The organism is Cupriavidus sp. OTU4054, assembly GCF_038440175.1.
Lineage (GTDB): Bacteria > Pseudomonadota > Gammaproteobacteria > Burkholderiales > Burkholderiaceae > Cupriavidus > Cupriavidus pauculus_D.
Map to the genome: position 1 here is coordinate 1 of NZ_JASATF010000014.1, position 112,414 is coordinate 112,414.

General features: G+C 63.6%; 111 protein-coding genes, 1 tRNA gene and 3 pseudogenes (1 of these 115 cut by a window edge). 41 read left to right on the forward strand and 74 right to left on the reverse strand.

Going from position 1 to position 112,414, the window contains the following annotated elements; translation table 11 throughout:
• Positions 1-74 precede the first annotated feature (74 nt).
• Positions 75-851, reverse strand: coding sequence for an enoyl-CoA hydratase (locus AAHB16_RS17235; protein WP_342051548.1), 777 nt, complete (start codon positions 849-851; stop codon positions 75-77).
• A gap of 102 nt (positions 852-953) precedes the next feature.
• Here AAHB16_RS17235 and AAHB16_RS17240 point away from each other — a divergent pair, with 102 nt between their 5' ends.
• The 4 genes from AAHB16_RS17240 to paaK all read left to right on the forward strand — a co-directional run bounded on the left by AAHB16_RS17240 (position 954) and on the right by paaK (position 3,885).
• The gene (locus AAHB16_RS17240) at positions 954-1,208 is read left to right on the forward strand and encodes an RNA-binding protein (RefSeq protein WP_150373629.1); all 255 of its coding nucleotides are present in this window, start codon (positions 954-956) and stop codon (positions 1,206-1,208) included.
• A gap of 81 nt (positions 1,209-1,289) precedes the next feature.
• Entirely contained in the window at positions 1,290-2,087 is a 798-nt protein-coding gene (paaG, locus tag AAHB16_RS17245) for a 2-(1,2-epoxy-1,2-dihydrophenyl)acetyl-CoA isomerase PaaG (RefSeq protein ID WP_342051549.1), read from the forward strand.
• Positions 2,088-2,091: 4 nt separating this feature from the next.
• Positions 2,092-2,535 carry a hydroxyphenylacetyl-CoA thioesterase PaaI gene (paaI, locus tag AAHB16_RS17250; RefSeq protein ID WP_150373627.1) on the forward strand — a complete coding sequence of 148 codons (444 nt, stop codon included), beginning with the start codon at positions 2,092-2,094 and terminating at the stop codon, positions 2,533-2,535.
• A 21-nt stretch (positions 2,536-2,556) separates the two neighbouring features.
• Entirely contained in the window at positions 2,557-3,885 is a 1,329-nt protein-coding gene (gene paaK, locus AAHB16_RS17255) for a phenylacetate--CoA ligase PaaK (protein ID WP_150373626.1), read from the forward strand.
• Positions 3,886-3,898: 13 nt separating this feature from the next.
• Here the strand turns inward: paaK and mltA are convergent, their stop codons facing one another.
• Positions 3,899-5,032 (reverse strand): murein transglycosylase A, encoded by a 1,134-nt coding sequence (gene mltA, locus AAHB16_RS17260; protein WP_342051550.1) that lies wholly within the window; start codon positions 5,030-5,032, stop codon positions 3,899-3,901.
• An 82-nt stretch (positions 5,033-5,114) separates the two neighbouring features.
• On the opposite strand from mltA, the gene AAHB16_RS17265 reads away from it, so the two are divergent.
• Positions 5,115-5,324: a hypothetical protein gene (locus AAHB16_RS17265; RefSeq protein ID WP_342051551.1), complete on the forward strand. Its 210-nt coding sequence runs from the start codon at positions 5,115-5,117 to the stop codon at positions 5,322-5,324.
• Positions 5,325-5,331: 7 nt separating this feature from the next.
• On the opposite strand, the gene apaG is transcribed toward AAHB16_RS17265, so the two are convergent.
• Positions 5,332-5,706, reverse strand: coding sequence for a Co2+/Mg2+ efflux protein ApaG (gene apaG / locus AAHB16_RS17270; protein WP_150373623.1), 375 nt, complete (start codon positions 5,704-5,706; stop codon positions 5,332-5,334).
• Positions 5,707-5,830: 124 nt separating this feature from the next.
• Between apaG and rpe the strand changes: the two genes are divergently transcribed.
• From rpe to AAHB16_RS17310, 8 genes are all read left to right on the forward strand, one after another.
• On the forward strand, positions 5,831-6,526 hold the full coding sequence (rpe, locus tag AAHB16_RS17275; protein ID WP_342051552.1) for a ribulose-phosphate 3-epimerase: 696 nt from the start codon (positions 5,831-5,833) through the stop codon (positions 6,524-6,526).
• Positions 6,523-7,248 (forward strand): phosphoglycolate phosphatase, encoded by a 726-nt coding sequence (gene gph / locus AAHB16_RS17280; protein WP_150373621.1) that lies wholly within the window; start codon positions 6,523-6,525, stop codon positions 7,246-7,248. Before rpe ends, gph begins: the two co-directional genes overlap by 4 nt.
• Positions 7,249-7,670: 422 nt before the next feature.
• A complete protein-coding gene (gene trpE, locus AAHB16_RS17285; protein ID WP_150373620.1) occupies positions 7,671-9,176 on the forward strand; it encodes an anthranilate synthase component I in 1,506 nt (501 codons plus the stop codon).
• A gap of 19 nt (positions 9,177-9,195) precedes the next feature.
• The gene (locus tag AAHB16_RS17290) at positions 9,196-9,786 is read left to right on the forward strand and encodes an anthranilate synthase component II (RefSeq protein ID WP_150373619.1); all 591 of its coding nucleotides are present in this window, start codon (positions 9,196-9,198) and stop codon (positions 9,784-9,786) included.
• A gap of 56 nt (positions 9,787-9,842) precedes the next feature.
• Complete coding sequence (gene trpD / locus AAHB16_RS17295) at positions 9,843-10,871, forward strand: anthranilate phosphoribosyltransferase (protein ID WP_150373618.1); 1,029 nt, start codon at positions 9,843-9,845, stop codon at positions 10,869-10,871.
• Between the two features lie 86 nt (positions 10,872-10,957).
• Positions 10,958-11,761 (forward strand): indole-3-glycerol phosphate synthase TrpC, encoded by an 804-nt coding sequence (trpC, locus tag AAHB16_RS17300; protein ID WP_342051553.1) that lies wholly within the window; start codon positions 10,958-10,960, stop codon positions 11,759-11,761.
• 14 nt (positions 11,762-11,775) lie between these two features.
• Positions 11,776-12,414 (forward strand): CYTH domain-containing protein, encoded by a 639-nt coding sequence (locus tag AAHB16_RS17305; RefSeq protein ID WP_342051554.1) that lies wholly within the window; start codon positions 11,776-11,778, stop codon positions 12,412-12,414.
• Between the two features lie 88 nt (positions 12,415-12,502).
• A complete protein-coding gene (locus tag AAHB16_RS17310; protein ID WP_342051555.1) occupies positions 12,503-13,279 on the forward strand; it encodes a uracil-DNA glycosylase in 777 nt (258 codons plus the stop codon).
• Between the two features lie 22 nt (positions 13,280-13,301).
• Here the strand turns inward: AAHB16_RS17310 and AAHB16_RS17315 are convergent, their stop codons facing one another.
• The gene (locus tag AAHB16_RS17315; RefSeq protein WP_150373614.1) at positions 13,302-13,589 is read right to left on the reverse strand and encodes an acylphosphatase; all 288 of its coding nucleotides are present in this window, start codon (positions 13,587-13,589) and stop codon (positions 13,302-13,304) included.
• Between the two features lie 150 nt (positions 13,590-13,739).
• On the opposite strand from AAHB16_RS17315, the gene AAHB16_RS17320 reads away from it, so the two are divergent.
• The gene (locus AAHB16_RS17320; protein ID WP_342051556.1) at positions 13,740-15,482 is read left to right on the forward strand and encodes an ABC transporter permease; all 1,743 of its coding nucleotides are present in this window, start codon (positions 13,740-13,742) and stop codon (positions 15,480-15,482) included.
• A 20-nt stretch (positions 15,483-15,502) separates the two neighbouring features.
• On the forward strand, positions 15,503-16,852 hold the full coding sequence (locus AAHB16_RS17325; RefSeq protein ID WP_342051611.1) for an ABC transporter ATP-binding protein: 1,350 nt from the start codon (positions 15,503-15,505) through the stop codon (positions 16,850-16,852).
• Positions 16,853-16,889: 37 nt separating this feature from the next.
• On the opposite strand, the gene AAHB16_RS17330 is transcribed toward AAHB16_RS17325, so the two are convergent.
• From AAHB16_RS17330 to AAHB16_RS17350, 5 genes are all read right to left on the reverse strand, one after another.
• Positions 16,890-19,346 carry an FUSC family protein gene (locus tag AAHB16_RS17330; protein ID WP_342051557.1) on the reverse strand — a complete coding sequence of 819 codons (2,457 nt, stop codon included), beginning with the start codon at positions 19,344-19,346 and terminating at the stop codon, positions 16,890-16,892.
• Between the two features lie 51 nt (positions 19,347-19,397).
• A complete protein-coding gene (locus AAHB16_RS17335; RefSeq protein WP_150373611.1) occupies positions 19,398-21,212 on the reverse strand; it encodes a M61 family metallopeptidase in 1,815 nt (604 codons plus the stop codon).
• Between the two features lie 27 nt (positions 21,213-21,239).
• Entirely contained in the window at positions 21,240-22,241 is a 1,002-nt protein-coding gene (gene acuI, locus AAHB16_RS17340) for an acrylyl-CoA reductase (NADPH) (protein ID WP_342051558.1), read from the reverse strand.
• A 40-nt stretch (positions 22,242-22,281) separates the two neighbouring features.
• Positions 22,282-23,040, reverse strand: a complete 759-nt coding sequence (locus AAHB16_RS17345) for a DsbC family protein (RefSeq protein ID WP_150373609.1) — start codon at positions 23,038-23,040, stop codon at positions 22,282-22,284.
• 73 nt (positions 23,041-23,113) lie between these two features.
• A complete protein-coding gene (locus AAHB16_RS17350; RefSeq protein WP_342051559.1) occupies positions 23,114-24,376 on the reverse strand; it encodes a UbiH/UbiF family hydroxylase in 1,263 nt (420 codons plus the stop codon).
• A 182-nt stretch (positions 24,377-24,558) separates the two neighbouring features.
• Between AAHB16_RS17350 and AAHB16_RS17355 the strand changes: the two are divergent.
• Positions 24,559-24,657: pseudogene (locus tag AAHB16_RS17355) on the forward strand (GTPase); the annotation flags it as partial.
• A gap of 177 nt (positions 24,658-24,834) precedes the next feature.
• Positions 24,835-25,356 (forward strand): hypothetical protein, encoded by a 522-nt coding sequence (locus AAHB16_RS17360; RefSeq protein ID WP_342051560.1) that lies wholly within the window; start codon positions 24,835-24,837, stop codon positions 25,354-25,356.
• 5 nt (positions 25,357-25,361) lie between these two features.
• Here AAHB16_RS17360 and AAHB16_RS17365 read toward each other — a convergent pair whose 3' ends face one another.
• Together AAHB16_RS17365 and AAHB16_RS17370 are read right to left on the reverse strand one after the other, a co-directional pair.
• Positions 25,362-25,838, reverse strand: coding sequence for a YbjN domain-containing protein (locus AAHB16_RS17365; protein ID WP_342051561.1), 477 nt, complete (start codon positions 25,836-25,838; stop codon positions 25,362-25,364).
• Between the two features lie 71 nt (positions 25,839-25,909).
• Positions 25,910-26,872, reverse strand: a complete 963-nt coding sequence (locus AAHB16_RS17370) for a lysozyme inhibitor LprI family protein (RefSeq protein WP_342051562.1) — start codon at positions 26,870-26,872, stop codon at positions 25,910-25,912.
• 85 nt (positions 26,873-26,957) lie between these two features.
• On the opposite strand from AAHB16_RS17370, the gene AAHB16_RS17375 reads away from it, so the two are divergent.
• Complete coding sequence (locus AAHB16_RS17375) at positions 26,958-27,200, forward strand: helix-turn-helix domain-containing protein (RefSeq protein ID WP_342051563.1); 243 nt, start codon at positions 26,958-26,960, stop codon at positions 27,198-27,200.
• A 283-nt stretch (positions 27,201-27,483) separates the two neighbouring features.
• Here AAHB16_RS17375 and AAHB16_RS17380 read toward each other — a convergent pair whose 3' ends face one another.
• The 3 genes from AAHB16_RS17380 to AAHB16_RS17390 all read right to left on the reverse strand — a co-directional run bounded on the left by AAHB16_RS17380 (position 27,484) and on the right by AAHB16_RS17390 (position 31,418).
• Complete coding sequence (locus tag AAHB16_RS17380; RefSeq protein WP_342051564.1) at positions 27,484-29,526, reverse strand: phage NrS-1 polymerase family protein; 2,043 nt, start codon at positions 29,524-29,526, stop codon at positions 27,484-27,486.
• A gap of 448 nt (positions 29,527-29,974) precedes the next feature.
• Positions 29,975-30,562 (reverse strand): recombinase family protein, encoded by a 588-nt coding sequence (locus tag AAHB16_RS17385; protein ID WP_342051612.1) that lies wholly within the window; start codon positions 30,560-30,562, stop codon positions 29,975-29,977.
• A gap of 139 nt (positions 30,563-30,701) precedes the next feature.
• The gene (locus AAHB16_RS17390; RefSeq protein ID WP_342051565.1) at positions 30,702-31,418 is read right to left on the reverse strand and encodes a hypothetical protein; all 717 of its coding nucleotides are present in this window, start codon (positions 31,416-31,418) and stop codon (positions 30,702-30,704) included.
• A gap of 387 nt (positions 31,419-31,805) precedes the next feature.
• Between AAHB16_RS17390 and AAHB16_RS17395 the strand changes: the two genes are divergently transcribed.
• Positions 31,806-33,599, forward strand: coding sequence for an AAA family ATPase (locus AAHB16_RS17395; RefSeq protein WP_342051566.1), 1,794 nt, complete (start codon positions 31,806-31,808; stop codon positions 33,597-33,599).
• A gap of 80 nt (positions 33,600-33,679) precedes the next feature.
• Here the strand turns inward: AAHB16_RS17395 and AAHB16_RS17400 are convergent, their stop codons facing one another.
• From AAHB16_RS17400 to AAHB16_RS17410, 3 genes are read right to left on the reverse strand one after another with little or no spacing between them, the layout of a single operon-like run.
• Entirely contained in the window at positions 33,680-34,393 is a 714-nt protein-coding gene (locus AAHB16_RS17400; protein ID WP_342051567.1) for an HNH endonuclease, read from the reverse strand.
• A 12-nt stretch (positions 34,394-34,405) separates the two neighbouring features.
• A complete protein-coding gene (locus tag AAHB16_RS17405) occupies positions 34,406-35,371 on the reverse strand; it encodes an ADP-ribosylglycohydrolase family protein (RefSeq protein ID WP_342051568.1) in 966 nt (321 codons plus the stop codon).
• A gap of 49 nt (positions 35,372-35,420) precedes the next feature.
• Positions 35,421-36,704, reverse strand: coding sequence for a tyrosine-type recombinase/integrase (locus AAHB16_RS17410; RefSeq protein ID WP_342051569.1), 1,284 nt, complete (start codon positions 36,702-36,704; stop codon positions 35,421-35,423).
• Positions 36,705-36,757: 53 nt separating this feature from the next.
• On the opposite strand from AAHB16_RS17410, the gene ychF reads away from it, so the two are divergent.
• Positions 36,758-37,849 (forward strand): redox-regulated ATPase YchF, encoded by a 1,092-nt coding sequence (gene ychF / locus AAHB16_RS17415; RefSeq protein ID WP_150373607.1) that lies wholly within the window; start codon positions 36,758-36,760, stop codon positions 37,847-37,849.
• A gap of 56 nt (positions 37,850-37,905) precedes the next feature.
• Here ychF and AAHB16_RS17420 read toward each other — a convergent pair whose 3' ends face one another.
• Genes AAHB16_RS17420 through AAHB16_RS17430 form a run of 3 tightly spaced genes read right to left on the reverse strand, consistent with a single transcriptional unit; the run spans position 37,906 to position 40,561 of the window.
• On the reverse strand, positions 37,906-38,406 hold the full coding sequence (locus AAHB16_RS17420) for a GDYXXLXY domain-containing protein (RefSeq protein WP_150373606.1): 501 nt from the start codon (positions 38,404-38,406) through the stop codon (positions 37,906-37,908).
• On the reverse strand, positions 38,403-39,518 hold the full coding sequence (locus AAHB16_RS17425; RefSeq protein WP_342051570.1) for a DUF4401 domain-containing protein: 1,116 nt from the start codon (positions 39,516-39,518) through the stop codon (positions 38,403-38,405). Before AAHB16_RS17425 ends, AAHB16_RS17420 begins: the two co-directional genes overlap by 4 nt.
• Entirely contained in the window at positions 39,515-40,561 is a 1,047-nt protein-coding gene (locus AAHB16_RS17430; RefSeq protein WP_342051571.1) for a DUF2157 domain-containing protein, read from the reverse strand. The genes AAHB16_RS17425 and AAHB16_RS17430 overlap by 4 nt, the downstream gene beginning before the upstream one ends.
• 134 nt (positions 40,562-40,695) lie before the next feature.
• Between AAHB16_RS17430 and AAHB16_RS17435 the strand changes: the two genes are divergently transcribed.
• Positions 40,696-41,475: a 5'-methylthioadenosine/adenosylhomocysteine nucleosidase gene (locus AAHB16_RS17435; RefSeq protein WP_150373603.1), complete on the forward strand. Its 780-nt coding sequence runs from the start codon at positions 40,696-40,698 to the stop codon at positions 41,473-41,475.
• 186 nt (positions 41,476-41,661) lie between these two features.
• A complete protein-coding gene (locus AAHB16_RS17440) occupies positions 41,662-42,984 on the forward strand; it encodes a phthiocerol/phthiodiolone dimycocerosyl transferase family protein (protein WP_342051572.1) in 1,323 nt (440 codons plus the stop codon).
• A gap of 55 nt (positions 42,985-43,039) precedes the next feature.
• Here the strand turns inward: AAHB16_RS17440 and AAHB16_RS17445 are convergent, their stop codons facing one another.
• Positions 43,040-43,300, reverse strand: coding sequence for a GlsB/YeaQ/YmgE family stress response membrane protein (locus AAHB16_RS17445; protein WP_342051573.1), 261 nt, complete (start codon positions 43,298-43,300; stop codon positions 43,040-43,042).
• Between the two features lie 164 nt (positions 43,301-43,464).
• On the opposite strand from AAHB16_RS17445, the gene hemA reads away from it, so the two are divergent.
• The 6 genes from hemA (at position 43,465) to AAHB16_RS17475 (ending at position 48,365) form a co-directional block, all read left to right on the forward strand.
• Positions 43,465-44,769 (forward strand): glutamyl-tRNA reductase, encoded by a 1,305-nt coding sequence (hemA, locus tag AAHB16_RS17450; RefSeq protein WP_150373600.1) that lies wholly within the window; start codon positions 43,465-43,467, stop codon positions 44,767-44,769.
• A gap of 155 nt (positions 44,770-44,924) precedes the next feature.
• Entirely contained in the window at positions 44,925-46,007 is a 1,083-nt protein-coding gene (prfA, locus tag AAHB16_RS17455) for a peptide chain release factor 1 (protein WP_150373599.1), read from the forward strand.
• A 191-nt stretch (positions 46,008-46,198) separates the two neighbouring features.
• The gene (locus tag AAHB16_RS17460; RefSeq protein ID WP_150373598.1) at positions 46,199-46,522 is read left to right on the forward strand and encodes a hypothetical protein; all 324 of its coding nucleotides are present in this window, start codon (positions 46,199-46,201) and stop codon (positions 46,520-46,522) included.
• Positions 46,522-47,376 (forward strand): peptide chain release factor N(5)-glutamine methyltransferase, encoded by an 855-nt coding sequence (gene prmC / locus AAHB16_RS17465; RefSeq protein ID WP_342051574.1) that lies wholly within the window; start codon positions 46,522-46,524, stop codon positions 47,374-47,376. Before AAHB16_RS17460 ends, prmC begins: the two co-directional genes overlap by 1 nt.
• Positions 47,377-47,440: 64 nt before the next feature.
• Positions 47,441-47,752 carry a Grx4 family monothiol glutaredoxin gene (grxD, locus tag AAHB16_RS17470; protein WP_150373596.1) on the forward strand — a complete coding sequence of 104 codons (312 nt, stop codon included), beginning with the start codon at positions 47,441-47,443 and terminating at the stop codon, positions 47,750-47,752.
• 7 nt (positions 47,753-47,759) lie between these two features.
• Complete coding sequence (locus AAHB16_RS17475) at positions 47,760-48,365, forward strand: UbiX family flavin prenyltransferase (RefSeq protein WP_150373595.1); 606 nt, start codon at positions 47,760-47,762, stop codon at positions 48,363-48,365.
• A gap of 20 nt (positions 48,366-48,385) precedes the next feature.
• On the opposite strand, the gene AAHB16_RS17480 is transcribed toward AAHB16_RS17475, so the two are convergent.
• From AAHB16_RS17480 to AAHB16_RS17490, 3 genes are all read right to left on the reverse strand, one after another.
• Entirely contained in the window at positions 48,386-48,613 is a 228-nt protein-coding gene (locus AAHB16_RS17480; RefSeq protein WP_150373594.1) for a hypothetical protein, read from the reverse strand.
• Positions 48,614-48,726: 113 nt separating this feature from the next.
• Positions 48,727-50,265, reverse strand: coding sequence for an L-piperidine-6-carboxylate dehydrogenase (gene amaB / locus AAHB16_RS17485; protein WP_150373593.1), 1,539 nt, complete (start codon positions 50,263-50,265; stop codon positions 48,727-48,729).
• Positions 50,262-51,449, reverse strand: a complete 1,188-nt coding sequence (locus AAHB16_RS17490; RefSeq protein WP_342051575.1) for a saccharopine dehydrogenase C-terminal domain-containing protein — start codon at positions 51,447-51,449, stop codon at positions 50,262-50,264. The genes amaB and AAHB16_RS17490 overlap by 4 nt, the downstream gene beginning before the upstream one ends.
• A gap of 118 nt (positions 51,450-51,567) precedes the next feature.
• On the opposite strand from AAHB16_RS17490, the gene AAHB16_RS17495 reads away from it, so the two are divergent.
• Positions 51,568-52,017, forward strand: a complete 450-nt coding sequence (locus AAHB16_RS17495; RefSeq protein ID WP_150373591.1) for an Lrp/AsnC family transcriptional regulator — start codon at positions 51,568-51,570, stop codon at positions 52,015-52,017.
• Positions 52,018-52,033: 16 nt separating this feature from the next.
• On the opposite strand, the gene AAHB16_RS17500 is transcribed toward AAHB16_RS17495, so the two are convergent.
• The 3 genes from AAHB16_RS17500 to AAHB16_RS17510 all read right to left on the reverse strand — a co-directional run bounded on the left by AAHB16_RS17500 (position 52,034) and on the right by AAHB16_RS17510 (position 54,767).
• Entirely contained in the window at positions 52,034-52,783 is a 750-nt protein-coding gene (locus AAHB16_RS17500) for a hypothetical protein (RefSeq protein ID WP_150373590.1), read from the reverse strand.
• Positions 52,784-52,877: 94 nt separating this feature from the next.
• Positions 52,878-53,147: a hypothetical protein gene (locus tag AAHB16_RS17505; protein WP_150373589.1), complete on the reverse strand. Its 270-nt coding sequence runs from the start codon at positions 53,145-53,147 to the stop codon at positions 52,878-52,880.
• A 189-nt stretch (positions 53,148-53,336) separates the two neighbouring features.
• Complete coding sequence (locus tag AAHB16_RS17510) at positions 53,337-54,767, reverse strand: chloride channel protein (RefSeq protein ID WP_342051576.1); 1,431 nt, start codon at positions 54,765-54,767, stop codon at positions 53,337-53,339.
• A 226-nt stretch (positions 54,768-54,993) separates the two neighbouring features.
• On the opposite strand from AAHB16_RS17510, the gene AAHB16_RS17515 reads away from it, so the two are divergent.
• Positions 54,994-55,515: a winged helix-turn-helix transcriptional regulator gene (locus AAHB16_RS17515; RefSeq protein ID WP_150373587.1), complete on the forward strand. Its 522-nt coding sequence runs from the start codon at positions 54,994-54,996 to the stop codon at positions 55,513-55,515.
• Between the two features lie 2 nt (positions 55,516-55,517).
• On the opposite strand, the gene AAHB16_RS17520 is transcribed toward AAHB16_RS17515, so the two are convergent.
• From AAHB16_RS17520 to AAHB16_RS17535, 4 genes are all read right to left on the reverse strand, one after another.
• A complete protein-coding gene (locus AAHB16_RS17520; RefSeq protein ID WP_342051577.1) occupies positions 55,518-57,002 on the reverse strand; it encodes an efflux transporter outer membrane subunit in 1,485 nt (494 codons plus the stop codon).
• Positions 56,999-60,172: an efflux RND transporter permease subunit gene (locus tag AAHB16_RS17525; protein WP_342051578.1), complete on the reverse strand. Its 3,174-nt coding sequence runs from the start codon at positions 60,170-60,172 to the stop codon at positions 56,999-57,001. Before AAHB16_RS17525 ends, AAHB16_RS17520 begins: the two co-directional genes overlap by 4 nt.
• A 12-nt stretch (positions 60,173-60,184) precedes the next feature.
• The gene (locus tag AAHB16_RS17530; protein WP_342051579.1) at positions 60,185-61,417 is read right to left on the reverse strand and encodes an efflux RND transporter periplasmic adaptor subunit; all 1,233 of its coding nucleotides are present in this window, start codon (positions 61,415-61,417) and stop codon (positions 60,185-60,187) included.
• 174 nt (positions 61,418-61,591) lie between these two features.
• Positions 61,592-64,048 carry a carbohydrate-binding family V/XII gene (locus AAHB16_RS17535; RefSeq protein ID WP_342051580.1) on the reverse strand — a complete coding sequence of 819 codons (2,457 nt, stop codon included), beginning with the start codon at positions 64,046-64,048 and terminating at the stop codon, positions 61,592-61,594.
• A 242-nt stretch (positions 64,049-64,290) separates the two neighbouring features.
• On the opposite strand from AAHB16_RS17535, the gene AAHB16_RS17540 reads away from it, so the two are divergent.
• Positions 64,291-65,427 carry a metallophosphoesterase gene (locus AAHB16_RS17540; protein ID WP_342051613.1) on the forward strand — a complete coding sequence of 379 codons (1,137 nt, stop codon included), beginning with the start codon at positions 64,291-64,293 and terminating at the stop codon, positions 65,425-65,427.
• A gap of 36 nt (positions 65,428-65,463) precedes the next feature.
• Here the strand turns inward: AAHB16_RS17540 and ettA are convergent, their stop codons facing one another.
• Complete coding sequence (gene ettA, locus AAHB16_RS17545) at positions 65,464-67,131, reverse strand: energy-dependent translational throttle protein EttA (protein ID WP_150373582.1); 1,668 nt, start codon at positions 67,129-67,131, stop codon at positions 65,464-65,466.
• 134 nt (positions 67,132-67,265) lie between these two features.
• Between ettA and AAHB16_RS17550 the strand changes: the two genes are divergently transcribed.
• Entirely contained in the window at positions 67,266-67,487 is a 222-nt protein-coding gene (locus tag AAHB16_RS17550; RefSeq protein ID WP_150373581.1) for a hypothetical protein, read from the forward strand.
• Positions 67,488-67,536: 49 nt separating this feature from the next.
• A complete protein-coding gene (locus tag AAHB16_RS17555) occupies positions 67,537-68,055 on the forward strand; it encodes a M48 family metallopeptidase (RefSeq protein WP_150373953.1) in 519 nt (172 codons plus the stop codon).
• On the opposite strand, the gene AAHB16_RS17560 is transcribed toward AAHB16_RS17555, so the two are convergent.
• A complete protein-coding gene (locus AAHB16_RS17560) occupies positions 68,040-68,924 on the reverse strand; it encodes an endo alpha-1,4 polygalactosaminidase (RefSeq protein WP_342051581.1) in 885 nt (294 codons plus the stop codon). The genes AAHB16_RS17555 and AAHB16_RS17560 overlap by 16 nt on opposite strands.
• Positions 68,925-69,170: 246 nt before the next feature.
• Positions 69,171-70,109 carry a VirK/YbjX family protein gene (locus AAHB16_RS17565; protein ID WP_342051582.1) on the reverse strand — a complete coding sequence of 313 codons (939 nt, stop codon included), beginning with the start codon at positions 70,107-70,109 and terminating at the stop codon, positions 69,171-69,173.
• A 150-nt stretch (positions 70,110-70,259) separates the two neighbouring features.
• Here AAHB16_RS17565 and AAHB16_RS17570 point away from each other — a divergent pair, with 150 nt between their 5' ends.
• Positions 70,260-70,976 (forward strand): HAD family hydrolase, encoded by a 717-nt coding sequence (locus AAHB16_RS17570; RefSeq protein ID WP_150373578.1) that lies wholly within the window; start codon positions 70,260-70,262, stop codon positions 70,974-70,976.
• A gap of 32 nt (positions 70,977-71,008) precedes the next feature.
• On the opposite strand, the gene AAHB16_RS17575 is transcribed toward AAHB16_RS17570, so the two are convergent.
• Entirely contained in the window at positions 71,009-73,246 is a 2,238-nt protein-coding gene (locus AAHB16_RS17575; protein ID WP_342051583.1) for a phosphocholine-specific phospholipase C, read from the reverse strand.
• A gap of 514 nt (positions 73,247-73,760) precedes the next feature.
• On the opposite strand from AAHB16_RS17575, the gene AAHB16_RS17580 reads away from it, so the two are divergent.
• Both AAHB16_RS17580 and AAHB16_RS17585 read left to right on the forward strand, forming a co-directional pair.
• Positions 73,761-74,699, forward strand: a complete 939-nt coding sequence (locus tag AAHB16_RS17580) for an HNH endonuclease (protein ID WP_342051584.1) — start codon at positions 73,761-73,763, stop codon at positions 74,697-74,699.
• A gap of 13 nt (positions 74,700-74,712) precedes the next feature.
• Positions 74,713-75,423 carry a hypothetical protein gene (locus AAHB16_RS17585; RefSeq protein WP_342051585.1) on the forward strand — a complete coding sequence of 237 codons (711 nt, stop codon included), beginning with the start codon at positions 74,713-74,715 and terminating at the stop codon, positions 75,421-75,423.
• Positions 75,424-75,467: 44 nt separating this feature from the next.
• Here AAHB16_RS17585 and AAHB16_RS17590 read toward each other — a convergent pair whose 3' ends face one another.
• Together AAHB16_RS17590 and AAHB16_RS17595 are read right to left on the reverse strand one after the other, a co-directional pair.
• Positions 75,468-76,598 carry a hypothetical protein gene (locus AAHB16_RS17590; RefSeq protein ID WP_342051586.1) on the reverse strand — a complete coding sequence of 377 codons (1,131 nt, stop codon included), beginning with the start codon at positions 76,596-76,598 and terminating at the stop codon, positions 75,468-75,470.
• Positions 76,595-77,173, reverse strand: coding sequence for a DUF4365 domain-containing protein (locus AAHB16_RS17595; RefSeq protein WP_342051587.1), 579 nt, complete (start codon positions 77,171-77,173; stop codon positions 76,595-76,597). Before AAHB16_RS17595 ends, AAHB16_RS17590 begins: the two co-directional genes overlap by 4 nt.
• A gap of 772 nt (positions 77,174-77,945) precedes the next feature.
• Here AAHB16_RS17595 and AAHB16_RS17600 point away from each other — a divergent pair.
• Positions 77,946-79,235 carry a hypothetical protein gene (locus AAHB16_RS17600; protein WP_342051588.1) on the forward strand — a complete coding sequence of 430 codons (1,290 nt, stop codon included), beginning with the start codon at positions 77,946-77,948 and terminating at the stop codon, positions 79,233-79,235.
• Here the strand turns inward: AAHB16_RS17600 and AAHB16_RS17605 are convergent.
• From AAHB16_RS17605 to AAHB16_RS17620, 4 genes are all read right to left on the reverse strand, one after another.
• The gene (locus AAHB16_RS17605; RefSeq protein ID WP_342051589.1) at positions 79,221-79,799 is read right to left on the reverse strand and encodes a GNAT family N-acetyltransferase; all 579 of its coding nucleotides are present in this window, start codon (positions 79,797-79,799) and stop codon (positions 79,221-79,223) included. The two genes, AAHB16_RS17600 and AAHB16_RS17605, sit on opposite strands and share 15 nt — an antisense overlap.
• A gap of 31 nt (positions 79,800-79,830) precedes the next feature.
• Positions 79,831-80,247, reverse strand: coding sequence for an ASCH domain-containing protein (locus AAHB16_RS17610; protein ID WP_342051590.1), 417 nt, complete (start codon positions 80,245-80,247; stop codon positions 79,831-79,833).
• Positions 80,225-81,289, reverse strand: coding sequence for an N-acetyltransferase (locus AAHB16_RS17615; RefSeq protein WP_342051591.1), 1,065 nt, complete (start codon positions 81,287-81,289; stop codon positions 80,225-80,227). The genes AAHB16_RS17610 and AAHB16_RS17615 overlap by 23 nt, the downstream gene beginning before the upstream one ends.
• A 123-nt stretch (positions 81,290-81,412) precedes the next feature.
• On the reverse strand, positions 81,413-81,967 hold the full coding sequence (locus AAHB16_RS17620) for an ATP-binding protein (protein ID WP_342051592.1): 555 nt from the start codon (positions 81,965-81,967) through the stop codon (positions 81,413-81,415).
• Between the two features lie 474 nt (positions 81,968-82,441).
• Between AAHB16_RS17620 and istA the strand changes: the two are divergent.
• A pseudogene (istA, locus tag AAHB16_RS17625) lies at positions 82,442-83,110 on the forward strand (IS21 family transposase); the annotation flags it as partial.
• A gap of 81 nt (positions 83,111-83,191) precedes the next feature.
• A pseudogene (locus AAHB16_RS17630) lies at positions 83,192-84,403 on the forward strand (IS3 family transposase).
• 38 nt (positions 84,404-84,441) lie between these two features.
• On the opposite strand, the gene AAHB16_RS17635 reads toward AAHB16_RS17630, so the two are convergent.
• The 9 genes from AAHB16_RS17635 to petA all read right to left on the reverse strand — a co-directional run bounded on the left by AAHB16_RS17635 (position 84,442) and on the right by petA (position 91,425).
• The gene (locus AAHB16_RS17635; RefSeq protein WP_342051593.1) at positions 84,442-84,837 is read right to left on the reverse strand and encodes a hypothetical protein; all 396 of its coding nucleotides are present in this window, start codon (positions 84,835-84,837) and stop codon (positions 84,442-84,444) included.
• Positions 84,838-85,077: 240 nt separating this feature from the next.
• Positions 85,078-86,184 carry an ImmA/IrrE family metallo-endopeptidase gene (locus tag AAHB16_RS17640; RefSeq protein WP_342051594.1) on the reverse strand — a complete coding sequence of 369 codons (1,107 nt, stop codon included), beginning with the start codon at positions 86,182-86,184 and terminating at the stop codon, positions 85,078-85,080.
• A 9-nt stretch (positions 86,185-86,193) separates the two neighbouring features.
• Positions 86,194-86,898: a hypothetical protein gene (locus AAHB16_RS17645; RefSeq protein ID WP_342051595.1), complete on the reverse strand. Its 705-nt coding sequence runs from the start codon at positions 86,896-86,898 to the stop codon at positions 86,194-86,196.
• Between the two features lie 147 nt (positions 86,899-87,045).
• Positions 87,046-87,121, reverse strand: a tRNA-Thr gene (locus AAHB16_RS17650).
• Positions 87,122-87,169: 48 nt separating this feature from the next.
• The gene (locus tag AAHB16_RS17655; protein WP_342051596.1) at positions 87,170-87,682 is read right to left on the reverse strand and encodes a ClpXP protease specificity-enhancing factor; all 513 of its coding nucleotides are present in this window, start codon (positions 87,680-87,682) and stop codon (positions 87,170-87,172) included.
• A 51-nt stretch (positions 87,683-87,733) separates the two neighbouring features.
• Positions 87,734-88,345 carry a glutathione S-transferase N-terminal domain-containing protein gene (locus AAHB16_RS17660; RefSeq protein WP_008643086.1) on the reverse strand — a complete coding sequence of 204 codons (612 nt, stop codon included), beginning with the start codon at positions 88,343-88,345 and terminating at the stop codon, positions 87,734-87,736.
• 273 nt (positions 88,346-88,618) lie between these two features.
• Positions 88,619-89,362: a cytochrome c1 gene (locus AAHB16_RS17665; protein WP_150373565.1), complete on the reverse strand. Its 744-nt coding sequence runs from the start codon at positions 89,360-89,362 to the stop codon at positions 88,619-88,621.
• Positions 89,363-89,401: 39 nt separating this feature from the next.
• Positions 89,402-90,805 (reverse strand): cytochrome b, encoded by a 1,404-nt coding sequence (locus AAHB16_RS17670; protein WP_150373564.1) that lies wholly within the window; start codon positions 90,803-90,805, stop codon positions 89,402-89,404.
• 2 nt (positions 90,806-90,807) lie between these two features.
• Complete coding sequence (gene petA / locus AAHB16_RS17675) at positions 90,808-91,425, reverse strand: ubiquinol-cytochrome c reductase iron-sulfur subunit (protein ID WP_150373563.1); 618 nt, start codon at positions 91,423-91,425, stop codon at positions 90,808-90,810.
• A gap of 238 nt (positions 91,426-91,663) precedes the next feature.
• Between petA and mscL the strand changes: the two genes are divergently transcribed.
• Complete coding sequence (mscL, locus tag AAHB16_RS17680; RefSeq protein ID WP_342051597.1) at positions 91,664-92,095, forward strand: large conductance mechanosensitive channel protein MscL; 432 nt, start codon at positions 91,664-91,666, stop codon at positions 92,093-92,095.
• Here mscL and AAHB16_RS17685 read toward each other — a convergent pair whose 3' ends face one another.
• Positions 92,096-92,842: a Nif3-like dinuclear metal center hexameric protein gene (locus AAHB16_RS17685; RefSeq protein ID WP_150373561.1), complete on the reverse strand. Its 747-nt coding sequence runs from the start codon at positions 92,840-92,842 to the stop codon at positions 92,096-92,098.
• 19 nt (positions 92,843-92,861) lie between these two features.
• On the opposite strand from AAHB16_RS17685, the gene AAHB16_RS17690 reads away from it, so the two are divergent.
• Positions 92,862-94,058 carry a Do family serine endopeptidase gene (locus tag AAHB16_RS17690; RefSeq protein ID WP_150373560.1) on the forward strand — a complete coding sequence of 399 codons (1,197 nt, stop codon included), beginning with the start codon at positions 92,862-92,864 and terminating at the stop codon, positions 94,056-94,058.
• A 675-nt stretch (positions 94,059-94,733) separates the two neighbouring features.
• Here AAHB16_RS17690 and AAHB16_RS17695 read toward each other — a convergent pair.
• The 23 genes from AAHB16_RS17695 to mlaD form a co-directional block, all read right to left on the reverse strand.
• Positions 94,734-95,864: a porin gene (locus tag AAHB16_RS17695; protein ID WP_223851367.1), complete on the reverse strand. Its 1,131-nt coding sequence runs from the start codon at positions 95,862-95,864 to the stop codon at positions 94,734-94,736.
• 413 nt (positions 95,865-96,277) lie between these two features.
• Positions 96,278-97,072: a twin-arginine translocase subunit TatC gene (tatC, locus tag AAHB16_RS17700; protein ID WP_150373557.1), complete on the reverse strand. Its 795-nt coding sequence runs from the start codon at positions 97,070-97,072 to the stop codon at positions 96,278-96,280.
• 59 nt (positions 97,073-97,131) lie between these two features.
• On the reverse strand, positions 97,132-97,677 hold the full coding sequence (gene tatB, locus AAHB16_RS17705) for a Sec-independent protein translocase protein TatB (RefSeq protein WP_342051598.1): 546 nt from the start codon (positions 97,675-97,677) through the stop codon (positions 97,132-97,134).
• Between the two features lie 99 nt (positions 97,678-97,776).
• The gene (tatA, locus tag AAHB16_RS17710; protein ID WP_109585141.1) at positions 97,777-98,007 is read right to left on the reverse strand and encodes a Sec-independent protein translocase subunit TatA; all 231 of its coding nucleotides are present in this window, start codon (positions 98,005-98,007) and stop codon (positions 97,777-97,779) included.
• 351 nt (positions 98,008-98,358) lie between these two features.
• On the reverse strand, positions 98,359-98,763 hold the full coding sequence (locus AAHB16_RS17715; protein WP_150373555.1) for a DUF4870 family protein: 405 nt from the start codon (positions 98,761-98,763) through the stop codon (positions 98,359-98,361).
• 65 nt (positions 98,764-98,828) lie between these two features.
• Positions 98,829-99,215 carry a phosphoribosyl-ATP diphosphatase gene (locus tag AAHB16_RS17720; RefSeq protein WP_150373554.1) on the reverse strand — a complete coding sequence of 129 codons (387 nt, stop codon included), beginning with the start codon at positions 99,213-99,215 and terminating at the stop codon, positions 98,829-98,831.
• Positions 99,212-99,616, reverse strand: a complete 405-nt coding sequence (hisI, locus tag AAHB16_RS17725) for a phosphoribosyl-AMP cyclohydrolase (RefSeq protein WP_109585138.1) — start codon at positions 99,614-99,616, stop codon at positions 99,212-99,214. The genes AAHB16_RS17720 and hisI overlap by 4 nt, the downstream gene beginning before the upstream one ends.
• Before the next feature lie 2 nt (positions 99,617-99,618).
• Entirely contained in the window at positions 99,619-100,389 is a 771-nt protein-coding gene (hisF, locus tag AAHB16_RS17730; RefSeq protein ID WP_150373553.1) for an imidazole glycerol phosphate synthase subunit HisF, read from the reverse strand.
• A gap of 15 nt (positions 100,390-100,404) precedes the next feature.
• On the reverse strand, positions 100,405-101,148 hold the full coding sequence (gene hisA / locus AAHB16_RS17735; protein WP_150373552.1) for a 1-(5-phosphoribosyl)-5-[(5-phosphoribosylamino)methylideneamino]imidazole-4-carboxamide isomerase: 744 nt from the start codon (positions 101,146-101,148) through the stop codon (positions 100,405-100,407).
• 80 nt (positions 101,149-101,228) lie between these two features.
• Complete coding sequence (gene hisH / locus AAHB16_RS17740; RefSeq protein ID WP_150373952.1) at positions 101,229-101,885, reverse strand: imidazole glycerol phosphate synthase subunit HisH; 657 nt, start codon at positions 101,883-101,885, stop codon at positions 101,229-101,231.
• On the reverse strand, positions 101,879-102,502 hold the full coding sequence (locus AAHB16_RS17745) for a YchE family NAAT transporter (RefSeq protein ID WP_150373551.1): 624 nt from the start codon (positions 102,500-102,502) through the stop codon (positions 101,879-101,881). The genes hisH and AAHB16_RS17745 overlap by 7 nt, the downstream gene beginning before the upstream one ends.
• 78 nt (positions 102,503-102,580) lie before the next feature.
• Positions 102,581-103,168, reverse strand: coding sequence for an imidazoleglycerol-phosphate dehydratase HisB (gene hisB / locus AAHB16_RS17750; RefSeq protein ID WP_010812330.1), 588 nt, complete (start codon positions 103,166-103,168; stop codon positions 102,581-102,583).
• A gap of 7 nt (positions 103,169-103,175) precedes the next feature.
• Complete coding sequence (gene hisC, locus AAHB16_RS17755) at positions 103,176-104,276, reverse strand: histidinol-phosphate transaminase (protein ID WP_342051599.1); 1,101 nt, start codon at positions 104,274-104,276, stop codon at positions 103,176-103,178.
• Between the two features lie 36 nt (positions 104,277-104,312).
• Complete coding sequence (hisD, locus tag AAHB16_RS17760) at positions 104,313-105,647, reverse strand: histidinol dehydrogenase (protein ID WP_342051600.1); 1,335 nt, start codon at positions 105,645-105,647, stop codon at positions 104,313-104,315.
• A gap of 19 nt (positions 105,648-105,666) precedes the next feature.
• Entirely contained in the window at positions 105,667-106,353 is a 687-nt protein-coding gene (gene hisG / locus AAHB16_RS17765; protein WP_150373548.1) for an ATP phosphoribosyltransferase, read from the reverse strand.
• A gap of 33 nt (positions 106,354-106,386) precedes the next feature.
• The gene (gene murA / locus AAHB16_RS17770; RefSeq protein WP_150373547.1) at positions 106,387-107,637 is read right to left on the reverse strand and encodes a UDP-N-acetylglucosamine 1-carboxyvinyltransferase; all 1,251 of its coding nucleotides are present in this window, start codon (positions 107,635-107,637) and stop codon (positions 106,387-106,389) included.
• Positions 107,638-107,656: 19 nt separating this feature from the next.
• Positions 107,657-107,917 (reverse strand): BolA family protein, encoded by a 261-nt coding sequence (locus AAHB16_RS17775; RefSeq protein ID WP_150373546.1) that lies wholly within the window; start codon positions 107,915-107,917, stop codon positions 107,657-107,659.
• Between the two features lie 59 nt (positions 107,918-107,976).
• Positions 107,977-108,798, reverse strand: a complete 822-nt coding sequence (locus AAHB16_RS17780) for an ABC transporter permease (RefSeq protein ID WP_150373545.1) — start codon at positions 108,796-108,798, stop codon at positions 107,977-107,979.
• Positions 108,795-109,745: an ABC transporter ATP-binding protein gene (locus AAHB16_RS17785; protein ID WP_150373544.1), complete on the reverse strand. Its 951-nt coding sequence runs from the start codon at positions 109,743-109,745 to the stop codon at positions 108,795-108,797. Before AAHB16_RS17785 ends, AAHB16_RS17780 begins: the two co-directional genes overlap by 4 nt.
• A 230-nt stretch (positions 109,746-109,975) precedes the next feature.
• Positions 109,976-110,284, reverse strand: coding sequence for an STAS domain-containing protein (locus AAHB16_RS17790; protein ID WP_150373543.1), 309 nt, complete (start codon positions 110,282-110,284; stop codon positions 109,976-109,978).
• A gap of 100 nt (positions 110,285-110,384) precedes the next feature.
• Positions 110,385-111,026, reverse strand: a complete 642-nt coding sequence (locus tag AAHB16_RS17795; RefSeq protein WP_150373542.1) for an MlaC/ttg2D family ABC transporter substrate-binding protein — start codon at positions 111,024-111,026, stop codon at positions 110,385-110,387.
• A 195-nt stretch (positions 111,027-111,221) separates the two neighbouring features.
• The gene (locus AAHB16_RS17800; RefSeq protein ID WP_150373541.1) at positions 111,222-112,046 is read right to left on the reverse strand and encodes an MlaA family lipoprotein; all 825 of its coding nucleotides are present in this window, start codon (positions 112,044-112,046) and stop codon (positions 111,222-111,224) included.
• Positions 112,043-112,414 carry the 3' portion of an outer membrane lipid asymmetry maintenance protein MlaD gene (gene mlaD / locus AAHB16_RS17805; RefSeq protein ID WP_150373540.1) on the reverse strand. Its footprint extends 180 nt past the window's final position, so 372 of the gene's 552 nt are visible here — the last part of the coding sequence; its start codon lies beyond the right edge, outside the window; it ends in the stop codon at positions 112,043-112,045. Before mlaD ends, AAHB16_RS17800 begins: the two co-directional genes overlap by 4 nt.

The following is a 112,414-nucleotide window of genomic DNA, read 5'->3' on the forward strand; positions in this document are numbered from 1 at the left end:
GTCCGGTTTTCATCGTCGTGCAACATGTGCATGAAAACCCTACGCCGCCCTCGGGTATTCCCTGATCCGCGGCCTTACCGATGCTTGAAGTTGGCCGGGCGTTTTTCGACGAACGCGGCCATGCCTTCCTTCTGGTCTTCGGTGGCGAACGTCGCATGGAACAGGCGGCGCTCGAAGTGCACGCCTTCGGCCAGCGACGTCTCATAGGCGGCGTTGACCGACTCCTTGATCATCATGACCACGGGCAGCGAGTAGCCGGCGACCGTCTCGGCCGCGCCCACGGCTTCCTCGAGCAGCTTGTCCGCCGCCACGACGCGGGAGACGAGGCCGGCGCGTTCGGCTTCGGCCGCGTCCATCATGCGGGCGGTCAGGCACAGGTCCATGGCCTTGGCCTTGGACACCGCGCGCGGCAGGCGCTGGGTGCCGCCGGCGCCCGGCATCGTGCCGAGCTTCACCTCCGGCTGGCCGAACTTTGCCGTGTCCGCGGCAATGATGATGTCGCACATCATCGCGAGCTCGCAGCCCCCGCCCAGCGCGTAACCGCCCACCGCGGCGATGACGGGCTTGCGGATACGGCGGATGGTTTCCCAGTTGCGGGTGATGTAGTCGCCCTTGTAGACGTCCATGAACGAGTACTTGGCCATCATGCCGATGTCCGCGCCGGCCGCGAAGGCGCGCTCGCTGCCCGTGATGACGATGCAGCCGACCGCCTCGTCTTCATCGAACGCCGTCAGCGCCGCGCCGAGGTCGTCCATCAGCGCGTCATTGAGCGCGTTGAGTGCCTTGGGGCGGTTCAGGGTCACGATTCCGACGCGGCCGCGTGTTTCCACGAGGATGTTCTCGTACGACATGTCTGCTCCTTGTTATGACTGCTGGCTAGTGTAACGAGTGCTGCCTGTCTTTTCGCGACCTGGGGGCATAGACTCAGGCTTGCGCACATCGAGGAGCACATCATGTCACGCCTCATGCTGACGAACATCGATCCCGATGCGTCCGATGACGACGTCCACGCTTTTCTCCGCAAGTACGGTCTGCCCGATTCCAACATCCTCGAGCGCCTGGAAGGCGACGGCACGCGTCCCGCCGTGGTGCTGACCTACGACGACGTCGACGCCGAGACGCTCCACAAATTCTCCGAACGTATCCACCACATGTACTGGCGCGGCCGCGAACTCGTGGCCGAGGTCATGCACGACAGGTTCGCCTGATTGCGGGCCATCAGGGATATTGCCGATATTTACCGACCGCGTGGTCGGTTAATTTCCACATGATGCCCCGGGGAGACCGTCATGCGTTCGTCGCTCGATACCGGCCCGATCCTGCTGCAGTGGCAAGGCGATGTCGCCATGGTCACGCTCAATCGGCCCGACAAGCTCAATAGTTTCACGCGCGCCATGCACGAGGCGCTGCGCGGCGCGCTGGACCGCGTGGAAGCGGGCGGCGCGCGGGCGCTGCTGCTGACCGGCGCGGGACGCGGCTTCTGCGCGGGGCAGGACCTGGCCGACCTCGATTTCACACCTGGCAACGCGACCGACCTCGGCACGCTGATCGACGACCACTTCAATCCGCTGGTGCGGCGGCTGCAGGCGATGCCGCTGCCCGTGATCGCGGCCGTCAACGGCACCGCGGCCGGTGCGGGCGCCAATCTGGCGCTCGCGTGCGACATCGTGATTGCCGCGCGGTCCGCGAGCTTTATCCAGGCGTTCGTGAGGATCGGGCTCGTGCCCGACTCCGGCGGCACGTGGTTCCTGCCGCAGCGCGTGGGGATGGCACGGGCCATGGGGCTGGCCATGACCGGCAACAAGCTGTCTGCCGAGGAGGCGGAAAAGTGGGGGCTGATCTGGGAGACGCTCGACGATCCGCTGCTGCACGAGCAGGCGCTGGCGCTGGCCACGCAACTGGCGGCGCAGCCCACGCGCGCGCTGGCCGCGATCAAGCAGTCGATGCGGGCGGGCCTGACCCATACGCTCGACGCGCAGCTCGACCTCGAACGCGACCTGCAGCGCGACCTCGGCCGCTCGCACGACTATACCGAGGGGGTGAATGCATTCCTCGAGAAGCGCGCGCCCCGCTTCACCGGTGAATGACCCCGTGAACCGCGACGCGCAGGCACTGGCCGAAGCCGCGGCGACGGCAATGTACGACGCCGACGCATGCAGCCGCTGGCTCGGCATGGTCGTGGAAGCCGTGCGGCCCGGCTACGCGCGGCTGTCGATGCCGATCCGGCCCGAATTCCTCAATGGCCACGGCACCTGCCATGGCGGGCTGATGTTCACGCTTGCCGATTCGGCCTTCGCGTTCGCCTGCAACAGCCACAACGTGAATACCGTGGCGGCCGGCTGCAGCGTCGAGTTCCTGCGGCCCGTGCTGGGCGGGGACACGCTGACGGCGGAGGCCGTCGAGCAGGTCCTCTCCGGGCGCCATGGCATCTACGATGTTCGCGTGACGAACCGGGCCGGAGAGCCCGTGGCGATGTTTCGCGGCAAGTCCGCGCAGATCCGGGGGCATGTGGTCGAGCCGCTTCCGGGTACCTGAGACGACCGACAGGAGACTCCCATGCGCCCTGCCCCCAGCGCGTTCCAGACCGACCTGCCGCTCGAGCCGATCGAGACCGCCAGCCGCGAGGCACTCCAGGACCTGCAGATCGAACGGCTCAAATGGTCGCTGCGCCATGCGTACGACAACTCGCCGGTCTATCGCCGCAAGTTCGACGAGGCCGGCGTGCATCCCGACCAGCTGCGGTCGCTGGCCGATCTCGCGCGGTTTCCGTTCACGACCAAGCAGGACCTGCGCGACCACTATCCGTTCGGGATGTTCGCGGTACCGCAGGATCGCGTGGCGCGGATCCATGCGTCGTCCGGGACCACGGGCAAGCCGACCGTGGTCGGCTATACGCTGCGCGACATCGATACCTGGGCGACCGTGATGGCGCGTTCGATCCGCGCGTCCGGGGCGCGGCGCGGGGACAAGGTGCATGTGAGCTACGGCTACGGGCTGTTCACGGGCGGGCTCGGCGCCCACTACGGCGTGGAGCGCTGCGGGCTCACGGCGATTCCGTTCGGCGGCGGCCAGACCGAGCGGCAGGTGCAGCTGATCCTCGACTTCCGTCCCGACATCATCATGGTCACGCCGAGCTATATGCTGGCGATTGCCGACGAGCTCGAGCGCCAGGGCGTGGATCCGGCCTCGACCTCGCTGCGCCTCGGCATCTTCGGCGCCGAACCGTGGACGCCCGAGATGCGGCTGGCGATCGAGAAACGGCTCGGCATCTCGGCCGTCGATATCTACGGGCTCTCCGAGGTCATGGGGCCTGGCGTGGCCAACGAGTGCGCGGAGACCAAGGATGGCCCGACGATCTGGGAGGACCATTTCTACCCCGAGATCATCGACCCCGATACCGGCGAGGTGCTGCCCGACGGCGCATTCGGCGAACTCGTGTTCACGTCGCTGACCAAGGAGGCGATGCCCGTGGTCCGCTATCGCACGCGCGACCTCACGCGGCTGCTGCCCGGGACGGCGCGGCCCGCCTTCCGGCGCATGGAGAAGGTGACGGGCCGCGCGGACGACATGATGATCGTGCGCGGGGTCAATGTGTTTCCGTCGCAGATCGAGGAACTGATCCTGCGGCATGCGGAACTGGCGCCGCACTATCAGTGCGTGCTCGGCAAGGAGGGACCGCTGGACACGCTGACCGTGCGCGTGGAGTGCGCGCACGGGGCGAGTCCGGCCGATGCGGCCGGCGCGCGGACGACGCTCGCGCACGATATAAAGGCCTATATCGGCGTGAGCGCGGCGATCGACGTGCTGCCCGTGGGCGGGATCGAGCGCTCGGTCGGCAAGGCGCGGCGGATTGTCGACCAACGCGTCGACCAACGCCCGCGCTGAGCCGACGCCTGCCTCAGCTCCGGGGCATCAGCACCCACATGCGGCCGCCCTGCTTCATGCGGCCCGCGGTCTCGCCGGCCGCATCGCCCGCGCCCCAGAAGAAGTCCGCGCGCACGCCGCCGCGGATGGCCGAGCCCGTGTCCTGCGCGAACATCAGGCGCTGGATCGGCTCCGTCGACAGCGGCCGGGTCGTGGACAGGAACACGGGCACCCCAAGCGGAATCGTGGCCGGATCCACCGCGATCGAGCGTTCGGCGGTCAGCGGCACGCCGAGCGCGCCCACCGGGCCCTCATTGGTCGGGGGCAGTTCGCGGAAGAACACGAAGCGCGGATTGACGTTGAGCATCTCCTCGACGCGGGCCGGATTGGCGCGCGCCCAGGCCTTGATGCCCTGCATCGTGGCCTGCACGGGGGTGATCTCGCCGCGGTCCAGCAGCCATTTGCCGATCGAGCGGAACGGCTGGTCGTTGGTCCCGCCAAACCCGACGCGCATCATCGTGCCGTCCGGAAGCCGGATACGGCCCGAGCCCTGGATCTGGAGGAAGGCCGCTTCCACGGCGTCATCGACCCAGACCAGCTCGTTGCCGCGCATGGCCGGGTTCTGCATGAGTTCGCCGCGCGCGGGCAGCGGGCCCTTGCCCATCGTGGGCGGGCGCCGGTACAGCGGCACCTGGTACGGGCCCTGGCGCGTGCGCGAGCCATGCAGGATCGGTTCGTAGTAGCCCGTGATCAGCCCGCTGTCCGTGCCGTCGCCATTGACCACGCGGTACGGCTGGAAGTTGGTCTCGAAATACTCGCGCATCGCGGGCAGGTCGCCCGCATCGACCATGATGCCGACCGAGCAGACACGGTTCCAGTCGGGACGCTTCTTGAGCGCCTGGCAGCTGGCCAGCAGCGCGGGCCAGGCCGCGCGTACGTCGTCCGCGCTCCAGCCGCCGACCTCGTTCCAGCTGACGGCCTGCAGGCGGCCGGCCGCGGTCGAAGCCGGGGGTGGCGCGGTACCCGTGCCCGGCGTGGTGGCCGTGGGGCCGCCGGGGCCCTGTACACGTGGGGGCGGGCCGCTCGAGCAGCCGGCGAGCCAGATCGCCACGCTGGCCATCGCGGTCCAGCCGAGGCGGCGCCAGTTCGTCATTGCTTGATATGTCATCTGTGATCGAAGCCGTATCTCATACAATCGTCATTTGCATCGCACCGCTATCCCTGACGATTCCATTCCGAATGAGTTCCCGATGAGCCAGTTTCTGTCAGACCATCCGATGCTCGTGTTTGCGCTGGAGGCGGGCGCGGCCCTGTTCCTGCTCGTGTTCATCGTCGTCTGGACCATGGGCACCGCAAAGAAGAATCCGCGCCCCGCGCGCGCGCCCGACGATCATCCCTCCCGCAACGGTGGCACGAAGCCAGCGCAGGAGCAGGCGGAAACGGGCTCGCGCGAGTCCTGACCCCGGGTCAGTGCAACATGCGCGGGAGCACGAGCGCGAATTCGGGAATGGGGACTTCGAAGCGGTGGCCGTCCTCGGCCACGCAGAAGTATTCGCCCTTCATTGAACCGACCGGGGTCGAAATGGTGGCCCAGCTCGTGTATTCGAAGTGCTCGCCTGGCTTGAGCAGCGGCTGGTGGCCCACCACGCCCAGGCCCGACACTTCCTGCGAGGCATTGTCGCTGTCGGTGATGACCCAGTGGCGCGAGATCAGCTGCGCGGCCACTTCGCCGGTATTGCGGATATTGATCGTGTAGGCGAAGGCGTAGCGCCCGCGCTCGGGGTCCGACTGGTCGGACAGGTACTGGGTACGTACCGTCACGGAAAATGCGTACTCGCTCATTGTCGGCAGGGCTTGTTGGCTCGAGGTGACCGCATTGTGCGGCAAGGCCCCGGCAGCGGCAAGCGGCCCGACCAGCGTAGAATACCGGCTCGTCTCAGCCCCAGCGCACCGCCCCCCACTTGTCATGACCACCTATCGCATCGCCCCCTCCATCCTCTCCGCCGACTTTGCCCGCCTGGGCGAGGAAGTCCGCCGTGTGACCGAGGCCGGCGCGGACTGGATCCACTTCGACGTGATGGACAACCATTACGTGCCCAACCTGACCGTGGGACCGCTGGTCTGCGAGGCCATCCGCCCGCATGTGACCGCTCCCATCGACGTGCACCTGATGGTGCGCCCGGTCGATCGGATCATCCCGGACTTTGCCAAGGCCGGCGCCAATATCATCACGTTCCACCCGGAAGCCAGCGAGCACGTCGATCGGTCGCTCGCGCTGATCCGCGACAACGGCTGCCAGGCCGGCCTCGTGTTCAACCCGGCCACGCCGCTGCACCACCTGGACCACGTGATGGATCGGCTGGACGTGATCCTGCTGATGTCGGTGAACCCGGGCTTTGGCGGCCAGTCGTTCATTCCCGAGACGCTGAACAAGCTGCGCGCGGTGCGTGCCCGCATCGACGCCTACGCCGAACGCACGGGCCGGAAGATCCTGCTGGAAGTGGACGGCGGCGTAAAGGTGGACAACATTGCCGAGATCGCGGCGGCCGGCGCCGATACGTTCGTGGCGGGCTCCGCGGTATTTGGCAAGCCCGATGCCGATGGCGGCTACAAGGGCATCATCGGCGCGCTGCGCGAACAGCTGGCGAAGGTTGGCCAATGACCGTCGAAATCCTGCGCCGCACCGACTGGAGCGGCATTCAAGGCGTGATCGTCGACCTCGACGGCACGATGGTCGATACGGCCGGTGACTTCCACGCCGCCATCAACGCGATGCTGCTGGCGCTGGCGCACGCCCATCCGGAGCTCGGCCCCGTGGAGCCGATGTCCGCGCAGGCGATCGTCAGTTTCGTCGGCAAGGGCTCCGAGAACCTGATCCGGCGCGTGCTCGAGACGCGCCTGCCGCAGCAGGCCACCGCGCTGTTCGACGAGGCCTACGACCTCTACGACCGCGAATACGTGCGCATCAACGGCCAGTTCTCGTCGGTCTACCCCAACGTGCGGGAAGGTCTGGCGGCGCTCAAGGCGGCCGGTCTGCGGCTGGCCTGCGTGACGAACAAGCCGGAGAACTTCACCACGCCGCTGCTCGCACGCACCGGTCTGGACCAGTATTTCGAGCTCGTCTACGGCGGCGACGCGTTCGCGCTGCGCAAGCCGGATCCGTACCCGCTGCTGCAGGTGGCGCAGGCCTTCCGGCTGCAGCCGTCGGCCATGCTGGCCATCGGCGACTCCGAGAACGACGCCCGCGCCGCGCGCGCGGCCGGCATCGGTGTGCTGCTGATGCCATATGGCTACAACCATGGGAACCCTGTACAAGGCGTCGACGCCGATGGTATAGTCGCCGACATTGCGCGCGTTGCTGCCCTTCTGGCCGCACGGCGTTAGTCACAGCGTCAATAGCAGCGTTAGTCACAGCGTCAATTCATCGCAAGTCAATCACCTGAACGTCAATGTTCGTCAACCGCAAACGCATCTCTTCTGGCAGTGATCGGCAGGCTTGGCCCTGGCGTCGCTGGCACGCCTCCATCCAGGCGTAAGGTGCGTTCGCGAGTCTCCTGACAGTTCCCAGCAGATCCCATCCTGCCGCACCGTAATGCAGGGCCGCCCATGACGGGCGCCTGTGCTACGGTTAGCTCCACGAACGCGCCGCACGCCACCCCGAGCCGTGTGCGCCCTTGTCCGCAAGCCATCGTCACACGGTCCATACCCCGGGGGCGGATCCGTGCATGCATGCATCCGCCTCTTGCCGACATCGCGGTGCCGCGTCCCCACCTGTCCATGACGGGTGCCGCAAGCAGAGGATCGACATGACAGAACTCGAATTCAAATCGCTGGCCGATCAGGGCTACAACCGCATTCCGCTGATCGCGGAGGCGCTGGCCGATCTGGAAACCCCGCTCTCGCTGTACCTCAAGCTGGCGCAGTCGCAAACGCGCGGCGTGAACACCTTCCTGCTGGAATCGGTGGTCGGCGGCGAGCGCTTCGGCCGCTATTCGTTCATCGGCCTGCACGCCCGCACGCTGCTGCGCGCCTATGGCGAGCGCGTGGAAGTGGTCACCGACGGCAAGGTCGTTGAGACGCACGAAGGCAACGCGCTCGATTTCATCGCGACGTTCGAGAGCCGCTTCAAGGTGGCGCTGCGCCCGGGCCTGCCACGGTTCTGCGGCGGTCTTGCCGGTTACTTCGGCTACGACGCGGTCCGCTATATCGAGAAGACGCTGGCCGGCACGCAGAAGCCGGACGACCTGAACCTCCCCGATATCCAGCTGCTGCTGTGCGAGGAACTGGCCGTCATCGACAACCTGTCGGGCAAGCTCTACCTGATCGTCTACGCCGACCCGACCACGCCGGAAGCCTATTCCCGCGCGCGCCAGCGTCTGCGAGAACTGCGCATGAAGCTGCGTCAACCCGTGGACGTGCCGGTGACCAGCCCGTCGGTGCAGACCGAGGTGTACCGCGAGTTCGCGAAGGCGGACTATCTGTCCGCCGTGCACAAGGCCAAGGAATACATCATGGCCGGCGACATGATGCAGGTGCAGATCGGCCAGCGCCTGATGAAGCCGTATCGCGACGCGCCGCTGTCGCTGTACCGCGCGCTGCGTTCGCTGAACCCGTCGCCGTACATGTACTTCTACAACTTCGGCGACTTCCAGGTGGTGGGGGCTTCGCCGGAAATTCTGGTGCGGCAGGAGACGCGCAAGGTCGAGAACGATACCTCGCGCGTGATCACGATTCGCCCGCTGGCCGGCACGCGTCCGCGCGGCAACACGCCCGAGCGCGATGCCCAGCTGGCCACGGAACTGCTCAACGATCCGAAGGAGATTGCCGAGCACGTGATGCTGATCGACCTCGCGCGCAACGATATCGGCCGCATCGCCGAGATCGGCTCGGTCAAGGTGACCGACAAGATGGTCATCGAAAAGTATTCGCACGTGCAGCATATCGTGAGCTCGGTGGAAGGCACGCTGCGCGACGGCATGACCAACCTCGACGTGCTGCGCGCGACGTTCCCGGCGGGCACGCTGTCGGGCGCGCCCAAGGTGCGCGCGATGGAGATCATCGACGAACTGGAACCGCGCAAGCGCGGCATCTATGGCGGCGCGGTGGGCTATCTGTCGTTCGGCGGCGAGATGGACCTCGCGATCGCGATCCGCACGGGCATCATCAAGGACGGCAATCTCTATGTGCAGGCGGCAGCGGGCATCGTTGCCGATTCGGACCCCGAATCCGAATGGAAAGAGACCGAGGCGAAGGCGCGCGCCGTGATCCGCGCTGCCGAACAAGTCCAGGACGGCCTGGACACCGAGCTCTGAACCGGACAGGAGAATTGCCATGCTGCTGATGATCGACAACTACGATTCGTTCACCTACAACCTGGTGCAGTACTTCGGCGAGCTCGGCGAAGACGTGCGCACCTATCGCAACGACGAGATCACGATCGCGGAGATCGAGGCGCTGAAGCCCGACCATATCGTCGTGTCGCCGGGACCGTGCAGCCCGCGCGAAGCCGGTATCTCCATCGACGTGCTGAAACATTTCGCGGGCAAGGTACCGCTGCTGGGCGTGTGCCTGGGTCATCAGGCCATCGGCGACGCGTTCGGCGGCAAGGTGATTCGCGCCAAGCAGGTGATGCACGGCAAGGTCAGCACGATCGAGACCACGCAGGACGGCGTGTTCGCCGGCCTGCCCAGACACTTCGACGTGACGCGTTATCATTCGCTGGCCATCGAACGCGAGACGCTGCCGGACTGCCTCGAGGTCACCGCATGGACGCCCGATGGCGAGATCATGGGCGTGCGGCACAAGACGCTGGCCGTCGAGGGCGTGCAGTTCCATCCGGAGTCCATCCTGTCGGAACACGGGCATGCGCTGCTGGCCAACTTCCTGAAGACGCCGCGGCATCCTGCGGAGCCCGCGAAGTGAGGCGGCTCGATACGCCCGGACTCACCGCCACCGACCCTAGCCAACCGAACACCGCCATGTCCATCACGCCACAGGAAGCGCTCACCCGCTGCATCGAACACCGCGAGATCTTTCATGACGAGATGCTGCACCTGATGCGGCAGATCATGCAGGGCCAGATCTCGCCCGTGATGGCCGCGGCCATCCTGACCGGCCTGCGCGTGAAGAAGGAAACGATCGGCGAGATCTCGGCGGCCGCGCAGGTGATGCGCGAGTTCGCGAACAAGGTGCCGGTGGCGGACCGCGAGAACTTCGTCGATATCGTCGGGACCGGCGGCGACGGCTCGCATACGTTCAATATCTCCACGGCGTCGATGTTCGTCGCGGCGGCGGCTGGCGCCAGGATCGCGAAGCACGGCAATCGAGGCGTGAGCTCGAAGTCGGGCAGCGCGGACGTGCTGGAGGCGCTCGGCGTCAATATCATGCTGACGCCCGAGCAGGTGGGCGAGTGCATCGCGCAGACCGGCATCGGCTTCATGTTCGCGCCGACCCATCATCCGGCCATGAAGAACGTGGCGCCGATCCGCAAGGAAATGGGCGTGCGCACGATCTTCAATATCCTCGGGCCGCTGACCAATCCCGCCGATGCCCCGAATATCCTGATGGGCGTGTTCCATCCCGACCTCGTCGGCATTCAGGTGCGCGTGATGGAGCGCCTGGGCGCGAAGCATGCGATCGTCGTCTACGGCAAGGATGGCATGGACGAGGTATCGCTCGGCGCGGCCACGATGGTCGGCGAGCTCAAGGATGGCGAAGTGCGCGAGTACGAGATCCACCCCGAGGACTTCGGCCTGTCGATGATCTCCAACCGCGGCCTCAAGGTGGCGGACGCGGCCGAGTCGAAGGAAATGGTGCTCGAGGCGCTGACCAATGTGACCGGCACCCCGCGCGAGATCGTGACGCTGAACGCGGGCACCGCGCTGTACGCGGCCAACGTGGCGTCGTCGATCGAGGACGGCATCGGCCGCGCGCGCGAAGCGATTGCAAGCGGCGCCGCGCGCGAGAAGCTCGACCAGTTCGTGCGCGCCACCCAGCAGTTCCGATAAGACCGGTTGCTCCCGCAACAGTCTGCGGGAACCCCGGCGCCCCGTGCGCTTACCAACCCGGTTGGCACACATCGAAAAGTATCGCCATGTCAGACATCCTGCAGAAAATCCTGGCCGTGAAGGCCGATGAAGTGAACGCCGCGCGCAAGGTGCGCGACCTACCCAGCCTGCGCGCCGAGGCCGAGAGCCTGCGCACCGAGGCAGGCCTCGCGCCGCGCGGGTTCGAGCGGGCCATTCGCGAGAAGATCGCGGCCGGCCATGCGGGCGTGATCGCCGAGGTCAAGAAGGCGTCGCCGTCCAAGGGCGTGCTGCGCGAGCACTTCGTGCCGGAAGCCATTGCCGAGAGCTACGCCACGCACGGCGCCGCCTGCCTGTCGGTGCTGACCGACGTGAATTTCTTCCAGGGCCATGCGGACTTCCTCAAGCGCGCGCGCGGCGCGTGCCCGCTGCCGGCGCTGCGCAAGGACTTCATGATCGACCTCTATCAGGTCTATGAAGCGCGCACGTGGGGGGCCGACTGCATCCTGCTGATCGTGGACGCGCTCGATCCGGGCCTGATGGCGGAGCTCGAAGCCTGCGCGCACGAGCTCGGTATGGACGTGCTCGTGGAAGTGCACGGCCCGGACGAGCTCGATCGCGCGCTGCGGCTCAAGACGCCGCTGCTCGGCGTGAACAACCGCAACCTGCGCACGTTCGAGGTGTCGCTGGACAACACGCTGGACCTGCTGCCGCGCATGCCCGCTGAACGGCTGGTGGTGACCGAGTCCGGCATTCTCGGTCCGGACGACGTCAAGCGCATGCGCGAGGCGAACGTGCACGCGTTCCTCGTGGGCGAGGCCTTTATGCGCGCGCCCGAGCCCGGCGTGGAACTCGCGCGACTGTTCGCGTAAGGCGAGTTGCATTCATGGGTCGCGAGATCGAGCTGAAGCTGTCCGTGCCAGACGACGCACTGGCCGTGGTGTCGGGCTGGCTGGACCAGCATGGCGAGGCGTGTGGCGAGGTGACCATGCTCAACGTGTACCTCGACACGCCCGCGCGCGATCTGGCGCGGGCGCGCGCCGCGCTGCGGTTGCGGCGCAAGGACACGCAGTGGCTGCAGACGCTGAAGACCGTCGGCCAGAGCGTGGGCGGCATGACATCGCGCAACGAGTGGGAAACGCCGGTGGCCGGCGAGGCGATCGAGCTGCATCGCTTTCCCGACGCGGCGCGCAAGGTGCTGGCGCCGCTGATGACGCAGCTTGCGCCCGCGTTCCGTACCGACTTCGTGCGCCGGACGTGGATCGTCGAGCAGGATGGCGCGCGCATCGAGGCCGCGCTCGATACGGGCACGATCAGCGCGGCGGGTGTGGCGGCCATCGACGCGATTCAGGAGCTCGAGCTCGAATGGCTGTCCGGCGACGAAGCAAACGCCGAGACGGCGTTGCGCGCGCTGGGCGAACGGTTGCGTGCGGTGGCCCCGCTGACGCCGTCCGATCTCAGCAAGGCCGCGCGCGGTTATCGTCTGACGGAACCGCCCGCGTCCTCCTCCGCGCCCGTCGCGTAACGGCTGCCGACTGTCAGCCCTCGACTCTCAGCCCTCGACTCTCAGCCCTCGACTGTCAGCCCTCCCTATCCCGCCCCTTTTCTACCGCATGCAAGCCGATCTGTTCGCCACGCCCGCCACACCCGCCACGCCCGCGTCCAAGCCCGCCATCGTCGATAGCGTGCAGACGCAGGTCGATGCGCTGCCCGCCGCATGGCGCGCGTTGCTCGCGCCGTGCCTCCAGGGCGCCGCATGGGAAAACCTGTGCGCGTTCGTCGATGGCGAGCGTGAAGCGGGCAAGCCGGTGTTTCCGCATGCGGTATTCCACGCGCTGCATCTGACGCCGCCCGAAGCGGTACAGGTCGTGATCCTCGGGCAGGACCCATATCACGGCACGGGCACGGTCGGTGGCGCAGAAGTGCCGCAGGCGCATGGGCTGGCGTTCTCGGTGCCCGCGGGCGTCAAGGTGCCGCCGAGCCTGCGCAATATCTTCAAGGAGATCGGGGCCGAGTACGGCGTGGATGGCGTACGCGGCTCGGGCAACCTCGAAGGCTGGGCGCGTCAGGGCGTGCTGCTGCTGAACACCGTGCTCACGGTCGAGCAGGGCCAGGCGGCCAGCCATGCGAAGCGCGGGTGGGAGGCGGTGACCGATTGCCTGATCCACGCGCTCGCGGCCGCGCGGCCGCATCTCGTATTCATGCTGTGGGGCAGCCATGCGCAGGCCAAGCGCGCGCTGCTCGCGGGTGACGATCATTGCGTGCTCGAGGCTCCGCACCCGTCGCCGCTCTCGGCGCATCGCGGTTTTCTGGGCTGCGGGCATTTCCGCGCGGCCAACGATTTCCTGGCCCGGCATGGGCGGCCGGGTATCGACTGGCTGGCTAGCTGAGCCAGCCGAGCCACCTGTAACGTCAGGCCGTCGGCAGCCAGTCGAACCGGTCGAAACGGTCGAAAGGACCCTCCCCCGTTTTGGCGTCGACCCGCGAGACGCGCGCGGCGGGCGGGCCCTTCTGCATCCATTCCCGCAATGCCTCGAGCCGTTCGATCGGACCGGCTGCCATGACCTCGACCGTACCATCGGTCCGGTTGCGGACCCAGCCCGTCAGGCCGAGCGCCGTTGCGCGCTCGAGGCAGGCGGCGCGGTAGCCCACGCCCTGGACCACGCCGTGGGCGGTCAGATGCCAGATGTCTTGTGTCATCGGGATGTCGGTGGGTTGTCGAAGATCGATCGGATAGCCAGCAGCATACGTCCATCGCCCTAGGTAAACTACCTAGCCCGTTCGCGCGTTAGGGGAATGACAACGCGCGCTCCGTGTGCTCCGGACGCTGCTTTCCACCGGGGCCCGCCCATGCCAACGAACCACGACCGTACCGCCGCGCCCGGCTACGACGGGCAGCTGCTGACCGCGCCGCCAAATCGCTTCGACTTCGCGCTGCTGCCGATCATTCTCGCCGTGATCGTCATCGTCGCGTACACCGCGCAGCAGATGAACGTGCCCTACCAGCCCGGCGAGGCGCTGGACGTGCGGCTCGACGTCGCCTACCTGCCCTACTACCTGATGCGCACGAGCATCCGCATGCTGGCCGCGCTCGGCGCGTCGCTGCTGTTCTCGTTCGCGTTCGCGGCGCTCGCCTCGAAGAACCGCACGGCGGAGAAGATCCTCGTGCCGGCGCTCGATATCCTGCAGTCGATTCCCGTGCTCGGCTTTCTGTCGATCACGGTCACCGGCTTTATCGCGCTGTTTCCGGGCAGCCTCGCCGGCGTGGAATGCGCGGCGATCTTCGCGATCTTCACGTCGCAGGCGTGGAACATGGCGTTCAGCCTCCATCAGTCGTTCCGCACGATTCCGGGCGATCTGCTCGAAGCGGCGACGATGCTGCGCCTGTCCGCATGGCAGCGCTTCTGGCGCCTCGAGGTCCCCTACGCGATGCCGGGCCTGCTGTGGAACATGATGATGTCGATGTCGGGCGGCTGGTTCTTCGTCGTCGCGTCGGAAGCCATCTCGGTATCGGGGCACGACATCCGCCTGCCAGGCATCGGCTCGTATATCGCGCTCGCGATCCAGCAGCAGAACCTGGCCGCGATCGGCTGGGCGATCGTCGCGATGCTGGTCGGCATCGTGCTGTACGACCAGCTGCTGTTCCGGCCGCTGGTCGCATGGGCCGATCGTTTCCGCTTCGAGACGCTGTCGCAGGACGATGCGCCGCAGTCGTGGGTGCTGAACCTGCTGCGGCGGTCGGCATGGGTGCATACGCTGCTGAAGGCCACCGCCGCGCTGGCGGGACGCTCGCTGGCGTGGAGCGCGCGGCATCGCCTGGCCGGGCGCCCCGCCCCGGTGCCCGTGCGCGCGGGGTGGAAGGACCGCGTGCGCGATGGCGCGATCCTGCTCGTCGCGCTGATCGCGCTCGGGCGCGTGCTGTGGTTCGTGCATGGCGAGGTGGGCTGGGCCGAGGCGGCGCATGTGCTTTGGCTTGGCGTGCTGACGATGACGCGCGTGATCGTGCTGATCGCCATCGCGGCGGTGATCTGGGTGCCGATCGGCATCCGCATCGGCCTGAATCCGTCGCTGGCGCGCATTGCCCAGCCGATCGCGCAGTTCCTCGCGGCATTCCCGGCCAACCTGATGTTTCCGATCGCGGTAATGGCGATCGTGAAGCTCGGCCTGAACCCCGAGATCTGGCTCAGTCCGCTGATGATCTTTGGCACGCAGTGGTACATCCTGTTCAACGTGGTGGCCGGGGCGTCGGGCATTCCGACCGAGCTGCGGCTGGCCGCGCGCAACTTCGGGCTGCGGGGCTGGCTCGTGTGGCGCCGCTTTCTGTTGCCGGCCGTGTTCCCGAGCCTGCTGACCGGACTCGTGACGGCGGCCGGCGGGTCGTGGAACGCGAGCATCGTGTCCGAGTACGTGACGTGGGGCGATCGCACGCTCGTCGCGACCGGGCTCGGCAGCTACATTGCCGAAATGACCGCGAAGGGCGACTTTCCGCGCATCGCGCTCGGCATCGGCGTCATGGCGCTGTTCGTGGTCGGATTCAACCGGCTGCTGTGGAACCGGCTGTATGACATTGCGCAGTCGCGCAATCGACTCTAGGCCTCGGTGAGGATTGGATGATGGCGGATCAGGACAAGATCGTCGCAGGGGTGGCGGACAACGCGGCAGCGAAACCTCCCGTGATTGCGTTGCACAACGTGGGCAAGGTATTTCGCACGGCCGACCATGCCGATCGCTCGGTGCTCGAGGGCGTGAACCTGACCCTGCGCGAGGGCGAGATCGTGGCCATGCTTGGCCGCTCGGGCTCGGGCAAGTCCACCCTGCTGCGGATCATGGCGGGGCTCGTGGCGAGCGATCACGGCGAGGTACGGTTTCGCGGGCAGCCGCTGGTCGGCGCGGCCGAGGGCATCGCGATGGTATTCCAGTCGTTCGCGCTGTTTCCGTGGCTGTCCGTGCAGCAGAACGTGGAGCTCGGGCTCGAGGCGCAGGGCGTGCCCAAGGCCGAACGCGCGCGGCGCGCCGAGGCGGCGATCGATCTGATCGGCCTGTCCGGCTTCAACAGCGCATTGCCGCGCGAGTTGTCGGGCGGCATGCGGCAGCGGGTGGGCATTGCGCGCGCGCTCGTGACCGAACCCGATCTGCTGCTGATGGACGAAGCGTTCTCCGCGCTCGATGTACTGACCGGCGAGACGCTGCGCGACGAGATGATCGATCTGTGGGAGTCGGGGCGCGCGAATATTCGCAGCATCCTGATCGTTTCGCACAATATCGAAGAAGCGGTGATGATGGCCGACCGCATCGTGATTCTGTCAAGCGATCCGGGGCGCGTGCGGGCGGAAGTGAAGGTGCCGTTCCCGCGGCCGCGCAATCGCGACGATGCGCAGGTGCGCGCGTTGATCGACGAAGTGTATGCGCTGATGACCTCGCCCGCGGCGATGGGGCCGCGCATGGCGACGATGGCGGCCGCCCAGCAGATCGGCTTCCGTCTGCCCAATGCCGATATCAGCCGGATGGAAGGGATTCTCGACCTGCTGCTCGAGGCGCCCTTTCTCGGGCGCGCGGATCTGCCGCATCTGGCCAGCGAGGCCGGCCTCACCGATGACGAACTGCTGCCCGCGTGCGAGGCGCTGCAACTGCTGCAGCTTGCCACGCTCGAACGCGGCGATATCGCGGCGACCGCGCTCGGGCGTGCCTACTATGCCGCGGAGCCCGCGGAGCGCAAGGTGCTGTTCGGGCGGCAGTTGCTGCGGCACGTGGCGCTGGCCGCCCATATCCGCCGCGAGCTCGAGGCCGCGGAGGATGGGGAAGTCGGCGAGGAGCAGGTGTTGCGCGAGCTCGAGGCGTTCCTCAAGCCCGAGGAGGCCGAGCGGGTGCTGGCCGTGGTCATCGCCTGGGGACGGTACGGGGAGATTTACGCTTACCAGTACAACAGCGGGATGTTGACGTTGCCGGCGCCGGACGATGAATGAATGCGCAAGCGAGCGAGCGCGCGCGCGCGACGCCGATTCAATCTTCCTTCCGCATCGCCCGCCCGATCGCGCCTGTCCGTAGCGCGATCTTGGCCGTGTCCTCGCGCAGCGCGCGCAGGCGCCGTTCGAGCAACGCATTGGCCGCGCGGCCCGTGGAGCTCGCCGTGGAGGCGCCGTCGGGCGCGAACTGCGTGATCTCGCTGGCGCCGAGTTCGCCCGAGGTCGCGGCCTGCACCAGTACTTCCGCCTTGCGCCGGTCCGCCGAATCCGCGAGGCGCGCGCGGCGTTCGCTGGCGGCGTCGGCTTCGGCTTCCTTCTGATCCGCTTCCGCGAGGGCCTCGGCCTGCGCCTCGGGCTCGGCCACCGGTTGCGCCTCGTCCCGCGCGGCTGCCGGCGCTTCCGACGCCGCCATCAGGACATCGGCCGCACCGGCCTCGGTTGCCGCCAGGCCCGCCACCGCGACTTCCGCGGGCGTGCGGATAAAGCCCACACCGCGCGCGCCGTGGATCTCCTCGCCCTGCAGCCGCTCGCTCGCCAGCTCGAGGCTGCGCGTCGCGGCATCGGTCGCCTGCGCCACCGCCGCTTCCGCCGCCGGCAGGTCCAGCTCCGCATAGTGCTGCCGCACCTGGATCCGCGCCGCCGCGATATGCGCGGCCACGAGGTAGTTCTGCAGAATGAAGCGATTCAGGTTGTCCACGGCCCGGTGCCGGCTGCGCGGCTCGTCGAGCATGCGCTGGAACGACGAAATCAGCGCGGACAGGCTGTCCATGAACTGCTTGCGCTGCACGCGATACGCAAAGTCGTCGCTGCTCTTGCGCAGCAGCAGGTCGCGCGTCGCCGCGATATAGCGGCGGTTGGCCTGCAGCACGCTTTCGACGAGCTTCGGAATGGCGCGATACTCCCAGCTGGGCAGCACAAAGCTGAAGATCGACGCCACCACGCCGCCGATCACGGTATCGATCAGCCGCTCGCCCACCACGGTCTGGCTGCCCGGCGCCAGCAGGTTGATCTGAATGAGCACCTGCACGCAGGCCGCGATGGCCGTGTAGCGATACTTGATGGTGACAAATGTCGCGCTGGCCACGAGCGCCAGAAACAGCACCGCGAGCAGCGCCAGCGGATCGTGGATGAACCGTAGCACCACGACACTGATGATGCAGCCGATCAGCGTGCCGATGAGACGATCGTTGTAGCGCTGCTTGGTCGTGCTGAAGTTCGGCTTGAGGATCACGACGATCGTCAGCAGAATCCAGTAGCCATGCGAGGCGTACGGCAGATGGTCGCCGATCCACAGGCCCACGGCCACCGCCATCGTGATCCGCAGCGAGAACCGGAACGCCGGCGAACGCCAGTTCAGGTTGTCGCGGATGACGCCGAACTCGTACTTCTGGCGCGTGAGAAATGGCGTCATGTCCGAACCCGGCAGGACCTTGGCCGGTTCCACCGGCGTCCGCGAGGCCTCGTGCAGCTGGCCGATCAGCGTGATCGCGCCCTTGATCATCTCGAGCGTGTCCGACAGCGCCGTCATCGCCGAGGCCGGAATATGGTGATGGCGCAGCTGCGCGATCTCCTCTTCCACGCGGCGGATGGTCGGCGCGTAATCGACCGTGGCATACGAGGGCCGCCCGCGCGTCACGTCGAACGCGACTTCCTCCACGTCCTGCGACATCTTGCGCACGAGGTCGCGCAGATGGTCGAGCACCGGCGTGCCGCCGAAGACCTGCCGCAGCATCTGGTAGTCGGTGTTCGTCGACAGCACGTACTCGTAGAGATCGAGCATCCGCAGATGCACCTGCACGAGCAGCCCGTCGTGCATGGTCTTGTTGCCGCGCAGGACCAGATCGCGCGCGGCCTGCTGGCGCTCCGCGACCACCATCTGCTGCCGCACGAGCTGGTTGAACTGCTCGTCGAAGTCGTTGCCCGCGTCATAGAACGCGGACTTGATCTCGAGGTAGCGCGAGAGTTCATAGAGCGCCTCGGCCAGAATCTGCTGCCGCGTGCGTTGCTCGGTGATCCAGCTCACGGCCATTGCGTAGATCATGTACGCCATGGCGCCGGCACCGAAAAGACCCGCGTGCGCGAAGGCCTTGCGCACGACGAATTCCTCGTTGACGGTCAGCGTCATGACGAACAGCGCCGAGAACTGCAGCGACATCGTCTTGTTGCCGTACACCGTGAGCATGCCCGCGAAGAACGTGACGGCCACGAGAACGAACGGCATCACGCGCGGGAACGGCACCGCCAGCGCGACGATCAGCGCCACGGCCGTACAGAGCAGCACGCTGGCCAGCATCTCGTTGAACTTGTGGTTCAGCGGGCTCGGCAGGTCCATCAGGCTCGTGCAGAGCGCGCCGATGGAGACCACCATCGCGCTCGGCAGGTCCATGACCTGCATCGCGAGCAGCGTAATGCCGATGACGCCCGTGGCCGAGCGCAGGCCACGGTAGATATAGTGGGAAAACAGGAACGTGCGGGGATCGTGCGCGTATTCCATGGGGCGAGGCGTTCGGGCGGCGGCGCGCGATGACGGCCGCCCCCCGGTGGGTTATTGACCGAGCCAGCGTGCGCGCAAGGCGTGGCGGCCCTCCTCGACCGTGACGCGATATTGCGTGGCGGGCTCGCGGCCCAGCTTGACGGGCAGCACCTGGAGCTCGTCGCGGCGGAACACGTGCACCTCGGTGCGATCGCCGGCGCGATAGCGCGCCAGCAGCTTGTCGAGCTGGCCGCCGGTCACGCGCAGGCCGTCGATGGCCACGAGCAGATCGCCCGACGAGATGCCGGCAGCCTGCGCCGCGCCATCGTCGAGCACCTGCGTCACGCGCACCCAGCCGTCCTCGACGCGCGTCTTGATGCCGAGCGCCGCCGTGTTGATCGCGGTGGCGGGCTTCTGCGTCTCGGCCTTGATGCCGAACGCGCGCAGCAGCGGCACCAGTCCGATCTCGCCCGTGCCCTCGGTCAGCGCGCGCAGCAGCGTGCCGAGCCGCAAGCCCGTGACCTCGTCGAACAGCGCATATACCTCGGCCTCCGTCACGCCGCGCTGGACATGGCCCGGCGCGTAGAACTCGCGACCATAGCGCTGCCACAGCGCGCGCATGACGTCGTCGAGCGAGCGGCGGCCGCCCGTCTTCTCGCGAATGGTCAGATCCAGCGCGAGCGCGACCAGCGAGCCCTTGGTGTAATAGCTGACGATCGCATTCGGCGCGTTCTCGTCCTGACGGTAGTACTTGGTCCACGCGTCGAACGAGCTGGCCGCCACGCTCTGCTTGGTGCGGCCGTTGCCGCGCAGCACGCCGTTCCAGGTCTTGGTGATCATCTCGACGTACTGCTTGTCGTCGATCAGCCCCGTGCGCACGAGAATCAGGTCGTCGTAGTAGCTCGTGAACCCTTCGAACAGCCACAGCAACGGCGTGTAGCTTTCTTCATCCAGCCGGTACGGCACGAACGCCGCGGGCTTGATGCGCTTGACGTTCCACGTATGGAAATACTCGTGGCTGCACAGGCCGAGGAAGGTCCGGTAGCCTTCGCTGGTCTCGCTGTTGCCACGTACGGGCAGATCGGCGCGCGCGCACATCAGCGCGGTGCTCGCGCGATGCTCGAGGCCGCCGTAGCCATCGGTCGTGACCATCGTCATGAACACGTAGCGGCGGTTACTGTCGAGGAACGGCGCGCGTGCCGAGCGCGGCTCGAACAGGCGGATCTGCGCTTCGCAGATCTGTTTCAGGTCGCGGCAGATGCGCTGCAGGTCCAGGCCGGGCACGCGGCCCGTGAACACCACGTCGTGCTGCGCGCCGCATGCCTTGAAGCTGGCCAGCGCGAACTCGCCCATTTCCACGGGATGATCGACGAGCTCGTCGTAGTCCGACACCTGATAGCGGCCGAAGCCGTAGCGCTTCGCGCCGTCGCGGCCGCGCGCCTCGGGCATCGAGGTGGCGACGCGCCAGTTGGCGTAAGCCTCGCCCGCGGGTGCCGCGATCTCGACGAGGCACGGCCGTTCCTGCTGTCCATCGACGCGCAGGAACACCGAGCTACCGTTGAAGAAACCGTGCGTGGTGTCGAGGTGCGCGCTGCGGACCGACAAGTCCCAGGCGTAGACCTCGTAGCGCAATGCGATCGGACCGTTGCAGGGCGCGGCCACCCAGGTCTGCTTGTCGACCTTGGTCAGCGCGACCTGGCCGCGCGCATCGTCGGCACGGATGCGGACGATATTGCGCGCGAACTCGCGAATCATGTAGCTGCCCGGAATCCAGGCAGGCAGCGAGAAGGTCTGGCCTTCGGGATCCGGAGTGTCCACCGTGACGGTCACGGCGAACAGATGCGCTTCCGGATGGAGGGGAGCAATGGCGTAGCGGATCGGCGTCATGGCCACGATTGTAGCGCCCCGTCCGCCTCACCCGTTCACGTTCACGACCACGCGGCCGCGCATGCCGCCTTCGACGATCCGGTGCCCCGCCTCGACGGCCTCCGCCAGCCTGACTTCGCGCGTGATCGCCTGCAGCCGGTCCGGCGCCAGATCCTGCGCGAGCCGTTCCCATGCGCGCTCGCGCAGCGGCATCGCGGCCATCACGCTGTCGATACCGGCCAGCGTCACGCCGCGCAGGATGAACGGCGCCACCGATGCGGGAAAGTCCATGCCCTGTGCGAGGCCGCAGGCGGTGACGACGCCGCCGTAGCGCACCTGCGCGCAGGCATTGACGAGCGTGTGCGAGCCCACCGAGTCGATCACCGCGGCCCAGCGTTCCTTCTGCAGCGGCTTGCCCGGCGTGCCGAGCTCGGTACGGTCGATCACGTCCGCCGCGCCCAGCGCGCGCAGGAAGTCCGCTTCCGCGGTCTTGCCCGTGGACGCCGTCACGCGATAGCCGAGCTTCGATAGCACCGCGATGGCCACCGAGCCGACACCGCCCGATGCACCCGTCACGAGAATGTCGCCGTCGCCGGGACGCACCGGGCCATTCACGCCGCCACGTTCCAGCGCGAGCACCGACAGCATCGCCGTGTAACCGGCCGTGCCGATCGCCATGGCCTGCTTCGCGGTGAACGCGTCGGGCAGTTTCACGAGCCAGTCGCCCTTGAGCTTCGCGCGCTGCGACAGGCAGCCCCAGTGCGTCTCGCCGACGCCAAAGCCGTTGAGCACGACCTTGTCGCCCGCCTTCCACTTCGGATGGCTCGACGACACCACCGTGCCCGCGCCGTCGATGCCGGCCACCATCGGCCATTTGCGCACGACGGGCGCGCGGCCGGTGATGGCGAGGCCGTCCTTGTAGTTGATCGTTGAGTAATCGATGGCAACGACCACATCGCCGTCATCGGGCAGCTGGCTCTCCTCGAGCGCGGTCACCGCGGCCTGGGTCTTGCCGTCGGCCTGCGTGAGCAACAGGGCGTTGAACGTCATGATGTCTCCTCGTTGTTGTGCTGCTTGCTTCTTGTTCTGCTTACTTCTTGAGGCTGGCGAACTTGCGCTCCAGCGTGGCCACGTCTGCCGCGCCCGGAATACGCGAGCCGTCGGTAAAGAACACCGCCGGCGTACCCGTCACGTTCATGCTCTGGCCGAGCTTGAGGTTGTCGTCGATCGGGTTCTTGCAGTCCGACTTGCCCGTCACGGCCACGTGGTTCAGCATCCAGTCGCGCCACGCCTTCGAACGGTCGCTCGCGCACCAGATCTGCTTGGACTTCTGCGTCGAGTCCGGCGACAGCACCGGGTACAGGAAGGTGTACACGGTAATGTTGTCCATCTGCTGGAAGGTCTGCTCGATGCGCTTGCAGTACGGGCAGTTCGGATCGGAGAACACGGCGATGGTCCGGCTGCCGTCGCCCTTCGACCATTTCACGGCGCGCGACAGCGGCAGGTCCGACCACTTGATACGGTTCAGTTCCGCGACGCGTTCCTCGGTCAGGTTCGTGCTGGTCTTGGTGTCGATGAGCTCGCCGTTGAGGATGTAGCGGCCGGTGGCATCGGTGTACACCACCTGGCTGCCCAGGCTCACTTCATACAGGCCCGGCACCGGTGTCTTGGTCACGCTGCGCACTTCCGCGCGGCCGCCCACCATTTTCTCGATGGTCGCCTTGATGCTCGCGGTGCTGGGCTCGTCGGCGGCCAGAGCGTGCAGCGCGTAGCCGGCGGCGGCCAGACCGCCCACCAGGGTGACGGCCGCGGTCGCGCGGAGCGATTTGCGGCGGAACATTTGCAACATGCTGACTCCAGAGGTCGGCGGGCCGCATGCCCGTCCGATTGCTATTGATGGGATATTCGTATGCCGGGGCGCGCTAGCCCAGTGCGCGGCCGATCAGAAACTGCTTGAGCATCGACTGCCGGCCCACCGCGCGGATGCCGAGGTTGCGCATCACGCGCGCCGGGCTGCCGGGCAGCGAGAACAGGCGGTGCAGGCCGTCCGTCGCCGCGGTCAGGGAGAGCAGATCGGTCGCACGCGCGCGCTCGTAGCGGCGCAGCAGGCGCAGATCGCCTTCGGCACGAAACGCTTCTTTGTCGGCCATCACGCGCCCAAGTTCCGTAACGTCGCGTAACCCGAGGTTCATGCCCTGTCCGGCCAGCGGGTGGATGACGTGGGCGGCGTCGCCGACCAGCGCCACATGCGGCTGCACGAACTGCTCCGCGCGTTGCAGCACGAGCGGGAAGCCTTGTGCCGGAGTGATGCAGCGCAGCGTGCCGAAACGGGCGCCCACGGCGCCGGCGGCCGCCTGCATGACCGTGGCGGCCAGCGCCTCGGGCGACAGGGCGACCAGATCGCGCGCATGGGCTTCCTCGGCGGACCAGACCATCGACACGCGGTTGCCGGGCAGCGGCAGCATCGCGAGGATCTCGCCGTTCTCGGCTTCCTCGTCGGCCATGAGCTTCTGGGGGGAACCGAGAAACCATTGCCAGGCCGTGTCCTGATGCGGCAATTCGCATCGGAAATTCGCCACGACGCCCAGCTGGCGGTAGCGGCGCGTGGTCGTGCAGATATGGCTTTGCTGGCGCACCCACGAGCGCGCGCCGTCGGCACCGACCACGCAGGCCGCGCGCACGCGGGCGCCGCTGGCCAGCGTCAGGGTCACGCCATCGCAATCGCGCTCGAACACCTCGCCGGTATCGTCGAACCACTGCACCTGGTGCTGGAAACGCAGCGCGGTGTCGAGCGTGCGTTCGACGTGGCCGGACTCGATGATCCATGCCAGCTGCGGCACGGCGGCGGCGTACGACGAGAAATGGAGGTCGCCATGCGGCGTGGGGTCGGTCTCGCCCGCGCTCTGGTCGCCGAACACGCGCATATCGCGCACGGGTTGCATGCGGGCGGGGTCCAGCGCTTCCCAGACGCGCAGGCGCTCGAGCAACGCCTGGGAACTGGACGAGAACGCATAGATCCGGCTGTCCCAGTCGTCCTCCCCGGTCCGCGCGGTATCGCTGGCGGGGCGCGGCGCGATCAGCGCCACCTGCATGCCCTGTTGCGCGAGCAGCAAGGCACAGGCCTTGCCGACGATGCCGCCACCGACCACGGCGATCTGGAAACGAGAAGAGGACGTCGACGACATGGATTGGGGGCCAGCGGCGTCCGCGGCGGGAATCCGCACGGCTCGCCCGCGTGGCGGACTGATCATGACGGGGATTATAGCGGGGGGCTGTGAGGCAGGCGGCGCGGCCGGGGGCAGACAGAGGGAGGCCGGAGGGCGGCCATCCGCTAGAATACAGCCTTTGCTATTTTCCGCCTGACACCATGAGCCTCAAATGCGGCATCGTCGGCCTGCCCAACGTCGGCAAGTCCACGCTGTTCAATGCCCTGACGAAAGCCGGCATCGCCGCCGAAAACTATCCGTTGTGACCATCTGGCCAACGTTTGTCTTCGAATCAAAGACTTAGAGGCTTCTCTGAGGTTTCAGAGACAAAACCCGCACAAAAATCGTGACGTACCTTCCACTCGCTTGAGTGGCGTTCGATGATACCTTACCGTAACCTCAACGGACAATGCGCCATCACGTAAGGGACTGCGAACATGACCGATCTTCGGCAACCTGTCGCGTTAGATCAGATAACCAAGAACGACATTTATGCTGATCTCGTACAGATTGGCATCGAAAAGGGCTACACGGTCATCCCGGAATTTCGTGTAACCCTACCTAATAGGGATGGAACGAAGAATCTCGACTTGGTTTGGGTAACGAGAAAGCCCCGCGTTGGTCGGCGCCAAGACAGGGAAAGCCTTCAGTATTGGACACTGCATGCGGCCTTTGAGATTGATGCTTGCGATGTCAGGAACATTGAAGGAAAGGAGTTCAATCGCCATATCCGTGATCTCCCGACCATTCAGAACGCGGATGCCTCCGATCCGATAAGCCACTTTGTCGTGCTCTACACTGCCGCCTACGATAGGGCATGGAACAACGACAGGAAGACGGTCGATGACGAAATCGCGGAAAGGAGAGGATGGGCACATGGCAGTGGTGTCCAAGTTCTCGACGGTCGCGATCTCTCTGCTGTCCACGCTATTCGCCCAGCGGTCCGCCTTCCAACGTAGCACGATCAGTGCAGCCGCTCCCCACCTGATATTTCGCTCCCACCGGACGGGATTGATACGCCGTCGAAGTCGATCAGCGCATCTGCATTGAAGGTCTGGACCACGTACTCCAACAACGACCCAAATCGGTTGACCACGTAGATGAAGTTTCCGGCGATCAGGCCCTGCGCATAGGGCAGGACATAGGACACGATCAGGTCTTCATCTTGATCCAGCGTAAAGACTGGCATGAATACCTCTTCATTCAGCCGCCGTGCCAGTTCTCGTTTCTTCTCAACGGAAACATCGCGCCGCAACGGCAGGTAGGTTCCAATGCGGATGAACGTCTTGTCGGTGACCAGCGTGATTCGATAGCCAATGCCGTTCTCGGTGCGTAACCAAATTCCATCGGGCTGGACCTCATGCGGAACCAAGCCGCTATCTCGAATGTGGGCTGCAAGGGTATCGATGGTGATGTCGGATTCGGCGAAGACTTTCGTCATAGGTTCTCCCAATACGTAAACGGAAAAAGGGGTGCCCGATGGCACCCCTTCACATTGACCTGCTTGGTTCTTTACATTGCAGACAGCTTCTGGATTCGTTCCTCTGTCACCCGCAGCAGGCACCCCGCATCCGTACAGGCGTTTCTCTGAGCCTTCATCCAACCGTTTTGATCGGCCTTGAGTGCATTGGTATCGGATGCCTTCGCCCGTGCAGCAGAGTATGCCCCTGCCAGTCGCTTGTCAGCGGCGGCAGTCTCCGGCGACGAACAGATCAGTTTCTCGATGCTCGATGCCGCTTTGTTGCAATCGAAGCTGGCCTCGATCTTGGCGCTTTCAACGGGTGCCGTGACCGCAGGGGCCAAAGCTGCAACAGGCTCTGGCGCTGGCTTTTCCTCTACGGCAGACGTGGCGGCAACGGGCGCAGCTACCGGTCGTCCCTGATCCAGCGCGGCCTGTTGCGCGGCCACCCGCTCGGCCTGCGATTCCTGCTGGACAGGGACCTTACCCACGGCGGGCTGTTCGGATTGAACATCCGCAGTCTTCGATACCGATTTCGTGGGTGCAGATTCAAATGCACCGTTGACGATGTCCTCCATCGGGACCACCTTGAACAGCAGCGATGCCATCGCCGCGAAGGCGACCACAGCCGCGATTGCCTGCGGACCGAACTCCCAGAACACCTTTTGTGCGGCTAGATCGGCGGCGCCGTTGGCAAAAACAACGTCCGGCTTCGAGTATTCACGAAAGAGGTCGCCAGCGCGCGAGGCCAGCGGGGCGACGATCAGATATGCGACAGCGAATCCGCCGATCACCACTGCCGCCTTTTGATCCCCGGTCACAAACGCTCGGTATGCGAAGAATCCAAAGATCGCCGCACCGATGACGCCGAGGAAGACGCCAATCCCCCAACCCATTGCGGTCGAGAACTCGGCCTCTGCTGCTGCGGCTTCAGCGGCTGCTATGTCAGCACCACAGTGCTTACACCTGATGGCGGTGTCTTGAATGTCTTCGCTGCAATAAGGACATTTCTTCATCTATTTCTCTCCCCGTCGATGGCTTCCCGATAATAAGGTACATGTACCCTAGATTGGCCCGGCATGATACAGAAAAGATGCGGCCATGCCAAATCTTTCGAGTCAGCGCCAAGACCCCACTTTAGTTGCAATCGGGGGAGCAATCAGGCGAATCCGCAAGCAACGAAAACTGTCGCAGGAAAAGCTCGCCCTGTTGGCTGAAGTCGATCCAAGCTACTTGGGACGGGTCGAACGGGGTGACAACGCACCCGCGATTCTCACATTGAAGAAGCTGGCCGATTCGCTTCAGGTCAGCATGGCTGAAATGATGGCGGATGCCGGGCTGTGAGGCTTGCCCACCAGCGCCATCTTTGACGCGCTGTAGTAGCCGCGACAGGTTAGACCGAACACCGGGTACCCGGTGTGGAGAGACCGGTGTGACGGACAGGACGGGCGGCCATTCTTCTGTTAAGCCACAGAAGAAAGAAGAAGTTCTTTATTTTTTCTTCATTACCCCACCTATGGACGACATGGCACCCCTTATAGGGGGGTGTCCTTGTCCGTCCGGATAAGGTCGCCACTGGTGGCTACGGACATCTTGTTATATCGACCTGTCCGGTTGTCCGCAGGTATTACTTCGCCCAGACGTAACCGCCGTAGGTCCCGACAAGGTTAGCTTCGTTCACCAATTGGTCGAAGGCACGTTCAAACGCCTTACGCTTGGCATCGTCGGTCGTGCCCGCCGTGATACCAGCGTCGATTGATTCGTCTTTCCACATCTCTTTCGGGACAACAAGTGGCGGAGCACTCAGGCCAAGGGCTGTTTGCAATTCTTCGCTGGGAACAACACCACATGCATCGGTCATTTTTTTCAGTACCGAAAGGCTTGTAAGCGATGGCTGCCGCAAGTTCACACCAGAGGCGGTCTTCGGCATATCAAGCATGACAAGGGCGGCGGAAGACATTCCCTCATCCAGATGTACGCGCTCAATCTGAAAGTGGCGATCTTCACCCTCTTCACCTTCTTTGTTCTTCTTGCAAACCAAAGACCGTGCGTCGCCCTTCTTGTCAACGCGAAATTCGTAGTCCACTGCGCCGGTCAGACCTGATGCGCCACGCAGCCGATCTCTATCGCCGTTCCCAGAGTGATGAACAATGACGACCGTCGCGTTGAATGGGAGGCGCAAGTGCGCATCAAGCAGGTTCATGAGAAGCCCCATGTCTCGGTTGCTGTTTTCATCCGAATTGCCGATGTTCCGCGCCAATGTGTCGATGACGATCATTCGCGGCGGTTCGCTGTCGGATGCAATCTTCGCGATGTCAGCGGCCAGCTTCTTCACACTGGCGGCATCGGATAGCGGAATTGGCGACTGCCACAAGTAGAGCGGTGCCGTCTGCAACGAAACGCCGTTCTTTTGCTGCCATGCCGCCAGCCGTCGCCCGAAGCCCTTCTGACCCTCGCCGACGATGTAGAAGACCGCGCCAGATTCGACTTCTTGACCGTGCCAGTCAGTACCCGTAGCAATGCAACACGACCAGTCGATTGCGACGAAACTTTTGCCGCTGGCTGACGCGCCGAACAGCATGCAAGATGTGCCTTGTTCCATGACGCCATCGATCAGCCAGTCAACTGCATCTGTTACGGCCATCGCATCAGCGGCGCGAACGAATTCACATGGACGCGACGCACCGACCTCAACTCTCTTCGCGGTGTTCTCGCTGCTCAACGCCTTGGCGATGGTCATTTGACCGTAAGTTTGGCCATCATTGGAATGCGGTGCATCCCATTTCCGGGGCCGGAACAGTCCCGACGCTCGGAACAACCGATCCAAGGTCGCAGCGTCTTGCGTCGCACGGGCGAGCATATTTGCCAGCGCAAGGTCGGCTTCGGACTGACTTGGGTAATCGGAGAAGTCACCGTATTCAAACAGTTTGCGGAACCGTTCGCCATCACCAACTTGCATTGCACTTGCCAGCATGGCTGCATCAGCCAGCAGCGTGGTAGCGGGGCTGTCGGTCGGCAACTGGCTCTTCTCGCCCGCTTCGTTTGTCTTGGAGTAACGATTAGACAGCCAGTCAATTGCGGCTTGCTGGTCCGTGATTTCGCCCGTCGCACCGACACCGTGCCCGGTCACAGTGAAGTAGCGCGAACTGCGTTCGTCGTAAAACTCAAGGCGGTTATCCGGCCCCGCTTTGCCACAACGTGGAAGTTTGCCCTTAGCGAGGATATGCACCCCGTCGCCGCTTGGCGAACGCTCGACGTAGGTACCTGCATACTGATCGACAACTTCCTGCGCCCATCGCTCAAGATCACCACTCGTGGACAAAACGTGGTCGAGGTCGATGCCGCAAATGCCATCGCGCACCATGACGCCGATGCCGTCAAAACCGCCCTTTTCATAGGCACCACGTACCTCTTCAAAGGTGGACCACGTCGCCGGATCGTTAGGCTTTGCGTACTGGCCATTGAGTTGACGTGGCGGTTTGGTCCACTTGCCGTTCTCTTTCTTTTCATAGTCCCAAAGAACCCAGTGGGGCTGGCTTTTCAGCTCGGACGGAATGCCGTCAAAGTTGACCGGCAGGGCTACCGGCCTTGGGGACGTGTGGACTTGCGACGCGTGTTGCAGGGGCTGAGGAAGGGTTACGTTGGACTGCTCTTGATTTTGGTAAGACATCTAAAGATTTTTTGCGGAAGCACCGCACCTATATGTCAGTGCCCCGATAGACGAACGCCCGCCCGCAGGCACATAGGAGTGTGCGGACTGCGTGCGAACGTTGATGACATCAGGGTACTGGCGGAACTGTTTAAGCTCCCGTGCAAGGCTTCGGGCGACGGCAAAATGCCGCCAATGGTCGTGCAAGCACGACATCAGCCAAGATCGGGAACCGCCATGAATTCATATAGGCGCGCAACCTGCGAATAGGTGCGCGGTGCGAGTAGTCGGATAAAAGCACCGACATTCGCTCAGAGAAAAGTCCTCATCGGACTTTGATGTTCGATAGAAAAATACCTAACGAACAAAGACGACATTATACAGATGACTATCAATTCCGTCAATATTTCCTTGACGGATTCCACCATCCGTGGATGAAATCTTGCCGGTGTGGCTTCGCGCCAACAGCCTAGACCGTTGATGCCATCGACTCCCGGACCCGCATGACCGTTTGGCGTGAAGTCCTCATGTCCCGTGCGATCTGAGCGACCGGGACACCGGCACTCAGTCGCTCCGCAACCACTGCGCGTTGATCGGTTGTCAGTGCTGACGGCCTTCCGAACGTCTTCCCTTCTGCCCGCGCACGTCGAATCCCTGCCTGCGTCCGTTCAATCAACAGGTCACGTTCGAATTCAGCCACGGCGTTAATAACCTGCATGGTCATCTTGCCAGCCGGGCTAGTCAGGTCCACTCCCCCAAGGGCAAGGCAGTGCACGCGGACCCCGGCAGCTTCCAGCCGCTCCACAGTCGTTCGCACGTCAATGGCATTGCGCCCGAGACGATCCAGCTTCGTGACGATCAGCACGTCGCCACTTTCCAGCTTGTCCAGCAGCTTCGAGAAGCCTTTACGTTCGGACGCGGCGACCGACCCGCTAACGGTCTCGGCGACGATCCGCTGCTTGGCGACGGCGAAGCCCGCCGCTTCGATCTCCCTGATCTGGTTCTCGGTCGTCTGGTCCGATGTAGACACCCGGCAATACGCGAATAGACGCGACATCCACACCCCCACATGTCCGAAATAGGAGTACGAAATATACACCCTGTCCGATATGTTTACAACCTTACTTTCGGACATGAATGCTGATGGGTGTCCGCCAGTGCTCGTTTTCGGACAGCACAAGGCTGACGGGATTGCGCTACAGGGAGTCGAGATAACGGCGCACGATGCCCCATGTGCTCACGAGCATTCCAACGCGATCTTCGTTCGACGGCGCCATCGGATCACCATGGCGCAAACCATCTGCCGCCACTTTGATGTCCCTCAACTTAGCTTCGTCGCAGCCTGCTGATTCGCGAAACCGCTGCCACTGGACAACCTTGGATTCGCCCGCGATGCCATTTTTAGCGGCGCAGTGATGACGGAGCGACTCTATTGCCCTGTAGCAGTAGAAGGCTGTGTCGTCGGCATGTTTAAGCGCAGACACAAGATCGCCGAAGCACCGATTCACGTAGACGCCAAGAGTACCGGAAGACTTGTCTCGCAACTTTGCAACTTCTGCGGGCAGGTCGAAATTCTCCCCTGCCTGTGAAACGCAAGGCGTATCAATGCCGAACACATAGTCGATCTGTCGCTCTGGGTTGACGACACGTGTCACTGAAAACTCGTATGCGTGACCCAGCAAGTAACCGAGCATGTCGAGGTTGTGTCGGACAATGTTGTTGACCACGTTGCGTAGATCGAATATGTCCCACTCATCGTCGGTGTGAATCCACACGGCGACTTGGTTCAGAACGATGCTGACGCGGGCTGAAGCCTGCCGTCCTGAGTGAGAGTGTTCAAAGGCCAATGCGAACTGCAATGAAAGCTGCGCCCTCTCGGGGAGCACCGTCCCCTGAAAAAAATACGGTTCCACAAGCATTCTCCTTGTTGTGGTCGCGATCAATTGCGGTCAAGGTCCGTTCGGACTGGAAGGCCCACGCTCACGTCGAATGGCATGCCTATCTCTACGAGAATGATGCCGTCAATTTCGATTGCGCCAACTTGGCGACGGCAGACGGGGCATTCTACGGAGGTGAGTACGGATTCGCCCCGTAAGCCAAGGTCATATGTGAGAATCTCCAAAGCCGCGCCACAAATGCAATTGATCGGTTCAACGTAATGCATTCTGATCTCCTCAAGACGACCCTGCGGAACATGACTATATGTGGGAACCGCAGAGCGTGGGGTCAGTAGAAACAAACGCCGAATTGGAGTTGGCAGCGACTTGCTTTCCGTACCCATAGGTAGTCGAGATCAAAACATGCTAAGACTCAAGAAACTGACAATCGAGAATTCCGGCGCCATAGAGACCCTCAACGTCGAGCCACCGTTTTGGATAAACGGAAGGCCCAAGCCACTGATTCTGGTTGGTGAGAACGGGTCCGGAAAAACTACCGCGCTATCTTTCATTGTTGATAGCCTTCTTCAAGCCGCCTCATTGAAGTTCAATGACGTGTTGGCGACGCAGGGTATGAGCAACCTTTTCTACCGCATACGAAGCCATGACATCCGAATCGGAGCGTCATCTGCTATCACGCACGTCCAATATGAGTGGCAAGGACAACCTGTTCACTTTCTTGATCGAGTCGGTGCCGGAGTGGATATGCCCCAGATTCGGCAGCGACTGAACCTACCTGTCGATTTGCCCACGGATGACGCAGCGGAAAGTGAAAAAACTTGGACTCCCAATGTAGAAGAAGCCGCCGCGTCCTTGAAGGATGGGGTGTATGTGTTTTTCCCCGGCGGACGCCGAGAGATGCCGCATTGGTTTCACGCCAAAGGTCTTCATCCAGAGCGTTACACCATCACTCAACGCTTCGCCAGCAGCATTGGCAAGAACATGATCGTCGAGACAGCGGCACAAGAGACAGCCTCGTGGATCATGGATGGTCTGCTGGATGCTGCCGCCGGATATAGAGATACGGGTATTGGCGTTGCTAACCAAATCCTGCAAGCGATCCTTGAGGATTCGACGGCCCACTTCGCTGTAGCACCGCGCAACGTGTCACCTCGCGTGCAAATCTTTACCGGCACTGCTGCCGTATTGCGCGAACACAATACGCGCAGAATGCTTATTCCTTCATTGGCACATCTTTCGGCAGGGCAGGCAATGTTGCTGTCTATGTTTGGAACTATTGCTAACCAAGGCACACTGAATCAACGGCGCGCCCTTTCAGAGATTGAAGGAATCGTCATAATCGATGAGGTAGAGGTCTACCTGCACACCCATTTGCAGCGAAAGGTGCTTCCGAAGCTGATTAGGTTGTTCCCGAACGTGCAGTTTGTAGTTACTACGCACAGCCCAGCATTCTTGATGGGAATGAAGGATGAGTTCGGACCTGACGGCTTTGAGATTCGCGACATGCCGTCTGGTTCGATAATTGATGTTGATCAGTTCGGCGAAATCGGGGCAGCCGTTGAGGCGCTGAGTCAATCGACGGCGTTCCGAGATGAGGTCAAGGCCGAAGTAGCACGTGAAAATGAACGCCCGCTCCTAGTGGTGGAGGGCCGAAGTGACGCAATCCTTATCGAGGGGTTGTGGCGGATGTCAATGCACACTCCGCCGCCTTTTAAGATCATGACGGCACATGGGAGACGTGGCTTGCGATACCTTCTAGAGGATGACCAGTTCACTAGTGAAGTCGGACAAAACCAAAGCGTTTTGGGCTTATTCGACTTCGACGAAGCATACGACGACTGGAACGGATGTAGTCGGACCTACCCGAACCGTGAAGGTGATGACGTGACGGGCTTACTGCGAAGGCATGTAGCGAAGCAAATCTATGCGGGATTGCTCCCTGTGCCCGCGATTCGAGCAATGCAAGCCGGGGAACGATTTGCTAGAAATTCGACGCATACAATCGAGCTTTACTTACCGGATGAGCTTCTGAACGAAGGGCAAAATCTCGACCTCGAAGTCTTTCCCGGTGACATTACGATCAAAAAATTTCGTGGAGACAAGGTTGCGTTCGCGAGACGGGTCGGGCAAGAACGCGCATACCTTCCCCATTTCGAGCAACTTCTCGCGCTCATCCGACGTGTGTTAGCGGTGTAGCCATGCCAAGAAAACGACGGCTGGTGAGGTGCGGTCACACAGGACATTTGAGAAGGATCTCGAAGTGGTCGTAGGGTGTCCTACGATCCTACTTCCTTCCCTGAGCGGCGGAACTGCATTCGCAGTTCTTCGATGTCCAAGGCAGGGCGTCGTGTGTGCAGCATGGCGTGGCAGTTTGGACAGACGGGACGAAGGTCCTTCTTGGGATCGACCTCATATTCCTGCCGAACACTTGCAAGTTCGGTGAGATGGTGCACATGGATGAATCCTCGTCCCATTTCTCCATAAGACTTCAAAAAATCGAATCGGCACACGTAGCAAGACGTTCCCCAATGACGGATGCATGCATTTCTCGCCTTGGAGTTGCGCTCATACTGGTTCACGAATACCTGCTTCACCGCCCCTTCAACCAAGCCGCGTGGGTCCAGATCGACTTCATCGGGGTAGAGGATACCGGGATGGTCATGGGTTGTTCCATCACCCGCGTCCTCGCCCAAACCACATATCATGCAATACTGATCGGGACGACAATCGAACCCCTCCGATGTTAGCCAGTGCACCAAATCACTGAGTACTTCGGAAGTTATCTTTGCGTAGCGGTTCCCCGTCCACGGATTAACGCTTTCTGGCTTTGACCTATCAGGAAGGGGGTGCGAAACACTGTGTAGCTTCAAGTGCCGTGTACTTTGCCGTTTCTTTGTTCGCTTAAAAATGACCGCAACATAACCGTCCGGGTTTTGTTCTCGCCATGCTAGGTAACCCGCATCGTCGTCGATCCAATAAGTCACCGCCATTTGTCGTCCTTGTTAGCTTGGAATGAGGCCTCTAACCAAATCATATCCCCGTAACTCATCTAGCCACCGTTCCGGGATACCTGCAAGACCGAACTTGATACCGGCCAGCCCACCGGCCACCGCAGCAGTGGTGTCAGTGTCATTGCCAAACATGATGGCGGTGCGTATCACGTCTTCAAACGAATCCGCAGTCAGCGCCTGACACGCCGACCACAGGCAGTCCAGTACATAGCCGGACCCAGACAGGCGTTTGCTGGTAGGGAAGCTATGCAACACATCCAGTTCGTCCAGCAAGGTCTGCCGTTCCTCATGGTCGGGCCAGTTGGCATAGATGTTGGCAAGGCTACGGTCTGCCCATAACCACGGATCGGCAACCCCGCATAGGTATCCCTTTGCTGTCAGACAGTAGAACGCACAGGCCACCAATGAACGTGCATGACCATGCGTGGGTAACGATTGTAGGTGTGCGTCTCGGACCAGTGCTTCGTCACTACCTGTGTGCCACAGTGCCAATGGTAGGACCCGCATCAGACTGCCATTCCCGTTGTCCATGACAGACCAACCACCAGAGGTCAGTGGTGACACCCCGCCCCGCAGCTTGTCGATAGCACTGGCGGTCTGCATCCCACAGTCGAAAACATCCCCATCCACAGCCATGTATCCGTCATCGAACCACCGGACCAGTCGGTCAGCGAAGTCATTCACATCCAGTTGACCACAGTGATCGAGACTAGCCAGCAGGCACAGTGCCTGCGCACCATCGTCTGACCAAGTACCTATAGGTACACCAGCATGTGCCCGCCTGAACGTCATTGGTGGCTGCATGCCGATCTGGTCCCGTGGTGGTATCTGGTCAGGTAAGTGAAATTCATATGGGACACCAACGGCGTCACCAACCAGTAGTCCGACCAACCCACCAGTGCGACCATTGGTGGCATGGGTAGGTAGCAACGATGCGAAACCATTGGTGTCTGTCACATTCTTCCTTGTAATGTACTTCCGGCAACCGGGCTGCAACCAGTGACCATCAGTGGATCAATATCAATGAGTCGTCACCACCGACGATGGTGCCCCGCCGACCAGCCGTTTCCATTATGTGTACCTGAATCCGCGTCAACGGGTTCGCCACGTCCGCTGCGGTCAGTTCAACGTAGTGTCTGTGGAGAACGTCCCCCCGTTTCGGTGCATGCCCGAGAATTCTTCTCAGAACTGCATCACCAATGCTCATCCTCGCCCCGACGCTGGCGATCAGCTTTCGCAGATCGTGAAGCGTGAAATCTGGTGCCCCGGCCCTCTGCGCCATCTCTGTCACATGATCCGCTGAGACACCTTCAAACAGGCGTTGATCCTTTGACAACCCGGTGCAACGCCGCACTAGAACCGGACGGATGGATTCCGTTATCGGCAAGCTATGGGGTCTCCCGCCCTTCGTGTCCGGTATCGATAGGATCAGCTTGTCCAAATCAACATCCTGCCGCCGTATGCCGGTGCCTTCGTTCTTGCGCAACCCTGTCAACAGCATCAGACGCAGGTAGTCCGCCTGCAATGTAGCCAGTGCATCGAGAGCTGCCAACCACTCAGGCAGCCCGGCTTCGTCCAACCTTCTTGCCCTTGGTTGCGGTCTGTCGGGCAGCAATCCCGCAGCCCCAAGTCGAACGAAGGGGTTAGGTATGACCACCTCATGAACAGCGTTGAGAAACCGAAGTATCGACCCGATGATGCCTCGACCCAAGTCCACCAGCGCCGCGCCTTTGGATTGGGCGAACCGGTGGCAGTGGTCTCCGAAGCCCGACTCCTTCATTGCGGACACTGGCCGATCTAACCAATCCAAAAAATGGGTCTTCAGGACTGATTCGTAGCGGGAGAGGCTAGACGCCTTCACCTTTTTTGCCGCCCCATACTCCACCAACGCTTCCCGTAGCGTCGGAAGTCGCAGTCGGACCCGCGCGGCGGAATACTCCCCTGCGCGACAGCGGCGCAGGATCGGCAGCGCCATCTCTCTCGCCTGATCGACGCAAATAAGCGGCCAGCGGCCCAATGTCACCCGTACCTGTTGGCCGCGCACGCTCGTGGCGACGCAAAACGTCTGGGTACGGCTTCCAATGCGGATGCAAAGCCCGCACAAAACCCTGTCGCGCAATACAGTGCCTGTCTTCCCCATGACCTTGCGAATCAAGGGGTCCGATAGAGTTACAATCGCCATTTTCCGTGACAAAACTCGCACAAAATCGGTGAGCAAACGCCCCGAAGTGATGTGTTTGTCTTGTCTCGATGTTGATCCCCGTTTCGCTTTGGCCTGCGTTCGCTGCAAGCCAGCCTGCAAGGGGATGCATCGCGCAACCCTTTGATTCAGAAGACGAAACCATGAGCCTCAAATGCGGCATCGTCGGCCTGCCCAACGTCGGCAAGTCCACGCTGTTCAATGCCCTGACGAAAGCCGGCATCGCCGCCGAAAACTATCCGTTCTGCACCATCGAGCCCAATGTGGGCGTCGTGGAAGTGCCGGATCCGAGGCTCGCGAAGCTGGCCGAGATCGTCAAGCCGGAGCGCGTGCTCCCGGCGACGGTCGAATTCGTCGATATCGCCGGCCTCGTGGCGGGCGCGTCCAAGGGGGAAGGCCTGGGTAACCAGTTCCTCGCCAATATCCGCGAAACCGACGCCATCACGCACGTCGTGCGCTGCTTCGAGGACGAGAACGTGATTCACGTAGCGGGCCGCGTCGATCCGCTGTCCGATATCGAGGTCATCAACACCGAACTCGCGCTGGCCGACCTGGCCACGGTCGAGAAGGCGCTCGCGCGCTACGTCAAGCCGGCCCGCGCCGGCGACAAGGAAGCGATCCGCCTGGTGGCCGTGCTCGAGAAGGCCCAGGCCGTGCTCGACCAGGCCAAGGCCGTCCGCACGCTGGACCTCGCCCCGGAAGAGTGGGAAGCGCTGCGTCCGTTCTGCCTGATCACCGCCAAGCCGACGATGTACGTGGCCAACGTGCGCGAAGACGGCTTCGAGAACAACCCCCACCTCGACGCCGTGCGCGAGTACGCGAAGACCACGGGCTCCCCGGTAGTGGCCGTGTGCGCCGCCATCGAAGCCGAGATCGCCGACCTCGACGATGCCGACAAGGCCGAATTCCTGGCCGACCTCGGCATGGAAGAGCCGGGCCTCGACCGCGTGATCCGCGCCGGCTTCAAGCTGCTGGGCCTGCAGACCTATTTCACCGCCGGTGTGAAGGAAGTCCGCGCCTGGACCATCCACGTGGGCGACACGGCACCGAAGGCGGCCGGCGTGATCCACACCGACTTCGAACGCGGCTTTATCCGCGCGCAGACGATTGCCTACGACGATTACATCGCGTTCAAGGGCGAACAAGGCGCGAAGGAAAACGGCAAGATGCGCGCAGAAGGCAAGGAATACGTGGTGCACGACGGCGACGTGATGAACTTCCTGTTCAACGTCTGACGTCGTAGCGTCATGAAAAAGCCCGGCAGCTGCCGGGCTTTTTTTTGGCCTCGGCGCTAAAGCGCCGAGAGCCCCTCCCCTCGCATCCCCACCAGCAGCGCATGCCCGTTCCTGTCCACGCGGAATTCGCCGTACTGGGCGCGTTCGTAGCGTTTGGCCTGCCCTTCTTCGAAGAACCACGCGTTCGTTGAGACCTGCACGCCGTTGCCGCCCCAGCGGGTGGGGACGTTCTGCACGCGCAGCAGTTGTTCGCCGTCGGCCAGCGGGGTGCCGTCGTGCAGGCGCACGAACTGGCCGATATGGTTCGCGTCGCGGCGGATGACTACCGTCACGTCGCGGCGGTCGGTCTTGTGCTGGGCGCCCTGCGCGGCGGCGATCTCGATGCCGGCCGTGAAGTTGAGGGCCATATAGTCGCCCTGCATCAGCGAGCGCGGGTCTACCGGGGCCAGCCGCAGGTAGAGGACCTCGCCGTCGCGGAGGACGCGTTCGTTGGCGGCGATGCCGACGGTGGCCACGGCAAGGGTCAGTAGCCACGCCACGACGATCCAGCGTTTCATGATGCGCTCCTCGCGCGCGCCAGCGCGACACGCGCGGCCAGCAGCAGTACGCCGGCCGCGGCCAGCGTGATCGACTTGGCCAGCAGCGTCCATTGCAGCGTGCTGTAGTACCAGACAAAGCCGAGCAGGATCGTGGCGATCGCCAAACCGAGCCACGGCAGCGACCCGCGGCGCAGGGCCAGCGCGAGGCCGAGCAGGCCCGCCGTGACGGCCGGCGCAAACAGCATAAGCCCGCTGAACACGAGCGCCACGCCGAGCACGCCGGCGTGCGTGCGCGCGGGCACGGCCAGCCGCTGGCATTCGGTGGCCGCAAAGGCGATCAGGATCAGGCCGAGCAGCGCGCCGCATGCCCAGGCGCCCGGCACTGGCCATGGGTTGCCAGTGCCGAACAGCAGCGCGGCGGGGTTGGCCGCGCCGGTCACGAACAGCGCGGCGCCGAGCCCGAAGATCAGCGTCGCATCGACGGCGGGCATCCACATGCCATGCCGGCCCGACGTGGCGAGCTTCGATTCCTTGCAGACAAACAACATGACGATGGCCATGGCCGCTGCACCGGGTACGCCCACGGTCACCGGCAGCATCATCAGCCGCTGGCCGATCAGGTGGCCGCCGAGCAGCGACAGCCCCACGGTCAGCGCGGACCATGTGGCCAGCGCGGCGAGGAAGCGATGGAGCCGGTTCGGCACGACGGCAAACAACGCCGCCTCGATCGCGGCGACGATCAGCCAGAACGCGCTGTCGCGGATCGCGATGCCGCTGCCCATGACGAGGCCCAGCCCCGCAAGCATCATTCCCTGCCCGCTCAGGCTCAGCGCGAGCGCGAACTGCCCGGCGGCGATGCCGGTCTGGGCGCGAGACGAGCGATAGAAGACGGTGGCGAGCGCCACCATGACCAGCCCGAGCACGAACATCGCCGCGCCGTTGTTGCGCGTGAAGGCGAAGACAAAGCCGAAGACGAACAGCTGGCAGAAGATCGCGCCGAGCCAGCCCGCGGCGCCCATCAGCAGACGGATGGGCCACGGCGTGCGGATCGTTGGCGTGTATTCGCCTTGCACGGCCCCGCGCGCGGCGAGATCGGACCAGAGCGCGCGCTCGATGCGGTCGGCGCTCATGCGGCCCCCTCCACCACGGCGTCGGCGCCCGCGACATGGCTGCGCCATGCGCGCATCAGCCAGCTGCCCGCGAAGGCAGCCAGTCCCACCACGATCAGCGTCAGCAGCAGGAAGCCGCCGATATCGTTCGTCACCGCCATCAGCCAGCGCCCCACTGCCGTCACGATCACGCCGATCGCCGTCAGGCACGCGAAGCTGAGGACGACGATATCGAAGTCGCTCCAGCGGAACCAGCCGATCAATGCCGCCAGCGCGGCGCCCGCGAGCAGCAGGTTCATCAACGGTTCAAGTTCATCGAGGCGCGTGCCGATCAGCGCGAGCAGGCCGATCCATCCGGCATAGCCGCAAATCAGCAGCCCCAGCAGCCGCGGCCCCGTCATGCCCCGAAACCCAAAGCCCGCCGCGCGCGCGGCCAGCAGATACCAGAGCGCGAGTTGCGCCACCGCGGCGGCCAGCAGGATGCGCATGGTGCCGCCCGCGCGATCGGCCGAGAACAGCAGCTCGAGCATGCCGCCCACGCCGAGGTTGACGCTGCAATACCGCAGCAGCGCCACGTTGCCGACGACGAGCACGATCCACCAGTGCGGCGCGGCGCGCGCGGCCAGCGCCCACGGCACCGCGAGCGCCGCCCACCATGCGAACAGTTGCCACGCATCGGCGCCGGTCTGGTAGGTCTGGCCGATGACGGCCATCAGCACACCGGACAGGATCTGCGCGGCGCCGAGCGCGGCGCGGCCTGGCAGATCGCCGGCGGGCCGAAACATCGCAAACCCCGCCAGCGCGGTGAGCGCGGCCGTGAGCAGGCCGAACCGCGCGAACTTGTGGAGCGCGGCCCAGTTGAACGCGAAGAACACGACGACCCCCGCGCAAATCAGCGCGGCGCCCAGAATCAGCAGCGCGCGGTCGAGCCAGTCATGCCAGTCGGCGCGTGTGGGCAGGGACGTGCGCCAGACCGTCTCCAGGTCCTGCGGGGCGAGCCGGCCTTGCGCGCGCCAGTCTGCCAGTGCCTGCTGTAGGTTGCGACGATGCGAGAAGGTTTCCAACCGGCAATCTCCGTTGTCCTGACATGTGTCGGCATGGCCGCAATGTAGCAGGCCGTGCGGATAGGTCAAAATCGGTATCCGCGAAGCATCGGTACGGTTATGCTTCGCGCCAGATCCCCCGCCTTCACGCCGCCATGACTCTTGGAATTCTCGCCGCCATCCACGACGAAGTCGATGCCCTGATCGCCGCCATGCGGCACGAGGACGCCCGCGCCACCGTGCATACGATCGGCATGCGCGACTATCACGTCGGCCATCTGCACGGCCATCCGGTCGTGCTCGTGCTCGCGCGCATGGGCAAGGTGGCGGCCGCCGCGACGACGGTCACACTGATCCGCGAGTTCAAGGTGGACGAGATCGTCTTTACGGGCCTCGCCGGCGGTGTCGGTACGGATACGCGCGTGGGCGATGTCGTCGTGGCCGACCGCACGATCCAGCACGACCTCGACGCGCGCCCGTTCTTCGCGCGCCACGAAGTCCCGCTGCTGGACCGCGCCGAGTTCCCGGCCGACGCCGCGCTGACCGCGCAGCTGTGCCGTGCCGTGGAAGACTTTCTGCGCGAAGACCTGCCCACCGCCGTGCCGCAGGAAGTGCGCGCGCGCTTCGGCGTCAGCGAGCCGCGCCTGCACGTGGGCATGATCGCGAGCGGCGACCAGTTCATCAACGCGCCGGCGGCCGTGGGCGAGTTGCGCTCGCGCCTGCCCGCGCTGCAGGCCGTGGAGATGGAAGGCGCCGCGCTGGCACAGGTGTGCCACGAGTTCGGCGTGCCCTACGCGGTCATGCGCACGGTCTCGGACCGCGCCGACGACAGCGCGCATATCGACTTCCCGGCATTCCTCAAGGACGTGGCGAGCCACTATTCGGCCGGTGCGCTCGAGCGCTTTCTGCGCGCGCGGCAGCCGGCGCGGAATTAAACGCTCGCGCGAGATCCGCACGCCTTTCTCAAGCGCCGGAGAGAATTCGTTGCCTGCCCGCGACGACGGGCACGGCTCCGCCGGCATCCGCGTCGGTGATTCGGACAAGACCATGGCTTCGTGAACAGCGGCGACGCCGGGCAATGGCACGCTGGGCGCCGTCTACCACGATGGATATTGCAGGCCATGCCCCGTCCGCTTGGAACCCACGAGCACTGCTACTGGCTGCTGGGCCGCAGTACGAACAACCACATCGTCTATGCCGCGGAGATCGACGGCATCGCGTCGCCGCAGGCGTGGCGCGCCGCGTTCGACGCGTTGCAGCACCGTCATCCGCTGCTTCGGGTACGCATTCCCGCCATGCCGGACGGCTTTCCGTACGCCTTTCCATATTTCGATTCGGTCGAGGATCGGCCCATTCCCGTCCATGTCACCGATGACGTGCCATGGCACGAAGACGGCATCGACGCCGAGTGGCTCGATCGCGAAATCGCGCGGGAACTGATCGAACCGGTCGACCATGACCGGGCGCCGCTGATGCGCGCGATCGTCGCGAGCGACGGCACGCGTTCGCTGCTGATCGTCGCCGGCAGCCACGCGATCTTCGACGGCATCGGCCTGGCCGGCTGCATCCGCGACGTGCTGCGCGCGCTCGCTGGCCAGACGCTCGCGCCGCTGCCCGTTCCGCCTTCGCTCAACCAGTTGCTCGGCGTCGCCGTGGGCCGCCCGCCGACCCACCCACCGGCCCACCCGCCCGTGCGGCCCCCAGCGCGCGCCATCTCGCCCGAAGTCCCTGCGCCGCCTCACGCCGCCACACCGGTCGTCCATCGCCTGCGGCTGTCGCGCACGCTTACCGGGGTGCTGCGCATCCGCGCGCGCGCGGCCCATGCAACGGTGCACGGCGCGCTGTGCGCGGCGATGCTGCTGACCGGCCGGGCGTATATGCGCGCGTGGCAGGACGCGGCGGTCAAGGTGGTCTCGCCGATCGACCTGCGGCGCCAGTTCGGGACCGACGAGGATTGCGCGGTGTACGTGACGGTGGGCCGCGCGCTCGTCGATGCCCAAGCGCGGCACGGGTTCTGGGACATGGCCCGCCATATCCTGCACATGACGGACGTGCCCGGCACGCGCGCCTCGGTCAGGCTGGAGACACGCGATCTGCGGGGCCAGCTCGCCGATGGACTCGACGCGGCGGGCGCCCTCCAGGCACGCCGCATCGCACATTCAGGCGCACATTCAAACGCACATTCGCGCGACCTGATCGTGTCGAATCTGGGTCCGCTGCGGTTTGGCGCGCGTATCGGCCCCTACCGGATGACGGCGCTATGGGGCCCGTTCGTGCAGACCGGGGACATTGGCGACCATATGCTCGGCGCCGCGACCGTCGATGGCAGCCTGCATCTGTCGCTGACTTCGGCCACGCCGGAGGCGGCGGGCTGGCTGGAAGCGGTCAAGGCGACGCTGGAGGCGGCGCTGCAGGCCTGTCCGCCACCGATCAGCGTGCCGTAGGGCCCGTTAGCGCGCATTAACGCGCCTTAACGCGCCTTAACGCGCCTTACGCGCATTACCGCGCGCGCCTGGTGACCGTGCGCGGGCGAACGAGCCCCCACAGCGCCACCACCAGCGCCGCGCCGAGGATCGCGGCCCCCCACCCCATCAGTTGCCCGTCGGTAAAGAGATGGAGCGCGCGGCCGCCATAGAACGCCAGCAGCGCGCCGGCGGCGCCCAGTACGGGCGCGGCGATCAGGCTGACCACCCGGCCCGCCGGATGTGTCATCCGGGCCACGAATCCCACCAGTGCGCCCACCACCAACATGCCAAACATCGCGCCTCCCGCGTCCAACTGTGTCTAAAACGCCACAACATGTGCCGTGCCCATACGATACTGCATATATCGCGGATTGCAGCTGAGCCCTGCAAGACTTGCGCCGGGGCGTATAATGACCAGCGCTCCGGCCACGTCCCGGCAAGCACGACTTTCCCCCACAAATGCAACTGCTCGCGATCGGCATCAATCACACGACGGCACCTGTCTCGCTCAGAGAACGGGTGGCGTTTCCGCTCGAGCAGATCAAACCCGCCCTCGGGGCGCTGCGCACGCATCTCGCGGGCCGCAGCGGTACCGAAGCCGCCATCCTTTCCACCTGCAACCGCACGGAAATCTACTGCGCCACGGACGTCCTGAAGCCCGGCGCGGAAGGTTTCGAGCACACGCTGCGCTGGCTGGCCCAGCATCACAACGTGCCCGCGGGCGACCTGGCGCCGCATCTGTACGCGCTGCCGCAGTCGGAAGCCGTGCGCCATGCGTTCCGCGTGGCCAGCGGCCTGGATTCGATGGTGCTCGGCGAGACGCAGATCCTTGGCCAGCTCAAGGATGCGGTGCGGACGGCGGGGGAAGCCGGCGCGCTCGGCACGTACCTGAATCAGCTATTCCAGCGCACGTTCGCGGTGGCCAAGGAAGTCCGAGGCCAGACCGAGATCGGCGCGCATTCGGTATCGATGGCCGCCGCGGCGGTCCGTCTTGCCCAGCGGATTTTCGAATCGGTGTCCACGCAGCGCGTGCTGTTCATCGGCGCGGGCGAGATGATCGAATTGTGCGCGACGCACTTTGCCGCGCAGATGCCGCGCCAGATCGTTGTGGCCAACCGTACCGTCGAACGCGGCGAGAAGCTGGCCGAACAACTGGCCGAGCAGGGCCTGACGACGCAGGCGATTCGCCTCTCGGAACTCGGCGACCGCCTCCATGAATTCGATATCGTCGTGTCCTGCACGGCGAGCTCGCTGCCGATCATCGGCCTTGGCGCCGTGGAACGCGCGGTCAAGCGACGCAAGCATCGCCCGATCATGATGGTCGATCTGGCCGTGCCGCGCGACGTGGAACCCGAAGTCGCGCGCCTGAACGACGTGTTCCTGTACACCGTCGACGACCTCGGCGCGATCGTTCGCGAAGGCAATGCCATGCGGCAGGCCGCCGTGGCGCAGGCCGAGGCGATCATCGAGACGCGCGTGCAGAACTTCATGCACTGGCTGGAGACACGCAGCGTCGTGCCGGTGATTCGCGAGATCCAGGCCCAGGGCGAATCGATGCGCCAGGCCGAACTCGAACGCGCGCGCAAGATGCTCGCGCGCGGCGACGATCCCGAGGCCGTGCTCGAGGCGCTTTCCGGTGCGCTCACGCGCAAGTTCCTGCACGGCCCGACGCACGCGCTCAACCACACCCAGGGCGATGACCGCGAAGCGCTGCTGCGCCTCGTACCCGGTCTGTTCCGCCACAGCAGCCACTCCGAGCGGTAGCCCCGCTGCTCCCATCGGCGCCGCATGCCGGCCGCCCTCGCCCCAGCGAGCCCAAGCCAGTCGCGCCCGCCAGACTTTGACGGCAACGCCCCCAGAACATATCCGCTTCGCCTCGCCACGCCGCGACGCTACCGCGATTCCGATAGGCCCCGCCCATGAAACCCAGCATGCTCAACAAGCTCGACCAACTGGCCGAGCGGCTCGACGAAGTCAACGCACTGCTCGCGCGCGAGGATGCCACCGCCAATATCGACCAGTACCGCAAGCTCTCGCGCGAGCATGCGGAGCTGTCGCCGGTGGCCGAGCAATACGGGCAGTACCGGCAGGCGCAGGACGATCTGGCGACGGCGCAGGCGCTGCTGTCCGACCCCGAGATGAAGGACTTCGCGGCCGACGAGATCGGCGCCGCGCGAGACCGGCTGGAGGCGCTCGAGAAGAGCCTGCAGACGCTGCTGCTGCCGAAGGATCCCAACGACGACCGCAACCTGCTGCTGGAAATCCGCGCGGGTACCGGCGGCGAGGAAAGCGCGCTGTTCGCGGCCGACCTCCTGCGCATGTACACGCGCTTTGCCGAACGCCAGCGCTGGCAGGTCGAAGTGATGAGCGAGTCGCCCTCGGATCTCGGCGGCTACAAGGAAGTCATCGTCCGCATCGCGGGCGCGGCCGCGTTCTCGCGGCTCAAGTTCGAGTCCGGCGGCCATCGCGTCCAGCGCGTGCCGGCGACGGAAGCGCAGGGCCGCATCCATACGTCGGCGTGCACGGTCGCCGTGATGCCGGAAGCCGACGAGGTGGGCGAGGTCGAGATCAATCCGTCCGACCTGCGCGTGGACACGTTCCGCGCCTCGGGCGCGGGCGGCCAGCACATCAACAAGACCGATTCCGCGGTGCGCCTGACCCACCTGCCGACCGGCATCGTCGTCGAGTGCCAGGACGACCGTAGCCAGCATCGCAACAAGGAAAAGGCGATGAAGGTCCTGGCCGCGCGGATCAAGGACATGCAACTGCGCGCCGCGCAGGCCAAGGAAGCGAACACGCGCCGCAACCTGATCGGCTCCGGCGATCGCAGCGACCGCATCCGCACGTACAACTTTCCGCAGGGCCGCGTGACGGACCATCGGATCAACCTCACGCTCTACAAGATCGACATGATCATGGACGGCGACATGGAGGAACTGATCGCGGCCCTCTCGGCCGAGCATCAGGCCGACCAATTGGCCGCCCTGGGCGACGACGCGTAATCTTTGTATCTCTTGTAAATGCTTGAAACAGCACTGGTTGCGTAAAACGCGGTGTCTATAATCGTTTTCGACCGGGCCGCCTCCTCGTCACATATTCTGAATGGTCAGATACCGGACGATCGGAGACATGGTGAGGCGTACGCATGGCCCGGCAGATGTCGACTCCGAAAATCAGACACAAGGATGAAATCATGAAGAAACTGCTCGCGCTGCTGATGATCACGACCGCCCTCGCCGCCTGCGGAAAGAAGGACGAAGCCGCCAACACGAGCGCGGACACGGCCATGCAGAACGCTGCCGAGTCCGCAAAGGCCGCGGCCAGCGATGCGGCGGCTGCCGCCGCCAACGCCGCCGACGCCGCGAAGGCCGCTGCCAGCGGCGTCGCATCGGACGTTTCCGCCGCGGCCGAGAAGGCCAAGGTCGACGCGGGTTCCGCGATGGCCAACGCCAAGGATGCCGCGCGCGACGCGGTGAACACCACCGCCGACAAGGCGAAGGACGCCGTCAACAAGTAATGACCGCATGCCCGCCGACCTTGCGAGACGCGCAGACGCTGGCCGCCATGGCCGGCCTGCCGACGCTCGAGGCGCGCATGCTGTTGACGCACGTGACGGGGCTGTCGCGCACGCAGTTGATCACGCGCGACAGTGACCACCTGACCGCCGCCCAGCACGAGGCACTGACCACGCTGCTGGCGCGGCGGCTCGCCGGCGAGCCGATGGCCTATCTGCTCGGCGAGCGCGAATTCTACGGGCGGACGTTCCACGTCACCCCCGATGTCCTCATTCCCCGCCCCGATACCGAAATTGCCGTGGAAGCCGTGCTTGCGCGGCTGGAGCCGCTGGAATCGCCGCGTGTGCTCGACCTGGGCACTGGTTCGGGCGCGCTGGCCGTGACCATCGCCTGCGAACGGCCCGATGCCGAGGTCTGGGCGACCGATATTTCCGAAGGCGCGCTCGCGGTGGCGCAGCGGAACGCGCAGGCGCTGGGCGCCACGAACATGCATTTCCGGATTTCGGACTGGTACGCCGCGCTGCCGGACGGCACCGACCCGGCACTGCGATTCGACCTGATCGTCAGCAATCCGCCCTATATCGCGGCGGGCGACCCGCACCTTGCCGAGGGCGACCTGCGCTTCGAACCCATCGACGCGCTGACCGACCATGGCGACGGCCTGTCCGACCTCGCGGCCATCGTCGCGGGCGCGGCCGCGCGGCTGGCGCCAGGCGGCTGGCTGCTGATGGAGCATGGTTACGACCAGGCCGCGGCCACGCGCGCGCTGCTCGAACGGGCCGGATTTGCCGAGGTGTTCAGCGCACGCGACCTCGGTGGCCACGAGCGCTGCACGGGCGGCAGGCTCGCCGCCTGAAGTAAAGCCGCGATTCCGGTAAAATCCGCTTCATCGCAGTTTGACAATTCCTCCGGGCAAAATCATGAGTGACGTACAGCAACAGATCGACCAGATCGTAAAGGGCAGCCCCGTCGTGCTGTTCATGAAGGGCACCGCGCAATTTCCGATGTGCGGTTTCTCCGGCCGCGCCATCCAGATCCTGAAGGCCTGCGGCGTCGATGCCCCGACCACGGTCAACGTGCTCGAGGACGATGGCATCCGCCAGGGCATCAAGACCTACTCGAACTGGCCCACCATCCCGCAGCTCTACGTGAACGGCGAGTTCATCGGCGGCTCGGACATCATGATGGAGATGTACCAGAACGGCGAAATGCAGACCCTGCTCAAGGGTTGATGCGCGCATGCCCGTGCCGCAACGACTGATCGTCGCCATCACGGGCGCCACCGGCGCCATCTACGGCGTCCGGCTGCTACAGGTTCTGAAGGATGTGGCGGATGTGGAAACGCATCTGCTGATCTCGCCCGCGGGCGTCATGAACCTGCAGCACGAACTCGAGATCGGCCGCGCGGAAGTGGAAGCGCTGGCCGACGTCGTTCACAACGTGCGCGACATTGGCGCGACCATCGCGAGCGGTTCGTTCCGCGCGCATGCCATGGTCGTGGCCCCCTGCTCGATGCGCACGCTCGCTGCCGTGGCGCATGGCCTGTCCGACAACCTGATCACGCGCGCTGCCGATGTCACGCTCAAGGAGCGGCGCAAGCTCGTGCTGATGGTTCGGGAAACCCCGCTCAATCTCGCGCACCTGCGCAATATGACCGCGGTCACGGAAATGGGAGGCATCGTCTTCCCGCCGGTGCCGGGCTTCTACCAGAAGCCGCGCACGCTCGACGAGATGGTCGACCACACGGTGGGCCGCGTGCTCGACCTCGTCGATCTGCATCACGTCGGCGAGACGCTCGCGCCGGGCTGGGGCGGCCTCAACCCGGCGACGTCCGGCGACGCCTGAGCGCTGCGCGACAGCCGCGCTTACCAGCCGCGGTAGTAACGGCGCCCGTAGTAGCCATGACCATAGCCGCCGTAGTAATACGGCCGCGGTGCCACCACGACCGCCGCCGGCGGGCCGTAGTAGACCGGTGCCGGTGCCACGGCCACCGCGGGTTGCACGACCGGGCCACCGGGCGTGGGATAGACCGCGCATCCCGTCATCAGCAGCGCGGCGCCAGTCACAGCCAATCCAGTCAGTATCGCTTTCATGTTTTCGTCCTTGGGGGCAGGCGGGCTTGTTGTGATGCCCTCGCCTTCAAGAACGTTATACGGCCGCGTTTGGTAATACAGGGTCAAGGCGCTGTAACCCTTGTTACCGTTCGCTACATATCGAAGCGGATGCCCTGGGCAAGCGGCAGCGCATCGCCGTAGTTGATCGTATTGGTGGCGCGCCGCATGTAGGCCTTCCAGGAATCGGAGCCGGACTCGCGCCCGCCGCCCGTCGCCTTCTCTCCGCCGAACGCGCCGCCGATCTCGGCGCCGCTCGTACCGATATTGACGTTGGCGATGCCGCAGTCGCTGCCGGCCGACGACAGGAAATACTCCGCCTCTCGCATCGACTCGGTAAAGATGCATGACGACAAGCCATGCGCCGATGCATTGTTCAGCGCGATGGCCTCATCGAGCGACGTGTATGGCATCACATAGAGAATCGGCGCGAAAGTTTCGGTCAGCATCGTGTCGTGCTGCGTGTCCGTGAGCACGAGCGCGGGGCGGACATAGCAGGCGTGGGGCAGCCGATCGCCCAGCAGCCGTTCGCCACCATGCACGACGTTGCCCTGCGCGCGGCAGCTTGCGAGCGCGTTGGCCATGGCGTCGCCGGCCGCGGCATCGATCAGCGGTCCGACCAGGGTGCCGTCCTGCAGCGGATCGCCCACGGGCAGCCGCGCATAGACCTGGCGCAGCCGATCGACGACGGTCTCGACGAGGTCCACATGCACGAACGCGCGACGCAGCGTGGTGCAGCGCTGCCCCGCGGTGCCCGCCGCCGCGAACGTCATGCCGCGAATCGCCAGCTCGAGGTCGGCCGACGGCGCGACGATGGCCGCGTTGTTGCCGCCGAGTTCGAGAATCGTCCGCTTGAACAGGCCCGCGCAGACCGTGCCGACCTCACGCCCCATGCGCGTGGAACCGGTCGCGCTGATCAGCCGCACCGCGGGATGCTGCACGAGGTGATGCCCCACCGCGCGGCCCCCGGGCAGCACCGTGGCAATGCCCGTGTACTGCGGAGCCTCGGCCGCGATCACGCGATCGAGCAGGCCCTGCGCGGCCAGCGCGCAGAGCGGCGTCTTCTCCGACGGTTTCCACACGACGCCGTTGCCGCAGACGAGCGCCAGCGCGGCATTCCACGCCCACACGGCCACCGGAAAGTTGAACGCGGAAATCACGCCGCAAAGCCCGTACGGATGCCACGTCTCGCGCATCGCATGGCGCGGCCGTTCGGAAGCGATGGTCAGACCATGCAGCTGCCGCGACAGCCCCACGGCGAAGTCGCAGATATCGATCATCTCCTGCACCTCGCCCAGGCCCTCCTGCAGGATCTTGCCGGACTCGAGCGAGACCAGCCGGCCCAGCGGCGCCTTGTACTGCCGCAGCGTCTCGCCGAAACGGCGCACGAGCTCGCCGCGCGCGGGCGCCGGCGCAAGCGCCCAGGTGCTCAGCGCCTCGTGCGCGCGCGCGATGCGTCCGTCGGCTTCCGCCACGTCGCACTCGCGGAGATGGCCGAACACTTCGCCGTCGATCGGCGAGCGCAGCGGCAGCATGCCCGCGCGCCGGCCCGTTGCGGAGTCGTCCGTAGTCGCCTCCCATGCCGGTGGCAGCCCCATGGCCTGCCAGCAGGCCGCAAAGTCTTGTGCTTTCATGCGATGGTTTCCCGCAGTGGATGGTGTGCGTAATGCTGGCCGAATCGGTTCGCGAGGAAGCGATCCAGCGGCATTGCCTCCTGCCGCACGAAGCCCGATTGCGGCAGTTCGCCCGCGACCACGAGATCGAGCGCCGTGCAGATGCCCGCCGCCGTGGTCAGCTGGATGGCGTTGACGTGGCCGTGCGGCGTATCCATGCCGCCGATCCGCGCCGAGAACGAGGCTTGCGTCAGCGGGCCCTTCGCCGATCCCCCGCCACCACCGCCCCCCCGATAGCCCGTGGCGCTCGCGAACACGATCACGACGTCCTGCTCCGTCACCGGAATCGCGCGTTCGAAGATCTCTCGCAGCCAGTCGCGCTGCTCGCGCAGACGCAGGTCGTTGAGCAGCAGTTTCATCTGGGCGCAGTGTCCGGGATAGCGGATGGACTTGTAATCGACGTGGCGCGCGCGGCCGGCCAGCGTTTCGGGCAGCGTGCCGAGTCCTCCCGAGGTATTAAACGCCTCGTATTCGATGCCGTCTACCGCAAAGCTCTCGAGCCCCTCGAGCGCGGGAAGTTCCACGCGGCGCCCATCGACGATCGCCTCGCAAGGATTGCAATACTCGTTGATCAGCCCTTCTGTGCTCCAGGTGAGGTTGTACTTGAGCGCGTTGTCGGGATAGCGCGGGAGCGCGCCCACGCGCATGCGGAGGTCGAGCAGTTCTCCGCCATCGAGGAACCGCCGCGCGAGGTCGTGGCCGACCACGCCGATAAAGCCGGGAGCCAGGCCGCACTGCGGCATCAGCACCGCGCGCGCGCCTTCGGCGAGCGCGCCGATCGCATGCGTGGCCGCCACGTCCTCGGTCAGATCGAAGTAATGCACGCCGAGCCGCGCGGCCACGGTGGCGACGCCGATGGCGGCGTGGAACGGCAGCGCGTTGAGTACCGCGCCGGCGCCGGCGAGCAGCGCCGCGCAGGTGGCGGGGTCGGTCGGATCGGCGGTGCGCACGGCGATACCGTCGGGGATAGCGTCGGGGATAGCGCCGGCGATAGTGTCAGTGACGCCGCCCAGCCGGCGGGCATCGCGATCGACGAGGGTCACGCGATAGTCGCCGGTGTCGTGCAGCATCGTCGCGATCGTGCGGCCGATATTGCCGGCGCCGAGCACAACCACGGGGAAGGGACGAGAGATCGAGGTAGGCATGGCGGCTCCGTGTGCGTTGTCGTTACCTCCAGTATGGCGAGGGCCGCCGACGAAATGTAGAGACAAGATTGACGAATGCCCGGCATAATCCGCCGAATCGACGAACCTTTCTGACGCTATGACTGAACTCGATCCCATCGATCGTCATCTGCTGTCGCTGCTGCAGGGCAACGCGCGCGAGTCCGCCGCGAACCTGGCGCGCGCGCTCGGCATTGCGCGCACGACCGTGGTGGCCCGCATCGCGCGGCTGGAGAAGACGGGAGTGATCGCCGGCTATGGGGTCCGGCTGGGACGGCAGATGGAGGACAGCGCGATTCTCGCGTTCTGCGGGCTGTCGGTGCAGCCGAAGGCCGCGCCGACCGTGGTCCGCGCGCTGCAGCGGCTACCCGAAGTGGAGGAACTGAACTCGGTCAGCGGGCCCGTCGACTACATGGCCGTGATTCGCTGCGATACGCATGCGCGGCTCGACAAGCTGCTGGACGAGATCGGCATGCTCGATGGGGTCAATCACACGACCACGTCGATCGTGCTCGCCCGGAAGATCGATCGGCGGCGCGCGGCGGACTAGCGCGACCGCCACGCCATCACCATTTACCCGGATCGACGGGCTTCACGGGCGCCTTCTTGTCCGCGGACTTGTCGGCAGCCTTCTCGGCGGGCTTGTCCGCCGCCTTCCCACCCTTGGCCGCGGGGCCCGACGCCGGTGCCAGCGACTTCGCCACCTCCGCATCGCGATTGGCCATCAAGGCCCGCGCGCGCGGCAGCAGCAGTTCGATCGTTCCCTCGGACGGATCGTCCGGAATCGCATAGAACTCGACCGTCAGCGGTTTGCGCATCCAGCCCGCGTGCGTCGCCTTGACGGTCTTGCCGGCCTTGTCGCGCAGGTCTTCCTGCTCCTGACGGAACGGCTTGCCGTAGCGCGCGCTCAGGCTCTGCATCGCGGCATCCTGCGAGCGGATGCCATCGGTCGGGATGATCACGCCGACGAGCGCGTTGCCATCGACGAAGCCGAGCAGATGCGGACCATCCATGAACACGGGGCGCTTGTCGCGCGGCACGCCGATCTGGCGCATCGTGCCGTCGCCGCGCAATTCCACGCACAGCGCGGTCACGTCGCGGCCATTGGGCGTGCGGTGATCGGCGCAATCGGGCATCTCCGGCAGCGGGCTGCCGATCTCGAGCGTGGACAACATGGACGTGAGCGCGTCCCCCTGGCCCGGGGCCTGCGCCATGGCGTCCGCGGGGGTGCCGGCCGCGAATGCTGGCGATGAAACAAGCGAGCCAAACGTGGCGAACAGGCCGGCGGCCGCGACCGCGGCAACTGAGAATTTCAAAACGGAACTCCTGGAAATAGCTCGGGTTGGAGTTTGCCTGATGCCAGACGTTCCGTGCCCCGATGTCGGAGTTCGTTACGAATCTCCGTTGTGGCTAACGCAGCATATGCATGACCGCATTCGCGAGCATGCCGCCCACCGCGAGCAGCACGGCCCACAACAGCAGGCGCGGCAGGCGGCTTGGCGGTAACTGGCGCGGCGGTGTGCGGCGCGCGAGCGGCACACGCATGCGCGTGTTGCTCTGCAAGCCTCGCGTATGCCACATGCTGTCGGCACCGAGGTCGATCTCGCTGGGCCGGTTCGCACCGGGTTGCTGCGGTTTCTGCTGGGACTGTCCCCTGCCAACAGGTCGTTGCGTGGCCATCTTGCGCTCCCCCGAGTGCATCGAAAGGCATGCCGGCGCGTGGAGTGTGCCGCCGGAACACACGCGCGTCCCGGATCTGCCGCCACGGGTACGTGCGCGGCACATGGTAGGGCAAAGCGTTACGGAAATCCATGCGTGACCGCACGATTCGAGCGGGCCCTCGGCCGCGCGCACATATGCCCTGAGCGCTCACTCTGCCGACGATGGCCGCCGGGTCACGTTGACCGCTTCGCGACGGAATGCGTGGCCCATGTGGTGATAGAACGGATGCGGGCAGAACTGCCGCGCGAGGAACGATGCCAGCAGCGACGACGCGAGCAGGAACACCGTGAGGTCCTGCGTGCGCGTCATCTCCATCACGATCACGCTCGCGGTGATCGGTGCCTGCGTGGCGGCCGCGAGGAACGCGGCCATCGAGATCAGCGCGAGCATGCGCGGCTCCGGCATAAAGCCGAGGATGTGCGCGACGTTGTCGCCGATGCCCGCGCCGATGGCCAGCGCCGGCGTGAAGATCCCGCCCGGAACGCCCGCGAAGTACGACAGCACGGTCGCGAAGAACTTGCCGACGCCGAACCACGGCGAGCGCTCGCCATGGCCGTTGATCAGCGCCGACGCCTGTTCATAGCCCGTGCCGAACGTCGCGCCCGCCGTGCCGAAGCCGATCGCGGCGACGATCAGGCCGCAGCCGAACGCCACCCAGATCGGATGCGCCTGCGGCCACTGGCGCCAGCGCGCCGGCAGCAGCCCCGGCACGCCGCCGATCAGCAGCTTGGCGAACAGGCCGCCGAGCACGCCGTTGACCACCGCGCAGAGCAGCACGGGCCCCCATGCGTCGTGGAGCGCGAGAATCGGCACCTTGATGCTGAAGTACGGATTGTTGCCGAGCAGCGAGAGCGTGAGGAAGCCCGCGGTCAGCACGCCCGACAGCACGACGCGGTCCCAGCGCATCGCGGCACCGCGCCCGAGCTCTTCGATCGCGAACACCACGCCGGCCAGCGGCGTATTGAAGGCCGAGGCCAGCCCGCCCGCCGCGCCCGCGGCGATCAGCGCATTCGGATGGAAACCGGTGCGGAAGCGCAGCTTCTGCTCGCACCATCGGCCCCACGACAGCATGGCCGCGGCACCGACCTGCACCGACGGTCCCTCGCGTCCGACGGACGCGCCCGCCAGCAGCGCGGCGGCGGTCAGTACTACCTTCCACATCGCCTGCCGGAACGACACGAGCACGCGCTGCGCGGCGCTGTCGGGCGGCAGCGAGATCGCGGCCAGCACCTGCGGAATGCCGCTGCCCCGCGCCTGCGCCGCATAGCGGATAGTCAGCCAGCGCAGCGCGGCCAGGCCGAACGGCAGCATCACGAATGCGAGCCACGGCGTGGCGGCGGTCAGATGGGCGTTCCAGCGCAGCGCGGTTTCGGCGATCCATGCGAAGACCAGCGAGAACAGCGCGACGCCGGCCGCGCCGCACATGAACACGGCGTAGCGCATCGTCGTGCGCGAGATGCGGCCGGCCTGACGGGACTTGCGCGCGATCGCATGCCGGGCGCGATGACGGATACCGCGCGACGCGGCGTCCTCGCCGGTTGCGGGTTCGGAGGAGGAGGGATCGGTGGGGTCGGTCATGACGCAGCGGCAGCAACGATCGCGCGACGGCTGGCAGCCCGCGCGTGGGGACGATAAGACCCTGCCACTATACGCGCGCATGCCGTGCTCCCGACAAAATCCGTGCGGAGCCGCGCGCATCGGTCGATTGTTCGCGCGATCATGCCCCCATGCAAAAACGAGGGTTTCATACTTTCATGATGCAAGCTATGATGATACAGACTTGTACCATCAAAGTGACGATGTCATGGCATCCACAGATTTCTCGGCCATGCCCTGCCCGATTGCCCGCGCGCTGAGCGTGCTGGGCGAACGCTGGGCCATGCTGATCATGCGCGAGGCGTTCTACGGCAGCACGCGCTTCGACGAGTTCGAACGCCGGCTCGGCATCGCGCCGAACATTCTCAGCAACCGCCTCAAGGCACTCGTCGAACATGGCCTGCTCGAGAAAACGCATACGCCCGGCGGCGGCGCGCGGCATGTCTACACGCTGACCGAATCGGGCCGCGAGTTCTTCCCGGTGTTCGTCTCGCTGAAGGGATGGGCCGATCGCTGGCGCGCGACCGAGCATGGGCCGCTGACGATCCTGAAGGACGGACGCGACGGCGCGGAGATCAGGCCGCCGCGACTGCTGCGCGATGACGGCACCGAGATCACCATCGGCGACGTGGAGATCGTGCCGGGTCCCGGCGCGCAGGCGTTTCGCTCGGAGCTCGAGCGGTTCAACGCGATGCTGCCTGTCGCGGCCATGGCCGACGACGAGGCATGAGATCAGCGTGACGACTGCCGGTCGGCCGGCGGCGGCAATTGCCGCGCATCGCCGATCATCCCCGCATCACGCACCTCGCCCGGCACCGCGGGCCATCCGCCGCCGAGCGACTTGTACAGTGCGGCCACGCCCGTCAGCACATCGACCTGCCCCTGCACCGCCGCCAGCTGTACCGAATACAGTTTCTCCCGCGCGTCGGTGACCTCCAGATAGCTGGTGTAGCCGCCCTCGTAACGGGCATTGGCCTGATCGGCATAGATCACGAGCGCCTGCTCCTGCCGCCGCAGGCTCGCGAGCCGGACACGCGATTCCATATTGGCCGCGAGCGCATTGTTCACATCCGCCAGCGCATTGAGCACGCTCGCCTGATACGCAAGCATGGCCTGATCGCGCACGGATCCCGCGCTCTGCACCTGCCCGCGAATCGCGCCGCCCTGGAAGATCGGCTGCGTGATGCCCGCCCCCACGCCCCATACGCGCGACGCGCTATGCCACAGCGCCCCGGGCGTGGCGGCAATCGCGCCGAACATGGCCGACAGATCGACGGTCGGCAGATAGAGCGCCTCCGCCGCGCCGAGCCGCGCATTCGCGGCCACGGCGGCCTGCTCGGCCTGCAACACATCGGGACGGCGCGACAGCAGCATCGCGGGCATGTCGGGGCCGACAGCGGGCGCCTGCAGCGCATCGAACGGCTTGCCGCGTTCGATCGGTCCGGGCTCGCGGCCCAGCAGCACCGACAGCGCATTTTCGGTCTGCGCGATCGATGTGCGGATCGGCGGTATCGAGGACTCCGCCGCGTAGTAGTCGTTCTCCGCCTGTACCAGTTCCACCTGCGACACCACGCCGCCTTCGAAGCGCTGCCGGAAGATATCCACCGCCTTCGCGCGGACGTCGAGCGTCTGCCTGGCGATCTCGAGCTGCGCGTCGAATCCTCGCAGCGTCGCATAGCCCTGCACCACCGAGGCCGCGAGCGCGAGCACGGTGCCGCGCCGCGTGTACTCGGCATTCCAGAGATCGGCTTCCGCGCCCTCTGCCTGCCGGCGAATGCGGCCCCAGACATCGAGTTCCCAGCTGGCATTGGCCACGAGCTGGTAGCTGTTGCGCGGCCCGCTGAACGCCTCGAGCGGCGTGCCGATCAGCGTGTTGAACGTGCCGCTGCGCTGCCGCGCGGCCGATGCCGTTGCGCCGATCTGCGGGAAGAACGCCGACCGCGCGATCATCAGTTGCCCGCGGAACTCGTCGATGCGCGCCGTGGCGATGCGCACGTCGTAGCTATTGCGCAGCGCGGTCTCCACGAGCGCGGTCAGCACGGGATCGTCGAACGTGTTCCACCACGCGCTGTCCGCCTCGATGGTCAGCGCGCCCGTATCGAGCCGGTAGTACGGGGGCGACGCGACCTCCGGACGCTGGTAGTCGGGGCCGATCGCGCAGCCGGCGGCAAAAGCCCCGAGCGCCGCGGTCGCGAGCGCGAGCCGCCGCGCGATCATGGCGCCTCTCCGGCCGGCGGCGCCCCGGGTGTGCTATTGGCAGCCGGCGCCGCCTTGCCGCCGCGCGCGCGCCATTTGTCCACACCCGTGCCGATCAGCCACGAAAACAGCGGCACGAACAGCAGCGCGAGCGTGGTCGCCGCGAGCATGCCGCCGATGATGCCGGTGCCGATGGAATGCCGCGAGTTCGCGCCCGCGCCCGCCGCGATAAACAGCGGCACCGCGCCAAGAATGAACGCGAGGGACGTCATGACGATCGGCCGCAGCCGCAGCTTGGCCGCTTCCACGGCCGCATCCGCATGCGACATGCCCTCCTTCTGCTTGAGCACCGCGAACTCGACGATCAGGATGGCGTTCTTGGCCGCGAGCCCGATCAGCGTCACCATGCCGATCTGGAAGTACACGTCGTTGGACAGCCCGCGCAACAGGATCGCCAGCAGCGCCCCGAAAATGCCGAACGGCACCGCGCTCAGGATCGATATGGGCAGCGACCACGACTCGTACTGCGCGGCGAGGATCAGGAACACCATCACGATGCCGAACACGAACACGATCGTCGTCGTATTGCCGGACTTCTTCTGCTCGAACGCCTCGCCGCTCCAAGCGAAGCTGTAGCTTGCGGGCAGCGACTCGCGCGCGACGGCCTCCATCGCGGCCAGGGCCTGCCCCGAGCTGTAGCCCGCCGCCGCATCGCCGGTGATCTTTGCCGCCGGGAAGTTGTTGAAGCGCGAGAGCAGATCGGGCCCGCTCGCGTAACGCGTCTTCAGCAGCCCGGTGACGGGCACCATCTTGCCGCTCTGCTGCCGCACATAGAGGAACTGCAGATCGTCGGGGTTCGCGCGGTATTGCGGTTCGGCTTGCAGGATCACCTGCCACACGCGGCTGTACTGCGAGAACTGGCTCACATACAGCGAACCGAACTGCGTCTGCAGCGTGCCGTAGACATCGGCGATCGGCACGCCCATCGTCTCGGCCTTCTCCTTGTCCACCTCTACGCGCATCTGCCGAGACGCGGCCTGAATCGTGCTCGTCAATCGCCCAAGCTCCGGATGCGCCGCCGCGGCCTTGATGAAATTGCGCGTCACACCTTCGAGTTCGGCCGCATTGCCCGTGCCGCGATTCTGGATCCAGAACTCGAAGCCGCCCTGCGACCCCAGGCCAGGTATCGACGGCGGATTGACCGGAATGATGATGGCCTCCGGAATCGCGCGCAGCTTGCCGATCAGCGAGACGATGACCGCGCGCACGGACAGATCGCGCGTGCCCCGCTGCTTGAAACTCTTGAGGCCGACGAACACGGTGCCCGCATTGGTCTTGTACTGGCTGTCGATAAAGCTGTAGCCCGACAGCGCCGACGCATCTTCCACCGCCGGATGCTCGCGGAACATCGCCGCCACCTGCTGGGTGACCTTGTCGGTGCGGTCGAGACTGGCCGAGTCCGGCATCATCACCGCGACCAGCAGATAGCCCTGATCTTCGGGCGGCACGAATGCCGTGGGAATGCGCGCGAACAGTTGCCATACGGCGAGCAGCATGATGGCGAACATCAGCAATGCGAGCACCGCGCGCCGCATAAAGCCGCGCACCCAGTTGCCGTAGTGGTGCACGAGCCGGTCGAACTTGTCGTTGAACCAGACGAAGCCGCGCCATGGCGTGTGGTGGCCGGGCTTGAGGATCATGGCCGCGAGCGCCGGCGACAGCGTCAGCGCGCAGAAGCCCGAGATGACGACCGAGACGACGATCGTCAGCGCGAACTGCCGGTACAACTGCCCCGTGGTGCCCGAGACGAACGCCACGGGAATAAACACGGCCGACAGCACGAGCACGATGGCGATGACCGGGCCCGTCACCTCCTCCATCGCGCGTAGCGTGGCCTCGCGCGGCGACAGATGGAACTCGGCCATATTGCGCTCGACGTTCTCCACCACGACGATGGCATCGTCGACGACGATCCCGATGGCGAGCACCAGCGCGAACAGCGTCAGCAGGTTGATCGAGAACCCGAGCGCCAGCAGCCCCGCGAAGGTGCCGATGATCGACACGAACACGGCGAGCACGGGGATCACCGTTGCCCGCACGTTCTGCAGGAAGATGAACACCACGAGTACGACCAGCACCACGGCTTCCGCCAGCGTGTGCACCACCTCCTCGATGGACGCGCTCACGAACTCGGTGGTATCGAGCGACACCTTGTACGCGATGCCCGGCGGGAACGTCTTCGACATATCGTCGAGCGCGCGGCGCACGTCCTTCGCCACCTGAATCGCGTTGGAGCCCGGCTGCTGGTAGACCGCGATGATCGTCGCGGGCTTGCCGTTCAGCGACGAGCGCAGCGTGTAGAGCTGCTGGCCCACCTCCGCGCGGCCGACGTCGCGCAGCCGCACGATGGCGGCCCCCTCGTTGTCCGCGCGCAGGATGATGTTGTCGAACTGCTCGGGCGAGGTCAGCCGCCCCGGCGTGACGAGCGGAAACGACAACTCCACGGGCCGCGCGTTCGGCGCCTGCCCCACGCTACCCGCGCCGAACTGCTCGTTCTGGCTCTGCACCGCGCGCTGCACGTCCTGCGCGGTGATATTGAGCGCGGCCATGCGATCGGGCTTGAGCCAGATGCGCATGGCAAGGTCGGCCGAGCCCATGATCTGCGCCTGGTTCGCGCCGTTGATGCGCTTGATGGCATCGAGCACGTACAGGTTCGCATAGTTGTTGATGTACTGCTGGTCGAAGCGACCGTCGGGCGAGTGCACGGCAATCAGCAGCAGAAAGCTCGACGAGCGCTTCTGCACGTTGATGCCGGTCTTCTGCACGGTGTCCGGCAGCTGCGGCAGCGCGAGGTTCACGCGGTTCTGCACCTGCACCTGCGCGGTATCGGGATCGGTGCCGATATCGAAGAACACGTTCAGCGTCATCGAGCCCGTGGGCGACGATGTCGACTGCATGTAGATCATGTTGTCGGCGCCATTGACCTGCGTCTCGATGGGCGCGGCGACGGTCTGGGCCACGGTATCGGAGTCCGCGCCCGCGTAGGTCGCGGTAACGGTGACCTGGGGCGGCGTGATATCGGGATACTGTGCGATGGGCAGCGCGAACATCGCGACGCCGCCACCGATGACGATGACCAGCGACAGCACGATCGCGAAGATCGGACGCCGGACGCAGAAGGCGGAGATCATGGCGGTCCGGGCTCAGCGAGATGGCGTGGGTTGCGCGGCCGACGCTGGTGCCGCCGATGCCGGGGCCACGGCGCCGGAGGCCGCACCGACGGGCGCGCTTCCCGCGCCCACCGCCGCCAGCGGCGCCTCGCCGGTGACCTGCACCGGCGCACCGGCCGTGAGCTTGCCCGCCCCATCGACCACGACGGTCTCCCCCGCGTCGAGCCCCTGCGCAATGCGCCACATCGGTCCCGACAACTCGCCGACCGTCACCGGCCGTGGCTGAGCCTTGCCCTCCTTGTCGACGATAAACACGAGGTCGCCCTTCGGCCCATGCATGACCGCCCGCTGCGGCACGACGATGGCATTGGGCCGCGAGGCCCCGCCGACCAGCACGCGCACGAACTGCCCGGGCTGCAGTTCGTTGTTCGGATTGGGCATCTCCGCGCGCACGAGGAACGTGCCCGTCTGCTGGTTGTAGGTGGCATCGGCAAACGTGATGCGGCCTTTGTGCGGATACTCGGTGCCATCGGCCAGCACGATCGACACCGCGTAGTGCCGGTCCGGCGGCACCACCAGTTGCCTGTTCTGCCGTTGCGCGCGGAACTCCAGTGTCTGCGGCTCGGAGATACTGAAATTGATCCGCATCGGCGTCAGCGTGGAGACCGTCGTCAGCAGGCTGTTGGTCGGACTCACGTAGGCGCCGACCGGCAGCACGCCGAAGCTCGACACGCCATCGACGGGCGAGCGCACGTACGTATAGGAGAGATTGAGCTTCTGCGTCTCGACCTCGGCCGTGGCCTGCTCCACGCCCGCCGCGGCGGAATGAAACTGCCCCGTGGCATCGTCGAGATCCTTCTGCGACAGCGCGTTGCGCTCCGCGAGCGGCTTTACGCGCGCGAGGTTCGAGCGCGCGACGTCGAGCCGTGCCTTCTGCTGCGACAGCTGGGCCTGCGCGGCATCGAGCTGGGTCTGAAACGGCTTGTGGTCGATCTCGAACAGGACCTGGTTCTCCCTGACCATCGCGCCTTCCACGTAGTTGCGCTTGATCAGGAAGCCGGACACGCGCGCGCGCACATCCACGGCCTGGTCGCTCTGCGTCTGGCCGACGAACTCGAAGGTCACGGGAAGATCCTGCGCGCGTGTCTGAAACACCTGTACGGGGACGGCCTGCGCGGCGGCCGGAGGCGGTTCCTGCTTGCCGCAGGCGGTCATCCACAACGCCATGCAGCCGAGCAGCGCGCTGGCGCGCCTGGGCCCAATCATCGGCGTCGATCGGACTCGCCCCATCGTTGCCCGCTGCGTCATCTGGCCGCTCCCTCGTTTGCCGGCGCGGCATCCGGTCATCGCCGGCCCTGCCCACGCCACTGTCCGAGGTTACGTCCGCACCGCCCACGCGACCATTCAAAGTTTTCGGCGACGAGTTAAGCGGATTCGAAGCTAGCGGCGAAAGCCGTGAAACCCGCCGCCACCGAATCGTCCACCGCCGCCGCCCCCTGCAAAGCGTCCGCCCCCGCCCGCACCCGCGCCGCCAAAGCGCCCCTGCCATTGCTGCGCCGCGCCGGCCGTGCGCTGGTCGCCGAGCTGCCGCGCATGCTGCTGGCTATCGAGCCCGCTGGTGACCTGTCTTGTCGATTCGGCGTTGGCATTATTCGACTGCACAGGCTCCCAGCCATTCGACGTGTGCTTCTGCCATCCATCGTCGGTCCGTTGATAGACGTTGCCATCGTGGCCCGCATACACGTTACCGTTGTTCCAGGCCACCGCGTTGTCCTTGCCCGGATTCGCGACCACGCCGCGACTGCCCGCCGTCTGCGCGCCCGTCTGCGTGTTGCCCGTGACGCCGGCCTCCGCCGCGCCGATACGTCCGGTCTGCGCGTTGTAGCCCGCCACCTGCCGGCCGGCCGCATAGTCGCCCGTCGCCGCATTGCCGACGACGCCCCCGCGCCCCGCGCCCGCGCTGCCCGTGGACGGATTCGAGAACGAGCCCTGCCGCCCCGCCGCGTAGTTGCCCGAGTACGGATTGAACGCGGCCCCACGGCTCCCCTGAAACTGCGCGCCCGTCGCGGGGTTGTAGCCCGATGCCGCCGCGCCGCGCCACTGCGTGCCCGTCCACGCGTTCCAGCCCTGCGCATGCGTGACCGTGCCCTGCCCCCATCGGCCATAGACGTTGGCCTGGTTCACGTTCACGTAGTTCCATCCGTACGCGCCGCCCCAATAAGGTCCCCAGTAAGGCGTGGCCGCGCCCCAGATCGCACCGGCCGCAAACCCGAACGCAAACCCTTCGGCCATGCCGATACCGAACCCCGCGCCATAGCCATAGGTCGGGGGATAGCCGTAGTACACGGTGCCCACATAGGGCGGGTACACATAACCGGTGCCATAGACCACGGTGCCTGCTGGCCCGACCACCACGCCCATATAGCCCGGCGTATAGCCGACCACGACGACATCGGGCGTCACCGAGTAGATGCGCACGTACGTCACGTAGTAGAGCGGCGAGCTCGGCGGCATCGCGTAGATCGCGGCCGGTACCTCGGTGGCCACGCTCCACGGTCCCGTCGGCGACGGCGCGACAAACCAGATGCCGTTGGCCACCGCGAAGAAACGCCCGCCCACATCGATGACAGGCGTACCGGTATTGGCGGCGTATTGCAGCAACGTGCCATCGATCGCCTCGAAGCGCGGCGCGCCGTCGTACGCCACGGTCAGCGACGCCTTCGCGCGCGATACCGACGCGGTCTGCGGAATGTTCGCGGCGATCTCCGCCTCGCGTGCCTGCGGGGTGCCCGGCACCGACACCAGCACGTTGGCCTTCGGATCGTTCGGCGAGATCTTCGCAAAGTCGGCCGGCAGCTGATCGCCGGGAACGTACTCCCATGGCCCGGTCAGCATCGGCGCGCGAAACCATCGGCCTGACAGCAGCAGGTACGACTGATTCGACGTCGGGTCGACGAACACCGCGTGGTCGGCATTGGCCACGGTCAGCAGTCCCACGCCGTTCACGGGCGCCATCTGCGGCGCGCCGTTCGTCACGATCAGTTCGGCCGGACGCGTGGCCAGCAGCACGGCGGGCGCCGACGGCGGCTTGCGGCCATCGGCGGGCAGCATCGGGTCCGGCTTCGGTGCCTCGGCCTTGCTGGCCGCGGCGAGCAGCGACGCCGGCGGCGTCGGCATCGGCTCCCATGCCCCGCCCGCGGACTCGGAGCGGTACCAGTACCCCGCGGCTTGCAGAAAGAGTTCGCCCGACTCGTCGCGCAGCAGCAGCGCGCGGCTGTTGAGCGCGCGCTCGTAATGGCTCCCCGCCATCCTGCGCCAGGCCGGATCGCCATCGACGAGCACGAGCACCGTCGGCGTGGTCGCGAACAGGATCTGCGGCACATCGTTGCGAACCGCCACGCGCTGGCCCTGCGCGATCTGCTGCGCCACGGCATAGCTCGCCTGCAGCTGCTCGAGCGGCACGGTGAGCCCCTGCGGCGGCAGTTGCGCGATCAGCGCCTGCCGCACCTGCTCGGCGGCATCGGGCCGCGTGGGCACGTCCACGCTGTCGATGCGTAGTTGCGACAGCTGGACGAGGCCCGATGGCTTGTCGATATCGGCGGTGGCCGAGAACCGGGCCACGCCATAGGTGGGCGCGCCGTCCTTCGGTCCCACCGCGACCGCCGCGCGACCGCCAAGCTGATTGCCCTCCCAGCGCTCGATCTGCGGCTGATAGACCTCGATATGCTGGCCCGCCGCGTCGAACTGCCGCGGCCACTGCAGCGAGGCACGCGCGGCGGCGGCTTTGGACGCGGTGGGCGCGGCCACGGCGGGCGGCGGCGTCAGCCACCACAGCGCGGCGACCAGACAGGCGGCGGCGCGGAAATCGAGACCTAAGTCGAAACGGATGCGTGGCATACGGGTTCGCGCTCCATGATCGGTGCCTCAATCTAAATTAGCGCGTATTCCGGAACAATCGGACACAAAAAACTTCAGACCGCGCCGGAATTCCTGCATATCGGCGCGCGGACGTCGCGATCCGCGCCAAACCAGTGCATGACGGGTGCGTGGCGGGCGACTTCGCATCGCGCCCTTGAAGCCGCGCGCATCCGGCCTCATTTCAGCCAGATGTCTCCTCTCGTGGAAACACCATGAGCTCCATGCGTCCGCGCCGCGCGATTCTATTCTCCGCGCTGACCCCGATCCTGCTGCATTCCTATATCGGCTTCCGGCTCGTGCCGGACCTGCCGGGCCCCCTGGCCATCAAGGTCGCGTTTGCGATCTTCCTCGCGATCTCCGCGCTGCTGGTGCCCGCGGGCATGCGCGCGCGACGCTACGAGCCGCCCTGGGCGGACCGTATCAGCTGGATCGGCATGCTGGCGATGGGGCTGTTCTCGTCGCTACTGGTCCTCACGTTCCTGCGCGACATCTTCCTGCTGGTTTCGCTATTGGCCGGATGGCATACACCTGCCTTGCTGGAAACCAGCGCGGTAGTGCCCCCCGTACTCGCCCTCGTTGTCAGCGCGATCGGTTTCTTCAACGCGCGCGGCGTCGCGAAGGTGGTCGAGGTCGATGTACCCGTGGCGGGGCTGCCGGCCGCGCTCCAGGGGTTCACCATCGCGCAGATCAGCGATATCCACGTGGGGCCGACGATCAAGGGCCCGTATATCGACCGCATCGTCGATCGCGTGAACGGCCTCGATGCCGATGCGGTGGCCATTACCGGGGACCTCGTCGATGGCAGCGTGCGCGACCTGTCGCGGCATACGGCGCCGCTGGGACGGCTCGCCTCGCGTCACGGCACCTTCGTGGTGACGGGCAACCATGAGTATTACGCGGGCGCGGAAGCGTGGATCGACGAGCTTCGGCGCATCGGCCTGCGCGTCCTGCTCAACGAACATGTGGTGGTGGAGCGCGACGGCGCGTCGCTGGTGCTGGGGGGCGTGACGGATTTCACCGCTGGCCAGTTCATCCCGAGCCATCGGAGCGACCCTGTGCAGGCGCTCACCGGGGCGCCGGCCGATGCGGCCGTACGCGTGCTGCTGGCCCATCAACCGCGCAGCGCGCCCGCCGCGGCGGCGGCCGGATTCGACTTGCAGCTGTCGGGACACACGCATGGCGGCCAGTTCTGGCCATGGAACCTGTTCGTCCCGATGCAGCAGCCGTATGTGCACGGGCTGCGGCGGCATGAGCGGATGTGGATCTACGTCAGCCGCGGCACCGGATACTGGGGCCCGCCGAAACGGTTCGGCGCCCCATCGGAGATCACCCGGGTGCGGCTCGTTGCGGCCAAATGAAATGGCCCGAGCCGCTGCCCGCAGCGATCACACGCTTCAACGCGTGATGGGCTTGTAGCGGATACGCTTCGGCTTCGCGGCCTCTTCGCCAAGGCGGCGCTTCTTGTCCGCCTCGTACTCCTGATAGTTGCCCGCGAAGAACTCCACGTGCGAATCGCCTTCGAACGCGAGGATGTGCGTGGCGATACGATCGAGGAACCAGCGATCGTGGGAGATGACCATCACGCAGCCCGCGAACTCGAGCAGCGCATCTTCCAGCGCGCGCAGCGTTTCCACGTCGAGGTCGTTCGACGGTTCATCCAGCAGCAGCACGTTGCCGCCCGCGATCAGCGTCTTGGCCATATGCAGACGGCCGCGCTCGCCGCCCGACAGCGTGCCCACCTGCTTCTGCTGGTCGCCGCCCTTGAAGTTGAAGCGGCCGATATAGGCGCGCGACGGCGTTTCGTAGCGGCCCACGGTCAGCACATCCGCGCCGCCCGAGATTTCCTCGAACACGGTCTTGGTGCCATCGAGCGCATCGCGGCTCTGGTCCACGTACGCGAGCTTCACGGTCGGCCCGATCTTGATCTCGCCGCTATCCGGCGTTTCCTTGCCCGTGATCATGCGGAAGAACGTCGACTTGCCGGCGCCGTTCGGGCCGATGATGCCGACGATCGCGCCCGGCGGCACCTTGAAGCTCAGGTTGTCGATCAGCAGGCGGTCGCCATAGGCCTTGCTCACGCCGTCGAACTCGATGACCTCGTTACCCAGGCGCTCGCCCACCGGGATAAAGATTTCCTGCGTCTCGTTGCGCTTCTGGTATTCCTGGCTGTTCAGTTCGTCGAACCGCGCGAGACGCGCCTTCGACTTGGCCTGACGGCCCTTCGGGTTCTGACGCACCCACTCCAGTTCCTTCTGCAGTGCCTTCTGGCGCGCGGACTCGCTTGCCTCTTCCTGCTTCAGGCGGTTTTCCTTCTGGTCCAGCCACGAGCTGTAGTTGCCCTTCCACGGAATGCCATGGCCACGGTCGAGTTCGAGAATCCACTCGGCCGCGTTGTCGAGGAAGTAGCGATCGTGGGTCACGGCCACCACGGTGCCGGGGAAGCGCGTAAGGAACTGCTCGAGCCAATCGACCGATTCCGCATCCAGGTGGTTGGTCGGTTCGTCGAGCAGCAGCATGTCGGGGCGCGACAGCAGCAGGCGGCACAGCGCGACACGGCGCTTTTCACCGCCGGACAGGTTGCCGACCTTGGCATCCCACGCCGGCAGGCGCAGCGCATCGGCCGCGATATCGAGCTGCAGTTCGGCATTGTTGCCGTCGCTGGCCGACAGGATCGCCTCGTACTTGGCCTGCTCGGCGGCCAACGCGTCGAAGTCCGCATCGGGCTCGGCATACGCGGCATAGATCTCGTCGAGCTTCTTGCGTGCCTCGAACACGCCGCCGAGCGCCGCTTCCACGGACTCGCGCACGGTCTGCTCGGGATCGAGCTCGGGCTCCTGCGACAGGTAGCCGATATTGAGGTTCGGCATCGGCGTGGCTTCGCCCTCGATCTCCTGATCGAGGCCCGCCATGATCTTCAGCAGCGTGGACTTGCCCGAGCCGTTCAGGCCCAGCACGCCGATCTTGGCGCCCGGAAAGAACGACAGCGAGATGTCCTTGAGAATGTGACGCTTGGGCGGAACGATCTTGCCCACGCGATTCATGGTGAAAACGTACTGAGCCATGGCAGCGGTATTGGGTGGAATTGCGATGGGCGAAGTGTAGCAGGCGGACCGTGAAGCGCCCTTGCATCGGCGATCGCCCGCCCCCATTACAATACGGCCCTCGGATTCCGATCCGCATTGCCACCACACGCCCGATGAAGCCCGCCCTGACCCTGAAGTTCAAGTGCAAGAAGTGCACGAAGCCCGTCACGCTGTACCTGCAAAAAACCTCCGCCTGCTCGCATATCACGCCCTATCAGGGCTTCTGCAAGTGCGGCGAGCTGATGCGCCACGCCACCGGCGACAAGGACGCCGTCGAGTCGTTCGTGAACTCGTTCGACAACAGCTGGATGCACCACCACCATCACCACCACTGAACGGTAGCCGTACGTCATGGAAAGCTGGCGCCTGACCGCGAAGGATCCGATGCGTTTTCTGGGGGGATACCCGGCGAACGTGCTCGACCAGGTGCGCGCGATGATGGCTGCCGGCAAGCTCGGCGAGCATATTGCGCGGCGCTATCCGCAGCGGCATACCGTTCAGACGGACCGCGCGCTCTACGACTACACCACCGAGCTGAAACAGGAATACCTGCGCAGCGCGCCGCCGCTGCACAAGGTGGGCTATGACGCGCGGCTCGATACCGCGCAGCATGCGCTCGGCCTGCATACCGCGATCTCCCGCGTGCAGGGCGGCAAGCTGAAAGCCAAGAAGGAAATCCGCGTGGCGTCGCTGTTCAAGGACGCGCCGCCGGAATTCCTGCGCATGATCGTCGTGCATGAACTCGCTCACCTGAAGGAGAGCGATCACAACAAGGCGTTCTACCGGCTCTGCGAACATATGGAGCCGCACTACCACCAGCTCGAGTTCGACACCCGCCTGTATCTGGCGTGGCGCGAACTCGATGCGGCGCAGGGCAAGGCCCCGGCTCAATCGCAGCTGTAGCGGTATCCGTCGTTGAGACTCAGCGGCAGCACCAGCGTGCGCAGATTCAACGCCCGCGCCGAGGCGCACAACGGCGCGCGCGTGGCATCGACCTTGTACTTCGTGTCGTACTCCACCTGAAACACCGGCTTGCCCTGCGTGGTGAACGCCGAGTACACCCCGCACTCGTTGTACTGGAAGCACTGCTCGTTGACGGCGAAGTCGAAGTCCGAGGCAAGCTGCGCCACCTGATCCACGTCGTTCTTGAGCCCGATGGCCAGCCCGCGCGCATGCGCCTGCGCGGCCAGATAGCGGTTGTAGTCGAGCTGTGTGGCGGCCGTGAGCGGCAGGCCCGTGTTGTTGGTATAGCCATCGACGTTGTCGGTGTCGATGCCGTCGCAACCCTTGGCCTTGGCCATATCCATGCGCGCCGCCATGATCGCGCGCACGTTGGCCGAACGCGTATCGAGCCAGCGTTCGCCGGGCCAGCCCGAGAGACCGTTGCCCATGTCGCTGGCCTGGAACTGCCCGAAGTCCGCGCGCCAGTTCTCGCTGCTGCCCGCGGAGAAATAGCAGACCACGCGCTTGCCCTGCGACTTCAGCAGATTGATGGTCGCCTGCGGCGTGTCGTACATGTCGATGTCGTACACGGCCGCGTTGTAGCCGATATTGGCCGTGCCCTGCAATTGCAGCTGCCAGGTATCGCCAAGCTGCGGCGCCCAGCGTGAGGTCGTGGGTTGCGTGCCGGCGTTGGTATTGCCGGTATTCCCGTTGCCGGCATTCCCGCTGCCGGTATTCCCCGTGCCGGTATTCCCGCTGCCGTTCGATCCACCGGATGCCGTTCCGGAGGTCGTCCCGGAGGTCGTATTGGTACCAGCGCTATCGCTCACGCGCACGGTCGAACCACCCGAATCATCCCCGCCACCGCCGCATGCGGTGAGCGCACCGCTCGCACATGCGGTCAGCAGGCACACGAAGGCCTGGCTTGTGAATTTGCCAAACATAACGCCCCTTCAGTAACAGCCCCGAATAGTGAGTGCCCGTCCTGTCGTCCGGATGGGATCGCGGGGCGGGTCGTCGATGTATTTGGGGATCGATTATCTATTGGGGGTCTTACGGAATGTGCGCTGCCGAACTTAAGCCGCGGCGCAATGAGGCGAGAATGCAACAACGTGCGTCCGATCAATGTAACCAGACGTAACGAGCACTTCCTGAAGCGATATTTCGAGCGCCTGCTCGAGCGCGTAACGGCGCCGATACTGCGCGCGCTTGTGCGACGGCACGGCCTCGATCGGCTTGCGCGGAAGGCTCGCCGGTAACCGGTAATCGGCGCCCACTCGGGTCGCGCCCATCTCCTCCCAGAAATCGTCGAAGTCCGCGCGCACGCGACCGCGTGTGCGCGCGTTGTCCTGATAGATATGCGCGTCGTTGGGAACGCCTAGCAGCTGGCGAATGCCTGAGTGCGCGGCAAGCGCATAGAGGGCGACGAGCAGCGCCTGCTTCGGTCGCAGTCCATGCAGATCGCGCGTGGCCTGGCGCTGCAACGCGAGCGCATCGTCATTGCGGAGCCCCTGCATGCAACCGATATCGAGCGCGAGACCGTCGCCAAAGCGATGCACCGCAAACGCCGCGAGCATCAGCGGCGCATCGTCGATCATCAGCGCCATCGCCAGTTCGCCTTCCTTGCCATTGCGTCCGGCCGTCATCAGCTCGATGCGATAGGTCGCGGAGAGCCGCGCAAGCACGACACGCCCGTCGTGCAACAGGGCACTCGTCACTGCCGGCGACAAGGCGTCACGCATCCAGCGATAGTGATCGAGCAGATAACAGAGCTTCTGGGCCGTGGGCAACGCGGTTCGCAGATAAGGCCGCTGCAACCGAAACATCAGCGACCGATCGTGCCGCGCCATCTCGCGCATGCGCCCATCGGAGAGAACAAAACGCGCCCATGCGCAGGACGCCCGATAACTCGCCATCGCGCGCAACAGGTACTTCCAGTAGTCCCTGCTGAACACGGAAGTGGCGACGAACGACGCCGACGCAATAAGCAACAACAGCGGAAGCTTGCCGAACATGACACCCACACGGCACGCCGGCCGTCCTCGCAAAACTTCCCACTCTAGGGAGCCTGCGCGGGCTTTCCATCGGCTAACGCTTAAACGTTTACACTATCGATGCTTTTCCGCTTCCTGCCACGGCGCCACATCACGCGCGCCGACTGCCCCATGCCTCTGAAACACATCGCCGCCATTTCCCTCGACCTCGACGACACGCTGTGGCCCTTTCTGCCCGCGGTGCTCGGTGCCGAACAGGCGCTGCACGACTGGCTGATCGCGAACGCGCCGGGCACATCGCGCACGCTGACCACGCCGCAGTCGTTGCGCGAACTGCGCATCCGGTTTCAGGAAGAACGTCCGGACCTGAGCCATGACATGCGCGCATTGCGGCTGGGGTCGATCCGCTGGGCACTCGAACACGCCGAAGAAGATGTCGCACTGGCCGAAGCCGCCTACGACGTCTTCTTCGCGGCGCGGCAGCGCGTGGCGTTCTACGAGGACGCGCTGCCCGCGCTGCAATGGCTGAGCGCGCGGTACCCGCTGGTGGCCGTATCGAACGGCAACGCCAACCTGCAGGTCACGGGCGGCCACGAGTATTTCAAGGCCGCATTCAGCGCGCAGACGTTCGGCAGCGGCAAACCCGAAGCCGCGATCTTCCATGCGGCGGCGGAGGCCGTGGGCGTGGCGCCCGAACGCATCCTGCATGTCGGTGACGATGCGGATCTCGATGTGGTGGGGGCGATGAGCGCGGGCATGCATGCCGCATGGGTCGTGCGCGGCGAGGTGGGCGAGGCGCCGGTCCCGGTGAAGTGGGACCGGACCACGCCGGCGCCGCACCTCATCGTGTCGGACTTGACGGCGTTGTGCCGGGCGTTGGAACGATAGGCTCGCTCGGCTGTTGTTCCCCCCGCCCCCGATCAACCCAGCACAGTCCCCATCGCCGGATCACTCACCGAGTGCTGACCATTCTCCACCCGGCCAGCAAACCGACGATAAAACGCCGAATCGCTATCGCAGGTCACAGCAAAGTCGTACCAGTGCCCGCTATCGGCCAACGACCACTGGCGCGTGACCACTGCGCCGGCAGCCACGGCCACCTGCACGGGCGCATCCTTCCGATAAGCCAGCGGCGTAATCGTGAAGTTGCCAGCGGCCTTGCCACCGTTCTTCAGATCGACATACACATCGCCATTCGTGTCGTAGCAAACCCGAATCTCCGGTGCAACGGCAGACGCCGAGATGCGATTCAGATCGCCCTTGAAATGACGGTGATAGCCATTGGGACCCAGCACCCACAGGTCGTACATGCCGAGGTTATCGATCCGCGCATTCCACGTATCGCTCAACGTCTTGCCCGCCTCGACGGTATAGCGACGCGGCAGCCGGCCGAGGTTCAGACGGTCGTAGACATGGAACACGGCGCCCTGCTTGCCCGAGTTCGCAAACACGAGCTCGACCGTGCCCGACGCATTGGCATGCGCCGTCGTATGGAGCTCGTAAGGGAGCGCGCGTGACGGACGTGTACCGCTTTCCTGCAGCGGCAGCTTCATATCGACCGGCACCGGCACGGCGGGCAGCGCTGCCTGCGCAGCGCGCAGTGCATCCGCGGTCGTGCGCGTACTACGCCCGCCGAGCGAAGCCAGTGCCTCGGCATTCGGGGTCGCGAAGTTGAACGCGCTGGTCAGATCGCCGCAGACGGCGCGACGGAACGGCGAGATATTCGGCTCCTGCACCCCAAAGCGCGCCTCGAGGAAACGCAGCACCGAGGTGTGATCGAACACCTGCGAGTTCACCCAGCCGCCGCGGCTCCAGGGCGAGATCACGAACATCGGCACACGCGGTCCCGGGCCGAACACCTTGCCATCGCGCGCCGGCTGGTTTGTGCTGCCAGCGGGCGGGTTGAAGGTGTAGTACTCGTACTTCATGTCGTCATCGGACAGCGTCGTCTTGCCGGCGAGCGTGTTGTCCGGGTTGCGCGAAGGCGGCGACGGCGACGGCACGTGATCGAAGTAGCCATCGTTCTCGTCGTAGTTGACGAGCAGAACGGTCTTGCTCCAGACCTCGGGGTTCGCGGTCAGCGCATCGAGAATTTCCTGAATAAACCAGCCGCCCTGCACGGGGCTGGACGGCCCCGGGTGCTCGCAATAGATGGACGGCGCGCTGACCCAGCTCACCTGCGGCAGCTTGCCCGCGGCGATATCGCGCTTGAAGGCATCGAGGTACGTGTCGGGCGTGGTGCCCGGCAGCGTATTGGCCACGCCCTTGTACAGCGGATTGCCCGGATTGTCCGTGGCGGCGTCGTACGCCTTGTACGGCAGCGCCTGCCCGGTGTTGGCGTAAGGCGCATTCGGCGAACCGCCGCTCGACACGGGGAAGCCCGACGCGAGGTTGGCCTGACGGAACTGACGGAACGCGCCGAGCATGTTGTCGCCCCACTCGTCCGGCATGTTCTGATAGCAGATCCAGTTCACGCCGGCCTCTTCCAGACGCTCCGCGTAGGTCTTCCACGTGTAACCGACGTTGGCCGAAGCGGGCAGGCCATCGATATAGTCCCACTCATTGACCACGTAGGCCACGTTCTGCGCGGTCGGACCGTTGGTGCCGGTCAGATGGAACGAACGATTGGCATCGGTACCGGTATGCATCGAGCAGTGGTACGAGTCGCACAGCGTAAAGGCGTTGGCCAGCGCGAAGTGGAACGGGACTTCCTTCTCCTTGAAGTACCCCATGGAGGTGTCCGTCTTGTACTGCGCCCAGTTGCTCATGCGCCCCGAGTCCCACGCATTCTGCGAATCGGCCCACGAGTGCGGCGTACCGGAAACGCGCTGCGCGTTATTGGCCGTGCTGTCGAGGTGATAAGGCGTGACCAGCGTACCGTTGGCGCGCGCCTGCTGCCAGACCTTGCGGCCATTGACCATCGGAATGGTCATCCGATCCCCAAACCCGCGGACGCCTGGCAGCGTGCCGAAGTACTGATCGAAGGAGCGGTTCTCCTGCATCAGGATAACGACGTGCTCCACATCCTTGATGGTGCCCGTGGCGTTGTTGGCGGGAATGGCCAGCGCCTTGCGAATGCTCGGCGGAAACGCGGCCAGCGCGGCGGCGGACAAGCCAGTACCAGCGGCCGCCTTCAGGAAGTTACGACGTGAATTCATTGCTCGATCTTGTGCGAGAGATTGCGGGGGAGACGACGCGGAGCGCAGCGGTGGGTACGCTTTTTATGGCATTCGCCGGTACCCAGGACGCCGATCAGTCCGGCGCGCAGCTCTTGGAAGGCGCCGGATTCGGCTGACCAGTCGTCGGCGGATTCGTCGGCTGATTCGGATTCGCCGGGGTAGACGGCGCATCATCGCCACCGCAAGCGGCCAGCGCAGCGGTCACCAGCAACGAGGCGAGCAATGTTTTGAGAGAAGGACGGGCAAACATGGTGTCAGGCGATTGATCAGGTCAATCGCGTTGGAATGTTTTATGGGAGGGACATGTGAGGCGGGGTGGAGTTTAGGGAGGGGTTGTGACAGGGGCGTGATTGATGGGCTACATCAATGTGACAGAGGGGCGTCACAAGGGGTGGGAAATGTCTTAGGCTTATGCTCGGAGTTTTCCGAGTTCGGCTTTGCTTGGTGGAAACAAGCGGGCGAATAATAAAAACGAGCCAAAAAGACAACGGGTATGGATGAACAGTTAGCGCGCGCTGGGGCGATGGCGTTCTATTGGGTGAATGTCGGGAAGACGATCAAGGAAGTCCAGAGTGGTAACTTCCTGTGGGCGCCAGAGGCGTCTCAGTCTGAAACCGGTGCGAGCATGCGACGAGAGCATTGGGAAAACGTCGCCAAGGTCAAAGCCGGCGACGTCATCTTTTGCTATCACGAGAAGAAGATCACTGACATCGCCATCGCAACGCGGGACGCGTACTCAGCGGAACGCCCGGCCACGCGCCTCTTCTCCGAGTGGGGAAACACCGGCAACCGCGTCGATGTAAAGCTCCGTGAATTAGAAACGCCGATACACCGCGACGACATCGCCAGCGATTTCATTTCCCTTTACCAACAGCGGAGCGTGCCCAACCTATTCAACCGCGAAGGGAGAATCAACCAGATATATATGGCACGCTTACTGCCAGATGCCGCTGCGTATCTGCTGGAGCGAGCCCACCTGATTGAGGAGTTCGAAAGCAAGCTGGTCGATCAAAAGCCGAGCAAGAGAAAACTCACAGAGACAACCCGGGAAGCCATCGTCAAAGCCCGCGTAGGCCAAGGCCTGTTCCGAGCCGACCTGCTCCGTATGTGGAATAGCCAGTGCTCTCTCACCGGCCTATCCAATCCCGACCTTCTTATTGCCTCACATATTCACGCCTGGACGCTAAGCGACAACGATCAGCGGATCGATCCCGACAATGGGCTCTTGCTGGCGCCCCATGTGGACCGATTATTTGATCGCGGTCTCATCTCCTTCAACGACAACGGAGAACTGCTTATCAGCCCATCCCTCACGCAGAAAGATCGAGAGCGCCTCGCATTGGATAGGTACACCAAGCTACGACGCATCAGCGCTGAGAACCGCGAATACATGAAGCTGCATCGCGACCGGCACGGCTTCAAATCGGCGTAGTAGGAGGCCATCCATGCTGAACTCGCACGAGCCGCTCGCCACAAGCCTCCCTCACCATGCCTTAACCGAGCCGGCCTCGCCGCCAATCGATCGCCTGCTCGCAGATCTCCATCAGGTCGTTATCGAGTCGCAGTCCGACGCGCTTGAATCGGGAAAGAGCACAGGGTTGCTCTACCGCGTCAGCTCCCTCACGCTAGTAGCAGGATGGCTGGCGACGGTGCTCACATCAATTGGCTTCTATCCCAAGCTTGCCCCATGGGCACTCACCGTCCTCCTATGCGGCATAGTTTCAACAGTGGGCCTGGGGGCACCGTCTTGGATTCGAGCAATCCGAGAATGGAAATCGCTGGAAGCAGACACGGTGGCGGCCGTTGGAAGAAACCTAGCTCGGTGGCATAACACTATTCTGCAGATTCGAGCTACCTACACCCACGACCAGCTAACGTTTGGCAAACGATACGTGTCGGAAGTCGCATCTCAATTGCGCGGGAGGCTCGCATTCATCATCGGAGCCTTCGACAAAGTCGGCGCGATCCCTTTGATTGGAACAACGGCATTTGCCTTGGCCAACTTCAACAAGGGCGGCACCCCATACGTGATGTGGTGTACCGCCGCAGCGGCGGCAGGACTCTTCTATGTCATTGCCATACGGTTCGCCGAGGTTGCGTTTACGCTCGAGCGCTTCGCGTTGATACTTGACCATGCTGCGGTGAAGCAAGCGTAGATCGAATCTCTAAATAGGGGCAGACCAAAGAGATCCGCACGGAATCACCACAGCAACTCAAACTTCTTTACTCCAGTCAGTTGCCGAGGCTGGCGCCCGGGCCTGAGTCTTCCCACCACGCGAATGTAAGCGCCATTACTCATATGGGCTCGATTAGCGTGCTCGTATTCATCCGCCGAAAGGCCGACTCTCGCGCGTACCGTGTCTCCTCCATCTGGCAATAGCAGCGAGAGGACAACATCGCCCGACCTCCGCCCGTCCTGCTCCATTCCCCCTTCCAGTCGCTCGACCGTGCCAATGAAGGTGTCTTCTTCATGTAGCTCCACGGCACGTAGCTCGCGACGAACCTCTTCGATTCGCCAGAAGTAGTCGCGCTGGACCCGTATCGGGCGCTTCTTTTCACCGTCGGTCACCTTCCGCATCGCTGACCAATCGAAACCAACATCCAGCGAGTTATCCACCTGGTCATCATGCATGCCCTGCAAAGCCTCACAGAGGTTGGAAGAGACCATGGGGGTAGTTGACGTTTTGAGATCGTCGATCAAACGATCCAGTTTGTCCGACTCTATCGCCGCAGTCAGTTGAGAAAGCCCATGATGCAGCGCCATGGTGACCTGCCTCACGAAAGGCGTTTCGCTTGCCTCAAAGTGCAGGCTCCCTTGCACCTCCATTGCGTCGATGGGACAGGCGACGTTCAAAACGAAACTTCCTTCTTCGGTTTGACCGAAGCGGGCCGCCCCGACAAACTGCCCCGCCTCGCAAAGCGTGAGTCGTGCATGATGAGTCCGTGGGCGTAGGACCGTGCAGGCTGCCGCTCTCAGTAGCTTTTCGGTGTTCCCTACAAGCGTGGACGCAAAGCTCAATGGCAACGTGCTGTCGTTGCCATCGAAGAAGACACGGAGCCGTACGACGTCATCCCTAAGCGATCGAACTCTCGACACCACCGAGAAGGGTGTCTGTCCCATGAGCTCAGCAAGCTTGTCGATAACAATCTCGACAGACTCCTGATAATCGGGCGCAGTGACGTCCATCGGGTATGTCAGCTGGCGCCTCGGGAACGCTGCATTTTCCAGCATATACAGACGGTCCGCCAACGCTTCGTCCAGCAAAGACCAACCTTGCGCTCGCAGGTAATCGCGCAGGTCCGTTGGTGCAATCGCTTTATCGTTACTCACGCGCCTGCCTCCTCATACTGTGGAATATCGTTGCGAGAAAGCCTGCTCAGCAAGGCCAGCAGTCCTGCACCATCGAACCTCTGCTTCTTAGGGAGATAGACCGTTTGTGCAGTCTTGTTGGTAGAAGCTTTAGCGCCACGAAGGCTCACCCAGTACGCACACTTGTGCAACGAGAGCGCGCAGTCTGTATGGGTGATCCATTCGGATGCCATAGGGGGCAGAAACAAGACGACCAGTATCCGCGGGGTAGAGACCGCCTCGGAACGCAAGTCGTCATAGCGCGGGATGCCAGAAAGGCAATACGAGAACGCATCACCAACTTCCGGCGGCACCTGCATCGTCGCCTTGAGTTGGACTTTGAGGTCGACCTCGCGCCGTTTCCCTCCGGATGGAAATGGCCCCCACGCGGCCAACTTTGCATCAACACCAGCGGCATCCTCGTGGCGGCCGGCGATCTGACAGGAGACGCCGGCAGCGGAAGCTACGGCGTGCAGGTACGCATAACTGAGTTCGGACTCCACGTTCGCGGAGGATAGCGGCTTCATGCTGTTCGACCCCATGACTGCAACCTTCACGTGGTTGCTTCAAGCGACGAACATATTGCTGAGTGTCGGTAGCCGCTATCGGCATTTCTTGAAAGCGTCCCTGGCCACGCTCGTTCGGCAGTACCAAACAAAACGGCCTCCCAGTTGGGAGGCCGCTTCAAAACCTTGGTGCCGGCTGCAGGACTCGAACCCGCCACCTGATGATTACAAATTTTCAATTAAATCAATAAATTACTGATTTTAAGGCAAAAGTAGGCGTGAGGAACACAACTCTAAAGCACTTTAGAATCAGTAACTTAGCGTATCGAAGTCAATGTGGTGTGAGCTTATAGATGTACCGCCTTCGTACTACCAACTAGCACTGATTCAACACTCCGATGAGCGCCAGCAGCACGAAGCGAACGATCCCTCTGACGTGATCTGGTCGATCGAGGCGTTCCATCTCCGCACCGGCGCGTCGGCAGCTCGGCGTTTTCCTAAGTCGCATGCAATAGTTTGGGGGAGGCACCGGCATCGTAAGGCCCCTCAAGTCCCCCAATAGCTCAGTTGCCCTCCTTGCGAGTGCCGCAGTCACCCTGGCCGCTGAGAACATATCGGAGCAATCGACCCAACCCCGTCTTTCATGAAGGCTCTCAGGATCGAATCAGATCAAACTTCGCTGCCTACCCCATACCTGCGGCGGGGGCGAAACATGCGCTCAATTTGCTAAAATTGCCGGGCCCGTGGCGCATCTGCGATTGTTCTCTACTCGCGCCGTGACGCAGTCCAATTCGCGAAGTTATAACAATAATCGAAGGCGATCATGAACTATCCCTTTTCGGGCATTTTAGTGCGATATCGGCGCAACAGCACGCCGAATGCTACGGATTTCAGTTCCAAGATCGCCGATGCGGCCCGCCCAAATATCGAAGCAGCCGAGAGCGACAGCACAAATGCTGGAGATGAACTAGGCGACGAACTTCACGTCAATCTCTGGGAGATTGGCAACGAGCGCTTTCTCGATGTCGGCGTCATGGTAAGTAGCTGGAATGAAACTGATGCCGTACTGATCGACGTCCCCTGGAAATTAAACATCAGCCAAATTAGTGACCTGGGGGCGCGCCTGAACGGCGAAAGGGCGATCGCGGCCATATTCAATGAGATCGTCCATTACGACGGCTTCGCTGATGGCAATTACGCCGAAATTAGTTTTCGCAGAGAGGATAATAGTGCAGAACAAGAATTCGGGCATTTCACCCTTCTGCGGTTACATTCGCAATTCTTTGAGATTAAGGATATCTATATTAGCGATGGCCGCGAGGTGTCTCAACTCGAAATCAGGCTACCCAGACCGACACGAAGCAACAAAGATTACCACCGAGTCTACATTCGATTCCGAATTCGCAACGTCCCCGAAAAAATGTACGCATCGGTCTTCAAACAGCGTGATCGGAATTTGCTCAGCTCTAGCACCGTCACTCGGATCATTGATTTTCGAATTAATGTTCGCCGAGGAATGCCTGATGAATTATTGAGCGGTGACGAAGCAGTTACGTTTCCCCGATTCGCGAAAATTCACTGCTTTCTTACCACTGAGCGAGGCGAGGACTGCATTTTTCAGAGCAAAAGCTTTAATGGTTGTCGCTCATTAGATGACGAGGATGTGTGGAATGAGTATATTCGGCAGGATTCCAAACTTGGGATTTCGCCTAAAAACTCGGTTCGAAATTACCTCGGTTATCAATGGTCCGCCGTATATAAGCCCAGCGGACAACTCGGAGGGGAGCCGAAAAAACCCCACGGAGTGAAGGATCTCAACGTCTTGGGTCGATTCACCAAGACGCACTCCAGTCCATTCAACATTCTCCGCTTTCTTATTCTCGGCTTGGCCTTCGGCATCGCAGGCAATGGGCTTTGGTCGGCCATTGAACCCAATAAGAATAAAAATATCATTGAAAGAGTACTCAACCCCTCCGCTGACGATGTAGCGAAGCTGATCGGAGTCATCAGCATCTTGATCATTGCCTCAGCGATTGTATTGATCCATCGAGAGACAATTCCTTGGCTGTTCCGAAAAATCAAAGCGGCCTACAAGGCATTACGAGATAGCTAGGGTGCTCGGACATTGCGCGTAGGACGGCCCGGAAATCGACGTTAGCGGTCGTCCATGACTATCCAAAAGCCCGTTAAAACTGAACTCACTTTTTTGTGGTCGATAGATGTCTCGATAGTGACGAGCCAACTCAAAACCATAGTAGTCAAACAGCTTTTCGAATACTGAAAGACGTTCCTCAGCAACGGACAAAAGCGGCGACGTCGTCTCAAGGATGTCGAAAGCTTTTTCAAACAATTTTAGCCCAGAGCCGCTCCCCTGAAATCCAGGTACGACACGCAGGCAGCACAACTTCTTCTCCGTGTCAGTCCGTTTTACGATAGCTAAACCAGAAAGCGCTTGAGAACTGTACGTGAGAATAATAGATCGTTCACCCGACTGAATGCCCGGCAATACTTTCTGATTGTACCATTTATCAAATTCGGGATAATAGTCCGAAAGATCGCCCAACTGCTTTCGTGCGGAGGCAAGCAACAGGCGATATTGATCTGGATCGCTGACGAATAGACCCTGATCAAGCACCAGCGGCATAGTTGCAGAAGACCTTGCGAGATATCTTGGCATGTGTGCCCCTACCCTCAGTCGATCGTCGCCGTTATACAAGCTCCAACACTTCCTGTTTAGACAACTGCGAAGTCCCTTGCAAATAGCGAAAAGACTGCGGCGGGGTAATATTATCACCCAATGAGGTCAGTTCCCGCGGCTTGGAGTATCGATGGACTTCGCCGACCTCAATGGCCACGGCCAAGTCTCGCCCTTGATAATAATCATCAAAAAATACCTTATCCACACCCGCAAATCTTTTCGTCTTTTCCCACATTCTCGCGGGTCTGTCACGATGAACCGCCGCAACCTCAAACTCACCAACGATCTTACCTACAGGCTTTGTTGCGTAAATAACTACGCTCTCCAAATTCTCAACAGAAAACGATGCCTTTCTAAATTCAAAACGCTTTTCGCCGCTAAGAATTTTATCTGCATAAACCGGCTTAATCGACAATAATATTTTCATTTACCTCACCAATATTTGCGATAAGACGAATTTGATCCTGCGTCAGCGAAATAAAATCCCACCGAACTCCTCGCGCCGACGGCAATCCCACTTGCTCGATTAGCCGACCGCGCGTCACCCGCCTCGTCAAAGCTGCATTATACGTGAAGCGTATTATATAGTGTTTCGGCTTGTTCGCAAAATATTCTTTTAGTTCTTTATCGGAAAAAATACTATATGGCCTCGCGTACTCCAAGAATTCGCGCTCAGAGGCGAAAGATTTGATTGGCCGGACTTCCTCCACAATACCAATCGACGTCGCGACTGAGCGGTAATATGCGGGCCCTTTTTTATCCGATGTGCGATAAATTAGCAGAACATCTCCGGTAGTGAGTTTATTTGTTCTTGCTATCCCGGATATGTAGACTTTATGAATGCTGTTGGTGTGCGACACATCACGCACAATGTCGTGAGACTCGTTATTTAATATCGAATCCGGCAGAAATCGCGTGTGATACTCGGGGTAAATAGCTAACAGGAAGTATTTTTTCTCATCGAGAGCAATGTACGGAAAATCTTGCAAAACATCCCCAGAAATTTCCTCGAGATTTCTCACAAGAACCAACTCAATCCCATCCGGAGTTGTCTTGGTAGCGTGCTGCTTGAATCCGTAGCGCTGAAGCAGCGAAACGAGACCCTCATGCTTTGCAAAGACTGTCACATAAATATCATCCGCGCCTTCATTCAAAGCATGGTCGAATATTTTTTTGACAAATCTCTCCCCCAATTTTGTGCCATGCGCGTTAATCTTTAACGTTCCGACCTTTAGGTGCTTGCCGGCGGGAAGCGGAGGGGCTATATCGTCAACAGGTCCGTCTTCGATTTTCAAGTATAAAAATCCGTCCGCCCTGTCTTTGTTTTTATAAAAGACGTATGCGGAAGCACCGTCACCCGCCTTCCCTTCAAACCATTTCTGAAAATCTTTATAATCCGCTTTTAGCGAATCGAAGAATTCATCGGAGAGATCGATCTCCGCAAATTTCTTGATCTTTAGATTTTTCACCGGCCCCCTCACCCTGTTATAAATTTATACTTCCGACTAATGAACAGCACCTCGTAGACTACTTTTTTCGTTGTGAGATTGATATAGCCGCTTCGGAGGGAGTCTAGCAACGATCGTTAAAGATCAACGCCGCAGGAGATCCCTCAGAGCTTCAGTGAATTCGCCGGACGTGGGCTCGTGCAGTCGCACCAAGTGAATGGCCAGCTCTGCAGTGATCGTGACGGCCTGCTCAGCTTCCTTCTGCGAGAATTGTCGGATTTCCTCGACTGTCCACGAGCGATCGCCGCGCGCCACGAGCCGCGATTGGATTTTTTCAGCGGCTGCCTCCAGCAAAATGACACCGGAAAGTTGGAGCTGACGAAAGACTGTCGATTCTACGGCCAGACATTGACCGGCTTGGCCGCGCAGAACGAAATGTCCATCGAGCAGCAAGTCAACTCCGGAGTTACGGACAAGCTCAACGGCACGGACTAGGGCTGCCTGATTGTCATCTACTTCTCGGACGCGCTTTTCGTCGCTCCAGGATCGACTCCCTCGAACAGATGCTATGAGCGCGCTGGCTGTTTCGTGGCGTATGCCGAGAGCCTCTGCGGCTGGGCCGGCCAGATAGCTCTTGCCTACGCCATGCATACCCGCAATCAGTAAGATCATTTTGATACACACCTTGTACTTGGACACCCCTATCCTACACATCTGAGCATAGAAGCACTGACATCGCTCGATGGGACCCACGCGCTTGATACCCGTAACACGCGAGTTTGGCTGTATGACAGTGGTTAGCGGACCTAGCGTGTTACGAAACGCATGTTGCCGCTAGCGCCAGAACACTGGATAACGCTTGTTTTAGGAGGGTTTCGAGCATCTCAGGCGAGGTGCGTATGGTGTGTAGTTGTTCTAGGACCGAATGTCAGCGGCAGCATTGCACGCACTGGCCAGCTCACAAGCACCGGAAACGCTCGTTCGAGCGCGTATTTCAACCTTTCGGCGGTGTCGGCGGGCGAGGAGGTTGTGCCTGCCTCGGAGCTGGCGGACGCGCTCAAGCAGATTCGCGAGCTGCAGCTGTTGCGCGCAGAGTAAAACTGAGCCACCTCGCGCAAGGTAAATCTGAACCACTTTTCCGTACAGTCTGCCTTTTCCGCGCGAAGGCCGACGATGCTTTTGAAGGAACAGTGGATGCAGATCCATGTGCTCAAGGCCCAAGGGCTGTCGCTGCGCGAGATCGCGCGACGGCTGGGCGTCTCTCGCAATACCGTAACTCGCTACTTGGCCGCAGATGACGTCCCACGCTACAAGCAACGCGACGCTCGGCCCACCAAGCTTGACCCGTTTCACGACTACATTCGGGAGCGCATGCAAGCTGCCGCTCCGGAGTGGATCGCAGCACCCGCGCTGCTGCGCGAGTTAAGGGCCCGAGGGTATCAAGGGCAATGACGCAGCCTGCAGGCCTTTATGCACGCGCATAAGCCTATACAAGCGTCTGATCCGATCGTGCGGTTCGAGACGGCGCCGGGCCAGCAGATGCAATGCGACTTTGTCGTCTTCCGCCGTGGTGCCGACCCACTTTACGCATTCACCGCGACTCTGGGATTGAGCCGCTGGCGCTGGGCCAGGTTCACCACGAACGAGCGGGCAGAGACGCTTATGACCTGTCACCGCGCACTGTTCGAGACTCTAGGTGGCGTTCCGCGGGAGATTTTGTACGACAACGCCAAGACCATCGTCGATTCGCGTGATGCTTATGCAGAGGGACATCACCGCTGGCATCCCGGCCTTCTAGATCTTGCCAAGCGTTATGGATTCATCCCCCGTGGATCAGCCCCCTGAATCGCCGGACATGGTCTCTACCTTAAACTAGCGGGTAGGCATACGACTGTGTTTAGACCTAATAGCAAGCAGGGAGTGATGGAAGTATTGACGGGGCCGGACCGTCGGCGGCGGTGGTCGGCAGAGGAAAAGGCGGCGATGGTTCGAGAGAGCCTGGAGCCGGGCAAGACCGTATCGATGGTGGCTCGCCAGCACTGCGTGAACCCTAACCAGTTGTTCCATTGGAAGAAGCTGTATCAGGGCGGCAGTCTGTCGGCGGTATCGGCAGGCGAGGAGGTTGTGCCTGCCTCGGAGCTGGCGGACGCGCTCAAGCAGATTCGCGAGCTGCAGCGGCTGCTTGGCAAGAAGACCGTAGAAGTTGAAATCCTGAAGGAAGCGGTGGAGTACGGTCGGGCAAAAAAATGGATAGCGCGCTCGCCATCATTGCCGGGGGACGACCTGTGAAGCAGGTCTGTGATGTCCTCGGTGTAGCGCGCTCGAACGTCACGGTGAAGCGCGCACGCTCGACCGACTGGCAGGATGGGCCGCAGTGCCGTGCAGACAGACGACGCGGAGTTGGTGGCGGAAATCCAGCATGCCGTCGCCAATTTGCCGAGCTACGGCTACCGGCGCGTTTGGGGCTTGATTCGCAGCCAGCGAGAGGCGCGCGGCACTGAGCCGGTGAACGTGAAACGCATCTACCGGGTCATGCGCGTTCATGGCTTGCTGCTGCAACGCAAACCGAGACGCCCCACCATTACGCGCCGACATGACGGCCGGGTTGCCGTGGCGCGAAGCAACCAGCGCTGGTGCTCCGATGGCTTCGAGTTTCGGTGTGAGAACGGCGAGCCATTGCGGGTCACCTTCGCCCTGGACTGCTGCGATCGCGAAGCGATGAGCTGGGTAGCGACCACGGGCGGCTACACTGGGAACGATGTTCGCGACGTTATGCTTGCGGCCGTCGAGCATCGGTTTGGCAATGTCGACATGGCGCCGGCATCGATTGAATGGCTAAGCGACAACGGCTCGGGATACATTGCCCACGAGACCCGCGCATTTGCCAGCGGCATTGGGCTCAAGCCGCTCACGACGCCGGTATGCAGTCCCCAGAGCAATGGCATGGCTGAGAGCTTCGTCAAGACGATGAAGCGTGACTACGTTGCCTTCATGCCGAAGCCGGACGCCGCGACCGCTGTTCGTAACCTGGCGATCGCGTTCGAGCATTACAACGAGAAACACCCACATAGCGCGTTGAAGTATCACTCGCCTCGCGAGTTCAGGCGCAAAGCGGAATCATCAATCTTGGTGTGATGCCGCGTCCGGAAGTACGGGGGCAAATCCACAGGGTTTCAAGCCTGAGGTAGATGTATAAGAATGTTGGCCAGACCTGCGGCTGTAGACGCGAACAAGTAACCGACGACGGTCACGCCAAGCTCAAAGATCATAAATGTCCGACCGTCCTTCGCGATGAGCCTTCGCTTCAGAAGCAGTTCCTTTAGCCCCTTCGTCGGAAGCTGTGCAAGCGCCTCTTCCAAACCCATGCGCCTAAACATTTCGACGGTCTTACATATGCCAACGCCGAGAACCGCAGCAGCGCATGCGACCTGTATCCCTTCAGGGAGTCGATCTAGTGAAGGCATGTTCTGCAGCGTGTTCCCGAGAGCCCCGACTGTAACGAGCGCCACGTAGAGAACGCCGAATCCAATGACTCCCCATTTCACAATGACAAGGGTGGCGGTCACCATCAGCTTTCTCATGTTACGGGAGTAGTCCGAATACGAACGCTGACTTTCGATGATCAGCATCGTAACTAGAGTGCATGAGGTTGAGATCAGGAAATCTAGCAGACGATATCCCGTCTTTGTCACCAACCACGATGCCGCAAGCGAAATGCACCACATAGCAAGCTTCCACTGCAACTTTCGGTCTGGCGCAATTGTTTTGTAATAGCTCTGGGTGATGCCTGGTCGAATCTTCATCGATGATCACACCAATCTCAGACCGGGCGACCGTCTCGAAACCGTGTCTATGGATGGGTCCCGCGGCACAACCGAAAGCCTCATCAACTTAAACGTCAACGCATTAATCTCATCAACACTAATGGAAAGCCCCCTCGCAATCTCAGCCCGCCCCACCTTCTGAGCCTGCAGCGCGTCGAATACCTTGACCAGCAACTGAGACACCTCCCGCTCCATCGGCTCCGGCTCATTCGTACGATATCCGGCCTTGGCAATCTCAATGCATAGATTGCGATAACCCCACTCAGTGACCTGACCCAATGCGTTAAAGCGGTAAGCCAGCGCAGCCAGCGACACGCCCCAGTAGTGCTTAAGCTTTAGCAAATACTTGATTGTGAACGCTGGAGGTTTATTGGCAACCACACTCTCGCTGGGCATCAAGAACGCACCAGCGAAAGCATCCGCCTCACGCTCCATCTCTATCCCACGGGTCTCACCGTGCCGCATGCTATAGACATCGCGCACCAAGTGCCCAAGCTCGTGGGCGGCATCAAAGCGGCTACGCTCGGCCGACTTCATCGTATTGAGAAATACGAACGGCGTGCTGCCGTGCCACGTGCAGAACGCGTCTACCTCGCGGGCCTCTTCCGCTAGCGAGAAGACACGAATGCCCTTGGATTCGAGCAGGTGAATCATGTTGGGGATCGGCGCGCTGCCGAGTCCCCACATTCTGCGCAACGTTGCCGCGGCCTCTTCGGGGGGAAGATCGCTGAGATCGGGCAAATCAGCCTGCGGCAGATTGAATCGCTCTTCGATCCAATCGTTGATGTTGAACGCGATGGCGCCGGCGCTGAGCGCGCAATTCTTCATCGCGTCGCTCATCTTGGAGAGCGAGCGGAAGCTGGCCGCATGCTCGCCGATGACAGGCATCGATTCTTCAATGCAGAAGAACTGCTGAGGGAAGTTCAGCAGTTTTGCCATCTTGGCCAAGGTCTCCGAGTCGGGGGCGGAGCTTCCTGTTTCGTAGTTCTGGATGCTACGGCTCGTAACACCCAGTTCCTTGGCCAGCTGCGCCTTTGTAAGGCGTCTTCTAACCCGAGCAAACGTAATTTGCGAAGGGTTGATCTCGGACATGATGAGCAATCAAAAAGTACCGGTCTTCGGCTCGACGTCGACGGTTGCCGGTGCGTTGGGGGCGTCGTCTTGAACGACGAAGTCGGCGGGCTGATTGGGGATACTGCCGAGTATCAAGCGCTCTCCCCATTCTTCGATCTTCTTCTTGCCAAAGCCCGTCGGGTAAGCCAGTTCGAATCGTACTTCATTCGATACCCGGTCGTAATGGTAGAGAAAGACCCAGACTTGGGTTTCTTTCTGCCTCGTCTTTGCCAGCTTGAGTGAGTCCTGATTGAACAGCTCCAGTTGCCGATTGCCCTGGACAAACCGCTCGACGACCGCACCCTTTTCGGTCTGATTGGTAGGGTCTTCCGCACCCAGCTTGCCCGTCTCCCTGTTGCCGGTCATCACCACAATGGAAACCGTGCGGTCCGGCGCGCTGATCAGAGGGCAATTTCTTTCGTTGTGGATGCGCCAGTCCATCGCGCTCAGCTGCGTGCGCAGCGCCTCCACCGTCTTCAGCCATTGCTGCACCCCGGCTGCCGTGACAGCGGAAGCGTTTGTCGTGTCATTGCGCGCGCCAAGCCCGCTCAGGACGGCATTGTGCAGGAGCTCCGTGCTCAGGTTGGGCGACAATTCCTGCAGTCGTGCCTCGACGAGTGCAGGCTCCGAGATCGCCTTAGCGCGCGGGGCAAAGGCGTTGGAATGGGCTAGCTGGAACTTGGCTTTCGACACGATGACCCCTCTCTGAAATTTTCCGGAAATTCTACCTCAGGTCGAGGCCTGAAAAGCGGAAATCCGCTTCGCGCAGAGGAGGGGTGTCTCGATGGTAGCCGCAGAAACAAAAAGGCCACGCATTCGCGTGGCCTTTTCTTCAAAACTTGGTGCCGGCTGCAGGACTCGAACCCGCCACCTGATGATTACAAATCAACTGCTCTACCTGATGAGCTAAGCCGGCATGTGTGGAGACCGCGATTCTATCGCATGCGGTCTCAACGATGAAGCCTTATTTGACTACCTTCAGCGACGGCTTCTTTCCACCGATGCGGGGCACTGGCGGCGGTGTCGGGTCGTCTTCAGAATCCGACGATGCAGGGTTCTCGGAAGCCGAAACCGGAGCCGCCTCGTCAGACGTCGACTCCACCGATGCCAGCTTCGGCGGCGGATTGGTTTCGCGTTCCGTCAGCGCCTGCGTCTCGGGAACGCTGCGCTCTACCGGGAACGCCATGCCTTGCCCGTTTTCGCGCGCGTAGATGGCCAGTACGTTTTCCACCGGCACATCGATCTTGCGCGATACGCCACCGAAGCGCGCGCTGAACGTAATCCACTCGTTGCCCATGTCCAGGCCGCTGGTCGCGTCGAAGCTCACGTTCAGCACGATCTCGTTGTTCTTCACGAACTCGCGCGGCACGCTGGTGTTGGCGTCGACAAAGACCGCGATATACGGCGTAAAGCCGTTATCGGTGCACCATTCGTAGATGGCGCGGATCAGGTAGGGCTTGGTGGAAGTTTCAGACATTGATTCGCTTGGTGGCGTCCATCCTTTGTGCGTTTCCGCGGGCTCCGCGTCTTAACGACGCATCACCTTCTCGGACGGGGTCAGTGCTTCGATATAGGCCGGGCGGCTGAAGATGCGTTCCGCGTACTTCAGCAGCGGCGCGGCGTTCTTCGACAGTTCGATGCCGTAGTGGTCCAGGCGCCAGAGCAGCGGCGCGATGGCCACGTCCAGCATCGAGAACTCTTCGCCGAGCATGTACTTGTTCTTGACGAAGATCGGCGCGAGTTGCGTCAGGCGGTCGCGGATCGCGGCGCGGGCGCGCTCGTGGTTCTTCTCGGCAGCCTTGCCCTTCTCGTTCTCGAGCACGTACACATGCGTGAACAGTTCCTTCTCGAAGTTGAAGAGGAACAGGCGGGCGCGCGCGCGCTGGACCGGGTCGGCCGGCATCAGCTGCGGGTGCGGGAAGCGCTCGTCGATGTACTCGTTGATGATGTTCGATTCGTACAGGATGAGATCGCGTTCGACCAGGATGGGGACCTGACCGTACGGGTTCATCACCGAGATGTCTTCGGGCTTGTTGAACAGATCCACGTCGCGGATTTCAAAATCCATGCCCTTCTCGAACAGGACAAGGCGGCAACGTTGGGAAAACGGGCAAGTCGTTCCCGAATACAACACCATCATGGTTGGATTCCTTGGGTGGGGGTTCGGACGACCGAAAAAAGCGCCTCGGCAGAGACGCTTTTGCTTCGAATCGGCGAACCGGGCAGCGCTAGTTCAGACAGGGCAAACATTCTGTCAGAACGGCCCATTGAAAAGCAAATAAGTTACAAATAGCCGACGTGCCGCCGGGGGCACCAATCGCCCCGCAAGCCGCACAGCACAAGGGCCGACGCGTTGCTGCCCCTGGCAACTCCGACGCCGGCCCCCGTCATCATCGGGCTTTTTTGTTACAAATTACTTGATATCTTTCCAGTACGCCGCGTTCAGGCGCCATGCGAAGACGGTCAGCACGCCCAGGAACAGCAGCACCCAGACGCCCAGGCGCTTGCGGTGGTTCTGCGCCGGCTCGGACATCCAGTTCAGGTAATTGACCAGGTCGGCCACGGCCTGATCGTAGGCCTGCGTGTTCAGCTTGCCCGGCGTCAGTTGCTCGAAGCCGGCGAACTTGTGCACCTTCTCGCCATGCTCCTCCACCTCGGCGAACTTCGCGCCGCGCTGGCCCTGCAGTTCATACAGGACGTGCGGCATGCCGACGTTCGGGAACACCAGGTTGTTCCAGCCCGTGGCGCGCGAGTCGTCACGGTAGAACGTGCGCAGGTACGTATAGAGCCAGTCGTTGCCGCGGGCGCGCGAGATCACCGACAGATCCGGCGGCTGCACGCCAAAGAACGCCTTGGCATCCTTCGGCGGCATCGAGATCGTCATCAGCTCGCCCACCTTGTCCGCGGAAAACAACAGATTCTGCTGAATCTGCTCGTCGGAAAGACCCAGATCGCGCAGCCGGTTGTAGCGCATCATCGATGCGCTATGGCAGTTCAGGCAGTAATTGACGAACAGCTTGGCCCCACGCTGCAGCGACGAAATGTCGCTGGTGTCGAGCGGTGCCGGCTCGAGGGGATACCCCCCCTCGGACGCCATGGCGGGCGCGGTCGCAAAACAGGCGCCGACCAGTGCGAGAATCGAAAGCAGCTTTTTCATCTTGTGTCCTTGTCCTCTTGTCGGGATGTCGCGCGACGCTCAGTGGGCGTGGAACGTGACACGATCCGGCACCGGCTTGAACGTACCGGCGCGGCTCCACAGCGGCATGGTCAGGAAGAAGGCAAAGTACAGCAACGTACCGAGCTGCGACACCTTCTCACCGACCGGCGACGGCGGTTGCACGCCGAGGTAGCCGAGGACCAGGAACACCACCACGAAGACGATCAGGATCGACTTGTGGAACGAAGGACGATAGCGGATCGACTTGACCGGCGAGCAGTCGAGCCACGGCATGAAGAACAGCACGATCACCGAGCCGCCCATCACCAGCACGCCCCAGAACTTCGCGTCGATCTTCCAGAAACCCAGCGCCAGAATCACGAGGATCAGTACCGAGCCGATCTTCACGCGCGTGTCCTTGCTGCGCAGGATCACCATGCCCAGCACCACCGCGAAGAACAGCCACAGGATCGGCAGGAAGTTCGATGTCGTCGCACGCAGCATCGAGTAGAACGGCGTGAAGTACCACACCGGTGCGATGTGCGGCGGCGTCTTGAGCGGATCCGCCGGGAAGAAGTTGTTCGCTTCCAGGAAGTAGCCACCCACCTCGGGGAAGAAGAAGATCACCGCCGAGAAGATCATCAGGAAGCCGGCCACGCCCATCAGGTCGTGCACGGAGTAGTACGGATGGAACGGAATGCCATCGAGCGGCACACCGTTCTCGTCCTTCTTCGCCTTGATCTCCACGCCGTCCGGGTTGTTCGAGCCCACTTCGTGCAGCGCGATGATGTGCGCCACCACCAGGCCCAGCAACACCAGCGGCACCGCAATCACGTGGAACGAGAAGAACCGGTTCAGCGTGGCATCGCTCACCACGTAGTCACCGCGGATAAACAGCGACAGGTCCTGGCCGATCACGGGAATCGCCGAGAACAGGTTCACGATCACCTGCGCGCCCCAGTACGACATCTGGCCCCACGGCAGCAGATAGCCCATGAAGGCTTCCGCCATCAGGCACAGGAAGATCAGGCAGCCGAAGATCCAGACCAGCTCGCGCGGCTTGCGGTACGAGCCGTACAGCAGCCCGCGGAACATGTGCAGGTACACGACGACGAAGAACGCGGACGCGCCCGTCGAGTGCATATAGCGGATGAGCCAGCCCGAGGGGACCTCGCGCATGATGAATTCCACGCTGGCGAACGCCACCGGAATGCCCGCGGCGTTCAGCGTGCCGTCCGGCTTGTAGTTCATCACGAGGAAGATGCCGGTAACGATCTGGATGACCAGCACCAGCAGCGCAAGCGAACCGAAGAAATACCAGAAGTTGAAGTTCTTCGGGGCGTAGTACTTGGAGAGATGATCTTCCCAGAGTTGCGTGGCGGGGAAGCGGGCGTCGATCCAGCCCAGCAGGCCAGTTGTCTTGACTTCTTTTTCGGCCGCCATGGTCACGCTTCTCCTTTCTCGTCCTTGCCGATCACGATCCTGGTGTCGGTGAGGAACTGGTACGGGGGTACGTCAAGATTCTGCGGCGCCGGCTTGTTCTTGAACACGCGGCCGGCGAGGTCGAAGGTGGAACCGTGGCACGGGCACAGGAAGCCCGGGTCGGCGCCCAGCTGGGGATTGGACCCGGCCGCGAACGGGCCGGAAGGCGAGCACCCGAGGTGAGAGCAGATACCGACGACGACCAGCAGATCCTTGTGGTCTTCGCGGGAACGCGTTTCGTTCTTGCAGTATTCCGGCGTCTTCATGGTGAAGGGCACGTCGGAATTGGGATCGGCGACTTCCGCATCGGTCTTCTTGAGCGATGCCAGCATCTCCGGGGTACGGCGAAGAATCCAGACCGGCTTGCCTCGCCATTCCACGGTCATCATCTCGCCAGGCTTGAGTCCGCCAATGTCAGCTTCCACCGGTGCGCCGGCGGCCTTGGCTTTCTCCGAGGGTGCAAAGGTACTGACGAAAGGAACTGCTACAGCCACGCCTCCTACGCCGCCCGCAACCGAAGTTGCGATCAACCAATTGCGGCGACCTTTGTCCACGTTATTCACGTTCTGCTGGTCACTCATTCCAAACCCCAGGGGATGTCAATTTGATCTTGCGTCAACCAAAAATTATACCCGAGGCACATCTGACGGCGATAGGCGAACTACCTATAGGTTATTGGTCGATTATCGGTCATGGCCGTGCGATAGGTGGATCGGTACTTGCATCCGCGAAGGTCCTCCGGCAGTCTTGAAGACTTCGGAGGTCTCTTCGGAACGCCAACTCACCAGCTCTCAGCAGCTACAAAGAAGGAGAAAACGCATGGGCATGATGCAAGAGTTCAGAACCTTCGCGATGCGCGGCAACGTGATCGATCTTGCCGTCGGTGTCATCATTGGCGCGGCTTTCGGCAAGATCGTGGACTCGGTGGTCAACGATCTGATCATGCCGCTTGTCGGCAGAGTGGTCGGCAAGCTGGACTTCTCGAACATGTTCATCGTGCTCGCCGATCCGCCACCCAATACGCCTTACACCCTCGATGCTTTGAAAAAAGCGGGTGTTCCGGTTTTCGCGTACGGTAATTTCCTGACCATTGCGGTCAACTTCATCATTCTGGCTTTTATCATCTTCATGATGGTTCGCGCCTTCAACAAGATGCGCGCCAAGCATGAAGAAGCGCCGGCACCGGCCGCCCCGGCCGAAGATATCGTGCTGCTGCGCGAGATTCGCGACAGCCTGAAGGCGCGTCCGTAATCAGACCGGGTTCGGAATATCGATGAAGGTATGGCGCAGCGCGAACCGCTGCGCCAGATGTTCGCCGAGCGCGCGAATACCGTAGCGTTCGGTGGCATGATGCCCCGCCGCGAGGTACGCCACGCCGCTCTCGCGCGCCAGGTGCGTGGTCTGCTCCGATACCTCGCCGCTCACGTACACGTCCACGCCCGCGGCCACTGCCGCATCGAAGTAACCCTGTGCACCGCCCGTGCACCAGCCCACATTGCGCACGACCTTCTCGGGATCGCCGAGTGCGAGCGGCTCGCGCTGGAGCACGCCCGCCACGTGCGCGGCAAACTCGCGCAGCGTCATCGGCCACGGCAGCGTGCCCGTCCATCCGAGCTGATCGTCGGAGAACCGGCCCGTCGGCGAAATGCCGAGTTGCGCGGCGAGCTGCGCGTTGTTGCCGAGCTCGGGATGGTTGTCCAGCGGCAGGTGATAGGCGAACAAGTTCACATCCGCGGTCAGCAGGCGCTTGAGCCGCGCATGCTTCTGGCCGATCACGCGCGCATCTTCGTTCTTCCAGAAGTAGCCATGATGGACGAGGATCGCATCCGCTCCTGCCTCGATCGCCGCATCGAGCAGCGCCAGGCTGGCCGTCACGCCCGTGACGATATGGGTGATCTCGGGCCGACCCTGCACTTGCAGCCCATTCGGGCAATAGTCCTTGAAACGGGGAACTTCCAGCAGATCGTTCAAGTACAATTCAAACTCTTTTGTTTCCATTCCTCGTCCAATCTCCGATATGTTGCGCCGCTTCTGGCTGTTCTTCGCGCAGGCTGTCACCGTCGTGCTGGCCGTGTGGTTCGTCGTCGCCACACTGAAACCTGAGTGGCTGCAGCGGGGTCGCGTCGCCGTGCAATCCGGCTCGCCGATCGTGGCACTGAAGGAAGTCGTGCCCAATGTCGCCGGCAGCGCTGCCGAAGGGTCTTACAGCGATGCGGCAAGACTGGCCATGCCGGCCGTCGTCAATATTTTCACGAGCAAGAACGGCTCCAAGCGTTCCCGCAATCCGCAGGCGGAAGATCCGTGGTTCCGCTTCTTCTTCGGCGATCGTCCGCCCGAACAGCGGCAGGAGCCGGTCTCGAGCCTGGGTTCCGGCGTGATCGTCAGCGCGGAGGGCTACATTCTAACCAACCACCACGTCGTGGATGGCGCGGACGAGATCGAGATCGCGCTGACCGATGGCCGCAAGGCCAACGCGAAGGTCGTCGGTTCGGATCCCGAGACCGATCTGGCCGTGCTCAAGGTCACGCTCAAGGACCTGCCCGCCATTACGCTCGGCCGGCTCGAGAACGTCAAGGTGGGCGATGTGGTGCTGGCCATCGGCAACCCGTTCGGCGTCGGGCAGACCGTGACGATGGGTATCGTCTCCGCGTTAGGCCGCAGCCACCTCGGTATCAATACGTTCGAGAACTTCATCCAGACCGATGCGGCGATCAACCCGGGCAACTCGGGTGGCGCGCTGGTGGATGCCCAGGGCAATCTGCTCGGCATCAACACCGCGATCTATTCGCGCTCGGGCGGTTCGCTGGGGATTGGCTTTGCGATTCCGGTCTCCACGGCCAAGCAGGTGATGGAGTCGATCATCTCCACCGGCAGCGTGACGCGCGGGTGGATCGGAGTCGAGCCGCAGGACATGACACCCGAGATTGCCGAGTCGTTCGGCCTCGATGCGAAGGAAGGGGCGCTGATTGCGGCGGTGGTTCAGGGCGGCCCGGCTGACAAGGCCGGGGTCAGACCTGGCGATGTGCTGGTGTCGGTGGATAACCAGTCGATTACCGATACGACGGCGTTGCTGAACTCCATCGCCCAGCTGAAGCCGGGGGCGGAGATCAAGATGAAGGTGATTCGGCGCAGCAAGCCGGTGGATGTGGCGGTGACGATCGGCAAGCGGCCGCCACCGCCGCGGCGTGCGCTGCCGCTGGATGAGCCGGATTGAGGTGTGTTTCGGTAGCGGATGTGAAAAGCCAGGACGCTGTGTCCTGGCTTTTTTTTGGCTGTGGTTGCCGGAGAGATGGCTCGACGCGGTTCCCGCTTCCCGCTTCCCGCTTCCCGCTTCCCACTTCCCACTTCCCGCTTCCCGCTTCCCGCTTCCCGCTTCCCGCTTCCCGCTCCACGCTCCACGCTCCACCCTCCACGCTCCACGCTCCACGCTCCACGCCCACGCCCACGACCCACGACCCACGACCCACGACCCACGACCCACGCCCACGCCCCGGGCCCGGACCCGTGACCCGATCCTGTGACCCGGGCCTATGACCCGCGGTCCGAGAAGCCGGGGACCGGGACCGGGGGCCGGGGGCCGGGGGCCGGGAGCCGGGAGCTGGGAGCTGGGAGCTGGGAGCTGGGAGCCGGGAGCCGGGAGCCGGGAGCCGGGAGCTGGGAGCCGGGAGCCGGGAGCCGGGAGCCGGGAGCTGGGAGCTGGGAGCTGGGAGCTGGGAGCTGGGAGCTGGGAGCTGGAAGCTGGAAGCCGGGAGCCGGGACCGGTCGGCAGTCGTGCGAGCCTGCGCACCACCCCCCCCACGGGCATCCCACAAAACAAAACCCCGACATCCTCACGGATGCCGGGGTTTTGATTCAGCCCAATTCGATGCAGGCTTACGCCTGCGTCAAATTAGAACTTGTGGCGAACACCAACCACAGCGCCGAACTGGTTGGCCGAGCCGCTGGTCGCGCCGAAGCCCGAACCTGCTGCGCCCGAACCCGACAGACCCAGCGTCGAGCCATCCTTGTTCTTGGCGTATGCCAGGTTCAGGTAGGCGTCGGTACGCTTCGAGAAAGCGTAGTCCGTCGACACAACGAAGCTCCACGGATCAGCACCGGTGTTGCGGAAGTCTTGGTAGTAAGCCGCGCCCGTCAGCGACAGAGCCGGGGTCAGCTGGTAACCCAGGCCAGCCCAGTACAGGTTCGAGCGGTCAGCAGCAACTACGCCGTTAGCCAGCGTGCCGCCCGGCAGACGTGCGCCGTCCGAAGCCTTGGCGTAACGGTAGCCAGCGAACACCTTGGCCGGGCCGAAGGAGTACGTACCAGCAGCCGAAGCGCGGCGGATCTTGGCGTCAGGCGTACCGACGATACCAACGTTGGTTTCGTCATAGATCGCGCCCAGCGAGAACGGGCCAGCGTTGTACACCACGCTTGCGCTGTACTCACGGCCGGTGTGGTAGTTACCAGCCAGTTCGCCGGCGTTACCTTGGTAGATCGTGCCAGCGGTCGCGCCGGTGTTGCTACCGGTCGAGTACAGCAACTGGGTGGTCAGGCCACCGAACGTGCCGATGTACTTGACGGAGTTGTCAGCACGCGACTGGAACTCGGTACCTTGCGAGGTGATCGAGTAGTTCGTCGAAATGGCCATCGGGTCGAAGGCCAGACCGAAGTCATAGAACGGCGTTTGGTGACGGCCCAGGGTCAGGGTGCCGTACTGGCTCTGCACACCGACGAACGCTTGACGACCGAACAGACGGCCGCCTTGGCCCGACGTACCGGTGTCAACGCTGAAACCGCTTTCCAGCACGAAGACGCCCTTCAGGCCACCGCCGAGGTCTTCCACGCCACGCAGGCCCCAACGGCTGCCGGACATGTTGCCCGAGGTCAGGCGAACCACGTCGTGGCTGCCAGCAACGTTGGGCTGGTGGTTTTGGTATTCGATACCGGCGTCAACCACGCCGTACAGGGTCACGCTCGACTGGGCATACGCACCGCCGGCGGCCAGAGCGGCAACGGCAGCTGCAAACAGTTTCATCTTCATATCGACACTTTCCTTGTCAACTGATTGGGAAATCTTGGTTGCCCAAGTGCTTGGGCGACGCATTAACCTTCACGTCTGCGTCGTATTATGTGACAGGGGTCCCGCTCGCCAGAAGACTTTTTCGCCGTAAACACGGAATGCCGACGCGTTTTGTTGTCATGAAACAACAGCCCGGATGTGCACACCGGCCTTGCGTCTGCAGGAAATTTCCACGTCCCCGCGCCTTCCGCGCCGCATCTTCCGCCATGTGACCTGCGCAATGATGCAGCGCATGAAGCGCATCCAATCAATGACTTAGCTGCAGGTATCGGACGAATCCGTGGCTGCGAGGGGGCGGTGCGGAAGAAGGCGGGAGGGACGGTATACAGCGCAGACCGCGCGCGCCGGACACCGAGGCGTCCGGCGGACCGATATCACTCGGCCGGGGTCTCGCTGGCCGCCGGTTCGGCAACGGCGGGGGGCGTGATGAAGCGCGCGAGGATCAGCCCGAGCTCGTAGAGTGCGATAAGCGGCACAGCCAGCAGCAGCTGCGACAGCACATCCGGCGGCGTGACCACCGCGGCGATGATGAACGCGCCCACGATCACATAAGGACGGATCTGCTTGAGCTTGGCCAGCTCCACCACGCCAAAGCGCACGAGCACGACCACCACGACGGGCACCTCGAACGTGATGCCGAACGCCAGGAACGTCGTCATCGCGAAACTCAGGTACTTGTCGATGTCCGTGGACATCTCCGCCCCGAGCGGCGCGTTGTAGTGCGCCATGAAGTGGAACACCGTCGGAAAGACGAGGAAGTAGGCAAAGGCCACGCCGCACAGGAACAGCAGGTAGCTGCTCGAGACCAGCGGCATGATCAGCTTCTTCTCGTGCTGGTACAGGCCGGGCGCGACGAATTGCCAGATCTGGTACAGCACCCACGGCAGCGCGATCAGGAACGCCACCAGCAGCGTGACCTTCATCGGCACGAAGAACGAGCCCGTGACGTCCGTGACGATCATCTTGCCGCCCTTCGGCAGCGATTCCATCAGCGGCCGCGCGAACAGGTTGAAGATCAGGGGCGCCCAATAGACCAGGCTGACGAATACGAGGAGCACCCCGGCCACCGCCTTCACGAGCCGCTCGCGCAGCTCGATCAGGTGGGAGATGAAGGTTTCCTGCGCTTCGTCCTGAGGATTCTGGGGATCTGGGGAATGCGTGTCGCTCATGGCGTAAACCGCTCAGCCGCGCGGGCTGGATGCTTGTGGTCGGTGGGCGAGCTGCATGCCTATTCGAAGAAGGACCGCGCCGCGCCGCGGGCGGGGCGATGTCGCTTGACGCGCGCGGCGCCGGACTGCACCCACACGCGCGTGTTCTGCTGCCGCTTGAACCAGATGGGCCGCGCGCCCTGCTTCACGCGCCAGCTCTTGCGGCCATTGTGCGACTTGTGGGCAGCGTCCCACGACGGGACGAAGCCGAGACCCTCGCTGCTGCCGAACGGGCTGCCGCTGTCCGCGCCATCCGTGGCGTTGCCGTTCAGCGCGTCGCTGACGGCCTGCGCCTGATCCTTGACCTCCTGGTTGAGGTCGTTCACTTCCTTGTGGATCGTCTGCTCGACGTCGCGCGCCGCGCTCTCGAACTCCGTGCGCATCTTGCGCAGTTCGTCGAGTTCGACCTCGCGGCTGACTTCCGCCTTGACGTCATTGATATAGCGCTGCGCACGGCCGACCAGTGCGCCCACGGTGCGGGCCACCTTGGGCAGGCGCTCGGGACCGATCACGATCAGCGCCACGGCGCCGATCAGTGCCAGCTTGGAAATGCCGAGATCGATCATGCGGGCGTCGAACCTGGGACACAAGAAAAGCGGGCCACGCTGGGCGTGGCCGCCGGGGAGGCGGAAGACAAGGCGAATTGCAAGGAAGCTGCCGGCCGCTTACTGCTGGCGCGACTTTTCCTTGGCCTCGACGTCGATCGTGGTGGCGTCGCGCAACTCCTTGGCCGGGGCGTCGGCTTGCGCTTCCTTCTCGCCATCCTTCATGCCGTCCTTGAAACCCTTCACCGCGCCGCCCAGATCCTGGCCGATATTGCGCAGCTTCTTGGTACCGAACACGAGCATGACGATCACCAGCACGATCAGCCAGTGCCAAATGCTAAACGAACCCATTTCTTGCTCCTGATGAAGCCTCGAACGGCGATTGCGCCGTTCCGCCCCGAAATTACCGTCCTTCGAAGATCGCGCCGGACGACGGTTCCCGGCGTGACATCAGACCGGGAAACGACTTCCCGGCCCCCTTATTTGCACAGATTTGCCCTGCCTGCGCCTCGGGATCATGCAAAAAAACGCAATTATCCCGAGATTCCGTGAAGGTTTCGTTGCGGCTTGACGGAACATTACACCAGTGTGTTCTGTCACGCTGCCGCCGCGCGGGGCATCCGTTTCACAATTGCCAATTTACCAATCGGCCGCTGACCTGTCGCTGACCGATGGATTACGGTTTGTTAACCAAACCGAACCCTACCGGCCGGCGTACTCGGCGGGGCCCCGGTACATGGGCTTGTTATCGTTCAGATACAACCAACCCTTGACGATACGGTAAAGCATCCACAACGACAATACGCTCCACATGGCAATCGCCAGCGGGAACAGCAAAACGGTGATTGCAAAGACCCCGCTGAGGGCCATCCACCCCAGATACCACCAGAACGTCCGGATCTGCCACGCGAAGTGCGAGGCGTAGAGCGTGCCGTGGGTATCGTCGCGCTTGACGTAGTTGATGACGATCGCGATCAGCGCCGTCACGCCACCGGTGATCCAGAAGATCGCGTACAGCGCGTACAGGATGTGGGTCAGCTTGCGCAGGCTGTCCAGCTCCGCGCCATCGGGAGTCGTCGTCACCTGCCCGGTAAAGTCGTTAGCCATCGTCGCACTCCTCCTTGCCTGGTAGCCTGGTAAGGCCTCACAGCCTCTACCTTACTCCTCCGGCGTCACTCCTTGCGACTGGCCTTCTCCTCGAGCCCGGACATGCCCTCGCGGCGCGCCAGCTCGTGGATCACGTCGGCCGGGGTCAGGCCGAACTTCGCGAGCAGGACCATGCTGTGGAACCACAGGTCGGCCACCTCGTAGACGACCTTGCCCGTGGCCTCGGCCGTCAGGCCCGCCGCGCGCGCGTCCTTGGCGGCCATGACCGTCTCGGTCGCTTCCTCGCCAATCTTCTTCAGGATGGCGTCGTCGCCCTTGTGGAACAGCTTGGCGGCGTACGACTTGTCGGGGTCGCCGCCGTTCTCGGGCTTGCGGGACTCCAGCGTGGCGGCGACGCGCGCAAGCACGTCCGCCGCGTTCGGGCCCGCTGCATCGGGTTGCGGGGCGCTCATGGCTTGGCGTAGATGGTGGACGGATCCTTGAGCACGGGCTCGACGGTCTGCCAGTCCCCGCTCTCGACATCGCCCTCGAACTTCTGGAAGAAGCACGAGTGACGGCCCGTGTGGCAGGCGATGCTGTCCACCTGCGTGACCTTCAGCAGCACCACGTCCTCGTCGCAGTCCAGGCGAATCTCGTGCACCTTCTGCACGTGACCGGACTCCTCGCCCTTGTGCCACAGACGCTTGCGCGAGCGCGACCAGAACACGGCCTCGCCGAGCTCGACGGTCCGCTGCAGCGCGTCGCGATTCATGAATGCGAACATCAGCACGTCGTTCGAGCCGACTTCCTGGACGATGACGGGCACCAGCCCGTTGTCGTCCCACTTCACTTTATTCAGCCACTTCTTTGCCATGATCACGTCCGCATCGGGATGCCCTGCCGGGCCATGAATTCCTTCGCTTCACCGACGGTGTGCTGGCCGTAGTGAAAAATGCTCGCCGCCAGTACCGCGTCGGCGCGGCCCACGGTAATGCCATCGGCCAGATCCTGCAGGCCGCCGACACCCCCCGATGCAATAACGGGAATCGACACCGCGTCGCTGACAGCGCGCGTGAGTTCGAGGTCGAAGCCGCTCTTCGTTCCGTCGCGGTCCATGCTCGTGAGCAGCAGCTCGCCGGCGCCGCGTTCGGCCATCTGGCGCGCCCACGCCACCACGTCGAGCCCGGTGGCCTTGCGGCCGCCATGCGTGAACACTTCCCAGCGCGGCGGCTCGCCCGGCGCGGAACTGCGCTTGGCGTCGATGGCCACGACGATGCACTGCGAGCCGTACTTGCCCGTGGCATCCGACACCAGCTGCGGATTCGCGATGGCCGACGAGTTGACGCTGATCTTGTCCGCGCCCGCATTGAGCAGGCGGCGCACGTCCTCGACGGCGCGCACGCCACCGCCCACCGTCAGCGGAATGAACACCTGCGAAGCCACGGCCTCGATGATGTGCAGAATCAGGTCGCGGCCGTCGCTGGTCGCGGTGATGTCGAGGAAAGTGATTTCGTCGGCGCCCTGCTCGTCGTAGCGGCGAGCGATTTCAACCGGGTCGCCAGCGTCGCGCAACTCTAGGAAGTTGACGCCCTTGACCACCCGCCCGTTCGTGACGTCCAGGCAGGGGATGATGCGTTTGGCTAGCATGCGTGCGTATAAAAATTACTCGGCGCCGAGGACGTCGGCGCGCGCCTGGGCGTCGGCAAAATTGAGGTCGCCCGAGTAGATCGCGCGACCGCAGATCACGCCCTCCACCCCTTCGCGCTCCACCTGGCACAGGCGTTCGATATCGGTGAGGTTCGAGAGGCCGCCGCTGGCAATGACCGGAATCGACATCGACTGCGCGAGCTTGACCGTCGCGTCGATATTGATGCCCTGGAGCATGCCGTCGCGGCCGATGTCGGTGTAGATGATCGCTTCCACGCCGTAGTCCTCGTACTTGCGCGCGAGATCCACCACCTCGTGGCCGGTCAGCTTGCTCCAGCCGTCGGTCGCCACCTTGCCGTCCTTGGCGTCGAGCCCGACGATGATGTGGCCGCCGAACGCGGAGCACGCGTCCTTGAGGAAACCGGGATTCTTGACCGCGGCGGTGCCGATGATCACGTAGGACAGGCCATCGTCGAGCCAGCGCTCGATCGTATTCAGGTCACGGATGCCACCACCGAGCTGCACCGGAATCTCGTCGCCGACTTCGGCGATGATCGCCTTGATCGCGGCTTCGTTGCGGGGCTTGCCCACAAAGGCACCATTGAGGTCGACGAGATGGAGGCGGCGCGCGCCCTGGTCCACCCAGTGACGTGCCATGGCGGCGGGATCTTCGGAAAAGACGGTGGCCTGGTCCATGTCGCCTTGTTTGAGGCGTACACACTGACCGTCCTTCAGGTCGATGGCCGGAATGAGCAACATATGCGTGACGAGCGAGGTTGTGTAAAAAAGAAAAAATGAAAGCAGGGCCGCCGCAATGACGGCCTTCGATCAGGAGTACTTCAGGGATTCCAGTGCACGAAGTTCCGGTATAGCTGCAAACCCATCGCTGCGCTCTTCTCGGGGTGGAACTGCGTGGCAAAAATATTATCGCGTGCTACCGCGCTGGTAAACACGACACCGTATTCGGTCTCCCCGGCGGTATCGGCCGGGTCCTGCGCATGCACGTAGTAGCTGTGCACGAAATAGAACCAGCTGTTGTCCGGAACGCCCTGCCAGATCGGGTGCTCCCGCGTCTGACGCACACGGTTCCAGCCCATCTGCGGCACCTTGAAGCGCGAACCGTCCGCCTGCAACTGGCCTTCCAGCTCGAAACGGATGACCTCACCGGGCATCAGTCCGAGGCACGGCGTGGCCGCGTCGCCAGGACGACTTTCGGTGCTGCGGTCGAACAGCATCTGTTCGCCAACGCACACACCGAACATCGGCTTGTTGGCGGCCGCTTCGATCACCGCTTCCTGCAGGCCCGACGCGCCGAGCGCACCCATGCAATCCGGCATGGCGCCCTGGCCCGGCAGGACCACACGGTCCGCCGCGCGAATCTGCTCGGGGCGGTCCACGACCTGGACATTCGCCTCCGGCGCCGCGGCGCGCAGCGCCTGCGCCACCGAGCGCAGGTTGCCCATGCCGTAATCCACAATAGCTATGGTAGTCATGATTTCAAAACAGGCAAAAGGGTCTTCAGCCCGTCCACGATGAATTCCACGGCCAGCGCCGACAGGATCAGCCCCATCAGGCGCGTGCCGATATTGATGCCGGTACGGCCAATCACCCGCGCGATCGGATCGGCCGCGCGAAACGTCATGTACACCACGCCGCCAAGCACGATGCCGATGCCGACGAGAATCAGCAACTGGTACCAGTGCTGCGTCTTGCCCGCATACACGATGACCGTGCTGATCGATCCCGGCCCGGTCAGCAGCGGCAGCGCCAGTGGCACCACCGCAATGCTCGCCTTGGCTTCCGCCTCGTCCTCTTCCTCGGGCGTGGCGCGCGTACGGCCTGCCTGCGCGTTGATCATGTTCATGGCCATCATGATCATGATCAGTCCACCGCCCACCTGCAGCGAGGCCACCGAGATATTGAAGAACTCGATGATCTGCTGCCCCAGCAGCGCCGACACCCCCACGACGATCGCCACCGAGACCGATGCGGTCTTGATCGTCCGCATCTTCTCGGCCTCGGTCTGCTGACTCGTCAGGCTGATGAAGAACGGGATCGCCCCGATCGGATTGATCAGCGCCAGCAGCGAGATAAATGACTTGAGCGTGTCCATGGTTGCGGTCGGTCGCGAACGATCGGCAGCGCCGCAACCAGCCGGCTCGCCAGACAGGTGTCCTGGGGAAGTTTCCCGTTAGAGCGTACCCTTGGTCGAAGGAATCGTGTTGGCCGCGCGCGGGTCCAGCTCCACCGCCATGCGCAGCGCACGGCCGAAGGCCTTGAACACCGTCTCGCATTGATGGTGCGCATTGATGCCACGCAGGTTGTCGATATGGAGCGTCACGCCGGCATGATTGACGAAGCCGCGGAAGAACTCGATGGTCAGGTCGACGTCGAAGCTGCCCACACGGGCGCGCGTGAACGGCACGTGGAATTCCAGGCCCGGACGGCCCGAGAAGTCGATGACCACGCGCGACAGGCATTCGTCCAGCGGCACGTAGCTGTGCCCATAACGGGTGATGCCCTTCTTGTCGCCGATCGCGCGGGCGACGGCCTGCCCGAGGGTAATGCCCACATCCTCGACCGTGTGATGGTCGTCGATATGGGTGTCGCCGGTGGCTTCGACCTCGAGGTCGAACATGCCATGGCGGGCGATCTGATCCAGCATGTGGTCGAGGAACGGTACGCCGGACGCCAGTTTCTGGCGACCGGAACCGTCGAGATTCAGCGAAACGCGGATCTGCGTTTCCGAGGTATTGCGGGTGACCTCTGCAACACGCATGGTGGTGTTAATCCTGCAACGAAGCGACAAAGGCTTCCATGAACTGCGCGTTTTCTTCGGGCGTGCTGACCGTCACGCGCAGACAGTTGGCCAGCAATGCGTGCATTTTACTCACGTTCTTGATCAGTACCTTGCGGGAAACGAGACGTTCGAACGTCTGTGCCGCATCCGGCACGCGAATCAACAGGAAGTTGGCGTCGCTCGGGAACACCGTCACGCCCGGCAGCGCGGCCAGTTGCGCGGCCAGAATGGTGCGCTGCTCCCGCAGGCTGGCGGCCTGTTCGTCGAGCACGTCCACATGTTCCAGCGCGAACAGCGCGGTGGCTTCGGTCAGCACGTTGATGTTGTACGGCGGACGCACCTTGTCGAACTGCTCCATCCATGCCGGCGAGCCGGCCATATAGCCAAGGCGGATGCCGGCCAGACCCAGCTTGGACACGGTGCGCATGACCACCAGGTTGCCGAAGTCCGCGAGGCGCGGCATCCAGCTGTCCTGCGCGAACGGCTGGTAGGCCTCGTCCACGACCACGAGGCTGTTGCACACGTCGCCATTGGCCGCGCGCACGATCACTTCCATGTCCTCGGCGTTGAACAGGTTCCCGGTCGGATTGTTCGGGTACGCGAGGTAGATGATCGCCGGCTGTTCCTCGGCCATCTTCCGCAGCATCCGCGCGCGGTCGAGCGTCAGATCCTCGCGCAGCGGCACGCCGATAAACTCGAGGCCCGCGAACTGCGCGGAAATCGCGTACATCACGAAGCCCGGCACGGGCGCCATCACCTTCGCGCCCGGCTTTGCGGCCGCCATCGCGATGATGCTGATCAGTTCGTCGGAACCGTTGCCGAGCAGGATCTCCATGCCGGCCGGCACCTGCATCACGGACTTCAGCTTCGCACGCAGGGCCTCGCTGGTCGGCACCGGGTAGCGGTTCAGCGCAACCTCCGACAGCCGCTTGCCGAGCTGTTCGCGCAGTTCGGGCGGCAGGCGGTACGGGTTCTCCATCGCGTCCAGCTTCACCAGACCGTGCGAATCCGGCACGTGGTAGGCGCCCATGGCGCGTACATCGTCACGGATGATTCGGTCGATCAGGGAAGGCGCTGCGGCTGACATGAAAATCCTCTGTAGATCAGTAATGGGTGGAAAAACTTAGCGTTTGAAACGGTATTCGGCGCTGCGGGCATGCGCCTGCAGGCCTTCGCCATAGGCGAGCTCGGCGGCGATCTGGCCCAGCATCTGCGCGCCGCCCTCGCTGACCTCGATCAGGCTCGAGCGCTTCTGGAAGTCGTAGACGCCCAGCGGCGACGAGAATCGCGCGGTGCGCGAGGTGGGCAGCACGTGGTTCGGACCCGCGCAGTAGTCGCCGAGCGACTCGCTCGTGTAGCGGCCCAGGAAGATCGCGCCCGCGTGGCGGATCTTCTCGCTCCACTGGCGCGGATTCTCGGCCGAGATCTCGAGGTGCTCGGGCGCAATCGCGTTGGCGATCTCGCAGGCTTCTTCCATGTCGCGCACCTTGATCAGCGCGCCGCGGCCGGACAGCGACGCGGCGATGACCTGGCGGCGCGGCATGGTACCGAGCTGGCGCTGGATGCTGGCTTCCACGCGGTCGATGTACGCGGCGTCGGGGCACAGCAGGATCGACTGGGCGAGTTCGTCGTGCTCGGCCTGCGAGAACAGATCCATCGCGACCCAGTCCGGATCGGTGGTGCCGTCGCAGATAACGAGGATTTCCGACGGGCCCGCGATCATGTCGATACCGACCGTGCCGAACACGCGGCGCTTGGCCGCGGCCACATAGGCATTGCCGGGACCGACGATCTTGTCCACCTGCGGAATCGTCGCGGTACCGAACGCGAGCGCGCCCACGGCCTGCGCGCCGCCGATCGTGAACACGCGGTCCACGCCCGCGATCTGCGCGGCGGCCAGCACCAGTTCGTTGCGCACGCCGCCAGGCGTGGGCACGACCATGATCACTTCCTTCACGCCGGCGACGCGCGCGGGAATCGCGTTCATCAGCACGGACGACGGGTACGCGGCCTTGCCGCCGGGCACGTACAGGCCCACGCGGTCCAGCGGGGTCACCTTCTGGCCCAGCATGGTGCCGTCGGCCTCGGTGTATTCCCAGCTATGGCTGCCGCATTCGATCTTCTGCTTCTCGTGGTAGGCGCGCACGCGTGCCGCGGCGGCTTCCAGCGCCGCGCGGCGCTTGGGTTCGAGCTCTTCCAGCGCAGCTTCGAGTTCGGCCTGCGACAGTTCCAGCGCGGTCAGCGATGCCGCTTCCACGCGGTCGAAACGGGCCGTGTATTCGAGCACCGCGTCGTCGCCGCGCGCGCGCACGTCGGCCAGGATCTGCGCGGCGGCGCGATCGATGGCCTCGTCCTCGCCCGCCTCGAACGCCAGCACCTGGCGCAGCGCCGTGGCAAAGCCGGGTTCGGTGGAGTCGAGCCGGCGGATCGACAGGTTGTCCATATCGGTTTCGTTCATGACTTCCTTCCTCGCAACCTCAAGCCATCGCCGCCGAGGCCGCTTCGAACGCTTCGAGAATCGGCGCAAGGCGTTCGCGCTTGAGTTTCAGCGCGGCCTGGTTCACGACCAGCCGCGACGAGATCTGCATGATCTCCTCGACCTCGACCAGATTGTTCGCGCGCAGCGTGCCGCCGGTGCTCACGAGGTCGACGATCGCGTCGGACAGGCCCACGAGCGGGCCCAGTTCCATCGATCCATACAGCTTGATCAGATCCACGTGCACGCCCTTCTTGGCAAAGTGCTCGCGCGCGGTCTGCACGTATTTGGTTGCCACCGCGAGACGCGCCCCCTGGCGCACCGCGTTCGCGTAGTCGAATCCCGCCGGCACCGCCACGGACATGCGGCAGCGCGCGATATTGAGATCGATCGGCGCATACAGGCCCGTCATGCCATGCTCGAGCAGCACATCCTTGCCGGCCACGCCGAAGTCGGCGGCGCCGTACTGCACGTACGTCGGCACGTCCGAGGCGCGCACGATGATCACGCGCACGGCCGGATCGGACGTCGGCAGGATCAGCTTGCGCGAGGTCTCCGGATCTTCGGTCACGTGGATACCCGCGGCTTCGAGCAGCGGCAGGGTCTCCGTGAAGATACGGCCCTTGGACAGCGCCAGCGTCAACTGACCGGACGTGGCATTGAGCGAGGCAAAAGCAGCGGGACTCATCGAATTCTTCTCTATCTTGTTCTGTGGGGCGCGTCAGGAGATACGGCGGATCTTGGCGCCCACCGCGGACAGCTTGTCTTCCATGCGATCGTAGCCACGGTCGAGATGGTAGATGCGATCGATGACGGTATCGCCTTCGGCCACGAGGCCCGCGATCACGAGGCTCGCCGATGCGCGCAGGTCCGTCGCCATCACGGTGGCACCCGAGAGACGCGGCACGCCGGTCACCACGGCGGTATTGCCTTCGGCCGTGATGTTCGCGCCGAGCCGGTTCAGCTCCTGCACGTGCATGAAGCGGTTTTCGAAGATCGTCTCGGTGATCCGCGCCGTGCCTTCCGCCACCGCATTCAGCGCCATGAACTGGGCCTGCATGTCGGTCGGGAACGCCGGGTACTCGGAGGTGCGGAAGCTCACGGCCTGCGGACGGGTCGGCATGGCCAGCTTGATCCAGTTGTCGCCGGTCTCGATCTGCGCACCGGTCTCGCGCAGCTTGGCGAGCACGGCGTCGAGGATCAGCGGCGGAACGTCGCGCAGCACGACATTGCCGAGCGTCGCGGCGGCCGCGCACAGGAATGTGCCGGCCTCGATGCGATCGGCCACGACCGAATGCGTGGCGCCATGCAGGCGCTCCACGCCCTGGATGACCAGGCGATCGGTGCCGATCCCCTCGATGCGCGCGCCCATGGCGACGAGCAGGTTCGCGAGGTCGGTCACTTCGGGTTCGCGCGCGGCGTTCTCGAGCACCGTTTCGCCTTCGGCCAGCGTCGCGGCCATCAGCAGGTTCTCGGTGCCCGTCACGGTAATCATGTCCGTCACCACGCGCGTGCCCTTGAGGCGCGACGCGCGGGCATGGATAAAGCCATGCTCGATCGAGATCTCGGCGCCCATCGCCTGCAGGCCCTTGATGTGCTGATCGACCGGACGCGCGCCAATGCCGCAGCCGCCCGGCAGCGACACGCGTGCCTCGCCGAAGCGCGCGACCAGCGGGCCGAGCACGAGAATCGACGCACGCATGGTCTTGACCAGGTCGTACGACGCCTCGGGCAGGTTCACGTCCGCGCCGTTGAGCGTGGCGCGCGCGCCATCGAGCTCCGCGCGCATGCCCATCTGGCGCAGCAGCTTGAGCATCGTGCGCACGTCCTGCAGATTGGGCACGTTGTCGATGATCACGTCATCGGCGGTCAGCAGACCCGCGCACAGGATCGGCAGCGCGGCATTCTTCGCGCCCGAGACCCGGATCTCTCCGGACAGCGGGCCATTGCCCTGAATCTGGAATTTGTCCATGTTCGATCGTTATGTCTGGTTACTGCTGGCCTGCGCCAGCCTGCCCCGCGCTCCATTCGGCGGGCGTCAGCGTCTTCATCGACAGCGCGTGGATCTCCGCGCGCATGCGGTCGCCCAGCGCCGCGTACACGCGCTGGTGCCGCTGGATCAGGCGCTTGCCGTCGAACTCCGCGCTCACGATCGTCGCGAAGAAGTGCTGGCCGTCGCCCTCGACCTCCAGATGGTCGCAGGGCAATCCTTGGGCAATGTAGTCCCTGACTTGTTCCGGTGTGGGCAGCATCTCTGTCTCTTGTAAAACTTCCAAATTCGGTGGTGCGGTGCGTCGGGCAATCGCCCCGTTCAGTGCCGCAGCTTGTATCCGGTGCGCAGCATCCGCAGCGCGAGCGCCGCGAGCACCACGAACGCCACGCTCACCACGGCCAGGCTGAACAGCGGCGATACGTCCGACTGGCCAAAGAAGCCGTAGCGGAACCCGTCGATCATGTAGAAGAACGGGTTGGCATGCGACACCGCCTGCCAGAACGGCGGCAGGCTATGAATCGAATAGAACACGCCTGCCAAGAAGGTGGCCGGCATGATCAGAAAATTCTGAAACGCCGCGAGCTGATCGAACTTCTCGGCCCAGATCCCGGCAATCAGCCCCAGCGTGCCGAGAATGCCGGCACCGAGGACCGCGAACACGAGCACCCAGCCGATACTGGCCAGATGCAGCGGCGCAAGCAGGCCCGTCACGATCAGCACGCCCAGCCCCACGCTGATACCGCGGATGACCGAGGCGGTGACATAGGCGCCGAACATCTCCCAGTGCGACAGCGGCGGCAGCATGATGAACACGAGGTTGCCCGTGATTTTCGACTGGATCAGTGACGACGAACTGTTCGCGAACGCGTTCTGCAACACGCTCATCATCACGAGCCCGGGCACGAGGAACGCGGTGTAGCTGATGCGGTCGTACACCTCCACGCGCCCTTCGAGCACATGGCCGAAGATCAGCAGGTACAGCACCGCCGTCATCACCGGTGCCGCCACAGTCTGGAAGGCAACCTTCCAGAAGCGCAACACCTCCTTGTAGAGCAGCGTGCGAAAGCCCACGAATCCGCCCACGGACATGGCCGACAGGCGCGCATTCTCGGCCAGTTCGATTTCCGCCGGCGTCTTCATGCTGCGGCCTCCATCGCGGTGGCCGGCGTCGAGCCGGGCATGTGCCCCTCGCGGCGCATGATCTGGACGAACACGTCCTCGAGGTCGGCCTTGCTCACTTCCATGTCTTCGATCTCGCAACCGGCCTCGCGCAGCGCGGCCAGGATGGGTTCCACGGCCTCGTAGCCCGAGAGGCGCAGCCGATGGGCGCGCTCTCCGGGGTTGGCGGGCATGCGCAGGGCTTCGAGCGCAGCAGGCAGAACGCCACGCGAGAGGGTGAGTACCAACTGCAGCCCCGCGAACTGATTGAGCAGGCTGCTCGTGCGATCGAGCGCGACCACCTCGCCGAACTTGAGCATCGCGATGCGATCGCACAGCGCTTCGGCTTCCTCGAGGTAATGCGTGGTCAGGATGATCGTATGGCCCTCGCGGTTCAGGCGCGAGATGAACTTCCACAGCGTCTGGCGCAGTTCCACGTCCACGCCCGCGGTCGGCTCGTCGAGCACGATCACAGGCGGACGGTGCACGAGCGCCTGCGCCACGAGCACGCGGCGCTTCATGCCGCCCGAGAGCTGGCGCATGTTGCTATCGGCCTTGTTCGTGAGATCGAGGTTGGCCATGATCTCGTCGATCCAGTCGTCGTTGTTGCGCATGCCGAAGTAACCGGACTGCAGCCGCAGCGTCTCGCGGACCGTGAAGAACGGGTCGAACACGAGTTCCTGCGGCACCACGCCGAGCATGCGGCGCGCCATGCGGTAGTCGCCCACCACATCGTGGCCCAGCACCTGGATACGGCCCGAATCCGCGCGATTGAGGCCCGCGAGAATCGAGATCAACGTGGTCTTGCCCGCGCCGTTCGGGCCGAGCAGACCAAAAAACTCACCTTGCTCGACGGTGAAACTGACGCCCTTGAGCGCTTGCAGACTGCGGTAGCGCTTGCGAACGTCGGTGATTTCGATGGCTTTCATGGCCGAATGTCTTGTGACGGGTCCGCTTTCGGGACCGGCCTGGCTTGGAGTTTGGAGCCCCCGGGTCTGCCGCGCAGCACCTGGCGGAACGATGTCAGGGGCATGTGGGGGCGAATAACCCGGAATTATAGGGGATGAGGGATAGGTCCCGCTCCGGACCCACCGCCGGGGCATCGCTTGGGCTGGCGCACCGCTGTTTCAGGTACGTCGCGCAGCCAAGGGATGCCGGTTCAATGTCGGTGGTGGCCTTGGGGGTGGGCGCCGTCCGAGGGCAGGCCCGATGCCAGGCCGATCAGGCCCGCGACGCCATAGAGCGCGGCCAGCTCGCCGAGCTGCGGCGGCACGTTGACGATCGAGAGCGTCTGGCCACGGCCCGCGGCCGCGCGCTGCCAGCCGAGCAGCACGGCGACGGCCGACGAATCGACATGCGTGAGGCCCGCGCAATCCACCGCGACATCGCCCTGCGCCACGCGCGCCAGCCCGTCACGCAGCACGGCGGCGGCGTTCTGGTTGGTCAGCGAGGTTCCGAGCGAAAGCATCGATATTCAGCAGTTGGGAAGCCAACACGGAGAAGTAAAAACGCCCGTGGCAGGCCACGGGCGTTTCGGGCACGAAAGCCCATTGTACGCGAAGTCGCTGTTACTTGGCGTTCGCGAGCTGCTTGTTGCGGTCCTGCAGGGTCTTGATGACGCCATCGATGCCCTGCTGCGTCACGATCGTGTTGAAGCTGCCCTTGTAGGCCTCGGTCAGCCACGCGCCCAGCACGTTGATGTCGTAGACCTTCCAGCCCTCGGGCGTCTTCTCCAGGCGGTAATCCATCTGGATCGGCTCGCCCTTGTTGATCACCTGCGTGCGGATGGTCGCGTCGGTGTCGTCGGCAGTGCCGCGATACGGACGGTATTGCACGGCCTGGTCGCGAATCTGCGCGATGGCGCCCGCGTAGGTGCGGATCAGCAGCGTCTTGAACTGGTCGGTGATGACCTTTTGCTGCTCCGGCGAAGCCTTCGACCAGTTACGGCCCATCGCGATCTGCGTGGTCTTCTCGAAATTGGCATGCGGCAGGATCTTCTGTTCGACGAGCTGCGTGATCTTGCCGATATTGCCGGCCTGCATGTCCTTGTCGCTCTTCACGGTGTTCATGACGTCGGTCACGACGGCCTTGACCAGGCCATCGGGCGTGGCGGCGGCATCGGCGGAAACCTGGGCCTGTGCGGCGCTGGTGAATGCGACACCAGACAGCGCGATAACGGTGAGGAACGGGGCCAACAGTCGCTTCAGCATGAGCGTTTTCCTTTCTATCTTGTGCGGGTCGTGGGGACAACCGGCCAACGCACGCATTGAAACACAGGCATCCACGCTGTGCGTTGCCACAGCGGGACCACTAAGGGCTTGGACGCCACTTCCATACAATTTGTTTCCGCGCTCACATCACCTTCACAGGTGGGGGGCGATCGAGCGCCCTAACGCCCGCGGGCGTCAGCGGCCAAAGCGGAAACCGGGGTTGCCGGGCACGAGGCGCCCGGCCGGCGAGGCAGGCAGCGCCTGCTGGTCGCCTTGCTTGCCGCCATCGGCCGGCGCGCCTTCTTCGTCGTCACCGCCTGGCGGGTTGCCGTCGTAGATCAGGTATTCGCGGCGCTGCAGGTACGAGTCCCGCAGAAACGCGTAACGGTCCAGCGCGGCGGCATCGATCAGGCTGGTCGCGGCCAGCAGCTGGGAACGCCCGTCCACGACGCGCACGCCCGACACCGCATAGCGTGCCCAGACCGGATAGATATACGAGGTGGGATCCATGAGCCGGTCCACGACCATCCCGCCCGTATCGCGCACGGTGCTCGGGCCGAACAGCGGGAGCACGAGGTACGGGCCCGGCGGCACGCCCCATACGCCCAGCGTCTGGCCGAAGTCTTCCTTGTACTTGGGCAGGCCGCCCGGCGTGGCGATGTCGATCAGGCCGCCGATCCCGAGAATCGTATTGATGGCCACGCGCATCGTGTCCTCGGCCGCGCGCGAGGGCTTGCCCTGCAGCAGGTTGTTCACCGCCGAGTAGACATCGCTGACGTTCGAGAACACGTTGCCGATCGCCGTGCGGATCGGCGACGGCACGTAGTCGGCATAGGTCTGCGCCGCAGGCTTCAGCGCGTACTTGTCGATCTCGTCGTTGACGCGCGACACCCCGCGGTTGAACGGTTCGAGCGGATCTTTCGGATTGGCGTCGGGACCGGTTGCACAGCCCGACAGTAACGCAGCGGCGGCAAAGGTTGCCGTCGCGATCAGTTTTCGGGAGCGGACGGCGCGTTTCATTTCGCACCCCCGTTCGTGCCCGGCGCGGCCGGCAGCGCGGCGGCGCCCGATGCCGCCGGGGCCGCGGGCGCGGTGCTGCCACCGCCGGCGCCCGAGTCGGCCGCCTTGTTGTACAGGAACTGGCCGATCAGGTTCTCGAGCACCACCGCGGATTGCGTCATCGTGATCTTGCTGTTATCGGCGAGCATCTTCGTGTCGCCGCCGGCTTCCAGCCCGATGTACTGCTCGCCGAGCAGACCCGAGGTCAGGATCTTGGCCGACGTGTCCTTCGGGAACTGGTAGCGCTTGTCGATGTTCAGCTCCACCGTCGCGAGGTAGCTCTGGTCGTCGAAGCGGATCTCGGCCACGCGGCCCACCACCACGCCGGC

Bases quoted from the DNA above. Each gene is read 5' to 3' on its own strand.
- AAHB16_RS17320 (WP_342051556.1), top strand. From the start codon at position 13,740: ATGCCAACGAACCACGACCGTACCGCCGCGCCCGGCTACGACGGGCAG.
- AAHB16_RS17385 (WP_342051612.1), bottom strand. From the start codon at position 30,562: ATGTCGCGTCTATTCGCGTATTGCCGGGTGTCTACATCGGACCAGACG.
- AAHB16_RS17685 (WP_150373561.1), bottom strand. From the start codon at position 92,842: ATGGAAACAAAAGAGTTTGAATTGTACTTGAACGATCTGCTGGAAGTT.
- AAHB16_RS17780 (WP_150373545.1), bottom strand. From the start codon at position 108,798: ATGAAGACGCCGGCGGAAATCGAACTGGCCGAGAATGCGCGCCTGTCG.
- AAHB16_RS17420 (WP_150373606.1), bottom strand. From the start codon at position 38,406: ATGAAACGCTGGATCGTCGTGGCGTGGCTACTGACCCTTGCCGTGGCC.
- AAHB16_RS17370 (WP_342051562.1), bottom strand. From the start codon at position 26,872: ATGAAGAAATGTCCTTATTGCAGCGAAGACATTCAAGACACCGCCATC.
- hemA (WP_150373600.1), top strand. From the start codon at position 43,465: ATGCAACTGCTCGCGATCGGCATCAATCACACGACGGCACCTGTCTCG.
- AAHB16_RS17290 (WP_150373619.1), top strand. From the start codon at position 9,196: ATGCTGCTGATGATCGACAACTACGATTCGTTCACCTACAACCTGGTG.
- trpC (WP_342051553.1), top strand. From the start codon at position 10,958: ATGTCAGACATCCTGCAGAAAATCCTGGCCGTGAAGGCCGATGAAGTG.
- hisF (WP_150373553.1), bottom strand. From the start codon at position 100,389: ATGCTAGCCAAACGCATCATCCCCTGCCTGGACGTCACGAACGGGCGG.
- petA (WP_150373563.1), bottom strand. From the start codon at position 91,425: ATGAGTGACCAGCAGAACGTGAATAACGTGGACAAAGGTCGCCGCAAT.
- AAHB16_RS17325 (WP_342051611.1), top strand. From the start codon at position 15,503: ATGGCGGATCAGGACAAGATCGTCGCAGGGGTGGCGGACAACGCGGCA.
- AAHB16_RS17775 (WP_150373546.1), bottom strand. From the start codon at position 107,917: ATGCTGCCCACACCGGAACAAGTCAGGGACTACATTGCCCAAGGATTG.
- AAHB16_RS17555 (WP_150373953.1), top strand. From the start codon at position 67,537: ATGCGTTTTCTGGGGGGATACCCGGCGAACGTGCTCGACCAGGTGCGC.
- hisD (WP_342051600.1), bottom strand. From the start codon at position 105,647: ATGAACGAAACCGATATGGACAACCTGTCGATCCGCCGGCTCGACTCC.
- AAHB16_RS17380 (WP_342051564.1), bottom strand. From the start codon at position 29,526: ATGTCTTACCAAAATCAAGAGCAGTCCAACGTAACCCTTCCTCAGCCC.
- AAHB16_RS17610 (WP_342051590.1), bottom strand. From the start codon at position 80,247: ATGAAAATATTATTGTCGATTAAGCCGGTTTATGCAGATAAAATTCTT.
- AAHB16_RS17345 (WP_150373609.1), bottom strand. From the start codon at position 23,040: ATGTTGCAAATGTTCCGCCGCAAATCGCTCCGCGCGACCGCGGCCGTC.
- trpD (WP_150373618.1), top strand. From the start codon at position 9,843: ATGTCCATCACGCCACAGGAAGCGCTCACCCGCTGCATCGAACACCGC.
- AAHB16_RS17670 (WP_150373564.1), bottom strand. From the start codon at position 90,805: ATGGCGGCCGAAAAAGAAGTCAAGACAACTGGCCTGCTGGGCTGGATC.
- tatA (WP_109585141.1), bottom strand. From the start codon at position 98,007: ATGGGTTCGTTTAGCATTTGGCACTGGCTGATCGTGCTGGTGATCGTC.
- AAHB16_RS17460 (WP_150373598.1), top strand. From the start codon at position 46,199: ATGAAGAAACTGCTCGCGCTGCTGATGATCACGACCGCCCTCGCCGCC.
- paaG (WP_342051549.1), top strand. From the start codon at position 1,290: ATGCGTTCGTCGCTCGATACCGGCCCGATCCTGCTGCAGTGGCAAGGC.
- AAHB16_RS17535 (WP_342051580.1), bottom strand. From the start codon at position 64,048: ATGCCACGCATCCGTTTCGACTTAGGTCTCGATTTCCGCGCCGCCGCC.
- AAHB16_RS17665 (WP_150373565.1), bottom strand. From the start codon at position 89,362: ATGAAAAAGCTGCTTTCGATTCTCGCACTGGTCGGCGCCTGTTTTGCG.
- AAHB16_RS17350 (WP_342051559.1), bottom strand. From the start codon at position 24,376: ATGTCGTCGACGTCCTCTTCTCGTTTCCAGATCGCCGTGGTCGGTGGC.
- AAHB16_RS17575 (WP_342051583.1), bottom strand. From the start codon at position 73,246: ATGAATTCACGTCGTAACTTCCTGAAGGCGGCCGCTGGTACTGGCTTG.
- AAHB16_RS17520 (WP_342051577.1), bottom strand. From the start codon at position 57,002: ATGATCGCGCGGCGGCTCGCGCTCGCGACCGCGGCGCTCGGGGCTTTT.
- hisB (WP_010812330.1), bottom strand. From the start codon at position 103,168: ATGCGTGTTGCAGAGGTCACCCGCAATACCTCGGAAACGCAGATCCGC.
- AAHB16_RS17435 (WP_150373603.1), top strand. From the start codon at position 40,696: ATGACTCTTGGAATTCTCGCCGCCATCCACGACGAAGTCGATGCCCTG.
- AAHB16_RS17495 (WP_150373591.1), top strand. From the start codon at position 51,568: ATGACTGAACTCGATCCCATCGATCGTCATCTGCTGTCGCTGCTGCAG.
- AAHB16_RS17440 (WP_342051572.1), top strand. From the start codon at position 41,662: ATGCCCCGTCCGCTTGGAACCCACGAGCACTGCTACTGGCTGCTGGGC.
- AAHB16_RS17335 (WP_150373611.1), bottom strand. From the start codon at position 21,212: ATGACGCCGATCCGCTACGCCATTGCTCCCCTCCATCCGGAAGCGCAT.
- AAHB16_RS17425 (WP_342051570.1), bottom strand. From the start codon at position 39,518: ATGAGCGCCGACCGCATCGAGCGCGCGCTCTGGTCCGATCTCGCCGCG.
- mscL (WP_342051597.1), top strand. From the start codon at position 91,664: ATGGGCATGATGCAAGAGTTCAGAACCTTCGCGATGCGCGGCAACGTG.
- murA (WP_150373547.1), bottom strand. From the start codon at position 107,637: ATGGACAAATTCCAGATTCAGGGCAATGGCCCGCTGTCCGGAGAGATC.
- AAHB16_RS17330 (WP_342051557.1), bottom strand. From the start codon at position 19,346: ATGGAATACGCGCACGATCCCCGCACGTTCCTGTTTTCCCACTATATC.
- prmC (WP_342051574.1), top strand. From the start codon at position 46,522: ATGACCGCATGCCCGCCGACCTTGCGAGACGCGCAGACGCTGGCCGCC.
- AAHB16_RS17480 (WP_150373594.1), bottom strand. From the start codon at position 48,613: ATGAAAGCGATACTGACTGGATTGGCTGTGACTGGCGCCGCGCTGCTG.
- AAHB16_RS17550 (WP_150373581.1), top strand. From the start codon at position 67,266: ATGAAGCCCGCCCTGACCCTGAAGTTCAAGTGCAAGAAGTGCACGAAG.
- AAHB16_RS17475 (WP_150373595.1), top strand. From the start codon at position 47,760: ATGCCCGTGCCGCAACGACTGATCGTCGCCATCACGGGCGCCACCGGC.
- AAHB16_RS17525 (WP_342051578.1), bottom strand. From the start codon at position 60,172: ATGATCTCCGCCTTCTGCGTCCGGCGTCCGATCTTCGCGATCGTGCTG.
- paaK (WP_150373626.1), top strand. From the start codon at position 2,557: ATGCGCCCTGCCCCCAGCGCGTTCCAGACCGACCTGCCGCTCGAGCCG.
- AAHB16_RS17490 (WP_342051575.1), bottom strand. From the start codon at position 51,449: ATGCCTACCTCGATCTCTCGTCCCTTCCCCGTGGTTGTGCTCGGCGCC.
- AAHB16_RS17720 (WP_150373554.1), bottom strand. From the start codon at position 99,215: ATGAGCGCCCCGCAACCCGATGCAGCGGGCCCGAACGCGGCGGACGTG.
- AAHB16_RS17580 (WP_342051584.1), top strand. From the start codon at position 73,761: ATGGATGAACAGTTAGCGCGCGCTGGGGCGATGGCGTTCTATTGGGTG.
- AAHB16_RS17365 (WP_342051561.1), bottom strand. From the start codon at position 25,838: ATGACGAAAGTCTTCGCCGAATCCGACATCACCATCGATACCCTTGCA.
- AAHB16_RS17400 (WP_342051567.1), bottom strand. From the start codon at position 34,393: ATGGCGGTGACTTATTGGATCGACGACGATGCGGGTTACCTAGCATGG.
- prfA (WP_150373599.1), top strand. From the start codon at position 44,925: ATGAAACCCAGCATGCTCAACAAGCTCGACCAACTGGCCGAGCGGCTC.
- tatB (WP_342051598.1), bottom strand. From the start codon at position 97,677: ATGATCGATCTCGGCATTTCCAAGCTGGCACTGATCGGCGCCGTGGCG.
- gph (WP_150373621.1), top strand. From the start codon at position 6,523: ATGACCGTCGAAATCCTGCGCCGCACCGACTGGAGCGGCATTCAAGGC.
- AAHB16_RS17565 (WP_342051582.1), bottom strand. From the start codon at position 70,109: ATGTTCGGCAAGCTTCCGCTGTTGTTGCTTATTGCGTCGGCGTCGTTC.
- AAHB16_RS17510 (WP_342051576.1), bottom strand. From the start codon at position 54,767: ATGACCGACCCCACCGATCCCTCCTCCTCCGAACCCGCAACCGGCGAG.
- AAHB16_RS17445 (WP_342051573.1), bottom strand. From the start codon at position 43,300: ATGTTTGGCATGTTGGTGGTGGGCGCACTGGTGGGATTCGTGGCCCGG.
- apaG (WP_150373623.1), bottom strand. From the start codon at position 5,706: ATGAGCGAGTACGCATTTTCCGTGACGGTACGTACCCAGTACCTGTCC.
- AAHB16_RS17790 (WP_150373543.1), bottom strand. From the start codon at position 110,284: ATGCTTTCGCTCGGAACCTCGCTGACCAACCAGAACGCCGCCGCCGTG.
- AAHB16_RS17785 (WP_150373544.1), bottom strand. From the start codon at position 109,745: ATGAAAGCCATCGAAATCACCGACGTTCGCAAGCGCTACCGCAGTCTG.
- AAHB16_RS17605 (WP_342051589.1), bottom strand. From the start codon at position 79,799: ATGCCAAGATATCTCGCAAGGTCTTCTGCAACTATGCCGCTGGTGCTT.
- mltA (WP_342051550.1), bottom strand. From the start codon at position 5,032: ATGACATATCAAGCAATGACGAACTGGCGCCGCCTCGGCTGGACCGCG.
- acuI (WP_342051558.1), bottom strand. From the start codon at position 22,241: ATGACGTTCAACGCCCTGTTGCTCACGCAGGCCGACGGCAAGACCCAG.
- AAHB16_RS17640 (WP_342051594.1), bottom strand. From the start codon at position 86,184: ATGTCCGAGATCAACCCTTCGCAAATTACGTTTGCTCGGGTTAGAAGA.
- amaB (WP_150373593.1), bottom strand. From the start codon at position 50,265: ATGAAAGCACAAGACTTTGCGGCCTGCTGGCAGGCCATGGGGCTGCCA.
- AAHB16_RS17540 (WP_342051613.1), top strand. From the start codon at position 64,291: ATGCGTCCGCGCCGCGCGATTCTATTCTCCGCGCTGACCCCGATCCTG.
- hisI (WP_109585138.1), bottom strand. From the start codon at position 99,616: ATGGCAAAGAAGTGGCTGAATAAAGTGAAGTGGGACGACAACGGGCTG.
- AAHB16_RS17800 (WP_150373541.1), bottom strand. From the start codon at position 112,046: ATGAAACGCGCCGTCCGCTCCCGAAAACTGATCGCGACGGCAACCTTT.
- AAHB16_RS17690 (WP_150373560.1), top strand. From the start codon at position 92,862: ATGTTGCGCCGCTTCTGGCTGTTCTTCGCGCAGGCTGTCACCGTCGTG.
- AAHB16_RS17515 (WP_150373587.1), top strand. From the start codon at position 54,994: ATGGCATCCACAGATTTCTCGGCCATGCCCTGCCCGATTGCCCGCGCG.
- AAHB16_RS17235 (WP_342051548.1), bottom strand. From the start codon at position 851: ATGTCGTACGAGAACATCCTCGTGGAAACACGCGGCCGCGTCGGAATC.
- hisC (WP_342051599.1), bottom strand. From the start codon at position 104,276: ATGTCAGCCGCAGCGCCTTCCCTGATCGACCGAATCATCCGTGACGAT.
- AAHB16_RS17570 (WP_150373578.1), top strand. From the start codon at position 70,260: ATGCCTCTGAAACACATCGCCGCCATTTCCCTCGACCTCGACGACACG.
- AAHB16_RS17265 (WP_342051551.1), top strand. From the start codon at position 5,115: ATGAGCCAGTTTCTGTCAGACCATCCGATGCTCGTGTTTGCGCTGGAG.
- AAHB16_RS17530 (WP_342051579.1), bottom strand. From the start codon at position 61,417: ATGATTGGGCCCAGGCGCGCCAGCGCGCTGCTCGGCTGCATGGCGTTG.
- hisG (WP_150373548.1), bottom strand. From the start codon at position 106,353: ATGAGTCCCGCTGCTTTTGCCTCGCTCAATGCCACGTCCGGTCAGTTG.
- AAHB16_RS17635 (WP_342051593.1), bottom strand. From the start codon at position 84,837: ATGGTGACCGCCACCCTTGTCATTGTGAAATGGGGAGTCATTGGATTC.
- AAHB16_RS17315 (WP_150373614.1), bottom strand. From the start codon at position 13,589: ATGACACAAGACATCTGGCATCTGACCGCCCACGGCGTGGTCCAGGGC.
- AAHB16_RS17240 (WP_150373629.1), top strand. From the start codon at position 954: ATGTCACGCCTCATGCTGACGAACATCGATCCCGATGCGTCCGATGAC.
- trpE (WP_150373620.1), top strand. From the start codon at position 7,671: ATGACAGAACTCGAATTCAAATCGCTGGCCGATCAGGGCTACAACCGC.
- AAHB16_RS17395 (WP_342051566.1), top strand. From the start codon at position 31,806: ATGCTAAGACTCAAGAAACTGACAATCGAGAATTCCGGCGCCATAGAG.
- AAHB16_RS17660 (WP_008643086.1), bottom strand. From the start codon at position 88,345: ATGATGGTGTTGTATTCGGGAACGACTTGCCCGTTTTCCCAACGTTGC.
- AAHB16_RS17600 (WP_342051588.1), top strand. From the start codon at position 77,946: ATGAACTATCCCTTTTCGGGCATTTTAGTGCGATATCGGCGCAACAGC.
- AAHB16_RS17715 (WP_150373555.1), bottom strand. From the start codon at position 98,763: ATGGCTAACGACTTTACCGGGCAGGTGACGACGACTCCCGATGGCGCG.
- AAHB16_RS17655 (WP_342051596.1), bottom strand. From the start codon at position 87,682: ATGTCTGAAACTTCCACCAAGCCCTACCTGATCCGCGCCATCTACGAA.
- AAHB16_RS17585 (WP_342051585.1), top strand. From the start codon at position 74,713: ATGCTGAACTCGCACGAGCCGCTCGCCACAAGCCTCCCTCACCATGCC.
- hisA (WP_150373552.1), bottom strand. From the start codon at position 101,148: ATGTTGCTCATTCCGGCCATCGACCTGAAGGACGGTCAGTGTGTACGC.
- AAHB16_RS17375 (WP_342051563.1), top strand. From the start codon at position 26,958: ATGCCAAATCTTTCGAGTCAGCGCCAAGACCCCACTTTAGTTGCAATC.
- AAHB16_RS17305 (WP_342051554.1), top strand. From the start codon at position 11,776: ATGGGTCGCGAGATCGAGCTGAAGCTGTCCGTGCCAGACGACGCACTG.
- tatC (WP_150373557.1), bottom strand. From the start codon at position 97,072: ATGAGCGACACGCATTCCCCAGATCCCCAGAATCCTCAGGACGAAGCG.
- grxD (WP_150373596.1), top strand. From the start codon at position 47,441: ATGAGTGACGTACAGCAACAGATCGACCAGATCGTAAAGGGCAGCCCC.
- AAHB16_RS17360 (WP_342051560.1), top strand. From the start codon at position 24,835: ATGACCGATCTTCGGCAACCTGTCGCGTTAGATCAGATAACCAAGAAC.
- AAHB16_RS17310 (WP_342051555.1), top strand. From the start codon at position 12,503: ATGCAAGCCGATCTGTTCGCCACGCCCGCCACACCCGCCACGCCCGCG.
- AAHB16_RS17695 (WP_223851367.1), bottom strand. From the start codon at position 95,864: ATGAAGATGAAACTGTTTGCAGCTGCCGTTGCCGCTCTGGCCGCCGGC.
- ychF (WP_150373607.1), top strand. From the start codon at position 36,758: ATGAGCCTCAAATGCGGCATCGTCGGCCTGCCCAACGTCGGCAAGTCC.
- rpe (WP_342051552.1), top strand. From the start codon at position 5,831: ATGACCACCTATCGCATCGCCCCCTCCATCCTCTCCGCCGACTTTGCC.
- AAHB16_RS17505 (WP_150373589.1), bottom strand. From the start codon at position 53,147: ATGGCCACGCAACGACCTGTTGGCAGGGGACAGTCCCAGCAGAAACCG.
- AAHB16_RS17745 (WP_150373551.1), bottom strand. From the start codon at position 102,502: ATGGACACGCTCAAGTCATTTATCTCGCTGCTGGCGCTGATCAATCCG.
- ettA (WP_150373582.1), bottom strand. From the start codon at position 67,131: ATGGCTCAGTACGTTTTCACCATGAATCGCGTGGGCAAGATCGTTCCG.
- AAHB16_RS17795 (WP_150373542.1), bottom strand. From the start codon at position 111,026: ATGCTGAAGCGACTGTTGGCCCCGTTCCTCACCGTTATCGCGCTGTCT.